The 113778-nt window shown below is 44.9% G+C and carries 120 protein-coding genes and 1 pseudogene (1 of these 121 only partly in view); 99 read left to right on the top strand and 22 right to left on the bottom strand.

Annotated elements, in window-relative coordinates:
- From ACTSEZ_RS16200 to ACTSEZ_RS16170, 7 genes are all read left to right on the top strand, one after another.
- A protein-coding gene (locus ACTSEZ_RS16200; protein ID WP_369735275.1) for a DUF1801 domain-containing protein crosses the window boundary here: on the top strand, positions 1-214 show its 3' portion. The gene continues 212 nt to the left of window position 1, outside the view; only the last 214 of its 426 coding nucleotides appear in the window; its start codon lies off the left edge, out of view; the stop codon is at positions 212-214.
- A 231-nt stretch (positions 215-445) separates the two neighbouring features.
- Complete coding sequence (locus ACTSEZ_RS16195; protein WP_369735274.1) at positions 446-592, top strand: hypothetical protein; 147 nt, start codon at positions 446-448, stop codon at positions 590-592.
- Positions 593-645: 53 nt separating this feature from the next.
- The gene (gene lepB, locus ACTSEZ_RS16190) at positions 646-1188 is read left to right on the top strand and encodes a signal peptidase I (RefSeq protein WP_369735272.1); all 543 of its coding nucleotides are present in this window, start codon (positions 646-648) and stop codon (positions 1186-1188) included.
- A 192-nt stretch (positions 1189-1380) separates the two neighbouring features.
- Positions 1381-2199 carry an SDR family oxidoreductase gene (locus tag ACTSEZ_RS16185; protein ID WP_369735270.1) on the top strand — a complete coding sequence of 273 codons (819 nt, stop codon included), beginning with the start codon at positions 1381-1383 and terminating at the stop codon, positions 2197-2199.
- Positions 2200-2336: 137 nt separating this feature from the next.
- Positions 2337-2777 carry a DUF2243 domain-containing protein gene (locus ACTSEZ_RS16180; RefSeq protein ID WP_369735269.1) on the top strand — a complete coding sequence of 147 codons (441 nt, stop codon included), beginning with the start codon at positions 2337-2339 and terminating at the stop codon, positions 2775-2777.
- A complete protein-coding gene (locus tag ACTSEZ_RS16175; protein WP_369735381.1) occupies positions 2774-3568 on the top strand; it encodes a cytochrome c oxidase assembly protein in 795 nt (264 codons plus the stop codon). Before ACTSEZ_RS16180 ends, ACTSEZ_RS16175 begins: the two co-directional genes overlap by 4 nt.
- A 10-nt stretch (positions 3569-3578) precedes the next feature.
- Entirely contained in the window at positions 3579-4418 is an 840-nt protein-coding gene (locus ACTSEZ_RS16170) for an NAD(P)H-hydrate dehydratase (protein ID WP_369735268.1), read from the top strand.
- A gap of 21 nt (positions 4419-4439) precedes the next feature.
- Here the strand turns inward: ACTSEZ_RS16170 and ACTSEZ_RS16165 are convergent, their stop codons facing one another.
- The gene (locus tag ACTSEZ_RS16165; RefSeq protein WP_369735267.1) at positions 4440-5432 is read right to left on the bottom strand and encodes a sensor histidine kinase; all 993 of its coding nucleotides are present in this window, start codon (positions 5430-5432) and stop codon (positions 4440-4442) included.
- A gap of 12 nt (positions 5433-5444) precedes the next feature.
- Complete coding sequence (locus ACTSEZ_RS16160) at positions 5445-6143, bottom strand: LytR/AlgR family response regulator transcription factor (RefSeq protein WP_029285636.1); 699 nt, start codon at positions 6141-6143, stop codon at positions 5445-5447.
- 188 nt (positions 6144-6331) lie between these two features.
- On the opposite strand from ACTSEZ_RS16160, the gene ACTSEZ_RS16155 reads away from it, so the two are divergent.
- From ACTSEZ_RS16155 to ACTSEZ_RS16135, 5 genes are all read left to right on the top strand, one after another.
- On the top strand, positions 6332-7081 hold the full coding sequence (locus ACTSEZ_RS16155) for an ABC transporter ATP-binding protein (RefSeq protein ID WP_029285638.1): 750 nt from the start codon (positions 6332-6334) through the stop codon (positions 7079-7081).
- The gene (locus ACTSEZ_RS16150; protein ID WP_369735266.1) at positions 7071-8228 is read left to right on the top strand and encodes an ABC transporter permease; all 1158 of its coding nucleotides are present in this window, start codon (positions 7071-7073) and stop codon (positions 8226-8228) included. Before ACTSEZ_RS16155 ends, ACTSEZ_RS16150 begins: the two co-directional genes overlap by 11 nt.
- Positions 8229-8664: 436 nt before the next feature.
- On the top strand, positions 8665-9507 hold the full coding sequence (gene proC, locus ACTSEZ_RS16145) for a pyrroline-5-carboxylate reductase (protein ID WP_369735265.1): 843 nt from the start codon (positions 8665-8667) through the stop codon (positions 9505-9507).
- A gap of 29 nt (positions 9508-9536) precedes the next feature.
- Positions 9537-10658 carry a glutamate 5-kinase gene (gene proB, locus ACTSEZ_RS16140; RefSeq protein WP_369735264.1) on the top strand — a complete coding sequence of 374 codons (1122 nt, stop codon included), beginning with the start codon at positions 9537-9539 and terminating at the stop codon, positions 10656-10658.
- A gap of 16 nt (positions 10659-10674) precedes the next feature.
- Positions 10675-11943: a glutamate-5-semialdehyde dehydrogenase gene (locus tag ACTSEZ_RS16135; RefSeq protein ID WP_369735263.1), complete on the top strand. Its 1269-nt coding sequence runs from the start codon at positions 10675-10677 to the stop codon at positions 11941-11943.
- 80 nt (positions 11944-12023) lie between these two features.
- Here ACTSEZ_RS16135 and ACTSEZ_RS16130 read toward each other — a convergent pair whose 3' ends face one another.
- Positions 12024-12149 carry a hypothetical protein gene (locus tag ACTSEZ_RS16130; protein ID WP_369735261.1) on the bottom strand — a complete coding sequence of 42 codons (126 nt, stop codon included), beginning with the start codon at positions 12147-12149 and terminating at the stop codon, positions 12024-12026.
- A 513-nt stretch (positions 12150-12662) separates the two neighbouring features.
- Between ACTSEZ_RS16130 and ACTSEZ_RS16125 the strand changes: the two genes are divergently transcribed.
- From ACTSEZ_RS16125 to ACTSEZ_RS16015, 22 genes and pseudogenes are all read left to right on the top strand, one after another.
- Positions 12663-12983, top strand: coding sequence for a WXG100 family type VII secretion target (locus ACTSEZ_RS16125; RefSeq protein WP_369735259.1), 321 nt, complete (start codon positions 12663-12665; stop codon positions 12981-12983).
- 247 nt (positions 12984-13230) lie between these two features.
- On the top strand, positions 13231-14478 hold the full coding sequence (locus ACTSEZ_RS16120; RefSeq protein ID WP_369735258.1) for a YfjB-related protein: 1248 nt from the start codon (positions 13231-13233) through the stop codon (positions 14476-14478).
- Between the two features lie 10 nt (positions 14479-14488).
- A complete protein-coding gene (locus ACTSEZ_RS16115; protein ID WP_369735256.1) occupies positions 14489-15301 on the top strand; it encodes a YfjC family protein in 813 nt (270 codons plus the stop codon).
- 14 nt (positions 15302-15315) lie between these two features.
- Positions 15316-15867, top strand: coding sequence for a DUF5381 family protein (locus tag ACTSEZ_RS16110; protein ID WP_369735255.1), 552 nt, complete (start codon positions 15316-15318; stop codon positions 15865-15867).
- Positions 15868-16065: 198 nt separating this feature from the next.
- Positions 16066-16612, top strand: a pseudogene (locus ACTSEZ_RS16100) (DUF5381 family protein).
- 64 nt (positions 16613-16676) lie between these two features.
- A complete protein-coding gene (locus tag ACTSEZ_RS16095) occupies positions 16677-17225 on the top strand; it encodes a DUF5381 family protein (protein ID WP_369735252.1) in 549 nt (182 codons plus the stop codon).
- 411 nt (positions 17226-17636) lie between these two features.
- On the top strand, positions 17637-17903 hold the full coding sequence (gene gvpA / locus ACTSEZ_RS16090; protein ID WP_342825632.1) for a gas vesicle structural protein GvpA: 267 nt from the start codon (positions 17637-17639) through the stop codon (positions 17901-17903).
- Positions 17904-17944: 41 nt separating this feature from the next.
- On the top strand, positions 17945-18436 hold the full coding sequence (gene gvpT, locus ACTSEZ_RS16085; protein ID WP_369735251.1) for a GvpT/GvpP family gas vesicle accessory protein: 492 nt from the start codon (positions 17945-17947) through the stop codon (positions 18434-18436).
- A 25-nt stretch (positions 18437-18461) separates the two neighbouring features.
- A complete protein-coding gene (gene gvpQ, locus ACTSEZ_RS16080) occupies positions 18462-18950 on the top strand; it encodes a gas vesicle protein GvpQ (RefSeq protein ID WP_369735250.1) in 489 nt (162 codons plus the stop codon).
- A gap of 3 nt (positions 18951-18953) precedes the next feature.
- Positions 18954-19214, top strand: coding sequence for a gas vesicle protein GvpJ (gene gvpJ, locus ACTSEZ_RS16075; protein ID WP_029285679.1), 261 nt, complete (start codon positions 18954-18956; stop codon positions 19212-19214).
- 76 nt (positions 19215-19290) lie between these two features.
- Entirely contained in the window at positions 19291-19554 is a 264-nt protein-coding gene (gene gvpO, locus ACTSEZ_RS16070; RefSeq protein WP_029285681.1) for a gas vesicle protein GvpO, read from the top strand.
- 22 nt (positions 19555-19576) lie between these two features.
- Positions 19577-20488 carry a gas vesicle protein GvpN gene (gene gvpN / locus ACTSEZ_RS16065; protein ID WP_029566401.1) on the top strand — a complete coding sequence of 304 codons (912 nt, stop codon included), beginning with the start codon at positions 19577-19579 and terminating at the stop codon, positions 20486-20488.
- 19 nt (positions 20489-20507) lie between these two features.
- Positions 20508-21275, top strand: coding sequence for a GvpL/GvpF family gas vesicle protein (locus ACTSEZ_RS16060; RefSeq protein ID WP_369735249.1), 768 nt, complete (start codon positions 20508-20510; stop codon positions 21273-21275).
- Between the two features lies 1 nt (position 21276).
- Entirely contained in the window at positions 21277-21540 is a 264-nt protein-coding gene (locus tag ACTSEZ_RS16055) for a gas vesicle protein GvpG (protein WP_029285687.1), read from the top strand.
- Between the two features lie 3 nt (positions 21541-21543).
- On the top strand, positions 21544-22347 hold the full coding sequence (locus ACTSEZ_RS16050; RefSeq protein WP_369735248.1) for a GvpL/GvpF family gas vesicle protein: 804 nt from the start codon (positions 21544-21546) through the stop codon (positions 22345-22347).
- A gap of 21 nt (positions 22348-22368) precedes the next feature.
- Entirely contained in the window at positions 22369-22638 is a 270-nt protein-coding gene (locus ACTSEZ_RS16045) for a gas vesicle protein (RefSeq protein WP_029285691.1), read from the top strand.
- Positions 22610-22894: a gas vesicle protein K gene (locus tag ACTSEZ_RS16040; protein WP_029285693.1), complete on the top strand. Its 285-nt coding sequence runs from the start codon at positions 22610-22612 to the stop codon at positions 22892-22894. The genes ACTSEZ_RS16045 and ACTSEZ_RS16040 overlap by 29 nt, the downstream gene beginning before the upstream one ends.
- 21 nt (positions 22895-22915) lie before the next feature.
- The gene (locus ACTSEZ_RS16035; RefSeq protein WP_282034399.1) at positions 22916-23248 is read left to right on the top strand and encodes a gas vesicle protein; all 333 of its coding nucleotides are present in this window, start codon (positions 22916-22918) and stop codon (positions 23246-23248) included.
- A gap of 15 nt (positions 23249-23263) precedes the next feature.
- The gene (gene gvpT, locus ACTSEZ_RS16030) at positions 23264-24013 is read left to right on the top strand and encodes a GvpT/GvpP family gas vesicle accessory protein (RefSeq protein WP_369735247.1); all 750 of its coding nucleotides are present in this window, start codon (positions 23264-23266) and stop codon (positions 24011-24013) included.
- A 27-nt stretch (positions 24014-24040) separates the two neighbouring features.
- Positions 24041-24454: a gas vesicle accessory protein GvpU gene (gene gvpU, locus ACTSEZ_RS16025; RefSeq protein ID WP_369735246.1), complete on the top strand. Its 414-nt coding sequence runs from the start codon at positions 24041-24043 to the stop codon at positions 24452-24454.
- A gap of 316 nt (positions 24455-24770) precedes the next feature.
- The gene (locus tag ACTSEZ_RS16020) at positions 24771-25427 is read left to right on the top strand and encodes a 5-bromo-4-chloroindolyl phosphate hydrolysis family protein (protein WP_369735244.1); all 657 of its coding nucleotides are present in this window, start codon (positions 24771-24773) and stop codon (positions 25425-25427) included.
- The gene (locus ACTSEZ_RS16015) at positions 25427-26440 is read left to right on the top strand and encodes a toxic anion resistance protein (protein WP_369735242.1); all 1014 of its coding nucleotides are present in this window, start codon (positions 25427-25429) and stop codon (positions 26438-26440) included. Before ACTSEZ_RS16020 ends, ACTSEZ_RS16015 begins: the two co-directional genes overlap by 1 nt.
- Before the next feature lie 464 nt (positions 26441-26904).
- On the opposite strand, the gene ACTSEZ_RS16010 is transcribed toward ACTSEZ_RS16015, so the two are convergent.
- The 3 genes from ACTSEZ_RS16010 to ACTSEZ_RS16000 form a co-directional block, all read right to left on the bottom strand.
- Positions 26905-27309, bottom strand: a complete 405-nt coding sequence (locus ACTSEZ_RS16010) for a hypothetical protein (RefSeq protein WP_369735241.1) — start codon at positions 27307-27309, stop codon at positions 26905-26907.
- A 102-nt stretch (positions 27310-27411) separates the two neighbouring features.
- Positions 27412-28926: a UDP-N-acetylmuramoyl-L-alanyl-D-glutamate--2,6-diaminopimelate ligase gene (locus ACTSEZ_RS16005; protein ID WP_369735240.1), complete on the bottom strand. Its 1515-nt coding sequence runs from the start codon at positions 28924-28926 to the stop codon at positions 27412-27414.
- Between the two features lie 88 nt (positions 28927-29014).
- Complete coding sequence (locus ACTSEZ_RS16000) at positions 29015-29977, bottom strand: D-2-hydroxyacid dehydrogenase (RefSeq protein WP_369735238.1); 963 nt, start codon at positions 29975-29977, stop codon at positions 29015-29017.
- A gap of 160 nt (positions 29978-30137) precedes the next feature.
- Between ACTSEZ_RS16000 and ACTSEZ_RS15995 the strand changes: the two genes are divergently transcribed.
- The 10 genes from ACTSEZ_RS15995 (at position 30138) to nadE (ending at position 37999) form a co-directional block, all read left to right on the top strand.
- Complete coding sequence (locus ACTSEZ_RS15995; protein WP_369735237.1) at positions 30138-30431, top strand: hypothetical protein; 294 nt, start codon at positions 30138-30140, stop codon at positions 30429-30431.
- 130 nt (positions 30432-30561) lie between these two features.
- The gene (locus tag ACTSEZ_RS15990) at positions 30562-31905 is read left to right on the top strand and encodes a DUF6612 family protein (protein ID WP_369735235.1); all 1344 of its coding nucleotides are present in this window, start codon (positions 30562-30564) and stop codon (positions 31903-31905) included.
- 45 nt (positions 31906-31950) lie between these two features.
- Positions 31951-32181, top strand: coding sequence for an excisionase family DNA-binding protein (locus tag ACTSEZ_RS15985; protein ID WP_369735233.1), 231 nt, complete (start codon positions 31951-31953; stop codon positions 32179-32181).
- Positions 32182-32561: 380 nt separating this feature from the next.
- Positions 32562-32993, top strand: coding sequence for a DUF5082 domain-containing protein (locus tag ACTSEZ_RS15980; RefSeq protein WP_369735232.1), 432 nt, complete (start codon positions 32562-32564; stop codon positions 32991-32993).
- Complete coding sequence (locus ACTSEZ_RS15975) at positions 32990-33250, top strand: YwqI/YxiC family protein (RefSeq protein ID WP_369735230.1); 261 nt, start codon at positions 32990-32992, stop codon at positions 33248-33250. Before ACTSEZ_RS15980 ends, ACTSEZ_RS15975 begins: the two co-directional genes overlap by 4 nt.
- Positions 33251-33654: 404 nt before the next feature.
- Entirely contained in the window at positions 33655-34428 is a 774-nt protein-coding gene (locus ACTSEZ_RS15970; protein ID WP_369735229.1) for an NUDIX hydrolase, read from the top strand.
- A 54-nt stretch (positions 34429-34482) separates the two neighbouring features.
- Entirely contained in the window at positions 34483-35031 is a 549-nt protein-coding gene (locus ACTSEZ_RS15965; protein WP_369735227.1) for a cysteine hydrolase family protein, read from the top strand.
- A gap of 16 nt (positions 35032-35047) precedes the next feature.
- Positions 35048-36523, top strand: a complete 1476-nt coding sequence (locus ACTSEZ_RS15960; RefSeq protein ID WP_369735226.1) for a nicotinate phosphoribosyltransferase — start codon at positions 35048-35050, stop codon at positions 36521-36523.
- Positions 36524-36550: 27 nt separating this feature from the next.
- A complete protein-coding gene (gene nadD, locus ACTSEZ_RS15955) occupies positions 36551-37165 on the top strand; it encodes a nicotinate (nicotinamide) nucleotide adenylyltransferase (protein WP_369735225.1) in 615 nt (204 codons plus the stop codon).
- 12 nt (positions 37166-37177) lie between these two features.
- A complete protein-coding gene (gene nadE, locus ACTSEZ_RS15950; protein ID WP_369735224.1) occupies positions 37178-37999 on the top strand; it encodes an NAD(+) synthase in 822 nt (273 codons plus the stop codon).
- Between the two features lie 467 nt (positions 38000-38466).
- On the opposite strand, the gene ACTSEZ_RS15945 is transcribed toward nadE, so the two are convergent.
- The gene (locus tag ACTSEZ_RS15945) at positions 38467-40137 is read right to left on the bottom strand and encodes a glutamine--tRNA ligase/YqeY domain fusion protein (RefSeq protein WP_369735223.1); all 1671 of its coding nucleotides are present in this window, start codon (positions 40135-40137) and stop codon (positions 38467-38469) included.
- A gap of 332 nt (positions 40138-40469) precedes the next feature.
- Here ACTSEZ_RS15945 and ACTSEZ_RS15940 point away from each other — a divergent pair, with 332 nt between their 5' ends.
- From ACTSEZ_RS15940 to ACTSEZ_RS15835, 22 genes are all read left to right on the top strand, one after another.
- Entirely contained in the window at positions 40470-40793 is a 324-nt protein-coding gene (locus tag ACTSEZ_RS15940; protein ID WP_369735222.1) for a hypothetical protein, read from the top strand.
- Between the two features lie 43 nt (positions 40794-40836).
- A complete protein-coding gene (locus tag ACTSEZ_RS15935) occupies positions 40837-42159 on the top strand; it encodes a hypothetical protein (RefSeq protein ID WP_369735220.1) in 1323 nt (440 codons plus the stop codon).
- Entirely contained in the window at positions 42152-42556 is a 405-nt protein-coding gene (locus ACTSEZ_RS15930) for a UCP033725 family protein (RefSeq protein WP_369735219.1), read from the top strand. Before ACTSEZ_RS15935 ends, ACTSEZ_RS15930 begins: the two co-directional genes overlap by 8 nt.
- Positions 42553-42939 (top strand): SseB family protein, encoded by a 387-nt coding sequence (locus ACTSEZ_RS15925; RefSeq protein WP_369735218.1) that lies wholly within the window; start codon positions 42553-42555, stop codon positions 42937-42939. Before ACTSEZ_RS15930 ends, ACTSEZ_RS15925 begins: the two co-directional genes overlap by 4 nt.
- Positions 42940-43260: 321 nt before the next feature.
- A complete protein-coding gene (locus ACTSEZ_RS15920) occupies positions 43261-45957 on the top strand; it encodes a GTP-binding protein (protein WP_369735217.1) in 2697 nt (898 codons plus the stop codon).
- Between the two features lie 474 nt (positions 45958-46431).
- Positions 46432-47193, top strand: coding sequence for a threonine/serine exporter family protein (locus ACTSEZ_RS15915; RefSeq protein ID WP_369735215.1), 762 nt, complete (start codon positions 46432-46434; stop codon positions 47191-47193).
- A 14-nt stretch (positions 47194-47207) separates the two neighbouring features.
- Complete coding sequence (locus ACTSEZ_RS15910; protein ID WP_369735378.1) at positions 47208-47654, top strand: threonine/serine exporter family protein; 447 nt, start codon at positions 47208-47210, stop codon at positions 47652-47654.
- 421 nt (positions 47655-48075) lie between these two features.
- Complete coding sequence (locus ACTSEZ_RS15905; protein WP_369735214.1) at positions 48076-48690, top strand: glycerol-3-phosphate responsive antiterminator; 615 nt, start codon at positions 48076-48078, stop codon at positions 48688-48690.
- Positions 48677-49789, top strand: a complete 1113-nt coding sequence (locus tag ACTSEZ_RS15900) for an ABC transporter ATP-binding protein (protein WP_369735212.1) — start codon at positions 48677-48679, stop codon at positions 49787-49789. Before ACTSEZ_RS15905 ends, ACTSEZ_RS15900 begins: the two co-directional genes overlap by 14 nt.
- Positions 49786-50718, top strand: coding sequence for a carbohydrate ABC transporter permease (locus tag ACTSEZ_RS15895; protein ID WP_369735211.1), 933 nt, complete (start codon positions 49786-49788; stop codon positions 50716-50718). Before ACTSEZ_RS15900 ends, ACTSEZ_RS15895 begins: the two co-directional genes overlap by 4 nt.
- Positions 50715-51527, top strand: a complete 813-nt coding sequence (locus ACTSEZ_RS15890) for a carbohydrate ABC transporter permease (protein ID WP_369735210.1) — start codon at positions 50715-50717, stop codon at positions 51525-51527. Before ACTSEZ_RS15895 ends, ACTSEZ_RS15890 begins: the two co-directional genes overlap by 4 nt.
- 24 nt (positions 51528-51551) lie before the next feature.
- Positions 51552-52895, top strand: coding sequence for an ABC transporter substrate-binding protein (locus ACTSEZ_RS15885; protein ID WP_369735376.1), 1344 nt, complete (start codon positions 51552-51554; stop codon positions 52893-52895).
- An 86-nt stretch (positions 52896-52981) separates the two neighbouring features.
- A complete protein-coding gene (locus ACTSEZ_RS15880) occupies positions 52982-53713 on the top strand; it encodes a glycerophosphodiester phosphodiesterase (RefSeq protein ID WP_369735209.1) in 732 nt (243 codons plus the stop codon).
- 204 nt (positions 53714-53917) lie between these two features.
- On the top strand, positions 53918-55417 hold the full coding sequence (locus tag ACTSEZ_RS15875) for an alanine/glycine:cation symporter family protein (protein ID WP_369735208.1): 1500 nt from the start codon (positions 53918-53920) through the stop codon (positions 55415-55417).
- Between the two features lie 207 nt (positions 55418-55624).
- Complete coding sequence (locus ACTSEZ_RS15870; RefSeq protein ID WP_369735207.1) at positions 55625-57367, top strand: ABC transporter ATP-binding protein; 1743 nt, start codon at positions 55625-55627, stop codon at positions 57365-57367.
- Positions 57348-59171: an ABC transporter ATP-binding protein gene (locus ACTSEZ_RS15865; RefSeq protein ID WP_369735206.1), complete on the top strand. Its 1824-nt coding sequence runs from the start codon at positions 57348-57350 to the stop codon at positions 59169-59171. Before ACTSEZ_RS15870 ends, ACTSEZ_RS15865 begins: the two co-directional genes overlap by 20 nt.
- 243 nt (positions 59172-59414) lie before the next feature.
- Positions 59415-59939: a type 1 glutamine amidotransferase domain-containing protein gene (locus ACTSEZ_RS15860; RefSeq protein WP_369735205.1), complete on the top strand. Its 525-nt coding sequence runs from the start codon at positions 59415-59417 to the stop codon at positions 59937-59939.
- Positions 59940-60247: 308 nt separating this feature from the next.
- On the top strand, positions 60248-61420 hold the full coding sequence (locus ACTSEZ_RS15855; protein ID WP_369735373.1) for an ABC transporter substrate-binding protein: 1173 nt from the start codon (positions 60248-60250) through the stop codon (positions 61418-61420).
- 132 nt (positions 61421-61552) lie between these two features.
- Positions 61553-62431, top strand: coding sequence for a branched-chain amino acid ABC transporter permease (locus ACTSEZ_RS15850; RefSeq protein WP_369735203.1), 879 nt, complete (start codon positions 61553-61555; stop codon positions 62429-62431).
- Positions 62432-62433: 2 nt separating this feature from the next.
- Complete coding sequence (locus ACTSEZ_RS15845) at positions 62434-63408, top strand: branched-chain amino acid ABC transporter permease (RefSeq protein WP_369735202.1); 975 nt, start codon at positions 62434-62436, stop codon at positions 63406-63408.
- Positions 63383-64162, top strand: a complete 780-nt coding sequence (locus ACTSEZ_RS15840) for an ABC transporter ATP-binding protein (protein WP_369735200.1) — start codon at positions 63383-63385, stop codon at positions 64160-64162. Before ACTSEZ_RS15845 ends, ACTSEZ_RS15840 begins: the two co-directional genes overlap by 26 nt.
- Positions 64162-64869 carry an ABC transporter ATP-binding protein gene (locus tag ACTSEZ_RS15835; RefSeq protein ID WP_369735199.1) on the top strand — a complete coding sequence of 236 codons (708 nt, stop codon included), beginning with the start codon at positions 64162-64164 and terminating at the stop codon, positions 64867-64869. The genes ACTSEZ_RS15840 and ACTSEZ_RS15835 overlap by 1 nt, the downstream gene beginning before the upstream one ends.
- 77 nt (positions 64870-64946) lie before the next feature.
- Here ACTSEZ_RS15835 and ACTSEZ_RS15830 read toward each other — a convergent pair whose 3' ends face one another.
- Positions 64947-66152, bottom strand: a complete 1206-nt coding sequence (locus ACTSEZ_RS15830) for an MFS transporter (RefSeq protein WP_369735197.1) — start codon at positions 66150-66152, stop codon at positions 64947-64949.
- A 215-nt stretch (positions 66153-66367) separates the two neighbouring features.
- Between ACTSEZ_RS15830 and ACTSEZ_RS15825 the strand changes: the two genes are divergently transcribed.
- The 4 genes from ACTSEZ_RS15825 (at position 66368) to ACTSEZ_RS15810 (ending at position 70006) form a co-directional block, all read left to right on the top strand.
- Entirely contained in the window at positions 66368-66700 is a 333-nt protein-coding gene (locus ACTSEZ_RS15825) for a DUF485 domain-containing protein (RefSeq protein ID WP_369735196.1), read from the top strand.
- 15 nt (positions 66701-66715) lie between these two features.
- Positions 66716-68242: a solute symporter family protein gene (locus ACTSEZ_RS15820; protein ID WP_369735195.1), complete on the top strand. Its 1527-nt coding sequence runs from the start codon at positions 66716-66718 to the stop codon at positions 68240-68242.
- A 209-nt stretch (positions 68243-68451) separates the two neighbouring features.
- On the top strand, positions 68452-68982 hold the full coding sequence (locus ACTSEZ_RS15815) for an RNA polymerase sigma factor (RefSeq protein ID WP_369735193.1): 531 nt from the start codon (positions 68452-68454) through the stop codon (positions 68980-68982).
- Positions 68972-70006, top strand: a complete 1035-nt coding sequence (locus ACTSEZ_RS15810; RefSeq protein WP_369735191.1) for a DUF4179 domain-containing protein — start codon at positions 68972-68974, stop codon at positions 70004-70006. Before ACTSEZ_RS15815 ends, ACTSEZ_RS15810 begins: the two co-directional genes overlap by 11 nt.
- A 108-nt stretch (positions 70007-70114) precedes the next feature.
- Here ACTSEZ_RS15810 and ACTSEZ_RS15805 read toward each other — a convergent pair whose 3' ends face one another.
- Positions 70115-70303, bottom strand: a complete 189-nt coding sequence (locus ACTSEZ_RS15805) for a YczO family protein (protein ID WP_369735190.1) — start codon at positions 70301-70303, stop codon at positions 70115-70117.
- Between the two features lie 202 nt (positions 70304-70505).
- Here ACTSEZ_RS15805 and ACTSEZ_RS15800 point away from each other — a divergent pair, with 202 nt between their 5' ends.
- The 9 genes from ACTSEZ_RS15800 to ACTSEZ_RS15760 all read left to right on the top strand — a co-directional run bounded on the left by ACTSEZ_RS15800 (position 70506) and on the right by ACTSEZ_RS15760 (position 83410).
- The gene (locus ACTSEZ_RS15800; protein ID WP_369735188.1) at positions 70506-71759 is read left to right on the top strand and encodes an ATP-binding protein; all 1254 of its coding nucleotides are present in this window, start codon (positions 70506-70508) and stop codon (positions 71757-71759) included.
- Between the two features lie 107 nt (positions 71760-71866).
- Positions 71867-73942, top strand: a complete 2076-nt coding sequence (locus ACTSEZ_RS15795; RefSeq protein WP_369735187.1) for a carbon starvation CstA family protein — start codon at positions 71867-71869, stop codon at positions 73940-73942.
- Positions 73935-74138, top strand: coding sequence for a YbdD/YjiX family protein (locus ACTSEZ_RS15790; protein WP_369735186.1), 204 nt, complete (start codon positions 73935-73937; stop codon positions 74136-74138). Before ACTSEZ_RS15795 ends, ACTSEZ_RS15790 begins: the two co-directional genes overlap by 8 nt.
- Before the next feature lie 918 nt (positions 74139-75056).
- Entirely contained in the window at positions 75057-77336 is a 2280-nt protein-coding gene (locus tag ACTSEZ_RS15785) for a helicase C-terminal domain-containing protein (protein WP_369735185.1), read from the top strand.
- 218 nt (positions 77337-77554) lie between these two features.
- Positions 77555-78712, top strand: coding sequence for an endonuclease (locus ACTSEZ_RS15780; RefSeq protein WP_369735371.1), 1158 nt, complete (start codon positions 77555-77557; stop codon positions 78710-78712).
- A 126-nt stretch (positions 78713-78838) separates the two neighbouring features.
- Positions 78839-79453, top strand: a complete 615-nt coding sequence (locus ACTSEZ_RS15775; RefSeq protein ID WP_369735184.1) for a flavodoxin family protein — start codon at positions 78839-78841, stop codon at positions 79451-79453.
- A gap of 13 nt (positions 79454-79466) precedes the next feature.
- A complete protein-coding gene (locus ACTSEZ_RS15770; protein WP_369735182.1) occupies positions 79467-79865 on the top strand; it encodes a VOC family protein in 399 nt (132 codons plus the stop codon).
- A 110-nt stretch (positions 79866-79975) separates the two neighbouring features.
- On the top strand, positions 79976-81400 hold the full coding sequence (locus tag ACTSEZ_RS15765) for an SLC13 family permease (protein ID WP_369735181.1): 1425 nt from the start codon (positions 79976-79978) through the stop codon (positions 81398-81400).
- A 117-nt stretch (positions 81401-81517) separates the two neighbouring features.
- Positions 81518-83410 carry an ABC-F family ATP-binding cassette domain-containing protein gene (locus tag ACTSEZ_RS15760; RefSeq protein ID WP_369735180.1) on the top strand — a complete coding sequence of 631 codons (1893 nt, stop codon included), beginning with the start codon at positions 81518-81520 and terminating at the stop codon, positions 83408-83410.
- 574 nt (positions 83411-83984) lie between these two features.
- Here the strand turns inward: ACTSEZ_RS15760 and ACTSEZ_RS15755 are convergent.
- The 4 genes from ACTSEZ_RS15755 to ACTSEZ_RS15740 all read right to left on the bottom strand — a co-directional run bounded on the left by ACTSEZ_RS15755 (position 83985) and on the right by ACTSEZ_RS15740 (position 86738).
- Positions 83985-84110 (bottom strand): hypothetical protein, encoded by a 126-nt coding sequence (locus tag ACTSEZ_RS15755; RefSeq protein ID WP_267881666.1) that lies wholly within the window; start codon positions 84108-84110, stop codon positions 83985-83987.
- Positions 84111-84173: 63 nt separating this feature from the next.
- Positions 84174-84953, bottom strand: coding sequence for an SDR family oxidoreductase (locus tag ACTSEZ_RS15750; RefSeq protein ID WP_369735179.1), 780 nt, complete (start codon positions 84951-84953; stop codon positions 84174-84176).
- Positions 84954-85050: 97 nt separating this feature from the next.
- Entirely contained in the window at positions 85051-86538 is a 1488-nt protein-coding gene (locus ACTSEZ_RS15745; protein WP_369735177.1) for a sodium:solute symporter family protein, read from the bottom strand.
- Positions 86538-86738 (bottom strand): DUF3311 domain-containing protein, encoded by a 201-nt coding sequence (locus ACTSEZ_RS15740; RefSeq protein ID WP_369735176.1) that lies wholly within the window; start codon positions 86736-86738, stop codon positions 86538-86540. The genes ACTSEZ_RS15745 and ACTSEZ_RS15740 overlap by 1 nt, the downstream gene beginning before the upstream one ends.
- Positions 86739-87036: 298 nt before the next feature.
- Between ACTSEZ_RS15740 and ACTSEZ_RS15735 the strand changes: the two genes are divergently transcribed.
- The 6 genes from ACTSEZ_RS15735 to ACTSEZ_RS15710 all read left to right on the top strand — a co-directional run bounded on the left by ACTSEZ_RS15735 (position 87037) and on the right by ACTSEZ_RS15710 (position 92737).
- The gene (locus ACTSEZ_RS15735) at positions 87037-87387 is read left to right on the top strand and encodes a lmo0954 family membrane protein (protein WP_029567146.1); all 351 of its coding nucleotides are present in this window, start codon (positions 87037-87039) and stop codon (positions 87385-87387) included.
- Between the two features lie 21 nt (positions 87388-87408).
- Positions 87409-88050: a PspA/IM30 family protein gene (locus ACTSEZ_RS15730; protein ID WP_369735175.1), complete on the top strand. Its 642-nt coding sequence runs from the start codon at positions 87409-87411 to the stop codon at positions 88048-88050.
- A gap of 821 nt (positions 88051-88871) precedes the next feature.
- Positions 88872-89603 (top strand): cell wall-active antibiotics response protein LiaF, encoded by a 732-nt coding sequence (liaF, locus tag ACTSEZ_RS15725; protein ID WP_369735174.1) that lies wholly within the window; start codon positions 88872-88874, stop codon positions 89601-89603.
- Positions 89600-90640: a sensor histidine kinase gene (locus tag ACTSEZ_RS15720; protein WP_369735173.1), complete on the top strand. Its 1041-nt coding sequence runs from the start codon at positions 89600-89602 to the stop codon at positions 90638-90640. Before liaF ends, ACTSEZ_RS15720 begins: the two co-directional genes overlap by 4 nt.
- The gene (locus tag ACTSEZ_RS15715; RefSeq protein WP_029285799.1) at positions 90633-91265 is read left to right on the top strand and encodes a response regulator transcription factor; all 633 of its coding nucleotides are present in this window, start codon (positions 90633-90635) and stop codon (positions 91263-91265) included. Before ACTSEZ_RS15720 ends, ACTSEZ_RS15715 begins: the two co-directional genes overlap by 8 nt.
- A gap of 164 nt (positions 91266-91429) precedes the next feature.
- Positions 91430-92737, top strand: coding sequence for a methyl-accepting chemotaxis protein (locus tag ACTSEZ_RS15710; protein ID WP_369735172.1), 1308 nt, complete (start codon positions 91430-91432; stop codon positions 92735-92737).
- Positions 92738-93100: 363 nt separating this feature from the next.
- Here the strand turns inward: ACTSEZ_RS15710 and ACTSEZ_RS15705 are convergent, their stop codons facing one another.
- Complete coding sequence (locus tag ACTSEZ_RS15705; RefSeq protein ID WP_369735170.1) at positions 93101-94117, bottom strand: NADP-dependent oxidoreductase; 1017 nt, start codon at positions 94115-94117, stop codon at positions 93101-93103.
- Between the two features lie 135 nt (positions 94118-94252).
- Between ACTSEZ_RS15705 and ACTSEZ_RS15700 the strand changes: the two genes are divergently transcribed.
- From ACTSEZ_RS15700 to ACTSEZ_RS15690, 3 genes are all read left to right on the top strand, one after another.
- The gene (locus tag ACTSEZ_RS15700) at positions 94253-94717 is read left to right on the top strand and encodes a GNAT family N-acetyltransferase (RefSeq protein ID WP_369735169.1); all 465 of its coding nucleotides are present in this window, start codon (positions 94253-94255) and stop codon (positions 94715-94717) included.
- Positions 94701-95417 carry a 5-formyltetrahydrofolate cyclo-ligase gene (locus tag ACTSEZ_RS15695; protein WP_369735168.1) on the top strand — a complete coding sequence of 239 codons (717 nt, stop codon included), beginning with the start codon at positions 94701-94703 and terminating at the stop codon, positions 95415-95417. Before ACTSEZ_RS15700 ends, ACTSEZ_RS15695 begins: the two co-directional genes overlap by 17 nt.
- An 89-nt stretch (positions 95418-95506) precedes the next feature.
- On the top strand, positions 95507-96859 hold the full coding sequence (locus ACTSEZ_RS15690) for an amino acid permease (protein ID WP_369735167.1): 1353 nt from the start codon (positions 95507-95509) through the stop codon (positions 96857-96859).
- A gap of 30 nt (positions 96860-96889) precedes the next feature.
- Here ACTSEZ_RS15690 and ACTSEZ_RS15685 read toward each other — a convergent pair whose 3' ends face one another.
- From ACTSEZ_RS15685 to ACTSEZ_RS15670, 4 genes are all read right to left on the bottom strand, one after another.
- Entirely contained in the window at positions 96890-97510 is a 621-nt protein-coding gene (locus ACTSEZ_RS15685) for a DedA family protein (RefSeq protein ID WP_369735165.1), read from the bottom strand.
- Between the two features lie 66 nt (positions 97511-97576).
- Positions 97577-98389: a YihY/virulence factor BrkB family protein gene (locus ACTSEZ_RS15680; RefSeq protein WP_029285812.1), complete on the bottom strand. Its 813-nt coding sequence runs from the start codon at positions 98387-98389 to the stop codon at positions 97577-97579.
- 122 nt (positions 98390-98511) lie between these two features.
- Positions 98512-99303 (bottom strand): endonuclease/exonuclease/phosphatase family protein, encoded by a 792-nt coding sequence (locus tag ACTSEZ_RS15675; protein WP_369735164.1) that lies wholly within the window; start codon positions 99301-99303, stop codon positions 98512-98514.
- 3 nt (positions 99304-99306) lie between these two features.
- Positions 99307-100947, bottom strand: coding sequence for a PTS transporter subunit IIBC (locus ACTSEZ_RS15670; RefSeq protein ID WP_029285816.1), 1641 nt, complete (start codon positions 100945-100947; stop codon positions 99307-99309).
- A gap of 413 nt (positions 100948-101360) precedes the next feature.
- Between ACTSEZ_RS15670 and ACTSEZ_RS15665 the strand changes: the two genes are divergently transcribed.
- From ACTSEZ_RS15665 to ACTSEZ_RS15640, 6 genes are all read left to right on the top strand, one after another.
- Positions 101361-102449 (top strand): nitric oxide synthase oxygenase, encoded by a 1089-nt coding sequence (locus ACTSEZ_RS15665; RefSeq protein ID WP_369735162.1) that lies wholly within the window; start codon positions 101361-101363, stop codon positions 102447-102449.
- Between the two features lie 264 nt (positions 102450-102713).
- Entirely contained in the window at positions 102714-102866 is a 153-nt protein-coding gene (locus ACTSEZ_RS15660; protein WP_369735160.1) for a hypothetical protein, read from the top strand.
- A 41-nt stretch (positions 102867-102907) separates the two neighbouring features.
- Positions 102908-103618 carry an alpha/beta fold hydrolase gene (locus ACTSEZ_RS15655; RefSeq protein WP_369735159.1) on the top strand — a complete coding sequence of 237 codons (711 nt, stop codon included), beginning with the start codon at positions 102908-102910 and terminating at the stop codon, positions 103616-103618.
- Positions 103619-103636: 18 nt separating this feature from the next.
- On the top strand, positions 103637-104092 hold the full coding sequence (locus tag ACTSEZ_RS15650) for a hypothetical protein (RefSeq protein WP_369735158.1): 456 nt from the start codon (positions 103637-103639) through the stop codon (positions 104090-104092).
- A 102-nt stretch (positions 104093-104194) separates the two neighbouring features.
- Positions 104195-105076 carry a helix-turn-helix transcriptional regulator gene (locus ACTSEZ_RS15645; protein ID WP_369735157.1) on the top strand — a complete coding sequence of 294 codons (882 nt, stop codon included), beginning with the start codon at positions 104195-104197 and terminating at the stop codon, positions 105074-105076.
- Positions 105073-105210, top strand: coding sequence for a hypothetical protein (locus tag ACTSEZ_RS15640; protein WP_369735156.1), 138 nt, complete (start codon positions 105073-105075; stop codon positions 105208-105210). The genes ACTSEZ_RS15645 and ACTSEZ_RS15640 overlap by 4 nt, the downstream gene beginning before the upstream one ends.
- On the opposite strand, the gene ACTSEZ_RS15635 is transcribed toward ACTSEZ_RS15640, so the two are convergent.
- Positions 105200-105472 carry an acylphosphatase gene (locus ACTSEZ_RS15635; RefSeq protein ID WP_369735154.1) on the bottom strand — a complete coding sequence of 91 codons (273 nt, stop codon included), beginning with the start codon at positions 105470-105472 and terminating at the stop codon, positions 105200-105202. The two genes, ACTSEZ_RS15640 and ACTSEZ_RS15635, sit on opposite strands and share 11 nt — an antisense overlap.
- Before the next feature lie 86 nt (positions 105473-105558).
- Here ACTSEZ_RS15635 and ACTSEZ_RS15630 point away from each other — a divergent pair, with 86 nt between their 5' ends.
- A complete protein-coding gene (locus ACTSEZ_RS15630; protein WP_369735152.1) occupies positions 105559-105981 on the top strand; it encodes a GNAT family N-acetyltransferase in 423 nt (140 codons plus the stop codon).
- A gap of 62 nt (positions 105982-106043) precedes the next feature.
- Here ACTSEZ_RS15630 and ACTSEZ_RS15625 read toward each other — a convergent pair whose 3' ends face one another.
- Both ACTSEZ_RS15625 and ACTSEZ_RS15620 read right to left on the bottom strand, forming a co-directional pair.
- On the bottom strand, positions 106044-106331 hold the full coding sequence (locus ACTSEZ_RS15625) for a 2-acyl-glycerophospho-ethanolamine acyltransferase (RefSeq protein WP_369735151.1): 288 nt from the start codon (positions 106329-106331) through the stop codon (positions 106044-106046).
- A 167-nt stretch (positions 106332-106498) separates the two neighbouring features.
- Positions 106499-107170: a response regulator transcription factor gene (locus ACTSEZ_RS15620; protein WP_342825503.1), complete on the bottom strand. Its 672-nt coding sequence runs from the start codon at positions 107168-107170 to the stop codon at positions 106499-106501.
- A 123-nt stretch (positions 107171-107293) separates the two neighbouring features.
- Between ACTSEZ_RS15620 and ACTSEZ_RS15615 the strand changes: the two genes are divergently transcribed.
- From ACTSEZ_RS15615 to ACTSEZ_RS15605, 3 genes are read left to right on the top strand one after another with little or no spacing between them, the layout of a single operon-like run.
- Positions 107294-108184 (top strand): R2-like ligand-binding oxidase, encoded by an 891-nt coding sequence (locus ACTSEZ_RS15615; protein WP_369735150.1) that lies wholly within the window; start codon positions 107294-107296, stop codon positions 108182-108184.
- Positions 108185-108204: 20 nt separating this feature from the next.
- On the top strand, positions 108205-109749 hold the full coding sequence (locus ACTSEZ_RS15610) for an aldehyde dehydrogenase family protein (RefSeq protein WP_369735149.1): 1545 nt from the start codon (positions 108205-108207) through the stop codon (positions 109747-109749).
- A complete protein-coding gene (locus tag ACTSEZ_RS15605) occupies positions 109749-110969 on the top strand; it encodes an iron-containing alcohol dehydrogenase (RefSeq protein WP_369735147.1) in 1221 nt (406 codons plus the stop codon). The genes ACTSEZ_RS15610 and ACTSEZ_RS15605 overlap by 1 nt, the downstream gene beginning before the upstream one ends.
- Positions 110970-111299: 330 nt before the next feature.
- On the opposite strand, the gene ACTSEZ_RS15600 is transcribed toward ACTSEZ_RS15605, so the two are convergent.
- The gene (locus ACTSEZ_RS15600; RefSeq protein WP_369735370.1) at positions 111300-112760 is read right to left on the bottom strand and encodes an aldehyde dehydrogenase family protein; all 1461 of its coding nucleotides are present in this window, start codon (positions 112758-112760) and stop codon (positions 111300-111302) included.
- Between the two features lie 87 nt (positions 112761-112847).
- On the opposite strand from ACTSEZ_RS15600, the gene ACTSEZ_RS15595 reads away from it, so the two are divergent.
- Positions 112848-113504: an MOSC domain-containing protein gene (locus ACTSEZ_RS15595; RefSeq protein WP_369735146.1), complete on the top strand. Its 657-nt coding sequence runs from the start codon at positions 112848-112850 to the stop codon at positions 113502-113504.
- Positions 113505-113778: the final 274 nt, after the last annotated feature.

Below are 113778 nucleotides of genomic sequence, written 5' to 3'. Positions count from 1 at the left end.
GCTTGTGGGATTTTCCCCCCGCAAAGCGAAAATCAGCCTTTATTTTGCAACGGGTGATTCTGAACGGGAAAAACTCTTAAAGAACTTCGGAAAACATACAACGGGCAAGGCGTGTGTTTATATAAACAAGCTGGCTGACGTCGATGAAGACGTGCTGAGACAGCTTATTAACCAGTCGGTGAACTTTTTGAATAAAACCTATCCAAAATCCTAAAGAAGAAGCGGTGCCATTAAGGCGCCGCTTCTTTATGATTAAAGCTTTTTTCTCATAAAAAAGGTTTCAGCACATGCTGTCAATTTCTTTTTTCAGCTGAGAAACATATAATAAGAAGTGCAGCAGCATTCGGACAAACCTACATGAGGAAATGATCTTTTCTGCTGTACTCATGCCAAACCTGAAACTTTAAAGCCATCTCCTTCGTAGAATAAGTGAGGAGATGAGGACATGAGCACAAAAAAGATGGCAGGTGCAGGCTGGGTTTTTGGTATGGCTGCAGGAGCAGGACTTGGAATCGCGATTGATAATATTTCGATAGGAATCGCTCTTGGCGTCGCTTTTGCAATCATATTCAGTTCAGGAAAAAAAACGTAACTTCTGCAAAGGGTCATTTGTTTAATACGGGCTGAATCATTGGAGGGACCGCAATGACAGAACATGAAAAAACCAGCAATACAAGAAAAGAAATATGGAGCTGGATTAAATCCATCCTTTTTGCATTGGCCATTGCAGTCATTTGCAGAGAGTTTTTATTTGCTCCGGTAGTGGTGGAAGGAAAATCAATGCAGCCGACGTTCGAGGATCAAAACCGGCTGATTATCTCAAAAACAAGCGGCATTGAGAGATTTGATATGATAGTCTTTCATTCACCTGAGCCAGGCCGGGATTACATCAAACGGGTGATTGGCCTGCCCGGCGATCAGATTGAAATGAAACAGGATGTTCTTTACATCAACGGAAAGCAGTTTGAAGAACCTTACTTGGCAGCGAATAAAAATATGCTGGGCTATGGGGAACAGCTAACAGAAGATTTTCAGGTCACAGTGCCTGACAATTCCTATTTTGTCATGGGAGACAACCGCCGCCAGAGCAGGGACAGCCGTGAAATTGGCTCCATAGCAAAAGATGAAGTGATTGGGGAAGTGAAGCTTCGCTTTTTCCCGTTTGATAAGGCCGGAATTCCTGAATAATATGAAAAACCTCCATTGTTGTGGGGGTTTTTGTGTTTCAGCCACTTTCAAACCCTTATTTGTTACCGAAGTTAATCGGACGCTTGCATTTATTTGTGACGGTTTCAGGAACAATCCAGGTATTTTGTCTCATGTGTTAAATCTTCCTATATAATAGATTTGTGGGTAAATATTCCAATTGGAGGAATGTGCATGGATGAGGTCAAAAAGGTTGCGATTGTGACAGGCGGGGCATCAGGAATCGGCAAAGCAATATGCCGCGAGCTTATCAAAAGTAAGGTATTCGTCATGATCGCGGATGTGGATGAAAAGGAAGGAAAGACAGCAGAAGCAGCATTTAATGATAAAGAGATTTTATCAAGATATGTGCATCTAAATGTAAGCGGATACAATTCTGTTGAAAAGCTCATTTCTGAAACATTCAAGGAATTTGGCCGTCTTGACTATTTGTTTAATAATGCCGGCATTGCCATGTACGGCGAGCTGTACGACATGTCTATAGACCACTGGAAAACAATCATGGATGTCAATGTCTGGGGCGCAGTGAACGGTACTCAGGCTGCTTATCCTCTTATGAAAAAACAGGGTTTTGGACATATTGTCAACACCGCATCTGCAGCAGGGCTCGGTCCTGCACCTGTCTCTGCCGCCTACGCTGCCACTAAGCACGCAGTTGTCGGCCTCACGACATCCCTGCATTACGAAGCGGAGGAATACGGGGTAAAAGTAACAGCCCTCTGTCCCGCCTTCGTGGATACTCCCATTTTTACAAATGCGACTGCCATCAACATGGATAAAGATAAAATGCGCAGCCAGATGAAAAAACAAAAAATGATGACACCGGAAAAGATTGCGAAGCTTGCCATTGACGGCGTTCACCGGAATAAGCCTGTTATTTGCCCAATGCCCCTCAGAAAAACGATGGATGGCTTCTTCCTCTTGGTTCCAGCGGCGCACCGGGCGCTGATGAGGCTTGTATGCAGAGTCAGCCGAGAAGCAAGAATGAAATGAGAAAACCGCCATTACGGCGGTTTTTCTTTGTTTGCTTTCATAGAAAAATCATCCCAAAGACCTGCCCCCGCTTTGTTTACATCCAGGTATCGAAGGGGAATTTGATTAACAGACACTTTATTGGAGAGGAGATACATATGACAGCGCGCAGGAAGAACCTTTTGTCAGGCATTCTTTTCGGTCTTGGACTTGTCGCTTTTATAGATGAAACCATCTTTCATCAGCTGCTTCATTGGCATCATTTTTATGATAAGGCAACGACGGATATCGGGCTTGTATCAGATGGGCTGTTCCATGCATTCAGCTGGTTTGCGACAATCGGCGGATTATTTATGTTTGCCGATTTGAGAAGGCGGCAGTCACTTGTTGTAATGAGATGGACGGGAGGCGTTCTCGCAGGGGCAGGGGCTTTTCAGCTTTACGATGGCACCATTCAGCATAAGCTTATGGGGCTGCACCAGATAAGGTATGTCGAAAATGTTTATATGTATGACTGGATTTGGAATGTCACAGCTGTCCTGATGCTCTTATCAGGAATGTATTTTATTCTTCGTGAAAAAAGAAAGCAGGCGGGCTGAAGATGCACCATGCTCATCACACATTAAGTGCAGGCATTCAATATATTATGGCTGCGCCATTTGTTTTGGCTGCCGTTTTATACGCCACAGCCGTGATTTATTCAAACAGAATGTACCGGAAATGGCCTGTTTACCGGACGGCATTCTGGCTTGCGGGAAATTTGTGTGCAGCCGCTGCCGTTTTTGGTCCGCTTGCTGAGAAAGCGCACGGCCACTTTGTTTTTCATATGGCCGGTCACTTGCTGCTCGGCATGCTTGCGCCGCTTTTAATGGTCCTTGCTTCACCTGTAAAGCTTTTGCTGAGAACCCTTGATACTGACCGGGCTAGGCGTGTAACGGGAATTCTGAAAAGCAGGCCTTTTTTTATCCTGTCGCATCCAGTCACGGCAGCGGTCTTAAATGTCGGGGGGCTTTGGCTGCTATATACATCTGATTTGCATCACATGATGCACCAGTCGGCTTTTTGGCATGCGGCTGTTCATTTTCATGTGTTCCTTGCGGGATATTTCTTTACGGCGTCTCTGCTGTACATAGATCCTGTTTTTCACAGAGTAAGCTATTTATACAGGTCGGCCGTCTTGCTCGGAGCGCTTGCCGCCCATGGCATCCTGTCCAAGTACTTGTATGCGCACCCTCCTGAGGGAGTGCCGCTCAGTCAGGCAGAGCAGGGAAGCATGATGATGTATTACGGCGGGGATGTGATTGATGCACTGATTATCTGTATTCTTTGCTTGAAATGGTACCGATCTTCAAAACCGGGATTCAAACCCAAGAGCGTTAACACTTACTGAGAGGAGAAAAATGATGGAGGAATGGACAGAAGGTCATGTAAAAGAAACACTCCCGGAAAGAACGAATTCTGGACATAAAGGCACATATGGAACCGGTCTTCTTCTGGCAGGAAGCAAAGATATGCCGGGAGCTGCTTTGCTTTCAGGGCTTGGAGCCATGCGCAGCGGCATCGGCAAGCTTGTAATCGGGACTGAGGAAGAGGTCATTCCCTATGTTGTGCCGGTACTTCCTGAGTCGACGTATTTGCGGAACGGCCTCAAAAAGGCGGCGGGCGGAGAAGTGAATACAGCAGAGTATAAAGCGATTGCTGCGGGCCCGGGTCTTGAGCCAAACGAGGAGACTGAAAAGGCGGTACAGCACCTTCTTCAGGGGGAATGTCCCGTTATCCTGGACGCCGGCGCGCTGTCAGAGCGTACTTTTCATATGAGGAAATCTCCTGTTATTCTGACTCCGCATCCCGGGGAATTTGCCCGCTTGACAGGTATAGAGGTGGCTGAGCTGCAGGAAAACAGACTTCATCTTGCCTCGCACTGGGCAAAAAAACTCGGAGCTGCAATCGTATTGAAAGGAAATGGCACAGTAACGGCATTTCCGGATGGCAGTGCCTGGACCAATCCGACCGGAAACAGCGCCCTTGCAAAAGGCGGGACCGGCGATACGCTTACCGGGATGATGCTCGGCATGCTCTGCTGTCACAAGGATTGGAAACATGCGGTTTTAAACGCCGTTTATCTTCACGGCGCCTGTGCGGACAGGTGGACAAAGACCAGATCGGCTCATACAATGCTTGCGCATGAATTGACGGATTTGCTACCTGAGGTATGGAAAGAAAAAGAGCTGAGGGATTAGTCCTTCTGCTCTTTTTGTATTTCATAAATGGTCTCCTGTAAACGCAGGTATTTTAATCTTCACTGTAAATTGTTCATCTTTATGGATAAAGTCGAGGTATCCCCCGTGTTTATGGACAATATCTTTTGCGATTTTTGTCCCAAGGCCAACATGTTCTCCGCCTTTTGTTGTAAGTCCGTCAACTTCAAACAGCCGATCAACGATATTTAAGGGGAGCGGCAGGGTTGCGTTTTTTATGGTAAGAAGATAAAGCCCGCTCTTTTTATAAAGCTGCATGGACACTTCAGCCTGTTTGCCCCTTGCTGCTTGCCATTCTTCCGCCGCATCTATGCTGTTTGAGAGCAGGTTTCCGGCAAGGGCTACAATGTGCCTGTCAGGAAAAGGAAGGGCTGATACAGGGAGGTCAAGATCATAAACAAGCGTTATTCCTGCTGTTTTGGCGCGTGTGTACTGCTGATGAAGCATCCCGGCCACAATGCCGCGCTCTCCTTTTATCGAAAGATTCGTCTGCTCATATTCTCCGACAAGATCATCCAAATAGGTTTTAGCCTCCTCCTGCTTTTCATGCTCCAGCAAAAAGTGCAGGGCAGCTACATGTTTTAAAAAGTCATGCCGTTCACTCCGCACCGCTTTAAAGGTTTCGTTCAGGTGCGCTTGCTGCTTTTCAGCCTGTTCAAGCTCTTTAGTGAGAGCAAAAAACCTGTTTGCAGCGGTCAGCCTGATTGCTTCTGTACCCGTAAAAAGGAAAAGGACCACTGCGTGCAAAAGAACCGGCAGATCGGTGAATGACAATGAAACAACAGCCATCTGAAGAACCGTTAAAAACAGATGCCATTTTCCGCTCAGCCCATTCATATGAAAGACGGTTTTACGGCTCAGAATAAGTCCCGCTCCTCCTGCAATCAACCCTGCTGCATAAGCTGAAAAGGAAATGGACAATTTCTCAAGAGCCATGTAAAGAGGAACCGCTCCAATTAAGGATGCCAGAACCCAGTATGTTTTTTCATTGATCATTGTTTCCCCGCCTTAAAAATAATGCTTCTGCAGAAAATCCACTTTTTCTTTTGTAATCATCGCCTGGCCGTCCAATCCTTCGAAAGTGACAATATAAGAATTCTTGGCGTACAGAGAGAAGTTTTTTACGTAGTGAATGTTGATGATAAAGGACCGGTGTGAACGGATAAAGTCCCGCTCTCTAAGTTCGCCTTCAAGTTCATTTAGTGTCAGGTATGTTTTAACGGCGCCGCTCTTCGTGTAGATGGTCGTCGACCGGCCGGAACGTTCAATGAAGATAATATCCTTTTTCTGAAGGATGTGAATGTCGTTTTTCTGCTTGAGGTAAAGCCTCCCGGCAATATCCGCTGATTGTGTTTTTTCCATAAGCCGCTCAACTGATTTTATGAGCCTTTCTTTCGGATAAGGCTTCATGATGTAATCATGGACATTAAGCTCAAAGGCATGAACGGCGTAGCCGCTGTTTCCTGTAACAAAGATGACAGATATATTGAGTGCATGAGAGTGAATGACATCCGCAAGCTCATAGCCTGAAAGGTCAGGCATTTCGATATCGGCTATCAGGACATCCACCACTTCTTTTTTTATGTATTCATAGGCTTCTTCGGCGGATTGGGTAGAAAAGACAATCTCTACATCCGGAATGCCTGAGATGATGCCGTTCAGTTTGTCGAGATCAATGAAACGGTCATCCACTAAACCAACTTTCATAAATAGGTCTCCTCTTCAATGGATTGCTGAATTTCATAATGGAGGAATAATCACTTTATTTTACCATTTAAAAGTTTTTTTGGCATTTTCACGACATGAAACGGACAATTCACGACATAAGTGCAGATTCTCTTTTAAAAGCTTTGTATGATAAAGACATCAAATCGAACGCATATGAGGTGAAGGAAATGATTGATGTTCAGGCTGTAACTAAAACATTTAAAGATAAGAAAACATTTGTCACTGCCCTTAAGCATGTATCCTTTTCTATGAAAGAAGGCGAAGTGACCGGACTTCTCGGTGAAAACGGCGCTGGAAAAACGACGCTTCTCAGGATGATCGCAACGCTGCTCACACCTTCTGAAGGAAGTGTGACGGTATCAGGTTTTGATACGGTCAGAGAACCGGCCGCAATCAAAAAACAAATCGGCGTCCTGTTTGGAGGAGAAACAGGCCTTTACGACAGGCTGACTGCGAGGGAGAACCTTGAATATTTTGCCCGCCTCTACGGTCTGAGCAAGCATGAAACAAAAGTAAGGATTGATGAGCTGGCGAAAATGTTCGGTATGAGAGACTATCTGGATAGAAAAGTCGGCGGGTTTTCAAAGGGCATGCGGCAAAAGGTGGCCATAGCGAGAGCCATCATTCACAATCCGCAGATTATTCTGTTCGATGAACCGACTACGGGCCTTGACATCACTTCGTCTAATGTATTCCGGCAGCTTGTCCACCAGCTGAAGCGCGAGGGAAAAACGATTGTGTTTTCAAGCCACATTATGGAAGAAGTCTCGATGCTGTGCGACTCTGTCGCAATGATGCATAAAGGGGAACTTGTGTATCAGGGAGATCTTGAAGGACTTTATAAAGAAGAAGGCAGCCGTGATCTAAATTACATTTTCATGAGTAAGCTTGTGAGGAGAGATGAATATGCTTCTTAATTGTTATTTAAAAGAAATGAAGGATTGTTTCCGCGACAGCCGGACACTGATTCTGACCGTCCTTTTGCCAATCATTCTTATGACGGGACTGACACTGTTTTATGAACGTATGGTTTCAGGAGGGGAAGAAGATACGTATACGCTTGCTGTTGAAGAAACGATAAATCAGGCTGAAGAGGAATTGTTCACCCCTCTTAAAAATGTGGATTTGGTCAAAACCGGAAATCCTGAAGAGGCTGTCAAAGAGGGCGATGCGCAGGCCGCTGTGATTCTTGATAGTGATTTTACTGCGAAAATTGAGGATGGAAAAACAGCTTCCATTACCATGATCGGGGACTCCTTCAGCCAGAATTCATCGACGCTGATGACACTTGTATCGGGAGCTTTGACTGCCTATGAAAAAACGGTTGTAGGGGAGCGCCTGGCTGAGAATGGTACAGATCCGTCCCTGATCCAGCCGCTTGTCATTGAGCAGAAGGAAATGACCCAGGAAGATCCGACCATTAATCTCGTGGCTTTATTAGTGCCGATGATTCTAGCACTTGCCATCGGGATTGGCGCCAGTCCGGCAGCATCCGATCTTTTTGCTGGAGAAAAAGAGAAGAAAACGATGGAAGCACTTCTTATGACACCTGTCAGCAGAACGACTCTGCTTTTCTCAAAGTGGCTGGCCATTTCTTCTCTTGGAGCCATTACAGGGCTGATTACACTTGGTGTCGTGTCGCTTGAAGTTGCCTTTTTAACAGAGAACCTTCGAAAAGCTGTTTCATTCGGAAGCGATGCACCGATCATCATCGGCATGGCTCTTCTTATCTCTGTCATTTATGCGATGTTTATGGCATCTGTTCTGATGCTGACAAGCATCATCGGCAAGACAGTAAAAGAATCCCAAAGCTACAGTTCTCCGGTTTTAATGATTGGAACCATCCCTGCATTAACAACGACAAGCATCGGAATCAATGAATTTGAGCTCCACCACTTTGCGATTCCGGTACTGAATTTGTTTACAATTTTAAAGGAGCTCCTGTTTGGAATCGTCCAGTATGATCATATTCTCCTTGTCCTTGGAAGCAACCTGGCCGTTATGGTCATTGCATTAATCATTGGAAGAATCCTGTTTTTAAAAGACAAATGGGTGATGAATTAGGATAAAGCTGCGGGCAATCACATTGCCGGCAGTTTTTTTCATTTGTTAGGAAATTATAAAGAATAAAACGCTGTGAATAACATAATAAAGTTATCAGCGGCAAGCGGAAGCGCCTAGATCCTCTGTCAGAACAAATCCGTCAAAAAAGGCGGGAACCGGACTTTTCCGCCGGATTCTTATCTGCCTATCGGAGCGGGCCTTGGCGCTTGCGCTTTTGTTCTCTGCAAATACCGCCATATTTCCGCTTAAAACCGAATCATTCGTGATTAAACGGACTTGCTTAAGGCAAACCGCTTGATGATAGCGCTTCCTTTCACTATCTCGGCCGTATCCTCATGAATGTCCTGTTATCCCTTGAATCTGTTTCTCAGCATGTTACGATAGTAACCGTTGAAAAAACGAACGGAACACAAGCGAACGCAGAGGGGGCAACATTATGCTTAGAGAAAAAAGAGTAGCGTTTTTAGGTGCGGGATCGATGGCAGAATCGATGATCGCTGGAATAGTACAGAAAGAAATTATTCCTGCTGATCAGCTGTATGTGACAAACAGAAGCAATCAAATGAGGCTTCAGGAGCTGAACGCAACGTATGGTATTCAGGCGCTTACTAAAGAAGCATTGCCATACGGTGAAATTGATTTATTTATTCTCGCAATGAAACCCCAGGGTGCAGCGGAAGCACTCGGTGAACTGAAAGACAAAATAAGGCCGGATCAAGTGGTGATCTCCGTTTTAGCCGGAATTTCGACTGAATTCATGGAAGATCACTTGAAGGACGGACAGCAAACGGTTCGTGTCATGCCCAATACGTCAAGCATGATTCAGGAATCTGCGACCGCCTTGAGTCCGGGCAGGCATACAGACATGGACAGCGTTCTGCATGTAAAAGAACTGCTGAGCTGTATGGGGAAAGTATTTTTAATAGAAGAAAGCCAGATGGATATTTTCACAGGTCTTGCAGGAAGCGGACCCGCCTATTTCTACTATTTAATGGAGCACATGGAGAAAGCAGGCGTCGAGAAGGGCATGGACGAACACATGGTGCGCGAAATTGTTGCCCAGACAATTCTCGGTGCAGCCAAAATGATTCTTTCAAATGATGAAGCACCGTCAAGCTTGAGAGAAAAAGTAACGTCTCCTAATGGAACGACGGCATCAGGGCTTGAAGCATTGCGCAAAAACAATGGAGGAAAAGCCATTTCCGAAGCAGTCTATCATGCTGCAAAACGTTCAAAAGAGCTGAACGAAGAAATGGCCGGAGCGTTGGTGACGTCTTAGCCCGTTTTAAAAAAATCAGGAGGGATAAGATGGTAAACGAAGAAGAGAAACAGATAAAAAGAGTTGTTATTAAGATTGGAAGCAGTTCACTGACAAGTATGCACGGCGAAGTCAGCCGCAGAAAGCTTGAAAAGCTTGCAGACCAGATTGTTGAGCTGAAAGATGCAGGCTATGAAACAGTCGTTGTGTCATCAGGAGCTGTTGCGGCAGGCTACAGAAAGCTTGGCTGCATTAACCGGCCATCAGACCTTCCGGAAAAGCAGGCAGCCGCTTCAATCGGACAGGGACTGCTGATGGAATCTTATTCAGAGCTCTTTTTATCTCACGGATATGTCGCTTCCCAGCTCTTAATCACAAGAGGCGACTTTTCAGATGAAACACGCTACGGAAACATGAAAAACACGATGGAAGTGCTGCTTCAGCGCGGGATCATTCCAATTGTGAATGAAAATGACACAATCACAGTCGACCGTCTGAAATTCGGAGACAATGATACTCTTTCAGCTAAAGTTGCCGCTCTGATTGGAGCTGATCTGCTGATTATTTTATCCGACATCGACGGTCTCTATGATGATAATCCAAACAGCAATCCAAATGCCAAGCTGCTTGAAAAAGTGGATGCCATCACACCGGAAATTGAAGCAGCAGCCGGCGGTTCGGGAAGTGCAGTCGGTACGGGCGGCATGAAATCCAAAATTGCCGCATTTAAGATTGCCATGGCTTCAGGGATTCAGTCATTCCTGGGTAAATCCAGCACAAGAGATATTCTAATGGATGCTGTAAACGGCAAGGCGAAGGGAACGTATTTTGAGCCGAAAGCCAATGCATTTAACCTTGACCGCAAAAAACAATGGATTGCATTCCACTCAGGTCCGGAAGGCAAAGTGATGATTTCGAATGAAGCAAAAGCAGCCATTATTGATAAACGGAGAGATATTTACGCGCTTGATATTCAGGAAGTGAAAGGACGCTTTAACGGCGGGGCAGTTGTCACGATTTTGGATGAAGACGAAGAAGAATTCGGCCTTGGCCGCATCAATTTTTCTACAGAGCAGCTTAAAGAAGTGAAGGAAAACAATGAATCGGCCGAAGCGATTGATCAAGAGACGTTTGTCTGCTCTCTGGATTTCTCGATGAAGGTGCCGAGTTAATAAAACAGGAGGCGTTTTGATGAGTATTGCAGCTCTTAAACCGATGACGGTGGAAGAACAGGCATTCACAGCGAAAGAAGCAGCGAAAACGTTAAGCATGTTAACAACGGAAGAAAAGAACGAGGCCCTTAGAATCACGGCAAACGAGCTGGAGCGTTCTTATGAAGAAATTTTAAAAGCAAATGAGGAAGATCTCTCAAAAGGAAAAGAAAAAGGATATGACAAAGCCTACATGGACCGTCTTGCGCTTACACAGGAGCGCGTCGGCGACTTTGCAGAGGGGCTGCGGCAGGTTGCAGACCTTCCCGATCCAACAGGAGATGTCTTATCTGAATGGACACTTGAAAACGGGCTGAACGTGCAGGAAGTCCGTGTGCCGCTGGGTGTCATCGGCATGATTTACGAAGCGCGTCCAAATGTGACGGCAGATGCTGCGGGACTTGCGCTGAAATCAGGCAACTCCATTGTGCTTAAAGGCGGATCTTCCGCTCTCTCTTCTAATATGAAAATTGTAGAAGTCATGCATCGTGCACTTGAAAAAACAAAAATCCCTAAAGAAGCCGTTCAGTTCATTGCGTCGACAGACCGCGCTGCAACCCAGCAGCTCTTTACCATGAAAGAACATATTGACGTGCTGATTCCGCGCGGCGGAGCTTCTTTAATCAAAGCAGTTGTTGAAAATGCAACCGTGCCGGTGCTTGAAACAGGAGTTGGGAACTGCCATATTTACGTAGATAATAAGGCGGATGTGGAAAAAGCGCTGAACATTATAATCAATGCAAAAACAGACCGCCCGGCAGTATGCAATGCAGCCGAAACCCTTATTGTTCATAAAGACTGGCTGAAAGAAAACAGTGACCACCTTGCAAAAGCTATAAAGGATCACGGTATCACTCTTCACGGAGATGAAATGGCTGCAGATGCTCTTCCGAATGTTGTTCCAGCCGGTGAAGAAGACTGGGCAAACGAATACTTGAGCCTTGATCTGGCAGTGAAAACGGTCGGAACTCTGGAAGAAGCCGTTGATCACATCGATCAATACGGAACAAAGCATTCAGAGGCAATTATCACAGAAGACAAAGAAACAGCAGACCGGTTCATGCAGCTTGTTGATGCTGCTGCACTTTACCACAATGCTTCAACCCGCTTCACAGACGGAAGCGCACTTGGATTCGGCGCTGAAATCGGCATCTCCACACAGAAGCTTCACGCACGCGGGCCGATGGGATTGCCTGCACTGACAACAGTAAAGTTTATGATGAGAGGAAACGGGCAGATTCGATAGGACGTTTAAGAGCACCCATTAGACTGGGTGCTCTTTCTTATGAAAAGGCTATTTGTAAAACGTACATAAAAAATAAGCCTTCAGCCCAGCCAATGATTATTGTAAGCTATTAATCCTAATACTGCTCCGATCGCTGCACCAAAAGCCAACGACATCATTGTCCATTTTCCGTCTGATTTCTTCTGATTTTTGCTGCTGTTATGCAAATTCAGCACCTCCTTACATAAGCCTCACTAATTTAATATCATTTTAACATAATTACCCATATTGAAGTGGCTGTAAATTATATTTGACCTCATTACAAATTTCGATAAACCAACTACTGCCTTTCACTTACCCCTAGGAGAAAAATGACAATAAGCAAATAGCCTGAATCCAATAAAATAACCCGGAGACTTCTCTGGGTTATTTTATTGGAAATTTTTACAGAATAAGGTTTGAAAACGGGTGGGTACGTGGTATCAGATAAATGGGATAATTTTCTTTTGTTATCCCATCTGATAGTCCTGTTAAATAACGCCATTCTTTCAATGTGTGGTAAAAACATGACTTTTACCATATGAAAAGCTGAACAAACAGAATCAGAATTTGTTACTGGGGACTTATGGAAATTAGGAGTGTGTTCTAGTAATATTTTCTTATATGTTCAAAAACGTGTAAATCTTGATGGAAAAAGACGAAAGTACATAGAAAATGTCAAAAAAATAGAGGTGAAAACGATGAATTCAGATCAAGTCAGATCCCTTGCAAGAACTTTTCAGCACGCATCTGATTCCGTCAAAGACCAGGAATCAAAGCTAGTGCAGGAAACAAACGAAAAAGCAGCAACGTGGAGCGGCAAGGCCCGTGACAAATTCGATTCCGCCATGGACGAAGCCAAGATCCTCTTCCAGCGCCACTCAGACAACCTGTACGACATCAGCCGCGAACTAGAAGCAGCAGCAGACTCCGTCGACCGCGTGCGCGAAGAGATTGAAAGACAGGAAGAATTAGAGAGAATGGAGCGCATATTGAGGCTTAAGAAGCTGGATGTGCAGTAAGTGTCCCCATTGAAAAATAAGATTGAAAGTTTAGAGGTGCGTTATGAGTCATCGGAATAATCACGATCCGAATTATAATAAAAAAAAGCAAAAAAAGCAGGTAGATGAAAGAAAAGGAATGAATGACGGGTGCGTACCCGGATGTGTAGACTTTTTCATTATACCGATCCAGGTTGGGATTTTGGGTTATCAATTTTTCCAATTCATTTAAGGAAAAGGTAAAGCGAGTGAAAGGGGTTGTAACGTTTTGGCAGGGAAAATATCAGTAAATCCTGATCAGCTGGATGGGCTGGCAAATTCGTTTGTAAATAATCTTTCAGTTATTGAAGAGGAATATAAAAGGCTGCACTTGGAGCTTGCAAACTTAATTATGAGTGCGCCTCCAGAATATCAGCACTGTTTTTATCAGGTCGGAGATCCTTGGGCAACTGGGAATGCGTTATCGGATAAGCTGAGCAATCTTGAGTACGATATCCGGTCAACAGCTGGAAAGTTTGCAGAAGCGGATAATCTGATCGGGAAGCTTTTTAAGCTTCATGAAAGTTATGGTGCGGTCACAGCGCTTGGGGCTCTGTCACTCAGGCAGGCAGCGTATTACGGAATTGGTTTGACTAAGTTTATTAAGAACGCTGACGGAATATACACATTTAAGCATATGGGAGCATTAAACAAAGTGTCAGACGTAATTGATAATTCGAAGTTCAGAAAACTTGCACGAGGGTATCTGCGGTTTTCGTTTATCTCCAAAAAATATAATGGCTATTCCTTTGCGGATTTGGTTCATAAAAAGTATGCGAAATATTTGCCTACAGATGCGGTGGATTTTGCAAACGATTCAAGGTCATTTCTTAAAGATGTTAAAAACAAATCAGTAACGATGGATGCTCTTAAGTCGTTCGGAAAGTCCAGCCTGAAGTTTGCCAAAATTAATGGGCCTATTACCTTTGCTGTGACTGGTGTAGCCTCAGGAGTGGGTATGGGGCTTAAAATTTCAGAGAACTATGCGAAGTACGGCAATAATCCGGAAGTTTTAAAAAGGGAGAATGCAAAAGCAGTTGGAAAAGCTGCAAATGATACGATTGTCATTGGAGGAGCTTCAGTTGCGGGTGCCGTTATCGGCGGAACGCTGGGCAGTGTTATTGGACCGGCAGGAACCGTTATTGGATCTGCTGCCGGATCTTTTGTGGGAGGGGTAGTCGGTGAAAAACTGGCAAAGTATACCGCTCCATTTGTTGAGAAAGCTGCAGTTGCGTTTAAGGAGCCAATCCATAATATGGTGGACGGTGCAAAAGGAGTATTTGAAAAGGCAGGTAAAGGCGTCGAAGCATTTAACAACGGTGTAGAATATGCCAATAAGCAAATTAAAGAAACATTCAAAGACCCGGTTAAAAAGATTAAAGAAGTTGGCGAAGGACTTTCTAAAGCGAAAGATACAGCAAAGTCTCTTTTAGACGGAGCATCAAGCTTTGTTAAAGGAAAATTCTCATTCGGATAAGGAGAGGACTATGGATAAAGTTAAAGTAAGCTTAGAAGAACTGCTTTTTTCATTTTACAGTGAAGGTCTGTATGAACAAGGAATCCAATTAAAAGACACTTTCTTCCCCGAACTTGGTGATCAGGAACTGCAGTTGATGCTTGAAATTGCATCAAGATCCCTTATGGCAAAAGATATGATTAGAGAAGTAGATGGACGCTACAAGCTGACAGAAGAGGCGGCTGAATTAATCCACATTCTAAGCAGCGCAGATTATTCCGTGCAATTTTCCTGTTTTTCTTCAGATATGGAGAGGGAAGAAGCGTTGTCTGTTCATGTGAAAAATCATATTGGGTATGTTCATGAGCTTCACTATGATCAGCAGGTGCATACTATCAGACGCCTTACAGAGGATGAGACCGTTCAGCTGATCAGCAAGCGTTTATCTGACAAGGAAATGCCATCTGAAAGGGCCGTCATTACAGAAATGTCGAATGATGATCTTGAAAAGATTTTGGAGGAAGCAAGTCAGCCAGCCCAGCTTTCGTCCGTCATCAGTAAATGGACTTCAGAACTTCAGCCAGAAGACATTCAGGCATTTGGAAGCTTTATGATTGATTTATCCAACAGACAATCAAAGCTAAATACAATGATGCTTCTTTCATATGATAAAAACAATAATCCGGATGTAGCCGACATCTGTTTTTCAATTCCGGGTAAGCAGAACGACTGGATTGTCTCTAAAAATCAGGAAAATCGATTCAATTTAGAGCGCACAAGCAAAGTGTTCTTGGAAAGCTTCATTCCTTCCCCTATATTTAAAGTGAGTGCAAACATCAGCTAGAAGGAGGAAGAAGATTGCTCAATTACAGAGAATCCGGCAAGGAAATATTCATCAAAGGAAGCAAGTTTTATTATGGCATCCTGGCAGCCTTCTTGATAGGAGGATTACTGGGAACAGGCTATTTAATTATTGAGGGGCTGAAGTTCAACTCGGCTTTCTCGTTTGTATGGATGATTGGAGGATTTATCTTTTTCCCTATTTTTTGTTATCTGTTTCTGTGGTTCCTCCCTGGAATGATTCCCGGAAGAAACCTGGTAACATTAATTCAAGGGCCAGGAGGTTCTCTGCGTTCTAAAAAAGGAGATATCCCTTTTGAAGCAATAAAATTAATTGAATTGCGTCGGAATGGCTTGACCTTAGTAAACAGTATGTACGTTGAAACCTTTGATGGAAAATCATTTCGAATTCCCACATACGATCTGATAGATGATACAGATTTCTCTATCTTAGTAGATCAGTATATATATCCTAATATGAATCAGGATGCTAAAAAAGTTTGGGATCGCCATGTGAACTTAAGCAAGCTGTTTGATGAGGTTGGATACGAGAGAAAAACAGTACAGTGATTAATTGAAAGGAATTATCCGGCGTGGTTCTTTCCGTCAGCCTGGATATTTTAATGGCTTCTTCCTTGCCTCATATCCGGAAGAAGCCATTTTAATTTAATGAGGATTTTAAAGCAACTCATCTTATCAATTAGGAAACTTGCCATTAATGTCATTACGAAGAATTCTTAGGTGTACGATTATTCGGGAGTGGATGAAATGCAGGATAACCATATTAAAATTAAGCCTTTAAATTTTTTAAGGCTTTGGTCTGGTCTTGCCACGATGGGAGGAGCAGCTGCATGTGCTTTTCTAGTCGTGCAAGGAATTAAGTTTAATTCTTCGTACTCAATCCTATACCTAGGCACAGGTCTTTTATTCTTACCATATATGGAAAATATGGCATTTTGGGGGCTTCCGGCATACATCCCTGGAAAAAATTCTTTTTGAAATCTTCCCAGGTGAAAACGGGGTTATTAAGTATAAGAAAAATACTATTCCCATTAAAGATATAAAAGACATAGAGTTGGCTAGAAATATTCTTACTTTATTTAATAACATTCGTATTACTACAATAAATGGAAAAACTGTCTATATTAAAACGTATAACGTAATAGGTGAAATAACCTATATTAAAAATATTGATGACCATGTCTTTCCGTATATTAACCCCTTAGCAAAAGAAGTTTGGAATAGAAAAATGGAAAACAGTCAGTTTTTAGAAGATGTGAGATATGTAAGGAAAAATCATAAAATCGACCAATAATACTTGAACCAGCGACCTGAATCAGGTCGCTTTGTTTAAATGAAAAATGTGAGGAGGTATGAATTTGCTAAACCTGGAAAAAGATCTCAACTCAATCCGCGTCAAAGGCTCCAAATTCATGTACGTCTGGATGCTGCTTGCAACGTTCGGCGGTCTTGCAGCATGCATGTTTCTCATAGTGAATGGCTTAGAATTTGATTCGAAGTATTCGTTATTCTATCTAGGAGGAGGGATCTTGCTGTCTCCTGTATTTCTACACCTCACATTATGGTCGCTTCCCGGTTTTGTACCAGGGAAGATTATTGTGAAATTGACTGAGGGTCCGAATGGCAGCGTAGAGAGTTATAATAAGAAAATCCCATTTACAAGCATAAAAAATATTCGCTTTGCAAGGAATCCCATTAATCTGATCAATGATATTGTCATTGAAACATATGATGGAAAAACGGCAAAAATCAGGACATACAATCAACTTGATGATACGGACTTTGCTGTTTTAGTTGACCAGTATATCTACCCATACATGAATCAGGATGCTAAAACAGTATGGGATCGGCATGTAAACCTGAATCAGCTGTTCGAAGATGCAAAGTATGAAAGGAAAGCGGAGTAACCTAAAGATCTCGCATAATGGAAACATCAAATGTTAGATCCAATCCTCCCCGCATAAATTCTCCAGCACAAATGAACGAGTACCCGTATTTATTATCAACCCCGTATTCTCCAATACGGGGCTTTTTCACGTCCTAAACGAAATAAAACCCCTCCCGGATCACTGTGTCACCATCTTGTAACAAAACTGTTTTAATTGTCATATAACTCTTTAAAATCTTCTGAAAATCCATTCGTTTCAGGCTTTTTTGAAGACGTTTTCTAAATTTGAAGCGGAAATACTGGAAAATCACGGAATCTTATTTCTACTATTATCCAAGTCATGTTTTAAGTGGCATTTTAGAAGGTATATCCCAAGTAACAAAGCGATAAGGGCACGCCTCTATCGTCAATGAAAGGAGCTTGTTAGTCAGTGAGTATTCAAAAAAGTACGGACAGTTCCAGTTTGGCAGAAGTGATAGACCGGATTCTTGATAAAGGGATCGTCATTGATGCATTTGTCAGAGTGTCGCTTGTGGGAATCGAGATTTTAACAGTAGAAGCGAGGGTTGTCATCGCGAGTGTCGATACATGGCTTCGCTATGCAGAGGCTGTTGGTCTTCTTCGGGATGAAGTGGAGGAAGAAGGACTGAAGAGCCGAACAGATGAGCGCGGGAGCCAGTCAGCTTTTACATTTTAATAGAAAAGAACAATAAATCTATGGAGAAATGAGGATGAAACATGGCTAAAGAGACAAAAGAGAAAATGGAAAACCAGGAAGAAACGGAACAGCAGACTCAAAGTGAAGAGCAGGATGACAGGCAGCAGAATCAAATCAACATGGCGATTCTCGGCGGTGTCGTCGGAGCTGGAATCGGGCTGCTTTCAAGTCCTGAAACGAGCAAGAAAGTATTTGGAAGCCTCGGCCAGTCTGAGATTGTAAGATCGGCAGGCAAGGAGCTCAGAAGAACAGCACAGGAAATTATTGCTGAGCAGGCAATGGCAGCGCTGCGCCAGACGGCAACGGGATATTTGGACAAAGGCAACATTACGAGCCTTTTGGCCCCTAAGAAGAAGAGAGACAAAGAATCAAATTCAGAAAAGGATTCAGGCGGCGAGAATGAATTGAATTCTTCTCAATATAATGAGCTGAAAGAAGAGAACAAGAATATGAACGACCAGCTGCAGCGGATTGAAGAGATGCTGAATCAGCTGATAGAAGCGAAGAAATAGCAGTCGGCCCTGAAAGGGTGATGGCATGGATGACATGAAAAAAGCGCTTTTTAAGGCAGGCAAGAAAATCTTCGACAAGAGTCCCGAACCTGTAAAAGAGAAGATAGAAGAAAAGGTAAAGGAAAAGGCGAAAGAAAAATTTGTCGAGGCTACAGAAGAAAAGCTGCAGGGGAAAATGAATGAAGCTTCTGAAAAGCTTGGCCAAGCCAAAGACGAAAATGCCGAAAAAGTGCATGGCAAAGCAGAGGAAGCAAAGGAAAAAGTTCAGGATGTTCTTCTGTCTGTGAAAGATAAGCTCGGCAATGTGAAAGAAGCCGGTGATGAGTTTCAGAAAAAGATGTCTTCTTCATCATCATCTGAAAAGAAAAAGGTTAAAGGGTATAACGATATCAAGAGCGCCCGGAAAATAAAGAGCTCGACTGACATTAAAAGCTCGGTGAAAATCAAGAGTTCCAATGATATTAAATCGTCTTCGAGCGTCAGGACAATGGGTTCGGGGCCGAAAGGAGAATGAAGAATGGCTATTCAAAAAAGTACGGACAGTTCAAGTCTGGCAGAGGTTATTGACCGGATACTAGACAAGGGGATTGTCATTGATGCGTTTGTCAGAGTGTCTGTCGTAGGAATTGAAATTCTGACTGTTGAAGCGCGCGTTGTCATTGCGAGTGTGGACACTTGGCTTCGCTATGCAGAGGCTGTCGGCCTGCTGCGTGATGAGGTGGAAGAAAAAGGTCTTCCGTCTCAATCGAATGAGCGAGGCGCACAATTCAGCGTTTAACCATGATAGTCGGCATGGAGCCTGATGGCTCCTGCTTATTTCAAAGCAACGGCGGAACAATCGGAGGCGACTTTAGGTGTCTATAAAAGAGATTATGAAAAATGTGAATGATTTCTTCAGTGAGCATGTCGCACCGCCCCATAAGATTACCTCTGTTGAAGCAATGGACGAGGGGTGGCGGGTGACAGTTGAAGTGATAGAGGAAAAAGAGTACATGAAACGGTACGCAAAGGATGAAATGCTTGGAACCTATGATTGCCAGCTTGATAAAGAGAAAGAGGTTGTTTCTTTTAAAAGGCTTGATATCAGATACAGAAGTGCAATAGGAACCGAACAGTGAGGCTGCTTGGAGGGAAGAGAAGATGACGGTCCTAAAAGAGAAAATGAAAAAAGATGCCAGAACCCTCATACAGGATGATGAGACGAAACAGATTCTCAAGAGGTCCCTTCATTACTTGAAATCGGGCTATTCCGTTCATTTTACGGGACCCTCCGGTGCAGGAAAAACCTCGCTTGCCCTGGCTCTTGCCAAAAAGAGAAAACGGCCGGTCATGCTTATGCACGGGAATCATGAATTAAACAACAAAGACTTAATTGGTGATTTTACGGGCTATACAAGTAAAAAAGTGGTGGATAATTATGTTAGGTCCGTTTATAAAAAGGACGAAAGTGTAAGCGAGATGTGGCGGGATGGAAGGCTTCTGGAAGCAGTTAAACACGGATATACGCTGGTTTATGATGAGTTTACGAGATCCAAGCCTACTACGAATAATATTTTTCTATCAATCTTAGAAGAAGGTGTACTGCCCTTATACGGTTCTAAATTGACCGACCCTTTTATAAAAGTCCACCCTGATTTTGCCGTCATTTTCACAAGCAATCCGGCTGAGTATGCAGGTGTTTATGATACTCAGGATGCTCTTCTTGACCGTCTCATCACGATTTTTATCGATTACAAGGATGTTGAGAGGGAAACGAAAATTGTCGCAGAGAAAACAGATGTGGATGAAGATGAAGCAAGAATAATAACAACTCTTGTTACGAATTTGCGGGATGCTTGCTCGAATCAGAAAAACAATGGTCCAAGCTTAAGAGCATCAATCATGATTGCAAAGCTTGCATCAGAGCAGGACATTCCGATTGACGGAGAAGATTCAGATTTTCAAAGCTTATGCATCGATGTCCTGTGCCATCCGATCAGCAGGTGTCTTGATTCGGATAACAAACAGGAAGATGCAACCAGGCTGATTATAGATGAATGCAGCAAACTGTAGTGTGCAGAGGGAGTGTTTGATGATGAGTGAACAGGAAATGGGTATTTATCTTTTTTGCGGTATCCAATTAACAGAAGAGGAAGATTTCGGGAAAGGAGAGATTGAAGGGGAAGAAACAGACCTCTTTACAATCCGGTACAAAGATTCGGCAATGGTAGCAGCTGAAGTCCCGATGAAAATCTTCCATCCAAACAGGCAGAATCTGATGATGCATCAGCAGACGGTTTCAAAGGTGATGGAAAAAAACGACACGGTTATTCCAATCAGCTTCGGGAATGTATTTAAAACAGAAGACGACATCAAGGTCCTTCTTGAAAACTTGTACCCGCAGTTTGAAAAGCTCTTTCCGGCCATTAAAGGCAAGATTGAGGTCGGGTTAAAAGTCATCGGCAGTAAAGAGTGGCTCGAGGAAAGAGTGAACGAAAATCCGCAGGTTGGAAAAATGTCTTCTTCCGTGAAGGGCAAATCAGAGGCAGCAGGCTACTACGAGCGCATCAAGCTTGGAGGCATTGCCCAAAAGGTTTTTGAAGATCTTCAGAATGAACTTAAGGCGGAAGTCTTCACACCTCTTAAAGAAGCATCAGAAGCCGCGAAAGCGAATGAGCCGACAGGTGAAACGATGCTCCTCAATGCGGCGTTTCTCATCGACCGCGACAAAGAACAGCAATTCGATGAGAAAGTAAACGAAGCACATGAGAAATGGAAGGATAAAGTGAATTTCCATTACAGCGGTCCGTGGCCGGCTTATAACTTCGTTAATATCAGGTTAAAAGTGGAGGAGAGCTGATATGCTTCACAAATTGGTGGCAGCGCCAATTAACCTTGTGATTAAAATCGGGCAGAAGGTTCAGGAAGAAGCAGAAAAAGAATTGTACGATCTCCCGACGATCCAGCAGAAACTCATTCAGCTTCAAATGATGTTTGAGCTTGGCGAGATACCGGAAAAAGCGTATCAGGAAAAGGAAGATGAACTTTTAATGCGGTATGAAATCGCCAAACGAAGAGAGATGGAAGAGTGGGAGAAATTGACCAAACGGGGAAATGAGGGATAGCAGATGGACGATTTGATTTATTTATACGGACTGATTCCTTCGGACGAAGCAGACCATCAATCGTTTCCATCTTTTAAGGGCTTTGATGGTGAGAAAAACATTTATACCATCCCAGCTGGCGATATCAGCGCAGTTGTTTGCAGACTGGATTCTGAGCAGTTTTCAGAAGAAGCCATAAAAGACAAAATCGACAATGATATGGAATGGCTGCAGGAAAAAGCGTTCCATCATCATGAAACGGTTACGGCACTTTATAAATCTTTTACAATCATTCCGCTTAAGTTCTGCACCATTTACAAGAGCGAAGAAAGCCTTAAGCAGACAATTGAGGCAAGCGGGCCTAAAATCAGCGAAACCCTGCAGTCGCTCAAAGGCAACGAGGAATGGAACGTAAAGATTTACAGTGATGACCCGGTGCTGAAAAAGAAGGTTGGCGAAACCCATCCTGCAGTAGAAGCAAAAATGCAGGAAATCAGCGTGCTGCCCAAAGGCAGGCAGTTTTTCGAAAAGAAGAAGATTGACAAGCTGATTGAGGATGAGCTGGAAAATGAGAAGAATCGAGTTTGTGAACAGCTGCATGAACAGTTGAAGCACTATGCCCTGCATGCAGCGATTAAAAAGAACTGGAACAAAGACGTGACAGGCTTGAAAGAGAACATGGCCTGGAACAGTGTTTTCCTCCTTCAGTCGGAGAAGGTGGAAACGTTCCTTGAAGAGATGAAACAGGCTGATGAAAAGCTCGGGGGAACCGGATGGAGAATTGAAGCAACCGGCCCGTGGCCAGCTTATCATTTTTCCAGTTTTTAAATGAAATGAGGGATTTTCCGGATGTCTCTTAGAGAGTCAGTTGAAAACAAAGATATTGCCCTTATTGATATATTGGATGTCATTTTGGACAAGGGTGTTGCTATTAAGGGAGACTTAATCATCTCGATAGCAGGCGTGGATCTGGTGTATCTGGATCTGAGGGTTTTGATTGCATCTGTTGAAACCCTTGTTCAATCAAAAGCGGGAAACCGCAAACCTGTCACAAGCGAACAATTTGACAGACAAAGGGAGGAATTAATCGATGCAACAGGCCAGCCAAACAAATGGTAGAATCCAGCTTGATCCTGACAATGCCGAGCACGGACTTGCCCAGCTGGTCATGACGGTGATTGAACTTCTCAGGCAAATTGTCGAACGTCATGCGATGAGGCGGGTGGAGGGTGGAACGCTGACGGACGAGCAAATTGAAAACCTTGGAGTTGCCCTTATGAACCTTGAGGAAAAGATGGAAGAACTGAAAGAGGTCTTCGGCCTTGATGCGGAAGACTTGAATATAGATCTCGGCCCGTTAGGCAGCTTGCTTTAACGGCCACTGGAGGGACAAGCTATGGCAGTCCAAACGACTGGGCAATCGAGCTCAATTGTCGATGTGCTTGAAAAGATTTTAGACAAAGGAGTCGTCATCGCAGGTGATATTACTGTAGGAATAGCCGATGTCGAACTGCTTACAATCAAGATCAGATTAATCGTCGCTTCAGTCGATAAAGCAAAAGAAATCGGCATGGACTGGTGGGAGAACGATCCTTATCTCAGTTCCAAAGCGGAGAACAACAACACAAAAGCGCTTGAAGAAGAAAACCGCAAATTGAATGAACGATTGGAGCTGCTTGAAAATCAGCTTGGCTCAAATCGTTTAAATACATCAAACCAACTAAAATAATCGGAGGGATTTACAATGGCAGAACAAAAATTAGACAATACGCAGGCAGAAACAAAGGAAAATAAACAATCAGAAAAGAATACACAGGAAAAATCATCAAGAAGAAGCATGCCGATCAAACGCACGGTTGCAGGCGGAATCCTTGGTGCGACAGTCGGATATCTGGCAACACCTGAAAACGGGAAAAAGATTTTATCTCAAATTGATACCGACGACTGGAAAAGCAAGGCAGCTGATTTCGGGAAAGCTGCAAAGGAAAAGTCATTCAAAGGCGCATCAAGCCTGAAAACATCTGCGGGCAAGCTTTTCAAAAAGGATCAAAATCAAACAGATGATACAGAACAGGATGAATCACCATCAGCCGAATCAACTACTGAAGATTATGAAGCATTAAAGCAGGAAAACCAGACGCTTCAGGAACGTCTTCAGCAACTGGAAGAAAAAATGAATCAGCTGACTCAGACAAGCTCTGATGAAGAAGATGATGATGAGGAAGAAGAAGAGGAAAAACAAAGCAAGAATAAATCGGGCAAATCAAAAGCGGCGTCAGAAGATGATTCTGAGGATGACGACGATGAAATCGAAGAAGACGAAGAAGAAGAGGAAATGATGGACGACGGCAAGAATGAAGTGAAAAAGCCGAGAAAGCCAGCACGCAAGAAAGCAAAAACGGCAAAAGCTTCAAAAGCAAAAGATGAAAAAGAAGAGGAAGATGAAGAGTCAGAAGATACTTCTCTAAGCAGTGACGACGACACTTCATCATAAACGGTGTGTAGAGGAGGAGATGTGGAAATGAGTACGGCAACAGCCTCATCCAAAGACAGTGTTCTTGAATTTTTTGTAGGGGCTTCAAACAAGCACGGTTTTGCGCTTGATATTACGCTCAATGTGAACGGAGCTGTTGTTTCGGGCACGATGATCTCAGCCAAAGAGTACTTTGACACGCTGAGCGAAACGTTCGAAGATGGCAGCGAAGTCGCACAAAATCTGAGCGAACAGTTATCCCGGGCAAGTGAATCCATTGAAGAAAACGGAAGCGGGGAAGCTCATTTCATTCACCTGAAAAACACAAAAGTGTACATCGGTGACAGCAAATCCACCCCTTCAAAAGGCCAGATTATCTGGCGCGGCAAGCTGAGCGAAGTAAATGGATTCTTCCTCGGGAAAATATCAGATGCAAAGCCGGCAGCTAAAAAAGCGGAATAACGCCAAACATGAAAACCGGAAGAGAATCTTCCGGTTTTTTCTGCTGTCTTTTTTGCCCAAGGGGCTGATTAAAGCCCGCTTGGAAAATAGTTTTAATGGAACAGGATTCCGCTAAAGGTACTTCCCTTTTTTACTATAACTCCATCTAAGCCTCAAGTCTTACCTCCCATACATTCACCGGCCAATAGAAAAATAGGCGGTGATGCTGTATAGTAAAAAGAAAGGCCTTTTTTTCCAGTTTACTGGCACAGGACTGAAACCCCGCATGTGCTACATACGTATAAACAGGCAGAATTTTTATGTTAGGAGTCGATTGATGATGAATCCGTTTGTGGCATTCAGTGTCCGGATGATGGCTGCGCTACCTGCTGCTGGGACAGCGGGAACAATCAGCCTGATCGGATTTGATCAGCCCTTAATAGCAGCGGCCGCCTATTCCGTTGCAGGCGGAGCTTCCGCCTATTCAATTGCTTCTGTGACGATGAAGTCACGTTTTTTAAAGAAAAATGCTCTTACCCGCAAAGACTATAAATACATTAAAAAGCAGCTCGAGGAAGCAGCACCCAAGATGGCGCGCCTTCAAAAGACCCTTTTGACAATCAGGCATCTTCCATCTTTAAAAGAGCGTGCAGAACTGGTCCGTGTAGCGAGAAGAATCGTTGCCCTGACAAAAAGAGAGCCGCGCCGTTTTTATCAGGCGGAGAAGTTTTATTTCTCACACCTTGATTCAGCCGTACAGCTAAGTGAGAAATATGCCTTTTTATCGTCTCAGCCAAAAAGAAATTTCGAGCTTGAGAAATCTCTCAATGAGACCCGCAGAACGCTCTCTGACTTAAAAAGGCTGATTGAACAGGATCTCTTCAATATGGTGCAGGATGATCTGGATGATCTGAATCTTGAGATTGACGTTGCCAGGCACTCGATTCAATCTAACAAGGATAAAAAATCTCTTGATGAAAAGTGGAAAATGTAATGAATCACGACCTTTTTAAAGAGCGTGAAAACCTTCTCCAGGCTGAAGAAAACGAGAAGGTTCTTCACCTTGTCAATCAGCTCAGCCCAAGGAACCACGCCATGCTGGTATCATTCGGTCTCCCTGCTCAATCCAAGCTCCTTGCTTTTTCAAACACCATGCTTGATCAGGTGCAGCGCAAAGATATTGGACAGATCGGAGACACGCTGGATGAGTTCATTAAAAGCCTGAGTGATGTCAATCCGGAGGATCTCATGCAGGATGAGACCTCTTTTTTCGGCAGGCTGTTCGGCAGAAAAAAACGCTCTGTGCAGGAAGTGCTGTCTAGATTTCATAAAGCAGGCGTACAGATTGACCGAATCAGTGTCAGACTTGAACGCAGCAAAAACGTTCTTCTCTCGGATATCGTCATGCTCGACAGGCTCTATGAGACGAATAAGGAATATTTTCATTCTCTGAATACTTACATCGAAGCAGCAGAAATAAAACTTCGCGAATTGCACAACGAGACAATACCCGCCCTGAAAAAAGCAAATGAAGGCTATAACGACCCGATGAAGCGCCAGGAGGAAGAGGACCTGCTGCAATTTGCAGACCAGCTGGATCAAAGACTTTACGACCTGAAAGTCAGCAGAGAGCTTACCATTCAAAGTGCACCGCAGATCCGCATGATTCAACAAACAAACCAGAAGCTCGCAGAAAAAATTCAGTCATCCCTTATGACTGCCATTCCTCTTTGGAAAAACCAAGTAACTATAGCCCTTACACTGCTGAGGCAAAAACATGCTGCCGATGCCGGCAAAGCAATGACCCGTTCTGCGAATGATCTTTTCCAAAAACAGACCTCCACGCTTGGGAGAAACCAGTTTGACCTGCAAACTTTGAAAGAAATACAGGAAAATCTGCAAATGGCCATTAAAGAAACGCTTACCATTCACAAGGACGGGAAACATACACGGGAAGAAACCGAAGCAGCACTACTCGACATAGAACAGAAAAAGCTCCAGGCATAAAAAACAGGAATCGGCTGGTCCGGTTCCTGTTTTTTTATAGCTATACGAAGTCGTTAAGGAAACAAACGGGAAAGGGGGGACAGTCGGCTCCGATTTTTTGGTGTCTAGCTCCATCGCTCAACTCCTCTGCCAGAACGGAACCGTCGGCAAAGGCAAAAAGCGCCTTTACCGCCGGTTCCTCATCTGACTCCCGGAGCTAACCGAGCGATTCCGCTTTTCTAGTGTCCAGCTCCATCGCTCAACTCCTCTGTCAGAACGGAATCGTCGGCAAAGGCAAAAAGCGCCTTTACCGCCGTTTCCTTATCTGACTCCCGGAGCTAACCGAGCGATTCCGCTTTTCTAGTGTCCAGCTCTATCAGCCAACTCCTCCGTCAGAACAAAATCGCCCAAAAAGGCAAACCCGGCCTTTCTGGACAATTTCTTTTCTGCCTGTCGGAGCTAAACGGCTGATTCCGCTTTTCTGATCAAAACCCATCCTCAGCCGCAAACGGTATGTTCAGTCTGTTTTCGACTGCTCTCAGGCGCTGGTTCAGACGGTTTAGTCTTCTTGTGTGGCGTTCGACAACTTGGTTCAGTCTTGTGACTTCCTGGTTTGTCTGGTTGAGTTCGCGGCGGAGGTTGCGGATCTCCTGATTCTGACGGTTTATTTCTCTGGACTGCTGCTCGTTTTGTCTTTCAAGCTGGTTAATTCTTCTTTCGAGTGACTGAAATTGCTGCGGCTGGCGGTCAGGGTCCAATTGATCCTGCTGAAACTGATCTTGCTGAAACTGATCCTGCTGAAATTGAGGCTGATAGGGATTGTATTGATAGTTCATGTAATAGTCGGTTTGCTGAGGCACGTAGCCTTGATAAAAATGGTATGGGTTCATAGGTTGAAGTCTCCTTTATGGTAGTGAATCCTTCATTAGCCTATGCGGCTCTGCCCATGTTGACAGGGCGACTGCCCAATTGCACAGAAAAAAGCCATGGGCTCAGGCTTCAAGCTCATGGCGTACTTCTGAATATGAATCGTAGTGGGACTGAATAATCTCTTCATCTGAGTGAGGGATTTCCATACCTTTGACGATTTGTGCTCCGTTGATGCAGCCGCTGGTGAGAAGGATAATATCGTCAGGTTCTCCAGCTGCAAGTGATGCTATAACGCCTTCTTTGCGGGTAAGCGCTACTTTAATATTCGGTGATTTTGGTTCGGAAAATCCCTTCATCACCTGATCAATAATGACTTGGGGATCGTGATGTCCCGGGTGGTCAACAGTGACGATCACTTCATCCGCATGCCCTTCAATGGCAGCAGCCATTTTCGGCATTTTGTTGAAATCCCTGATGCCAATTCCTGCAATCATGACGATCAGACGGTTGAACTTCATTTTTTTGACCTCTTCCACAAGCCGTGTCAGCGCAACCGGCGTATGGGCATAGTCGAGAATGATTTTCCTGTTGTCTGGCCCTGTGATGACTTGAAAACGGCCTTCGGGGCTTTCGAGCATTGGAAGGACCTGAAGAATATCCGTTATTTTGTATCCGAAAAGCAGGGCAGTTCCAACGGCAGAAAGAGCATTGGCAATATTATAGGTGCCAAACACCGGCACAGCTGCATGGTGGCGCTGGCCCTTGTATATCAATGTGAACGAGCTGCCTACATCTGAAAACGATATGTCATCTGCGCACAAATCAGCGCCGCTTCCCGGTACGAGACTGTACGTAATCTTCCGTCCCGGAAATGTTTCTGCAAGTTCTGCTCCCATTTCCATATCGTCAATGTTGATGACGGCTGTTTTAGATTGTTTAAAAAGAGCAAGCTTGCACTTTTTATAATGATCCATCGTTTTATGGTACTCCAGGTGCTCTTCAGAAAAATTGGTGAGGATGGCTGCATCAAACTCCATGCCGTGAACCCTTTTCTGGTCTGTTGCTATGGAGGATACTTCCATCACCGCCGCTTTGTCTCCGAGCTCGAGGAGGTCATGGAAAATTTGGTGAAGATCGGTTGATTCAGGTGTAGTAGGCGTGCTTTTTTTATAAGAAAGCTTATGGGTTGAAGCCCATATGCCTGTTGTTCCTATCGAACCGGCAGGAAGACCGAGCAAAGTCAGCAATGAGCGTACATAGGCAGCAACTGTTGTTTTTCCATTTGTTCCTGTAACTCCGACGGTTTTCAGTTTTTCGTCTGAAAAGCCATAAAACATCTTTGCAAACTGTGCCATCGTCTCGCGGACATTGTCTGAAAGCAGAAAGGTATGCTCCGGGTATTTTCTGCTCAGCAATTCAAGTTTTTCACGGCTTGTTCCGACTACAGCCGAAGCACCTCGCTCGATGGCCTCGTCAATGTACTGGTGCCCGTCATGCTCGCCGCCGACAATGCTGAAGAAAAGTCCCCCGGGTTTGACTTGCTTAGAGTGAAAGGACAGGCTTGTGATTTCCTGTGAGGCTTGTCCGAAAATCTGTTTAAACGCCACGTTTTCCAGATCATTAAACTGTATGTTCATGTAGGTTCCTCATTTATGATTCCAGATTTGTATTCGTTTTTTTATTTTCCAATACAAGCGCTCTTCCTATACTTAAAATTTCCGGCTGTCAGTATCCTTTTTTGTAATCGACTAAATTAACAGAAGGGACGCGATCTGACAGGTAGGTTTTCAAGTTTGGAATCAGGATGTTCTCTGTAAGGCGCTCGTTGTAAAACTCCGTTGATCCGGAGGTGTGGGGGGTGATAATGACATTCTCAAACTCCCACAATGGACTTTTTACCCCGAGCGGCTCGTGTTCAAACACATCAAGACCTGCTCCTGCAATTTCATTTTCCTCAAGAGCCTGTATAAGCGCTGCTTCCTCAACCACTTCACCGCGGCCAATATTGATGAAGTATGCAGAAGGCTTCATCCGTTTAAATTGTTCGTATGTAAAAAGGCGTTCTGTTTCCAGTGTCAGCGGCACGGTCACAGCTACATAATCACATCTTGGCAGAATGCTGTTCAGGTCAGCCTGAGTATACATCTCATCCACAAAATCTGCGGGTTTGCCTGAATGCCGCACGCCAAGAACAGTCATTCCGAAAGCTTTTGCAATTTTGGCTGTTTCCTGCCCGATTGCGCCAACTCCAATCACACCAATTGTTTTACCGTGAATTTCTAGCTTCATGTTCTCATGATGCCATTTTTTTTCGCTTTGATTGCGTACGTAGGCATGGATTTTTCTTGTTAATCCGAGCATAAGAGCGAAAATGGTTTCGGAAATGGGGTTTGCATGAACGCCGTTTGCGCTTGTTAGAATCACTTCCTTCTTTTCCAAAGCTTGAAGCGGCATGCTGTTGACACCGGCGCTCCATGACTGTACCCAGCGCAATCTGGATGATTCATGGAGGCACGTTTCCTCCATTCCTTTTTTCCAGCCTGCAATAATTTCAGCTTCAGATAGATGGCTTCTCCAAACAGACTCATCCCGTCCAGCGATAATATCCCAGCCCGCAGCAAGCTCCCTGATTTCATTTAGATGGTTCTCCTGCAAATCTTGTGTGATAATCATTTTTCTTTTAGACATCGTCATTCCTCCCTCTCTCAATAGATTTATCTTAACAGAATTTTTTGTTTTTTATTTCCTTCTTTTCTCGTTAGGAATGTGAAAAACTGGGTAAATAAACCTGTAGCTATATGCTGCTTAGTGGTATCGAACTATTATTCAAGGGGTGGACTTGCCTGCTATGAAAATTCTTCAAGAACGGTTTTACCCGAGTGCCAAAAGGGTTTTGGCGCTTGCAGGGGAAAAGGAAGATGCCCCGGAGTACCTTGTCGGCTATGATGTAGATGGGAATCAGGTGTTTCACGTCCAAAGTCCTGAAGGCTACTCGTTTCTTTATTTATGTTCTCATACGACTGCAGAAGCGGCTGTCGTATGCGGATATAAGGAGGCAGATGCTTACGGATGCTGGCCGGACTATTATTTTGCAGTGGATCATGAAAGCGGAAAGCTCAACCGGATCTGCAAGGCGAGATAATGATGAACCCCGCTTTTTCAAGTGAGGGTTTTTTTAATGGAAAAAAATAGTTTAATTATTGGAAAATAAGTGTAAATACTTACTAGTTCGCATGGTAAAATTGGAATCTATGAAAACTGGGAGGATTGACATGAAAAGAATAACAGGGTGGCTGATCGTTGCAGGGATGGCACTATTGCTTGCAGCGTGCGGTGGGAAAACCGCAGAAGAAGCGTCTTCTGATATGGAAAAAGCATATAAAGACGTAAAAACGATGGAAATAAAATTTAATGAAAAAGCAGTCTCACCTGATGACTACAATATAAAAGGAACCATGCAGCTGGATCTTGAAAACGATCTTTCCTATTCGGAATATGACGATGGGGGCCAAATCACTAAAATCTCGACTGGCAAAGAGGGGGTCATCTATGATGACGGTACAAAAACAGAAGTGCTCGAAGGAAGACTCAGCGATTATATGCTGTTTGTAGAGCAGTACGAATTTGAACTGCACAAAAATCCTATTGCCTTTTATGAAAAATTCGATCCCGAATTTACGGAAAAATTGAAGCTTGAAGAAACAGACAGTGAATACATCCTTACATATGAAGGCTCATCAAAAGAAGCGAAGGAACTGATGGGTGACTTGACGAAGGATTATTATACTGGACTTCAAAAAGCGGCAGGTATCTCCGAAGTGGATATTTCTTCCATTGAGGGAGAGGGCTTTGACTACAAGGTGACGGTGGATAAAAAAACGTCTCTTGTAAAAGAGCTTGTACGAAACCACGAATACTCGCTGGAAATAAACAAGAAAAATCAGGAGCAGGGCGTGCGCAAAACAAACTCGTATTCTTATGATACAGTTGACAGCATCCAAACCATTGCTGCTGAGGCCAAACCGGAAGCAACGCCTGAACAGGAAGCTTCAGCTCAGGAAGCAGCCGAATATGTCGACGCACTGATCCAGGCAACGGTTTATCAGAATACAGACGAGTTTATGAAACGTCATCCTGAGTCACCTGACCAGGAAGCAGTGAAAAAAAGGGGAGACTTCCAGAAGTCTGCCTTTGTAGAAATCTATAAATCCAATACGGCCAAAAACTTTCAAGGATTGCCGGCTGCCGTTTCAGAAGACCAAATCAATCTCTACACAGAAGGATTCCTGGCGGCAATCAAGCAAACCAAATATAAGGTGAATGATGCAGTCTATAATCCAGACACCGACTCTTATACGGTTGATCTTGAAGTCCAGGGCTTCAGTGAAAACCGTCTTCTCGCAGAAGCTGTGCAGCCGGTCATGCAAAAGCAGCAGAACGGCGAGCTGACAAACGAAGAATTTGTTGATGAGCTGATAACAGCATCAGCGAATCGCTTCAAAGGACCGGTGCCGCTTGAGCTGCCTGTAAAGGCATCTGTTAACGTGATTAAAAACGGTGAGGGCCATTACGAGGTCCTTTTGCAGGATGAATACCTCCTTTCTTTTGTTCAGTAATCTCACTATAATAGGGGGTATCTGAAAGAGAGGTCGGAAAATCACATGTACCTGACAATAAAAGAAACCGCAGAGCACCTGTCCATGCCTGAAAACTACATCGAAGCGCTGATACTTCAGAAAAAAATCAGAGCCGTCCATGACGGAGAGCAGTACCTGATCAATAAAGACCAGTTCACCACCCATCTCGAGCAGATGGAAACCTACAAAGAACAGCTTGAGGAATGGCTCAGCAAGCCGATCCCTGAAGACATTGACATCAAGGATGAAGACTAGGAAATGCATACTGTGCATTTCTTTTTTTATAGAGAAGGGCTGAGTTAGCGGCAGAAACGCTTCACCCGGAAGTGCTAATTTAACAGCAGAAACAGAGAAGCGGGCATTGTTGAAAGTGTTCTTAACTTGAATTAACAGCAGAAACAGAGAAGCACGGTTAGCTGAAAGTGTTCTTAACTTGAATTAACAACAGAAACAGAGAAGCGGGCATTGTTGAAAGTGTGCTTAACTTGGGTTAACAGCACAAACTCAGGAAAGCTCTTCGCCGAAAGTGCGAGATAACCTTGGAAGGAAGGCTGATAGTCCTGTTCAACAATGCTACCATCTTCCTTATGCTATAAAATATGGAAATAATCTTTCGCTAATTAGAGGTGATCAACTTGAACTATTCAGAAATGCTGAATCAAATTCACGGTGTCATATCCTATCAAATGTCAGAACTGAACGGCCAGATCAGCCGTTTGGAGCGTGCCAGGCAGCAGATTGAACGGGAACAGTCAGCATGTCTTGGTGAGATGAGAAAGATTTTGGACCCTGAGCTGGACCAGCTGTGGAAAGGTTTAAGGGCTGAGGATTTTTATGATGATCGAAACCAGGCCTATGAAATCATGAGGAACATTGCAGAATACGATTATGATGAATATAAAGGAAGCATACAAGATCGAATCGACGGGCTGAGTTTTCAGCTGAATATGCTCAGCGCAGCAAGCGGGCTTGCAAACGAGGCGGACAAGCTGTTGGCCATAGGTGATGATGCATTGGACGAGATCGGCAGCAAAATAAACGACTTGCAAAGGCGGCTGTTTAAATGACCCAGATTAAACTGAATCATGCAGAGATGATTGGAAAACTGAATGAAGTCCGGCGGGCGCTTGAAGCTCTGACCCTGGACGTGCCTGGAGAAGCGGGCGAAAATAAGCTGGACTTTACGCAGAAATGGCTGGACCGTGAAGCGGCTCTTCATCAATTTGTCGCTCAATATACTGCTGTCGTTCAGAAAAATCTGGAAGACACCCGCGCCAATTTGGATATGCTCAAAGAACAGGACGAAGCTATTGTCCGAAGGTAACTTTTGTAGTTTGGATGAAGATGCTGCCCTATAAATTGGAAGTGCACAATTATAGGGTACCAAAAAGGCAAAATGCAACCCTATAAACCCGCGGTGTAGAATTATAGGGTACCAAAAAGGCAAAATGCAACCCTATAAAACGGCGGAGCAGAATTATAGGGTACCAAAAAAACGAAATGTAACCCTATAAACCAGCGGCACAGAAATACAGGGTAACACTAACGATCACCTGCGCCATCAGATCATTCCCTTCTAAATACACATTCCCAAAACCTTGAATCCAATCGTCTTCAAGGTTTTTTCATTTTCCGCACATAATCCGTTGACACATTCCGAAGAATAGAGTATAAATAAATTAACAATTAACAACTTGTTAATTATAAAAACCGAAGGAGTTTGTATAGATGTCCAATGATGAAGCTCTAAAGAAGTATGATATAAAAAAATACAGAACTCCTGATGGGTATACGTCCGATATTTGTGTGTTTACGATTGTGTCTGAGTTTGACGGGGAGTACAAACCGCCTCTGATGGATTTGAAGCTGATGATGATTCAGCGTGCTGCACTTGATGCGGAGGGAAATCCGAATATTGAGGCGAGCAAATGGGCGCTTCCTGGAGGATTCGTTCAGGAGGATGAGTCGGCCTTTGAAGCAGCCAAGCGGGAGCTGGAAGAAGAAACGAGTGTTTCCGGGGTGCATGTGAAGCATTTCGGCGTGTATGATCAGCCTGGGCGCGATCCGCGCGGATGGATCATCTCCAATGCCCATTATGCGATTGTGCCTGAGCATTCCCTCTCATTGAGAAAAGCGCAGGATGATGCGGCCGAGGTTGAGCTGTTTTCTGTGAAAGAAGTGCTGAAGCTCGACTTGGCCTTTGATCACCGGACAATTATTGAGGATGCGATCAAAGTCATTACAAACGATCTGCTGCAGTCGACTGTGGCGAAGAATTTTCTTCCTGAATTTTTTACTTACTCAGAGCTGCAGGCAGTGCTTAAAACGGTCACGAATGATCCGGCGATTGTAAGCGAGCAGTCCTTTTCGCGGAAAATTAAAACACTGCCATTTATTAAAGAGGCAGAGGGGAAGACTTCGAGAACATCAAAAAAGCCTACACAGCTTTATACATTTGTTGAAATGGATGTTGTGAAACCGATTTATACAGCGCGTTACTAGATTTGATAATTAACAATTCATTAAGTGTTAAATACTATAGGGGAGTGGACTTTAATGAAAAGAGCGTTAATTAACATTGACTATACGGTGGATTTTGTAGCGGATGACGGGGCTTTAACTTGCGGAAAGCCGGGTCAGGTAATAGAAGAGGAGATCGTAAACGTAACGAAAGACTTTCTTGAAGCGGGTGATCTGGTCGTTTTCGCCATTGATGTGCATGAACAAAATGATCCTTTTCATCCTGAGACAGCTTTGTTTCCCCCTCACAACTTAAAAGGAACAGACGGCCGCAGGCTTTTTGGAAAGCTTGAAGGCATTTATGAACAGAATAAAGAGCAAAGTCATGTACAATGGATGGATAAAACAAGGTACAGCGCGTTTGCAGGGACGGATCTTGAGCTCAAGCTTCGCGCAAGAGGGATAACAGAGGTTCATCTGGTTGGGGTTTGTACAGATATTTGTGTGCTGCATACAGCTGTAGATGCTTACAATAAGGGGTTCAGCATAACGGTTTATGAAAAAGCAACGGCAAGTTTTAATCAGGACGGGCATGCGTGGGCGCTTTCTCATTTTAAACATAGCCTGAATGCGAAGGTTGAATAGATAGATGGAGGTTCCAATGATGAAATACACAGATGACAGCTTGATGCTTCATACAGATCTTTACCAGATTAATATGGCGGAAACCTACTGGGAAGACAAGATGCACAACCGCAGGGCGGTGTTTGAGGTTTTTTTCAGAAAGCTGCCTTTCAGCAACGGCTACGGGGTTTTTGCAGGTCTTGAGCGGATTGTGGAATACTTGCAGCACTTTTCTTTTACGGAAAGTGATATTGAATATCTTCGTGATGAGCTTGGCTATAAAGAAGACTATTTGGAGTATCTAAAGGGAGTGCGTTTCACGGGCAATGTAAGGTCGATGGTTGAAGGAGAGCTTGTTTTTGCCAATGAACCGATTCTCCGGATCGAAGCGCCGCTTGCTGAAGCACAGCTTGTGGAAACAGCGCTGTTGAACATTGTGAATTACCAAACATTGATTGCGACAAAAGCTTCGCGCATTAAGCATGTGGTCGGGGAGCAGAGTGCAATGGAGTTCGGAACGCGCCGGGCTCATGAGATGGATGCAGCCATCTGGGGAACGCGCGCTGCCTACATTGGCGGATTTGATGCTACATCAAACGTCCGTGCAGGGAAAATGTTCGGCATTCCGGTTGCAGGCACGCACGCTCATGCTCTGGTGCAGGCATACCGCGATGAATATACAGCTTTTCATAAATATGCGCGCCGCCATAAGGATTGCGTGTTCCTTGTAGATACGTACGATACGCTGAAATCAGGTGTGCCGACTGCAATCAAGGTTGCAAAAGAGCTTGGCGATAAAATCAATTTCAAAGGGATTCGTTTGGATAGCGGCGATCTTGCATATCTGTCAAAAAAAGCAAGAAAAATGCTGGATGAAGCAGGATTCACGAAAACACAGATCATTGCTTCAAATGATCTTGATGAAAACACAATTATCAACCTGAAGTCACAGGGGGCAAGAATTGATTCATGGGGGATTGGCACAAAACTGATTACCGCTTACGATCAGGCTGCTCTCGGTGCTGTCTATAAACTTGTTTCAATTGAAGATGAGAATGGCAAGATGCAGGATACGATTAAGATCAGCGGAAACCCGGAGAAAGTAACAACACCCGGCATTAAGAAGGTCTACCGAATCATCAATACCCTGAACCATAAATCAGAAGGGGACTACATTGCCCTTGAGGATGAAAATCCAGGGTCTGAAAAGCGCCTGAAAATGTTCCATCCGGTTCACACGTTTGTCAGCAAGTTTGTGACAAATTTTGAAGCGAAGGATCTTCATCAGGATATTTTCAAAGATGGAAAGCTTGTATATGAGCTGCCTGAGCTTCAGGAAATTCAGCAATATGCGGCAGACAACATGGATGTGCTCTGGGATGAGTACAAGCGGACGATGCACCCGGAGGAGTATCCGGTTGACTTGAGCGAAGCTTGCTGGGAGAACAAAATGAGAAACATCGAAGAAGTAAAAACAAAGGTTAAAGAAATGATTGAAGAGGGAAATAACTAAACAGAAGCCTGATGGGAGAGAAGCAAAATGGGGAAGATCGGAATTTACGGGTCATCTTTTGATCCGGTAACAAATGTTCATTTGTGGACAGCAAGTACAGTAGCACACCGCTGCAGGCTGGATAAGGTCATTTTCCTGCCGTGTTCGGGAAAAAGGAAAGACAAAGCAATGAAAACGTCCGATCTTCACCGCTGGAATATGCTTCAGCTTGCACTTGAAGGAAATGATAAGTTCCTCGCCGATGATTATGAGATTAATCAGGAGGCCTGGAATGTATACACGTACTACACACTTGAGCACTTTAAGAAGAAGTACCCGAACGATGAGATTTATTTTATTATGGGTGCCGATTTGCTTGTGGATATTGCGGACGGCAAGTGGAAGTACGATCAGGAACTGGTCGCGAGCAATAAATTCATCGTCATGGCAAGGGAAGGCATTGATATGCTGCGGACGATTTCCCGCTCGCCGCTTCTCAGAAACCATGATGACGGGTCCACTTTTCACCTGATTGATAAGGGGCTTGCTATGGAAATCAGTTCTACATACATCAGAGATGAGTTTTCAAAAGGCGGAGAGCCGCGCTATTTGCTGCCTGATGCCTGTTACGAATACATCAAAAATCATTCTTTATATCATTAGGAGGCAATGAAGATGAGCATGCAGGAGAAAATTAGAAATGACTTGAATGTTAAACCTGAAATTGATCCGAAGGCCGAAATCAGAGAACGGATTGACTTTTTAAAGGCTTATGTCAAAAAAGCGCATGCTAAAGGATTCGTCCTTGGCATAAGCGGCGGACAGGATTCTACGCTTGCAGGACGACTTGCGCAGCTTGCGGTGGAAGAATTGAGAGAAGAAGGCATGAAAGAGGCGAAGTTTATTGCGGTCAGACTGCCTCATGGTGTGCAGCACGATGAAGATGATGCACAGTTTGCCCTTGCGTTTATTAAGCCGGATCATTCAGTCACATTTGACATTAAATCAACGGTCGAATCTTTTGAGAATCAGTACGCTCAGGCAGTGGATGACAAGCTGAGCGACTTTAACAAAGGGAATGTGAAAGCGAGAACGCGCATGATTACACAGTACGCAATCGCCGGACAGGAAGGATTGCTTGTCATTGGAACCGATCATGCAGCCGAAGCTGTAACAGGTTTCTTTACAAAATACGGAGATGGCGGCGCCGATCTGCTTCCGCTTGCCGGTTTGTCCAAACGTCAGGGCAGAAGTCTGCTTAAGGAGCTTGGTGCAGATGAAAGGCTGTATCTGAAGGTGCCGACAGCCGACCTGCTAGATAATAAACCTCAGCAGGCAGATGAGACAGAGCTCGGAATTACGTATGATGAGCTGGATGATTACCTTGAAGGAAAACCGGTATCAGAAGAAGTCGCGTCTAAAGTAGAGAAGCGCTATCTGATGACCGAACACAAGCGCCAGCTGCCTGCAAGCAAGTTTGATGGATGGTGGAAATAAGCAGCAGACACTAAGAAAGCAGCCGGAGGGTTTCCGGCTGCTTTCTACATGTGGCAGGGAGTTCTGGAATCCCCGCGCTCAATACAGCTATTTCATTATTTTTTCACCCGGTGGCTGACGGCTTGTAAAATGAACTGTTTTTCCTTCGCGCTGAGCATTCTCCAGCTCCCTGCCTTGATCTTCATATCTCACGTTCCTCCCTTCGAATAAATATGTATTTGGACATTCGCTTATTTTCTTTGTTAGTACGTTTATACCGCATTCCGAAATATGTAAAACCACACAATGTTCATCAAAGTTCGGGGCGCTGATGGGGAAATGGGAAGAATCTCAGGTGTATTCGACTTTACTTCTCATGAAACGACAGATTTTAACATAGACCGCTGACGAAAGATGAAGAAATGTTTTGAATAAAAATAGGAAAAAGACCTGATTTCAGTTGGTGAAATCAGGTCTTTTCAGGTTTATTATAATTTAAACGAACTCTTAAGCGATACGATTCTGTTGAAGACCGCTTTTTCGGGAGTCGAGTTTTTAGGGTCAACGTTAAAGTACCCGTGTCTGAAAAACTGGAATTTGTCGTGTGCCTTTACATCTTTCATGTTTGGCTCGACAAAGCCTTGCGCCACTTCAAGCGAGTTTTCATTGACGAAATCGAGGAATGTTTTTTCCTCTGCTTCTTCTTCGCTTTTCTCTGCTTCAAGGTCTGCATCGCGGATAAGCGGCTCGTACAGGCGAAACTCTGCAGGAACGGCCTGCGATGCTTCCACCCAGTGAATGGTGCCTTTTACTTTACGGCCTGTAAAGCCGGTGCCGCTCTTTGTTTCCGGATCATATGTGCAGCGGAGCTCAATGACCTGGCCGTTTTCATCTTTGATGACTTCTTCACATTTGATGAAGTAAGCATGCTTCAGGCGAACTTCGTTGCCAGGGAAAAGGCGGAAATATTTTTTCGGAGGGTCTTCCATGAAATCGTCCTGTTCAATGTAGATTTCACGTCCGAATGGAATTTGGCGTGAGCCCATTTCAGGTACTTCCGGATTGATTTCTGCATCAAGCATTTCCGTTTGTCCTTCAGGATAGTTGGTAATCACAACTTTAAGAGGCTTGAGCACGCCCATTGTGCGCGGTGCTTTCAGCTTCAGGTCCTCGCGAACATAATATTCAAGCATCGCCTCATCAACCGCACCGTACCCTTTGGATACGCCTGTTTCTCTTACAAAATTGCGGATGGCATCAGCCGTGTAGCCTTTTCTTCTTAGACCGGATACAGTCGGCATGCGCGGGTCATCCCAGCCGTCTACAAAACCTTCATCAACAAGCTGTTTCAGTTTGCGCTTGCTCATGACCGTATTTGTGATATTCAGGCGACCAAACTCGATTTGCTGCGGTTTCGTTTCCATTTCACATTCTTCAACAACCCAGTTATAGAGAGGGCGATGGTCTTCAAACTCGGTTGTGCAGATGGAATGAGTAACGCCTTCAATCGCATCTTCCAAAGGATGGGCAAAGTCATACATCGGATAGATGCACCAAGCATCACCTGTGTTATGGTGAACAGCGTGAGAAACGCGGTAGATGACCGGGTCGCGCATGTTCATGTTCGGCGAAGACATGTCAATCTTAGCACGCAGCACTTTGGTTCCTGTTTCGAATTCGCCTGCCCGCATCTTCTCGAACAGCTCAAGGTTCTCTTTCACAGAACGGCTGCGGTATGGGCTGTCTTTTCCCGGCTCAGTAAGTGTGCCTCGGTATTCGCGGATTTCATCAGGCGTCAGATCATCTACATAAGCTTTTCCTTTTTTAATAAGCAGAACCGCACGATTGTACATTTCTTCAAAGTAGTTGGATGCGAAATGAAGCTCGTCCCATTCATAACCCAGCCACTTTACATCCTCTTTAATGGAATCAACGTATTCCTGATCTTCTTTGAGAGGGTTCGTGTCATCAAAACGGAGATTTGTTCTGCCGCCGAAATCATCGGCAAGTTCGAAATTAATAAGGATCGATTTTGCATGTCCGATATGAAGATAGCCGTTTGGCTCAGGAGGGAAGCGTGTGATGACAGTCGAATGCTTGCCGCTTTCCAGATCTTCTTTCATAATAGTCTTAATAAAATTTGACGAGTTATTTTCCAAAATGTATCGTCCTTTCTTCTATGTAACCTTCATTATATCCATAAATCATCAGTTCATTTTACAATTATAAGTTTCCCGCGGCATTTATTCAAATGAATTCAGCTGTTTCTTGGCTTGCGCCGCTTTTTTGTATAAAATAAACCTTTAAAGGAAGGAATAAACTGTACGGAGTTTTCAATATATTCTAATAGTAGGAAAGGTGAATTTGATTTCTAGTCATATTCGCCTATATGCAAAAATAGTTTAATAGATAGTTGTAGGAATCATCCCCATATTTTAACATAACTAGTAAGATGCTTCTAAAACAGGAAGAAGGACGTGGAAAGAACTTGTTGGATACGATCGAGGACTTCTTTGAAGACTTGGAGAGGAAAAGAAAACAGGCTGAATACAACCGGGATGCAGATGAACTTGAAGCGTATCTTGCTGCCATCAAAAATGCCATGGGCACGTTTGATGACGGGGTATTTCATTTTGAAACGAGCCACCAGCAGTATGCAGATGAATGGACAGGTCAGGCAAAGCTTGCCTATGAAAGCATCCATGCAGAAATCCGTTCTGTTGCTTTTCAAATAGATGATGTCAAAGATGAGCTGTACCAGGAACTGAGAGGGGAAATTGCAAGACTTAGAAATCTTGCAGATACTTTCGCATAGAAGAAAGATCCGCATTCACGGGATAAAGGAGAGGTAGCTATTCATGGAAATAAAAATCAGACCGGAAGAACTTGAATCATTCGCAAGTCGAATTGACAGTTCCCGCTCTTATACCGGTGATGCATTGGATCTTTTAAGCTGGGAATCAGCAAGGCTGCGCTTCACATCTGTCGCCAGAGTGAGCACAGCACTCGATCTTCAGGAAGAAATCAGGCACTTGGTCAATCGTTTTCATACATTGACTGAGGATGCCAAGAGACATATTGAAAATACTGCGTCTGGCATGAGGGAAGCAGATGAGGCCGCAAAAGCATCTGCTTCTTCGGGCTGGGGCGGTTTTTTCTCGGGGCTGTGGGACGGAGCAAGCAACGGCCTCACAGATGCATGGGACGGCCTTGTGTCTCTGTTTGAATGGGAAACGTACGAAGCGATGTGGGATGCGATTATCCATCCCCTTGAAACGCTTGAAACTATGTGGAACACGCTGACGGAGGCGTGGGAAACAAAAGTGATCAATGGAGATGTGTACAGCAGGACGGAATTTTTCACATACGGGATTGTCTCTATTGGGCTTGGTCTGCTTGGGGGAAAGGGAATTGACAAGCTCGGCAAAGCTGCGAAACTTACTGATGTGCCGGACGGGGCGCCGACTGTACCTAAACTTACAACCGTCACTCACGGCATGGACACAAGTTTTGATTTTGCGAAGCTTCCGCAGGGGAAAGGATTTGCTGCAGAGATTAACGGTGTGCTGGATGAGGCTGGACTCACGAAGGATGAGTTTTTAGACCTCCAGGCTTCATACTATAAAGATCTTACGCCTGAAGAACTGGACAGCATGCATCGTGTCCGGGAGGCGGTTCCGCCTGTCACAAGCACTACTGTCCTGCAAAAAGTCATTGACGGGGAGAAGCTTGCTTTATATTTATCCGGTGACATAACAGATGTCGGCGGATGTATTGCCAAAATGGAAGATGTCAGCGATCTTACGGATTCAGCGGATATGTATCATTCTCTTAGAATGGATTATCCGAATACTCCGTTTGCGCCGGACAAAGAATATGCCGTCATCCGATTTACCACCGATCAAAGCGACCGGCTCAAAATTCCTTATGCAGAGGAAATGAACAGTCCGCATGCAGCCAAACCGAACGAATACATCAGCTACCCGCAGACAGGGCATGGATTTACAGCTGCAGAGAACGGGGAAATTGTGCCTGAGTACGAAACCATTTACGGCAATAATGCCCGTCCAAGTGCCGCTGAAATTTATATTGTTAGGGACGGCACAGAGGAACTTGTCGGCATGTACGATAAATATGATCAGCGATTTTATAGCATAGAGGAGTTAAACAGCGATGATTAAAAAAGGAGAATACGGGATTTATCAAGGTGTGGAATACTCGATCATTCCCGAAGGAAGCGGAAAAGTGACTCTTCGGACGCGGGATAAAGCTTCATCTCAGAACGGGTTTCAGGCAGCGGGGCTTAAAAAGAATGTGTTCGTTAAGCAAATTGACCAGTCAGAGCTTGAAAATGCGTATGAATATAAGCTGTCTGCAAACTACAGCGGCCAGGAATTCGCGATTGAAGGTGTAAACGAAGAGAACGGAACGGTTATCCTCAAGTCAATAGACCCTGATTCTGTAGACAAACTCGGCTTTTCTTCGCTTGGCAAATATGAATACATCAAAAAAGTAAGCATTCAAGACGTCACGATTCAAGAGAAGAAAAGTCCGATTCTGGGATTTGGCGAAAAATGAGCACACCATTCAACACCTTAGAAAAAGCCCTGATTGATGCCATGAGCAGCAATGAGAAAGTCGCCGGTTTTTACGACGTTTTAAAAGACAGCAGCGTTTGGCTTGTACAAAAGCAGGGCCTCCAAAAGAACAGTCCATTTTCCCTGGATCACGTCTACATCATGGAGAAGAAACAAAAAAAACTTCTTCCGGTCTTCTCATCGGAATTCCCCATTCGGAAAATGTTTCAGAAAAACACGGCTGTTCAGGTTCCATTCAAAGAGCTTCTGCAGATGCTTGACGAACAGACGGGAATCATCCTGAACCCGGATACTCCTCTCTCAAAGCTTCTCATTCCGCAGGAACTCGGGATGATGAAGAGAGGGCAAAACTATTTTAAATAGCATTCAGCCAAAAGAGAGAGGAATCTCTCTTTTTGTTTTTATAAGAAAACCGCAAAAACAAAATAAGTCTTTTGTACGATGATCTTCACAACCTGTGAAACAATTCAGCGGGTATTTTCTAATTTCAGCCAATTATTTCAGCGTAAAACCCGTATTCATCGTATTCGCTGTACTATATTTGGATGAATATCCCACTAACTAGATCGATAGTCGGTGTGAAACCCTCAGAAAAGGGGTAACACAAACTAAGCCATATAGGAGAAAGTTTTGATAGAATAGATCATTATATAAGTTTCTAGCGTACGTTAGGTGGAGGATACTATGACAAACGATAAACAGCTGATTCATAAATCATATTTCGAACGTTTTATGGAAGGCAGAACAGAGCAGCCTGTTCAGGTTCTCGGTGAGCTTCACTTTGAGGAGCAGGCAAAAGAAGTGATCGATCTTTCCTATATCCGTTATGCCCAGGGCGAGATTTATTTTCATAACAAGGACTATGAAACAGCGATTTTTAAATGGGAGAACATCAGCAATGAGCTTGAGCCATGGGCGCGAAAGAATATTGCCGATTCCTATTATGCGCTTGGTCATCTTTCTGCAGCCGAAGATATTTATACGGGCATTAAAAGCGACTCTAAGACGTTAAAAATGGAAGTCGCTCTTGAGCTGTTTTCTCTTTATCTCCTGAGAGAGAAAATTGAGCTTGCCTATAAGGTTATTAAAAAAGCTCTTGATCTCGATCCCGATTATCCGAATGTGACAGATCTTGCCCGGTCGTTTTATGAAGACCGGCAGGACTGGAAAATGGCTGCCGAGCTTGCTGTTAATGAAGGCCTGCGGACAGAGGAGCCGGAATGGTTTGAACTGCTTGATGAATACGTTCAGGCAGGCTACACAAAATCATTCGACCCGGAATTTTTCTATCAGCCGCTCATTTCTCTTTACCGCAAAAACCAGAAACTGTTCCAGCGTGTCACTGCCTCTCTGTGGGACAGCTACCGGAACGGAGAGTTTTATCTTTCATGGCTGAAAACGGTCAACACGATTTTCCTTAACGTGGAGGTTCAGCCGTTTGAAAGCTGGTCGAAAATGTCTGATATACATCAGAACACCTATTTAAGCATCATCAACGGCACGTATCTTGTGAAAGAACTGGAAGACATCGTCCCTGTTCTTCTGTCAAACTGGCAGAAGCTTGCCAATCAGTCAAAAGCTCTGTTTGCAGCTACGGCAGTGCTTGCCTGGAACGAGATTTTCCCTGCCTCTATGGATGCAGAATCATTGAAAACAGCAGAAACATTAATCTTTGATTCAGAGCACGACAGCGTCAGATTTGACTACAGCCTTGATCTGTTCAAATCACTCGTGGCATGGGCTGAAAATAACCATTTAGAGGTCGGTTATCAGAAAAAATGGCTTGTTTCCGAGCTTGCAGATTTAAACACATCCCACGTTCTTGTGAGCGGAACACCTGAAGGCGGAAAAGCAGCGATGATTAACCGAATCCTTGGCGAAAACCTTGTAACAGAAACAAGTTCACCGGTTTTCGTCCGCTCGGAGGGTGATCTGGCTGAGATGAACCAGATTACAGACAACGGAACAGAAAAGCGTTCCGATCAGTCGGAGCTGATTGATTCCCCGGATGTCTGGACTGAAGTGAAGTGGCCTGCAGAATTGCTTGAAGACAACCGTCTGGCTCTCCTGCATACAGCTGAAATCAGCCGGAACAGCGACATCGCACAAACGGCAGAGTTCCTGCCGCTTTCAGATGGAATGCTGTTTGTGCTTGACAGAAACACGCCTTTTAATGAGCAGGAGCTTGAAATTTTAAGGCAGCTTCAGGAATATGCGCTTAACACGCCGTTCCATTTTGTCCTGAACACGGCCGAACGGAGAGCGGCAGAGGATCTTCAGGGAACCATTAATCAGTTTTTCCCTCAGTCCCAGGTATTCGCCTTTTCATCCGGAAATATGAAAGGACTGGGTGAATTCCTTTCAACTGTATTCAGCACGCGCAGAGCAAAGCATGAAGAGAAACGTACAGCGAAACTGCTGCATTATATCCGCAGAACGCTTACTGACCTCTTGAACAAGCGTGTGCAAACAGAGAACCACCTTGTGGAAACCGTCAAATGGAACGAAGATATTTTAGTGAGACTGAACGGATTCATGAATCACTTAAGAGACGTCGAACAGGAAAAAGCAGCAGCAATCACGGCTTCATACCGCGAAGCAACAGCTGAAATGAAGCGTGACCTGAAGCTCGAGCTTCCAAAAATCCTGCGCGGCTGCTCAGCTCATATTAAAGAAGACAGCGACTTCAGCCAGCTTCACATTACGCTGAACCGTAAAATGAACGAGGAAATCGGCACATATGTCCATGACAACCTGATCCCTAAACTTCAGACAGCCCTTCGCGAATGGCTTGCCCGGACAAACGAAGAGCTCAATGAAAGCCAGGGCTACCTGAACGAGATGAGCACATCATTTAACGGCCTGTACGGTGAGGAAAAAATGAAGCTTGTTTGCGACTTTAAGGTATTAGAAGACTGGAGAAGGGACCTGAACCGCATGACAAGCAGAGCAGACGTTGAAGAACAAAACATCCTGCTCCGGTTCAAGCCGACAGAATTTCTCCTGAAAAGCGCAGGAAAACTGTTTGCTGCCCTTCCGCAAAACAAATCTATGCTTTACACACAATATAAAAAATATGTGGAAAGCAAAAACTATGAAGAAATCACAGCCGAGATCTCGAAGAAATTCTTCCTGGAATTTGATCTCTTTGAAAAAGCGCTCAAATCCGACATCGTGATCTTCTATCAGGACCCGATTCTTTACGTAGATGAAACGATCAGGGAGTCAGAAACAAGCATCTCAAGCAGCAAAGCTGCACTTGAAAAAATGAAATCAAATCCTGAAATTTACTACGATCCATTGCGCCTCTTTGAAGTAAGACTGCTGCAGTCTGAGTTTATGGTTAAGGCGAATGAAGAGAGTGCTTATATTAGAGGATGAGTGAAAAGAGACCTTCTTTTTTAGAGGAGGTCTCTTTTGTTTGGGGAGGGATAAGAACCCTCAAGAGGCGTAAATGAAAATTTGGTGGTACTCAACAAGCGGATAAGAACCATCAAGAGGCGGAAAAACAAAGTTTGGTGGTTCCAAACAAGTGGGTAAGAACCATCAAGAGACGGAAAACAAAGCTTGGTGGCACTCAACAAGCGGATAAGAACCATCAAGAGACGGAAATGACAGTCTGGTGGCATTCAACAAGCGGATAAGAACCCTCAAAAGACGAGGAACAAAGTTTGATGGCACTCAACAAGCGGATAAGGACCCTCAAGAGATGAAAAACAAAGTTTGGTGGTACTAAACAAGAAGCTGAGGCCCCGCCCTCCCGCATATTTTCATGCAAAAATTGATAATCCCCAAAAACTCAGCTAAACTGAAACCTAACATCAAAACTAAAAGCCTATTGGAGAGAACGGATAGATGGAGACGCAGCAAAATTATTCTTATGAAATTATGGAGGTTTGCCTTTTGGCGGGGAAGATTATGCTGATCAGCGGCGCGGAAACGTACCGGGTGGAGGATACGATGATGAGGATCGCAGCCTCATACGGTGTAAGGAATTCACACAGCTATGTAACGCCGACAGGCATTATTTTCTCCATTGAAACGGAAGAGCCGACGAAGACGAAGCTGATACGGATTATGGAACGGACGACGGATTTGGATAAGGTGACGAAGGTAAATGCCATTTCCAGGAGAATCAGCAGCGGTGAGCTTAATGTGGATCAGGCCTATGATCTTTTAAAAGAGATTGAAGAGGCGAGTTCCACTTATTCTCTTGGGCTGCAGGTGCTTGCAGCAGCAATAGCGAGCGGCTGTTTTTTAATTATGTTCCAGGGGCAGTGGTCTGATTTTCTGCCTGCGGTTTTTGCGGGCGGACTGGGATTTATTTCGGTAATTTATTTTCACCGCCTTGTGCCGATTAAATTTTTCTCTGAATTTCTGGCATCCTTTGTGATTGGGTTGTTTGCCTATTTGTTTGTGAAAACAGGGTTTGGCTCAGAGATGGATAAGGTGATTATCGGCTCAGTCATGCCGCTTGTTCCTGGACTGCTTATTACAAATGCCGTCAGGGATCTGATGGCCGGGCATTTGATTTCAGGACTTTCAAAGGGAGCGGAAGCGTTCTTGACGGCATTTGCGATTGGGTCTGGAATTGCGGTTGTATTTTTACTATTTTAAAGGAGCAATGAATGATGTGGGTAATTGGACAGCTGCTGACAGCGTTTATATCAACTGCTGCATTCGGCATTATTTTTCAGGCGCCAAAACCGTCTCTGGTCAAATGCGGACTCGTCGGGATGTCCGGGTGGTTTATTTATATTTCAGTCGTCGGGCTCGGATATGACGCAGTGCCTGCGACTGTCATCGCTGCTGTGTTTGTGGCGGTTGCAAGCCAGGTGTTTGCGAAGATCTACAAGACGCCAATCATTATTTTCAGCGTTGCCGGAATCATACCGTTAGTGCCTGGGGGAATGGCCTATGATGCCATGCGCAATTTTGTGGAAAATGACTACAATACGGCGATTACGCTTGCAGCAAAAGCCTTTATGATTTCCGGTTCCATCGCGATCGGTCTTGTCTTTTCTGAAGTGATTAATCAGGTGATCAGAAAATCCCAGCTTCGGACAAAAGTGAAATAACGTTAACCTTCCGTATTTTGTGCGGAAGGTTTTTTTACTAGGTGAGCCAAAAAGAAAAAGTCTGTATGATCTTACTAAGTTATCCTCGGCAAGCGGAAGCGCCTAGATCCTCTGTCAGAACAAATCCGTCAAAAAAGTCACATCCGGACTTTTCCGCTGGATTCTTATCTGCCTGTCGGATCTGAACAAGGCGCTTTCTCTTTTGTGTTTACAATCTTCTAACAATCCCTTCACACAAATCCACATCACCTTCACACTCACTTTACGTTCGGCAGGTAAGATTGTAGTTGTGAAGGACAAGTGAATAAACTCTGGTTGAGAATATGAGAAACCATAAAAAAACATAGGTGTTTTTAGAGAACCCGCGTTTTTTTATGGTTTTTGTTTTGCCTATAGATGAAAAAAGGGAGCTGAAAAAGCATTGGATACGCATCAGGAATTTATCAGCCGGCTGCATGAAGACAGGCTAATTGCAGCTATTAAAGATCCCAAAAGCTTTGACCGCTTCCTTGAGACGGATATTCAGTCTGCTTTTCTGCTGATGGGGAACATCAGTGTCATTAAGCGGTATGTGGATCTTCTGAAAAAGAACGATCGTCATGTCTTTTTGCACCTTGAAAAGATTCCCGGGATCAGCTATGACCGGGAAGGGCTGAGGTTCATTGCCAAGTTTGTCAGGCCGACAGGGATTGTGACGACGAAAAGTTCTCTGATTCAGCTGGCTAAGAACGAGGGACTGCTGACCATTCAGAGGCTCTTCCTGATTGATTCAGACGCACTGGCAAACGGACTGAAAGCAGTGAATGAAATTGAGCCGCATGCACTTGAGATTATGCCGGGACTGATCCCTGAAATGATCAGAAAAGTAAAGCATGAAACAGATGTCCCCATCATTACGGGCGGCCTGATCCAGAATGCGGGGCATATTGAAGAGGCGCTTGAAAGCGGAGCTCTTGCGGCCTCAACAGGCAGAGCATGGCTTTGGAAGAAATATGCGCAGAAGGAAAGGAGCATGACGGCAGATGAAAAAAGTTGAACTGAAAAACGTTTCGAAATCTTATGATTCTAAAACGGATGTCATAAAAGAAATCAGCGCAGTGATTGAACCGGGTGAATTCTTTGTCCTAGTCGGTCCCTCGGGCTGCGGCAAAAGCACGATGCTCAGAATGATTGCAGGGCTTGAAGAGGTGACAGGCGGAGAGCTTGTCATCGGCGGGAAAACGGCGAACGCTCTTCCGCCGAGCAAGCGGGACTTGTCGATGGTCTTCCAGAATTATGCGTTGTATCCCCATCTTACGGTTGAAGAAAACATTACCTTCGGTTTGCATACGAAAAAAATAAAAAAGGCGGGGCAAAAGCAGCGCTGTCATGAGGCTGCCGAGATGCTCGGGTTATCTGACCTGCTTAAGCGCAAGCCAAGACAGCTGTCAGGAGGGCAGAGGCAGCGGGTTGCTCTTGCAAGAGCGATTGTTACGCATGCGCCTATTTGTCTGATGGATGAGCCTCTTTCCAATCTTGATGCCAAGCTGAGAGCGAAAATGCGGTCAGAGATCCGCCAGATTCAGCGCAAACTCGGTATTACGATGATTTATGTCACGCATGACCAGACAGAAGCGATGACGATGGCAGATAAGATGATGATTTTAAACAACGGAGAAATTCAGCAGATCGGCAGGCCGCTTGAGATCTACAACAATCCTGCAAATGAGTTTGTAGCATCGTTTATCGGTGCGCCGCCTATGAATCTCGCGCCGGCAGATATTACGGGCAATGCCATCATGATTGAAAATCAGCATACCATTCCGGTTTCAGGCAGTCTTCCTGCTTTCGAACGGAAATTGACTGCCGGAATCAGGCCGGAGCATATTCAGCTGGCTTCAGGCAAGGCGACCTTTTCTGCCGAGGTGGCAAATGTCGAAATTCTCGGCACGGAAACTCTTATTTCCTTTTTTATTGGCGGAAACAAGCAGTGGCTTGCGAAATGGAATGGCCAGTGGGACGTGAAAGTCGGGGATAAGCTTCCGTTTTATGTGGCTGAGCAAGATGTGTTTCTTTTTGACAGACAATCCGGTGAATGCCTCCTTTCACATCCGAGGGAGTCTGGCCGCTTGCTTGGACAGGAGGCCTTCATATGAACGTGAATGAAGCTCCTGCTGCTTTAGCACGCGGGGAAGTCAGGCAGGAAAAAAGGGTTCAGCTGCGTTCATTTGGAGAGGGCATGCTTTATCTGCTTCCTTCTATTGTGCTGTTTTCGGTGTTCTTGTTTTATCCCATGTTCCGAACGATATATTTAAGCTTCTTTTTGACAGATGGACAAGGAGTGCCGATAAGCTTTACCGGCCTTGAGAATTATACGTATCTCCTGCAGTCTCCTGATTTTCAGAACAGCATGAAAGCAACGCTTCTGTTTGTGGTGTATACCGTGCCTGCAGGGGTCGTCCTTTCCCTTTTTCTGGCGCTGATTGCCAATGAAAAGCTCAGGGGCATCGGCTTTTTCAGAACACTTTTCTCCTCGACAATGGGAATGAGTGTGGCCGCGTCGTCTGTTATTTGGATGTTTATGTACAATCCGGCGATCGGTGTGATCAACAAAGTTGTCGGAACTCTTGGTTTTACAGAGGTTCAGTGGCTGCTTGATCCTAAATACGCCCTGCTTGCCGTCTCGGTATCTACCATTTGGATGAATGCGGGTTTCTCTTTTCTCATTCTTTTGGGAGGCCTTCAGAATATCGATGAGCAGCTTTACGAGAGTGCGAGAATATCAGGAGCGGGCTATTTCTATCAGCTCAGAAAAATCACGATTCCGATGTTGTCTCCTACACTCTTTTTCGTCATTACGGTTTCGTTCATTAATGCTTTCCAGACATTTGGACAAATCGATATATTGACGAAGGGCGGACCGATGGAATCAACAAACGTGATTGTGTATTCCATCTACAAGGATGCCTTTATTAATTACAACATCGGATCTGCAAGTGCCCAGGCAGTTATTCTCTTCCTCGGCATACTTGCTATGACCATTCTTCAGTTTAAGATCGGTGAAAGGAAGGTGCATTACAGATGAGTGCAGCTAAGAAATTCCTCATGTATGTTCTGCTGATTCTGGCAGCCCTTCTGATGATGTTTCCGATCATTTATGCCTTTTTAATCAGTTTCATGCAGGGCGGGGAAGTGCTCCAGGGCAAGCTGCTGCCGGAGAAAGTGACGCTTGATAATTATACGGCAGCTTTTGAAAAGGTACCGCTTCTTCAATTCCTTTGGAACAGCTTCTTTGTTTCGGTCATTGTGATGATCGGCCAGCTTGCTGTTTCGAGCCTTGCCGCCTTTGCCTTTGTGTTTATTCCCTTTAAAGGGAGAAATCTGCTGTTTATGGTCTTCATCTCCACGATGATGATTCCTTGGGAAGCTACGATGGTGCCGAACTTCTTAACCGTTCAGAAGCTTGGATGGATCAATGAGTACTCGAGTCTGACGATTCCGTTTTTTGCGCTGGCTTTCGGTACGTTTCTCCTTCGGCAGCAATTTAAAACCATTCCTCTTGAGCTTTATGAAGCATCCCAGGTTGCAGGCATCAGCCGGTTCCTTTTTTTCTGGAGGGTCGTTCTGCCTGTTTCTAAAACGAGCTTGATCACACTTGGGATCTACAGTTTTTTAACAACGTGGAACATGTATCTGTGGCCGCTGCTTGTGACAAACAATGAAAAAGTCAGAACCGTCCAAATCGGGCTGAAGCAGATGCAGTCGCAGGAAATCTCGTCTCAATGGGGGGTGGTGATGGCAGCAGCCGTAGTCGTGATTCTGCCGACGTTATTGTTATTGTTTGTCGGACAAAAGCATTTCCAGAAAGGCTTAACACAAGGTGCAATCAAATAAAAGGAGCGAAGTAAATTGAAGAAACTGGCAGTTATTTTATCCTCTATTCTATTAATCATCCTTGGTGCATGTTCAAACTCAGCAGGAACAAGCGGCGAAGACAAAGCATCTGCTGAAAATGCAGGCGGCAAAACGGAAGTGATTTTCTGGCATGCCATGAGCGGAGAGCTTGAAACTGTTTTGAACGATTTAGCCGCAGATTTCAATGAATCACAGGACGAGGTAGAAGTAAAACCTGTGTTTCAGGGAACGTATGAAGAAGCACTGACAAAATTCAACACGGTTGCGGGCACAGAAGAGGCGCCTTCCATCATGCAGACATTTGAAGTTGGAACAAAATACATGATCGACAGCGGAAAAATCCAGCCTGTCCAAAAGTTTATCGATGAAGAGAACTTTGATACATCTCAATGGGAAAAAAATATCTCGAACTATTACACGGTTGACGGCACACAGTATTCAATGCCGTTTAACTCCTCAACACCTGTTCTTGTTTACAACAAAGATGCCTTTAAAAAAGCGGGCCTTGATCCTGAAAAAGCTCCGATGACGTACGATGAGCTGAAAGCTGCTGCTGAAAAACTGACGGTGAAAGAAGGTTCAAATACGTCTCAATACGGATTCTCAATTTTGAATTACGGATGGTTTTTTGAAGAATTGCTTGCTGTACAGGGCGGCGAATACGTAGACAATGAGAATGGGAGAGGCGGAGACGCTGCGAAAGCAACGTTTAATGACGAAAAAGGCCTAAACGTATTTAATTTGATCAATGACATGTACAAAGACGGAACGTTCTACAATGCCGGACAAAACTGGGACGATATGAGAGCGGCATTCCAGTCAGGGAAGATGGCGATGTTCCTGGATTCTTCTGCAGGCATTAAAGCACTTGTTGATAATGCACCGTTTGAAGTAGGAGTTTCTTATCTGCCTGTACCTGATGAAGCAGAACGCCAGGGCGTTATCATCGGCGGTGCTTCACTTTGGATGTCTAAAGACATAAGCGAAGAAAAGCAAAAGGGCGCTTGGGAGTTTATGAAGTATCTTTCAACACCTGAAGTGCAGGCGAAATGGCACGTGGAAACAGGATACTTTGCTATTAACCCTGCAGCCTATGAAGAGGAAATCGTAAAAGAGCAGTGGGAAAAATACCCGCAGCTGAAAGTAACCGTTGACCAGCTTCATGACACAAAAGCAAATACAGCAACACAGGGAGCGCTGATTTCTGTTTTCCCTGAATCAAGACAAAAAGTGGTTTCCGGAATGGAAAGCCTGTATCAGGGCATGGATCCTCAAAAGGCGCTGGACCAGGCAGCGGCTGAGATCGACCGTGCGCTTGAAACGGCAGGTAAAAAGCAAGGGAAATAAGGGAGGGAACTGATGATTGCATGCAGAATCATCAGTTCTTCTTTTCCGTTTTATTATAGAGACCGCAGAAGGGAGCAGAAAGGTACATGGAGATTTTTGCACACAGAGGCTGCAGCGGAGAACATCCCGAAAACACGATGGCGGCATTTCGGGCTGCCTGTGAAGCAGGGGCAGACGGTATAGAGCTGGATGTTCAGCTCACCAAGGACGGCGAAGCGGTTGTGATTCATGATGAAAGAATTGACAGAACGACAAATGGCATCGGATTTGTCAGAGACTTCAGGTATAAACAGCTGAAGCTGTTTGATGCCGGGAGCTGGTTTAACAGACGCTTTTCCAGAGAGACGATTCCTGCCCTTCGGGATGTTTTGGACTATATTAAATCTAAAAGGCCGGATATGAAAGTAAACATTGAGCTGAAAAACGATGTGTTTCCGTATGAAGGGCTTGAGGAGAACGTGCTCCAATGCATCGAAAGATCGGGCATGAAGAAATCGGTGATCCTTTCTTCTTTTCAATTCAGCAGCATGGGAAAAGTCCGTGATCTGACCACGAGCGCTGAAACGGCACTCCTTTTTCAGGGGATTCCGTCCAACATGATGGATGAAGCAAAGAAAGTCCGTGCGAACGCGCTCCATTGTGAGAGCGCATATGCAGCATCTCCGGCAGGCAAGCGTGCAGCAGAAGCAGGCTACTTGCTGAGGGTCTATACGGTTAATCAGACAGATCAACTGGAGATATTTAAAAAAGCCGGTGTTTCAGCCATTATAACGGATTATCCCGATCTTTTTCTTGGAAACAAAAGTGTGCCTTTATAGGCGCACTTTTTTTGGTATTAATGTTAGGTTTTTTTACATTGTATGTAAGGAAAAAGAGGCTGTTGCAGCAGGTTTGTTGCCGTTTACATAGTATTCACGCACCACTCATGGCACATATTCTATCAAAATAGTGATTGTACAGTCCTGGTTTATCCCTTATAATCTAAAAAGAAAGAAAATTCTGTATTAAGGGGAGGGTTTTAATTGGAAGAACTTGTTGTAAAAATTAATGGGGTGTTGTGGAGCGATCCTGTTATTTACACGATTTTGGCAATTGGCTTGCTTTTTTCAATCTTAACGCGTTTTTTGCAAGTCCGTCATATTAAAGACATGGTCATGCTCATGTTTCAGGGGAAAAGTTCAGAAGCTGGTGTTTCATCCTTTCAGGCTCTATCAATCGCGTTATCCGGCCGTGTAGGAACCGGTAACATCGCGGGTGTTGCAACAGCAATCGGATTCGGTGGCCCCGGTGCAGTGTTCTGGATGTGGACAATCGCTTTTATCGGGGCCTCAAGTGCTTTCATTGAATCCACTCTTGCGCAAATCTATAAAGTGAATCAGGATGGACAGTACCGCGGGGGTCCGGCTTATTATATTGAAAAAGGAACAGGCTGGAAGTGGTACGGCATTACGTTTGCTGTAGCAGCCCTGCTTGCTATGAGTCTCTTAATGCCGGGAGTTCAGTCTAACTCTATTGCTCTGGGGCTTGAAAATGCGTTTGGTCTGAGCCCTGTTTATACGGGTGTAGGTCTTGTAGCGGTTTTAGCACTTATTATTTTCGGCGGAGTTAAAAGAATTGCAAATGTTGCTCAATTTGTCGTTCCTTTTATGGCTTTAGGCTACATTCTTGTATCCCTTATTATTATTGCTGCGAACATCTCGGAAGTTCCAGCTGTTTTGTCGCTGATCTTCAGAAGTGCATTTGCTTTTGACTCGGCATTTGGGGGCATTGTGGGCATGGCTATCGCATGGGGGGTAAAGCGCGGGATTTATTCGAATGAAGCCGGACAGGGGACAGGTGCACATCCTGCCGCTGCTGCGGAAGTATCTCATCCTGCCAAGCAGGGATTAGTACAGGCATTCTCTGTTTATATTGATACGCTTTTTGTATGTTCTGCAACCGCCTTTATGATTCTTTTTACCGGAATGTACAATACAGTCGATCCAGACGGCAATTATATCGTTAATGAAATGGGTGCCGATGTTGAGCCTGGACCTGTCTTTACACAGGCAGCGGTTGAAACAGTTATTCCGATTCCAGGTTTCGGTGCAGGGTTTGTCGCAATTTCACTGCTGTTTTTTGCATTCACGACTATAATGGCTTACTACTATATTGCAGAAACGAATATTGCTTATCTGACCCGCGGGAAAAGCAATAAGATACCGATGTTCCTCTTAAAAGCCGTTTTACTTGGAGCAACGTTCTATGGATCTGTTAAAACGGCAACTCTTGCATGGGGACTCGGTGATGTGGGGCTTGGAATCATGGTCTGGCTGAACCTTATCGCCATTCTCATTCTGGCAAAGCCTGCCCTTCTTGCCTTAAAGGATTACGAAGAACAGAAGAAGAAGGGGCTTGATCCTGTCTTTGACCCGGTTAAGCTCGGAATTAAAAACGCAGATTTCTGGGAGAATGAATATAAGCACGAGGACTCCCCGAATCCATCTGTCTTAAATAAAAAAGATCAAACTTTAAATTCTTGATGATTGGGACCTCTTGTAAAAGCGAGAGGTCCTTTTTATATCCCTCGGTGTTACAATCATTCACAAATGAATAGGGCGGGTTTAAAATAAATACAATCTTTCTATCATCTAAATATTCAAAATGTTGGGATTTAGGAGTATGATTAACTAAATAGATTTCGAGATATTAGATAAGCTAAATGTTTTGCACCGCAGGGAGGCAACTGTATGTCAAACGTCATTTCTTTACTTAAGCCATACCGCATGGCTGTTGGTGTGGCCTTAACCCTTATGCTGATTGAGCTTGGGGTGGAGCTGCTGCACCCTTTTCTGATGGCTAAAATTATTGATGAAGGCATTTTGAAAAATGATTTATCTGTTGTGATTTTTTGGGGAAGCATTATGGCAGGCATTTCACTTGCGGCGTTCGCAGCAGGTGTAACCAATTCCTTTTATGCAGCCCACGTCAGTCAAAGCTTTGGATTTGATATTAGGAAACAGCTTTTTGAGAAGGTTCAGTCCTTTTCATTCGCAAATTTCAGCCTGTTTCCGGCATCTTCTCTCATTACCAGGATGACAAATGATGTGACACAGCTGCAGAACACTATTTTCATGAGTCTGCGGATCATGCTCAGGGCGCCGCTGCTGATCATCGGAGGCACTATTATGGCTCTGATTGTTAATTTCAGGCTTGCTCTCATTCTTCTTATCTCTATACCGCTGCTTGTAATCTTTTTGCTTTGGATGATGAAAAAGGGCGGCGGGCTTTTTAAAGCGGTGCAGGAGCGCCTAGACTCAGTCAATGGTGTCATGCAGGAAAATCTGACAGGCATGAGAATCATTAAGGCATTTTTGAGACGAAATCATGAAATGACCCGTTTCTCACAATCAAATCAGGAGTTAAGGGAAGACACGGTTTCAGCTCTCAGACTGATGGAGATTGTGATGCCGATTCTTCTTTTCGTCATGAATATCAGCATCCTTTCTATTCTCTGGTTCGGCAGCGTCCGTGTCGGGGCGGGGGATGCAAAAGTAGGAGAAGTAGTGGCTATCGTCAATTATGCTCTGCGGATTTCATCTGTTCTTTCGATTTTCTCCTTTATTATTATGGCGTTTTCGCGTGCGAAAGCATCTGCAGGGCGGATAGGGGAAGTGCTTGAGACAGAAGCCGATTTAACGGATACGGCCGGTTCCTCAGAGAAACACCTGATTCATAAAGGGGAGATTGAGTTTCAGAATGTCTCTTTTTCATATCCCGGATCGGATGCGAATGTACTGAGAAATTTATCTTTTCACGTTTCCCCGGGACAAACAGTCGCGCTTATGGGAGCGACCGGTTCCGGAAAATCGTCCATCTTCACACTAATTCCAAGACTTTATGACGTATCATCCGGGTCAATCACGATTGACGGAGTAAACCTTCAGGATATGAAGCTGAAAAGCCTGAGAGGCAAAATCGGCTTTGTTCCCCAGGAGTCGCTGCTGTTTACAGGCTCGATCAGAGAAAATATTGCCTGGGGGAGGGAACATGCGTCACTTGATGAAATAAAGGAAGCGGCGATGCATGCTCAAATTCATGAAACGGTAGAAAAGCTGCCGAATGGATATGACACACGTGTCGGCCAAAAGGGAGTAAACCTTTCAGGCGGACAGAAACAAAGGCTGTCCATTGCAAGGGCCCTGGTCCGGAAACCGAAAATTCTTCTGCTTGATGACAGTACGAGTGCGCTTGACCTGAAGACTGAAGCAAAGCTTTTGAAGGCTTTGAAAACCTATGAATGCACAACCTTCCTGATCACCCAGAAAATCAGCACCGCCATGGAAGCAGAAAAGATTCTTCTGCTTGATGAAGGTGAAATTCTTGCACAGGGTTCGCATGATGATCTGATGGAGACATCATCCCTTTACAGAAAAATCTTTGCTTCGCAGTTTGGAGAGGAGGTCGTGCAGCATGTTCAAAGAGCTAAGTAAGCCATTTTCATACCCGAAGATTAAACCGGAAAACGTTCCCCCGAAAAAGAAGCAGGAAAAACCGAAAAACTGGTTTGGAACGATTACGCGGGTATGGTCCTATCTGTCTTTGAAAAAAGGGCTCCTCATACTGGTTCTGCTCATGGTTGTTTTGAGTTCTTTTCTTGGCCTTCTGGGTCCATATCTGATTGGAATGGTTATCGATGATTACATTGTCACAAAGGAAAGCGGCGGGTTCGTTCAGCTCCTGATTGCCCTCGCGTTCATCTATCTCATTCAATCCGCAGCGCTGCTTTTGCAGAACGTATGGATGATCGGGATTGCGCAGCATACGGTCTTTACTATGAGAACCCAGCTTTTCAGGCATTTCCACAGCCTGCCGATTTCATATTTTGACAAACGGCAGCACGGGGAGCTGATGAGCCGGGTGACAAATGACATTGAAAATGTGAGTTCTACTTTAAACAGCTCAGTCATTCAGATTTTCTCAAGCATCCTGACGCTTGCTGGAACGATAGGCGTCATGCTTTGGCTGAGTCCGCTCCTGACCCTGATTACGTTTGCGATCATACCGATTATGTTCTTTGGAATGAGGTGGATCACAAATCGAACCGGAAAGCTGTTTAAAGAGCAGCAGCGCAATCTTGGTGACCTGAACGGGTTTATTGAGGAAACCATTTCAGGGCAGCGGATTGTGAAGACCTTTTCTCAAGAGGAGCGGGTGATTGCTGAATTTCTTGAAAAGGGGAAACGCCTGAAAGGAGCCGGATTTTGGGCTCAGACGATTTCGGGATTCATTCCGAAGCTGATGAATATGCTGAATAACCTGAGCTTCGCTGCCGTTGCTTTAGTTGGCGGCATTCTTGCTTTAAACGGTGCAGTGACCATTGGTGTTATTGTTATTTTCACCGAATACTCCAGACAGTTCACCCGTCCGCTGAACGAGCTTGCCAATCAGTTCAACACCATTCTGTCGGCCGTTGCCGGAGCGGAACGTGTATTTGAGATATTGGATGAAGAGGAAGAAGTCCTCGATGAAAAAGAGGCGGTTGACCTTCAGGATGTAAAAGGCGAGGTCGTTTTTTCGGATGTTTCCTTTGCTTATGAAGATGACCAGCAGACAATTGAACATGTGAGCTTTCGCGCTTCTCCCGGGGAAACGACGGCAATTGTCGGGCCGACCGGAGCAGGGAAAACCACAATGATCAATCTTCTGTCCAGGTTTTATGATCCGGATTCAGGCGTTATTCTGATTGATGGCACACCGAGCATTAAAATCAGGCGGAGCAGCCTTAGAGAGCATATGGCCTTTGTTCTTCAGGATCCGTTTCTTTTCAAAGGCACAATTATGGAAAACATCCGCTACGGACGCCTCGATGCGTCGGATGAAGAAGTCATGAACGCCGCAAAAGAAGCAAATGCCCATTCGTTCATCATGAAGATGAAAGATGGATACCGGACTGTTCTCACACAGGAAGGAAGCGGCATCAGCCAGGGACAAAAACAGCTGCTTTCTATTGCAAGAGCAATACTTTCAAGCCCGGTGATGCTAGTGCTTGATGAAGCAACAAGCAGCATTGATACAATCACTGAACTGAAAATCCAGGAAGCGCTGCAGCGCCTGATGAAGGGGAGAACGAGCTTCGTCATTGCCCACAGGCTGAATACGATTCAGAAGGCTGATCAGATCTTAGTACTCGAAAACGGAGCTCTGATTGAAAGAGGCAGCCATGAGTCTCTATTAAAGCAAAAAGGATTTTATTACGGGCTGTATCACAGCCAGCTGAAAGAGGAAACAGGCTGAGCATGGGGCAGCCTGTTTTTTCATTGTAAAGGAAAGTATAGAAGTAATAGGCTGTGGATAACATAACAAATTTATCATCGGCAAGCGGAAGCGCCTAAATCCTCTGTCAGAACAAATCCGTCAAAAAAGGCGGGACCCGGACTTTTCCGCCGGATTCTTATCTGCCTATCGGAGCGGGCCATGGCGCTTGCGCTTTTGTTCTTCGTCAAAAGGACATGCTATACTGATGGTGGAGGTGGTTTGATGCGTTTAGCAAATAAAAAAGTCATTGCTCTTGTCAGTGCCGAGTTTGAGGATCTGGAACTGTGGTACCCTGTTCTTCGCCTTCAGGAAGAAGGGGCAGAAGTTCATCTTGTCGGTGAAAAAGCAAACGAAACGTACATTGGAAAATATGGAGTTCCTGCTACATCGGAGTTTGCTTTTGGAGACATCAGGTCTGATGATTATGATGCGATCTTAGTTCCGGGAGGCTGGGCGCCTGATAAGCTTAGAAGGTATCCTGAGGTGCTTCAGATGGTGAAGGACATGCACGAAAAAGAAAAACCGATCGGCCAGATTTGCCATGCAGGATGGGTGCTGATTTCCGCTAAAATTCTCGAAGGCAGAAATGTCACTAGTACGCCTGGAATCAAAGATGATATGGAAAACGCAGGCGCCATCTGGCATGATGAAGCAGTTGTTGTGGACGGCCACATTGTTTCAAGCAGAAGACCGCCGGATCTTCCGCCATACGTAAAAGCTTTTGCTGACGTATTGGCTGAAAAATAAGAAGGATAGGAGGCAAATTGCTTCCTATCTTTTTTTTCTCTTCTTTGCAATAAGTTCTGTTTTTTACTGCAGCTTATTATCTTGTTATTGGAATAAAAGGATTAGCATATTGTTGGAATGTCAATAATTAAAAAGAATAGGATACTATAGACGAAAGGAAAAGAATAGGATACTATATTTTCAGAATATTAATTATTATTAGAATAATATAGTGTCAACTTTGTCAGGGGGTGATGGGACTAGAGACTTGGGGAGCGAAGGGTGTTGTGAAGTGGATTGAAAACAGAATCGGAAAATGGGGGATACAAATGAAGAAAAGACGACTTGCTGCAGTGTTTATGTCACTTATGCTTTCTGCTGGAGTGCTGGCAGGATGCGGGGCCAAGAGTACCGGTTCAACGGGCGGGGACACAATCAAAATTGGCGCAAACCTCGAATTGTCAGGGGGAGTAGCGTCCTACGGACAATCGATTTCTGAAGGTCTCGAACTTGCACTGGAAGAAATAAACAAAGAAGGCATTGACGGAAAGAAGATTGAGCTTATCGAATTTGATAACAAATCAGACGCAGCAGAAGCAACAAGCGGGGCTATTAAACTCGTAAGTAAAGATAAAGTAGCGGCAATTATTGGTGCTGCAACAAGCACAAATACACTTGCCCAGGTGCAAATCGCCGAAAAAAATAAAGTGCCTTTAATTACACCGACTGGAACGAATCCAACGATAACGAATACAGACGGCAAAGTAAATGATTTTGTATTCCGTACTTGTTTCATCGATCCATTTCAGGGAACAGTAGCAGCAAACTTTGCAACGGGAGATCTGTCAGTTAAAAATGCGGCTGTCCTTATAGACAGTTCAAGTGACTATGCGAAGGGCCTTGCCAAGTCTTTCAAAGAATCCTTTGAGAAAAATGGAGGTGAAATTGTCTCTGAGGAAGCGTATGTAGCGAAAGATACTGATTTCCGCGCAACTCTGACAAGAATTAAATCAGCAAATCCTGAATTTATTTTCCTGCCTGGTTATTACGAAGAAGTAGGACTCATAGTGAAACAGGCACGCGAGATTGGACTGGATGTTCCTTTCATGGGAGGAGACGGATGGGACTCTCCTAAACTTATTGAAATTGCCGGTGGAGAAGCTTTAGAAAATACGTTTATTACAAATCACTACTCTTCAGGCGATCCTGATAAGAAGATTCAGGATTTTGTAAAAGCTTTCAAAGCGAAATACAAAGATAAATCACCTGATGCCTTTAATGCGCTTGGCTATGACACGGGTTATTTCCTTGCTGATGCCATTAAACGTGCAGGAGGAGCTGACCCTGAGAAGCTTCAAAAAGCACTTGAAGAAACGAAGGATCTTGCTTTGGTGTCCGGAAATCTGACACTCGATGAGCTGCATGATCCGGTTAAATCCGCTGCTATTCTTGAATATAAAGGCGGAGAGCAGACGTTTAAAACGAACGTAGATCCAGAGTGATTTCAAAAGGAACAGGGGGCAATCCCCCCTGTTCTGCATTTGTTATCCTAATTGAAGGAGGCATGACTGACTGGTTTATGCTTCTAATAGACTGCCATACAAAATAATAGACTTTCAGAGGAGAAAGAAACGATGGAAATTTTTCAGCAGATAGTCAATGGAATATCTCTGGGCAGTATATATGCTTTAATAGCACTTGGCTACACGATGGTGTACGGAATTGTGAAATTGATCAATTTTGCCCATGGGGATGTCTTTATGATAGGAGCCTTTGTAGGGTTTTATTCCATTACTATATTGGAACTTGGTTTTTTTCCTGCATTAATTATATCTATGGCCGTATGTGCATTAATTGGAGTGTTAATTGAAAGAATTGCTTATAAACCTTTGAGAAATGCGACCAGAATTGCGGCGCTTATCACGGCCATCGGAGTTTCCCTCCTCATTGAGTACGGGGTTATCTATGTGAGAGGTGCACAGCCGGAAGCGTATCCGGGAACTGTTCTTCCTGCTGAAAGCATTTCTATTTTTGGGGCGACGATCAGCAGTCAGTCATTATTCATTCTGGGCATCTCTGTAGGGCTTATGATCCTGCTTCAATTCATTGTTCATAAAACAAAGATCGGCAAAGCAATGCGTGCTGTTTCACATGATGCAGATGCCGCACGGCTCATGGGAATCAACGTAGACAATACGATTTCTGCTACTTTTGCAATCGGTTCGGCTTTAGCCGGAGCCGCCGGAGTCATATTTGGAACCTACTATATAAAAATTGAACCGCTTATGGGAATTATTCCAGGATTAAAGGCCTTTGTTGCGGCCGTTTTGGGAGGCATCGGCATCATTCCGGGTGCGATGATCGGCGGACTGCTGCTTGGTGTCATTGAATCACTTGTCAGTGCTATGGGTTATTCATTATGGCGCGACGGCGTGGCCTTTATTGTTCTCATTCTTATACTCATCTTCCGTCCATCAGGGCTGTTCGGCAAAAATGTAAGGGAGAAGGTGTGAGGATGGGTGTATTAAAACAATCAAAAGGTTTCTGGTCAGCAATGGGAGCTGCACTTGCTATATATGTAGTTGGACAGGTTTTAATTTCCGGAGGATTTTTGGATATCTATCTTGTAAACGCCTTGTACTTCATAGCAATTAACATTATTTTGGCAGCGAGTCTGCACTTAATTATTGGCATAACAGGTCAATTTTCAATTGGACATGCAGGTTTCTTAGCCGTAGGAGCATACGCGTCAGCGATTATGACAATGAAGTTTGAACTTCCTTTTTCAGCAGCGCTGATTGCTGGCGGACTCGCTGCAGCAGCTGCTGGATTACTTATTGGTATTCCGACCCTGCGTCTAAAGGGAGACTACCTGGCTATTGCTACACTTGGTTTTGGGGAAATTGTCCGGATTACCTTCTTGAACATTGATTATGTCGGCGGAGCAAGCGGCATGCAGGTTACAAACCTGACCACCTGGCCATGGGTATTCGGGTGCTTGGTTATTACAATCCTCTCTATTGTGAATTTTACAAATTCCACACACGGCAGAGCTTGTATTTCCATTCGTGAAAACGAGATAGCAGCGGATGCCATGGGCATTAATACAACCTACTATAAAGTAGCGGCATTTGTCATCGGATCATTTTTTGCCGGAATTGCCGGCGGACTGTATGCGCATAATTTTTATATCATTCAGCCTACAAACTTCGGCTTTTTAAAGTCGTTTGATATTCTGATTTTCGTTGTTCTTGGAGGATTGGGCAGTTTATCCGGAGCTGTGCTTGCTGCCATTCTGCTTACAATCGTTTCTACTTTCCTTCAGGAATACCCTGAGACCAGGATGATCATCTACAGCCTTGTTCTTATTGTAATGATGATTTATCGTCCGCAGGGCCTGATGGGAACAAAGGAATTAACATCATTCTTTAAAAACCGCAACGGCATCAAGGGAGGTACAGGACATGACAGTAAAAACACCGTTGCTTAATGTGAAGAACTTGGGCATGAAATTCGGAGGGCTTAAAGCTCTGTCAGGGGTGGACATTAAACTGAAAAAAGGAGAGCTTGCCGGGTTAATCGGTCCGAACGGGGCCGGAAAAACTACTTTCTTTAATCTGCTGACCGGTGTTTATGTCCCTACAGAAGGAACCCTCATGCTTGAAGGTCAGAAACTCAATGGTCTAGTGCCCTATAAAATTACAAAGAAAGGGATCAGCAGGACCTTTCAGAATATCCGCCTGTTCAATGATTTATCGGTTTTGGACAATGTCAAGGTAGCCTATCATTCCCATGCCCAGCATTCAATCGCAAGCTCCATTCTCAGGTTGCCGTCCCATTTTAAAGGTGAACGGGAAATGGAGGATAAAGCCGTCGAATTCTTGAAGATATTCAGGCTTGAGAAGTTCATGCATGAAAAAGCCAAAAACCTTCCATACGGGCAGCAGCGCAGGCTTGAAATTGCACGGGCGCTTGCAGCAAGTCCAAAGCTCCTCCTTCTGGATGAACCTGCCGCAGGCATGAATCCGCAGGAAACAGAAGAATTAATGAATTTGATTGCCTTTATAAGAGAGAAATTTGATTTAACGGTATTGTTGATTGAACACGATATGCCGCTGGTAATGGGGGTTTGTGAACAGATCTATGTTCTTGACCACGGCCAGCTGATTGCACAGGGAAAACCTGAGGAGATAAGAAACAATCCAAAAGTCATCGAAGCGTATCTTGGAGAGGAGGTTTCCTGATGCTTAAACTGAATGATATCAATGTTTTTTACGGAAACATTCAGGCGATTAAGGGTGTATCGATTGAGATTAAAGAGGGGGAGATTGTCACTCTCATTGGTGCTAACGGGGCTGGAAAAAGCACTCTTTTAAAAACCATATCCGGCCTTCTGAAGCCAAAGCAGGGAGAGGTCATTTTTCAGGGGAAATCAATTGGGGGAAAGGCTGCTCAGCTGATTGTCAAGGAAGGTCTTTCTCATGTTCCTGAGGGACGGCGCGTTTTCTCAAATATGACGGTAGAGGAAAACCTGGAGCTTGGGGCATATCTTAGAAAAGATAAAGAGGAAATCAAAAAGGATTTTGAAAAGGTATATGAACTTTTTCCAAGACTGCTTGAAAGGAAAAAGCAGCAGGCAGGCACTCTTTCAGGGGGGGAACAGCAAATGCTTGCAATGGGGAGGGCGCTGATGGCCCGCCCAAAGCTTCTTCTGCTTGATGAGCCGTCAATGGGACTTGCTCCATTACTGGTTAAGACCATATTCAGAATCATTGAAGAAATTAATAAAACAGGCACCACAATCTTATTGGTGGAGCAGAACGCCAATATGGCATTATCCATAGCTCATCGTGTGTATGTGATTGAAACAGGCAAAGTGGTCCTGTCGGGAACAGCCGATGAATTGCAGTCAAGTGAACAGCTGAAGCTCGCTTACCTGGGAGGCCATTAATTATCTCAATAAAAACCTCTGCATGCCGCGCAGGAGTCTGATTTTTTCAAGACTGTCTGCGGGCATACAGAGGTTTTTTAAGTAAGTATTTTTGCTTTCGTTTCTTTTCCAAGCACTAAAACAGCAAGGACGCCAATCATAATGGAGGCGCAGAAAATAGTGAAGATGGATGTAATAGATGCTTCGGCAGCTACTAAGTAGCCGACAAGAAGCGGTCCGAGGATGCCGCCGATCCTTCCAAACGATGCCGCCATTCCAGCACCGGTTCCTCTTACAGCAGTCGGATACTGCTCTGGAGTGTAGGCATAAAGGGCACCCCATGCCCCCAGATTGAAGAATGAAAGAAAAATGCCCGACGTAAGCAGGAGCGCAAGTGATTCAGCTGTTCCAAAGAAGTACGCGCTTGCGGCCGTTCCCGTAAGATACGTGGTCAGTACAAATTTACGTCCGAATTTTTCAATAAACCAGGCAGCCGTAAAATAGCCCGGAAGCTGTGCAAGTGTCATAATCAGCACATACTGAAAGCTCTTGATCAGGCTGAATCCCTTCAGCACCATGACGCTTGGAAGCCAAAGGAACATGCCGTAATAAGAGAAGACGACACAGAACCATAAGATCCAAAGCATGGTCGTCTGACGGACATATTGTTTCGACCAGACTGTCTTCATATTTTCAAGCACAGAAGGCCGCTGTTCTTTCTTTATGGCAAGGAATTGCGGAGAATCAGGAAGCTTCAGCCGCAGGTAAAGCGCGTAAAACGCAGGCAGAGCACTTAACAAAAGCGCCGTTTGCCAGCCGTACGATGGTATAACAAAGTAAGAAATAAGGGCAGCAATCAGCCAGCCTGCAGCCCAGAAGCTTTCAAGCAGGACGACAATTCTTCCTCTTTTTTCAGGTGCAACACTTTCCGACACAAGCGTAGATGCCACAGGAAGTTCTCCGCCAAGCCCCATGCCGACAAAAAACCGCAGGATCAAAAAGGCAGTAAGAGTCGTTGTGAAGGCAGACAAACCGCTGCCGATTGAGAAAAGAAGCAAAGTAATAATAAAAACCTGTTTCCGGCCGATTTTATCTGAGAGCAATCCGAAAACGAGGGCACCTGCGGCCATTCCGATTGAATTCATGCTCCCGATCCAGGCCATTTCCTTTACACTGAGTCCCCAGTCAGACTGAAGAGCCGCAATAATAAACGACAGCATGCCGACATCCATTGCATCAAACAGCCACCCGAGTCCGGCGATGCCGAGCAATTTCTTGGTCGGAAGGGATTGGTTCTTCTCCATAATATCCTCCTGTAAAAAAACGTAATTCAGTAATCCTTTATATTTTAGTCTACCTGGCCAAGATTATCTATCTTTGTATGATTCGAAAGATGCTAATTATAAAAGTTTAGATTTCAGAATTTACATACTTTTCAGGTAACTATATAATGAGAGTGTGAAAATATGGAAAGAAAGGAAGGTTAATGGTCAGATTGTAACCTGAGGAGGAATGTAGCGTGAACGATGGAAAAAAACAAGTTAAAGCGGCCCCGTCTGCAGTCGATTACACAAAAATTGTTCAGTCCGAATCTTTTCAGAAGCTGCTTCAAGCCAAACGGAGTTTTATTCTGCCGATGACCTTATTCTTTTTGGCGTTTTATTTTACACTGCCGGTCCTTACTGCGTATTCCGATGTTTTAAATCAGCCGGCAGCAGGACCAGTCAGCTGGGCATGGGTATTTGCATTTGCGCAGTTTATCATGACATGGGCTCTTTGTATGATGTACTCCAGCAAAGCAAGGAAATTTGATGAAATCGTAGAAAAAATCAAATCGGAGTCAACTAGGTAAGGAGGAAACCGAACCATGAACATGCTGGCATTCTCCCTCTTTTTAGGGATCGTCATTATGACCTTATTCATTACTTATTTTGCCTCAAAGCGTACGAAAACAACCAGTGATTTTTATACAGCGGACAGCAGTCTCACCGGGTTTCAGAATGGACTTGCTATAGCAGGAGACTACATGTCTGCAGCATCTTTTTTAGGAATCGCGGGAATGATAGCGCTTTCTGGTTTTGACGGCTTTTTTTACAGTATTGGTTTTCTTGTGGCATATCTTGTCGTGTTGTACATAATTGCTGAGCCGCTCCGCAATTTGGGCAAGTATACGATGGCGGATATGATCGCAGCAAGGTTTAACAACAGCAAGGTCCGCGGTGTGGCAGCCCTTAACACCATTTCCATATCGATTTTTTATATGATTGCGCAGCTGGTGGGTGCAGGCGGCCTCATTCATCTCCTGCTTGGCATCGATTATGTATACTCTGTACTGATCGTAGGAACGCTGATGACGATTTACGTAGTATTCGGCGGGATGACTGCAACGAGCTGGGTTCAGATTGTTAAAGCCGTTCTGCTGATGATTGGGACGTTTATTATATCTGTTATTGTATTTGCAAAATTTGATTTCAGCATTGCGAAAATGTTTTCTGAGATGCAGACAGCTACTCCGCTTGGAGAGAGCTTCCTGAATCCGGGGAACAAATTCACAAATCCGCTTGATACAATTTCCCTGAATCTGGCGCTTGTCCTCGGTACGGCAGGACTGCCGCATATCCTGATTCGCTTTTTCACGGTAAAGGATGCGATTACGGCGCGGAAATCAGTTGTGTATGCGACCTGGATTATCGGCGCGTTTTATGTGATGACGGTCTTTCTTGGTTTTGGCGCTGCGGCGTTTGTCGGCTATGACAATATTGTCGCTGCAAATGCGGCAGGTAACATGGCGGCACCGCTTCTCGCTGAAGCGATCGGCGGCGACTTCCTGTTTGCATTCGTATCAGCTGTTGCCTTTGCGACGATTCTTGCAGTAGTGGCCGGGCTTGTGCTCTCAGCTGCTTCCGCTTTTGCCCATGATTTTTACAGTCATATTCTCCGCCGCGGGGAGGCAACAGAGAAAGAGCAGGTCGTGGCAGCAAGATGGGCTTCAATCGGAGTGGCTGTTCTATCCATTCTTTTGGCTCTCTTTGCTCAAAACATGAATGTCGCTTTCCTCGTTGCGCTTGCCTTTGCGGTTGCTGCGAGTGCGAACCTTCCAATTTTAGTTCTTACGATTTTCTGGAAGAGATTTAACACGTCTGGTGCCGTAACAGGCATGCTGACAGGCTTGATCAGCTCTTTACTGCTCGTTGCCATCAGTCCCAACGTATGGTCGCCTGAAGGCGCTGCAATTTTAACGGGAGAGCCATTGTTCAGTCTCTCAAATCCCGGCATTGTGTCCATACCGCTTGGATTCTTAGGGGCATACATTGGAACCATTGTGTCGAGTAAAAAAGAAGATGCAAAGAAATTTGATGAAATTCTTGTAAAGGCGAATACGGGAATGAAATAATACAGAATAATGAACAGGCGGCAGCCCTTCAATTATGGAGGGGCTGCCGCCTTTTTTTGGTATTCTACCATAGAACTGTTTCACGGATCTGTAAAATTGTGAAGGCAAGTTCATGTATAGTTAACCGGTAACTTATTTCATGCAACCATTTGAGGTGCTTTCCTATCTAATCTATTGAAAAACAAAATAACCGTCAGGGGGGTGGCTGAATGGAGTCACTGAAAGCTTTAGTGAAAAAGGCGAAAAAGGGAGATGGCGAGGCCTTTGTTCTGCTTGTCAGGCAATACGAAGATGTCTTGTACAGAACAGCCAGAAGATTATTAACAAACGATGAAGATGCGGCGGATGCTATGCAGGATGCGATTCTCTCAGCATATGAAAAAATACATACGTTAAAAAACGATGAATACTTCAATACCTGGATCTGCAAAATCCTGATCAATACGTGCAACAGCCAGCTGAAAAAGAATAAAGCCGTTCCGGTTTTTCATGATCATCTGCTTCCCGCAGAAAAAAATAACGGCTACGTAAAGCTGGAATTAGAAGATGCACTGAACAGTTTAAACGAAGTCTACAGGATGGCACTTATTTTATATTACATTGTCGGATTAAATGTGAAAGAAATCAGTGAATTTTTAAAAGAGCCGGAAGGGACGATTAAATCAAGACTGTCCAGGGCGAAATCAATCTTGAGAACGACTTATTATAAAACCGAAGGAGAGATGGTTTATGAAAGATAATTTCGAGAATGAGTTAAACCGGGTGATGAATAAAGAAAAAGAGATACCTGTTAAAGTGAGACAGTCTTTAGAGCAGTCCTACGATTTGATCCGGGTTAAATCAAAGAAGAAAAAGGTCCGCTATATTTGGAAACAGGCTGCTGCAGCAGCATGCGCACTGCTTATTACGGGAGCTGTCCTTTCCAATGAACATGTAATGGCCGGTGTGAACGAGTTCTTTGCCTTTGGAGACAAAGGGATTGAGGAAGCTGTCAATAAAGGTATTGTACAGGAACATACGAGTGCAGCAGCCGATCAGAACATTACGATCGTTCTGGCCGGACAATTCTCGGACAAAAATAAAGCAGGAATGAGCTTTCAGCTGACTTTTGAAGATCCTTCGATTCTGGATCGTGCAAAAGAAGTAACGATGGATTACCGGGTGAAAAACGGAGATGGCGAGTATATTGCAGAATTTATTCCGGATACAAAGGTTTTGAAAGGAACCGGGAGTCAGCTATCCATTTCTGATTCTCAAAACCCCTTGCTGGATAAAAAAACGGGGCATATTCAGTACGATGTCATCCTTGAATCCCATAAAGGGCAGATGCCAGCCTTAAAAGGAGCTGTTGTAGAAGTAGAAAGCGTCAATGTCTTCTACGGAACAGATGAAATGAAGAAAATTGACGGCAAGTGGGAACTTGCGGCGGCAAACAGCGATAAGATGAGTGCTGATTCAGTTGTCCAATATGAAGTGGAGGGCAAGTCATCTGCGATTCATGTGTCTAAAGCCGAGGCAAACCCAACCTCATTAAATCTGATCTTTTCTCTGGAAGGGGAACATGAGGATGAAAACCTGTTTGCGCACCGCACGAAATTGATCGATGAGGACGGAAATGAATACATGGCGGACGGCTTCAGCATGAACAGGCAAAACAACAAAACGGTTATCTCTGCAAACTATCCCATCACTTCTTATAACCAGTCAGGCAAGCTTAAACTGATTGTCGGGGAGATTGGAGAAGCAGACCTGAAAAGAAAATAGACAGGAAAAATTCCGGATCATCTTTCTTTCAGCAAGATGGTTCCGGAATTTTTTTTGTGTTCACATTTGTAACAAGTGAGATTCCACTGAAGCGGCTCTCCGCCTGAGTCACTCTTCACTTGAAGATCGATTTTTCGTTTTATGCTTATTCTTCTCATCTTCTGCATTGAGTTTCAGTTCCTCAAGCGGAACGGGATCTGTGTTCAAATCATTTTTCTGCTCAAGAATGGTCTTTCCGTCCCGTCCGGGAATTTGTTCGGGGTTGTCCTGTTTCAGCTTTTCTTTGCGTTCAGTCAAGATCATCACCTCCATAACGTAAAAATACCTGTTACAGAGGGGAATGAAACCTTAATTAAACGTTTGTTTAACCGTTTTATCCAGCAAATTCAAGAAGTTCAGCCCAAAATAAAAAAAGAAATGCGCCTGTGAAAAAGGAAAGGAGTTTTGCGGTTTTTGTCGAATAACACAATACTACATAAAAATAATTGGGGAAATTACGATGCTTGCAGAGAAACTTACGCTCCACATTTTGATTGTGCTGGTTCCTGTCCTTATTTATTCTGTCTTTTTTGAAAACAGGCGTATGGTCAATTCTCCTTATTTTTCAGGAATTCTATACGGGGCAGCGTCTTTTTTGTGCATGATTTTTGCTTACTATGAATATGGCCTTTATTGGGATTTGCGCTATGTTCCCATGGTGCTTGCCCTGCTGTACGGAGGACCTGCTGCCGGCCTGATCGTGTTCGGATTTATTCTTGCTGCAAGAACATACCTTGGTGGAGATGCTCTTTTGTATGGTTATTTGAGCGCAAGTCTTGCTTTAATCATTCCCTTCCTGTTTTCAAAGCGCTTCAGAAAATATAAGCCAAAAAAGCGGGTGCAATTGTCCATCATTATTGGTTTCTGGCCAACCATGATCCAGCTTTCCATTCTGCTTGCATACTTGGTCGCAAGCGGCATGGCAGCCGGAAATAAGCTTTTCTTTTATGTTTTTATCTTCAGCATCCTCCAGGTGATGGCGATTGGTGTATCCTCTAAGGTGCTTGAAGCAGGGATTGAACGCAAGATGATGAAACATGAAATCATCCGTACGGAAAAATTAACGACGATAGGCGAACTGGCTGCATCAATCGCACATGAAGTCAGAAACCCGCTGACAGTTGTTAAAGGATTTCTGCAGCTGATGGGTAAAAATCATAAAAACGATGAACAGTACATGTCCCTGATCATGAGTGAACTTGGAAGGGCAGAAAGTATTCTTACTGACTACCTGAATTTCGCTAAACCTAAGCTTAAGCAGATCGAGGAATTTCAGCTTTCAGATCTGATTATGGAAGTGATTCAGCTGCTGCACCCCCTGTCTGTGAAGCACGGAGTCCGGCTTTCTTATCAGCTGAAGCCGGGGCTTTATATTGAAACAGACCGAAGCCAGCTGAAGCAGGCGTTTGTTAATCTGCTCAAAAATGCAATTGAAGCCACACCGGCAGGCGGAAGCGTCAGGGCTCAGCTGTATTCAAAAAAGATGAACGCCATTACAGTGATAACGGATACAGGAAAAGGAATGAACGCTGAGCAGCTTTCTAAAATCGGGACCGTTTTTTATTCCACAAAAGATGAAGGGACCGGACTTGGCACCACGGTGTCAATCCGGATCATTGAAACGATGAAAGGCAGAGTGGCTTATAAGAGTGAGGTCGGACTGGGCACTGAGGTAACAATGACTCTGCCGCTGAAAAAGTTGAAAAACAAATAGAGCCCCGTATGCTGGCATGCGGGGTAAAAACAGGCAAAAAGATATTTAAAAATTCTGAAAAAAATCTGTATAATAGAGCTTGTACATAAATGAAAGGGTGAATAAAAATGAAAGCGCTTAAGTCGATCTTGATTTGGGGAATTGTTTCTGCTTTGGGGGCTGCAGGATTCGGAGTAATTGCTCTCAGTCAGGGAGAAAGCATCAATGCCATTTGGCTGCTCGTGGCAGCCGTTTGTTCATACGCTGTCGCCTACCGGTTTTACAGCAGATTTATCGCAAAAAAAGTGTTTGAGCTTGATGATAACCGCGAAACACCTGCAGAAACGCATAATGACGGAAAAGATTACGTGCCGACAAACAAATGGGTGCTGTTTGGACATCATTTTGCGGCGATAGCAGGGGCAGGGCCGCTTGTAGGGCCGATTCTTGCCGCGCAAATGGGGTATCTGCCCGGAACAATCTGGATCATTGTCGGGGTTATTCTTGCAGGAGCTGTCCAGGACTTTATCATCCTGTTCGGATCCATGCGCCGCAAAGGAAAATCATTAGGGGAAATGATTAAAGAAGAAATTGGTCCAATAACGGGAATCATTGCGATGATTGGAATTCTTGGCATTATGATTATTCTTTTAGCTGTTCTTGCTCTCGTTGTTGTAAAAGCTCTCGTTGGAAGTCCGTGGGGCATGTTTACAATTGCGGCCACCATTCCGATTGCCATCTTCATGGGGATTTATATGAGGTATATCCGACCGGGAAGAGTGGGAGAAGGATCGATAATTGGGGTGATCCTGCTGCTTTTGTCCATTTATTACGGACAGCATGTGGCAGAAACGCCGGAGCTTGCCAAGATGTTTACATTCAGCGGCGAAACAATCGCCATTCTTATGATCGGATACGGGTTCATTGCCTCAGTGCTGCCTGTTTGGCTCCTGCTTGCACCGAGGGACTACCTCAGCACGTTTTTAAAGATTGGCACCATCCTGGGCCTTGCTGTTGGAATTATTGTGGTGGCACCTGATCTGCAGATGCCGTCCGTGACTCCTTTCATAGATGGCACAGGGCCTGTATTTGCCGGGAATCTGTTTCCATTCCTGTTTATTACCATCGCATGCGGAGCTGTTTCCGGTTTCCACGCACTTGTTTCTTCAGGAACGACTCCAAAAATGATAGAAAGAGAGTCACACGCCCGTCCAATCGGATACGGTGCCATGCTGACTGAGTCATTTGTAGCTGTTATGGCCATGATTGCTGCATGTGTGCTGACGCCGGGTATATATTTTGCCATCAACAGTCCCCCTGCTTTAATTGGAACAGACGCCGTTCAGGCTGCGTCCGTCGTTTCAAGCTGGGGATTCACAATCACACCTGATGATTTAACGGGACTAGCTGATGATGTGGGAGAAGAGACCGTTCTCTCTAGAACAGGCGGTGCGCCGACTCTTGCTATTGGCATGGCCTATATTTTTTCAGAAGTCATCGGCGGCAAAGCGCTTATGGCCTTCTGGTATCATTTTGCCATACTGTTTGAAGCGTTATTTATCCTTACAACGATTGACGCAGGAACCCGTGTCGGCAGATTTATGATTCAGGATCTCCTTGGACACGTGTATAAGCCGCTTGCAAAAACCGATTTCCTGCCTGCCAACATTTTAGCTACAGCCCTGTGTGTGCTTGGGTGGGGATACTTTCTTTATCAAGGAGTCATAGACCCGCTTGGGGGAATCAATACACTGTGGCCGCTGTTTGGAATTGCAAACCAGATGCTTGCCGGAATTGCGCTGCTTCTTGGAACAACCATCCTGTTCAAAATGGGCAAGAAAGCATATGTCTGGGTGACGCTCATACCGACTACATGGATTCTGATCGTCACAATGACAGCGGGCTGGCAAAAGCTTTTTCATGAAAATCCCAAGATTGGATTCCTTTCACATGCCGAACTGTTTAAAGGTGCTCTGGATAAAGGCGAGGTGCTGGCACCTGCTGCAAATGCAAGTCAGATGAAACAGGTGCTGATTAACGATTATGTCGATGCAGCACTGTGTGCCATTTTCATGATCGTCGTCATTGCCGTCCTCATAGCTGCTGTCCGCATCTGGATACAGGTCCTGACCAATAAAAAAACGACCCTCCATGAGGCGCCGTATATTACAAGGTCTGATGGAGGAGTGAGCACCCATGTTTAAAAAACTGACGGAAATGCTGGCACTGCGAAAACAGTTTATCAGTTTAATCGCAGGGGTTCCAAGCTATGAAAAATACGTTGAGCACATGACAAAGCATCATCCGGATCAGCCGGTTCAATCTAGAAAAGAGTTTTTCTGCGAAGCGCAGGATGCCCGCTATAATGCAAAGGGAGGCAAAGTGTCGCGCTGCTGCTGATGGAAAACGTGCCGTTCATCTTCGTGATGGGCGGTTTTTTTGCCGATGTGTGATTTCTTATCTGCCTATCGGATCTGAACGAGGCGCTTCCGCTTTTCTCTATATTATCCAGCTCCACCGCCCAATTAGCCTTGAGGAAAACGCTTTTAAGCGGGGTTAAGAACACAAAGTGGAGAGGGAGTCTGAAGGGAAATGCGCTTAAGCGGGGTTAAGAGCACAAAGTGAAGCGTGAGCCTGGGGGAAAATGCGCTTAATTGGGGTTAAGAGCACAAAGTGGAGCGTGAGCCTGGAGGGAAATGCACTTAAGCGGGGTTAAGAGCACAAAGTGGAGCGTGAGCCTGGAGGGAAATGCACTTAAGCGGGGTTAAGAACACAAAGTGGAGGGGGAGTCTGAAGGAAAATGCGGTTAAGCGGGGTTAAGAGCACAAAGTGAAGCGTGAGCTTGGAGGAAAATGCGCTTAAGCGGGGTTAAGAGCAAAAAGTGAAGAGTGAGCCTGGAGGGAAATGCGCTTAAGCGGGGTTAAGAGCACAAAGTGAAGGGGGAGTCTGAAGGAAAATGCGCTTAAGCGGGGTTAAGAACACAAAGTGGAGGGGGAGTCTGAAGGAAAATGCGGTTAAGCGGGGTTAAGAGCACAAAGTGGAGGGGGAGTCTGAAGGAAAATGCGGTTAAGCGGGGTTAAGAGCACAAAGTGAAGCGTGAGCCTGGAGGAAAATGCGCTTAATTGGGTTAAGAGCACAAAGTGGAGCGTGAGCCTGGAGGGAAATGCACTTAAGCGGGGGTAAGAGCACAAAGTGAAGTGTTAACCTGAAGGGAAATGCGCTTAAGCGGGGTTAAGAGCACAAAGTACAGTACTACACAGTCTTTACAAAACGGGCGCTTCCGCTTTGCTGATGCTAAAATAAAGTCAGGTGATAAAAATGAGAGAAATCCGAATTTCAGTCCGCTCCCTTGCTGAGTATGTTTTCCGGGCCGGAAGCATTGATGCACGGTTCCGGACATCAGCGACGATGACAGAAGGTACAAAAGCCCACCAGGCCATTCAGAAAACATATGGAGAGCTTGACCAGAGCGAAGTCATGCTGAAAACGAGTGTAACCCACAAAGAAATTGCGTTTCTGCTTGAAGGAAGATGCGACGGTCTGCTTTTGTCAGAGGAAATTCCCGTCATTGATGAAATTAAATCAACCTCGCGGGATCTTTCAGACATAGAAGAAGACGCGTATCCCGTCCACTGGGCACAGGCTAAATGCTATGCATACATGCTTGCCGAAGACCGCGGACTTGAAGCTGTATGCGTTCAGCTGACATATGTCAGTGTGAAGTCAGGTGAACAGGTTCGCTTCAGAAAACCATTTTCTGCAGAAGAACTGAGCTCGTTTATGGAAGGTTTAATCAGCGCCTATTATCCGTACGCCGAGGCAAGAGCGGAGCATCTGGAAAAAAGAAATACTTCCATCAAAGCGTCTGAATTCCCGTTTCAAACATACAGAGAAGGTCAAAGGAAGCTTGCCGGAACGGTGTATAAAGCCATCGATGATAAAACAGATCTGTTTGCACAGGCATCAACCGGAATCGGAAAAACCATCTCCACCATCTTTCCTGCTGTCAAAGCGATAGGTGAAGGCAAGCTCGATACGTTTTATTATTTAACCGCCAAAACGATTACCCGGAAGGCAGCAGAAGACACTCTGGCTTTTATGGAGAGCAATGGCCTTCACGTGAACAGCGTAACGATAACAGCTAAAGACAAGGTCTGTTTGAAAGAAGAAACCCGGTGCCAAAAAGAGTACTGCGAGTTTGCGAATGGCTACTATGACAGAATCAATGAAGCTGTTCTCGATATTCTTAAAAGTGAAACAAGGATGACTGCCGATGTCATCCATCACTATGCACAAAAGCATACAGTGTGCCCGTTTGAATTCTCACTGGATCTCTCCAATACGGCAGATGCCATTATCTGTGATTATAACTATGTATTTGATCCGCGCGTTTCTCTTAAAAGGTTTTTTGATGAGCAAAAAAAGAGGACAGCGCTTCTAATTGATGAGGCCCACAATCTCGTTGACAGGGGAAGAGCGATGTTTTCTGCGGCGCTTAAAAAATCAGATTTTCTGCAGCTGAAACGGGAATTTAAAACGAAAAACCAAGGTGTCTTTGAAAACGCCAAAAAAGTAAATGATTACTTTATCGCACAAAAGAAGCAGCCTGAACAGCTGATGAAGGATAGACCTGAAGAGCTGATTGAAATGCTTCAGCCCTTTTCGGAAGAGGCGGAAAGAGAGCTATTGTCTGGGAATGCCTCAGAACTTTTGCTTGATGTTTATTTTCAAGTGCAGGCCTTTCTTAAGATCTCATATCTGTATGATGAACGCTTTGTCACGATTGCAGAAGCAGACAAAAAAGATGTAATCATTAAGCTAGTTTGCCTTGATCCGTCGTTTCTCCTGAAGCAGGTGAAAAAACCGTACCGTTCAAGCATCCATTTCTCTGCGACGCTCTCTCCGCTTTCTTTTTATATGGATATGCTGGGAGGCACATCAGAAGATTATCAGGTTAAGATTCCGTCTCCGTTTGCAAAGGAAAACCTGGAAGTCTATATTATGCCAATCTCCACAAGATATCATGACAGGGATCGAAGCCGTATGCCCATTGCGGTGATGATGAAGCAGCTGTTTGAGGAGCGGCGCGGGAACTACCTGGTATTTTTCCCTTCCTATGCCTATATGAAAGAAGTTTACGAGACGTTTGAGGAGCTGGACCTTCCTATTAAAACGATGCTGCAGCACGCGCACATGACAGAAGCTGAACGAGAGGCGTTTTTGTACGCTTTTCAGGAAGACAGCAGCGAAACGCTGATCGGGTTCGCCGTCATGGGCGGCGTCTTTTCAGAGGGAGTGGATTTAATCGGGAACAGGCTGAACGGAGTGATTGTGGTCGGTGTCGGACTCCCGCAGATCGGTTTTGAGCGGAATGTTATGAAGGAGTATTTTCAGCAGTCAGGCAGAAATGGATTTGATTATGCCTACGTTTATCCGGGGATGAATAAAGTTCTTCAGGCAGGCGGAAGGCTGATCAGGTCTGAGGATGATACCGGCGCCATCGTGCTTGTGGACGACCGGTTTTTAACTGAGAAATACCAGGCTCTCTTGCCTGATGAATGGAGCAGCTTTTATCTTTTGAACAAGCCATTTATATAGGAGAGAAAGATGCACAGGCAGTCGGGTGCATCTTTTTTCTGTGCTGAAAGATTCAGGGCTTCCTAGTCTCATTCTCTCATCTTTCCAAAAACAGCAGGAATCTGACGTAAATTTACAAAATCATCATAAATAGTTAATAATTTCATAGTATTCTCTTTTAGTAATCAATTATTAAGGAGGAAAAAACGTTGCTTAAAAATAAGCCTGCCATTTTACTGATGAAGCTAGTCATGCTTCTTGCCCTGTTTATCCCTGTTCTGCAGACAACTCCAACACAAGTTCATGCTGCAGACGGTTCGCTGACTAATCCTTACTCGGTAGCAGAAGCAAATGCCAATCAAAACGGTACGGTCAAATCGGTCAAAGGTTATGTTGTCGGACAGCCGACCGGGACAAATACCGTCATTACAGGCAATTACCCGAACGACTATGCACTTGCACTTGCAGATTCTCCAACAGAAACAAGCACGTCCAAAATGATTTATGTGCAGATTCCGTCTTCTTACCGCTCTCAATTTGGTCTTATGACGAACCCTTCTTTAAAAGGAACTCAGATTAAAGTAACAGGCAAACTGGCTGCTTATTTTTCACACAGCGGTGTAATCAGCACAACTGCGATGGAAAAAACTTCAGGCGGAGGCACACAGCCTGATCCAGATCCAGATCCGGGTACGGAGCCATCCCCTTATGATGGTACGTACTATCAGACTGCAGTCGGCAAAACGGGTTCTTCTTTAAAATCAGCTCTTCATAATATTATCGATGATCATAGAGAACTCTCTTATGACAACGTTTGGGATGCCTTAAGAAATACAGATGAAGACCCGAATAACCCGAACAATGTCATTCTTCTGTATACAGGCCGCTCACAAGGTGAATTCACAAACGGCGGCAATGTGAACGACTGGAACAGAGAACATGTCTGGGCTAAATCCCACGGTGACTTCGGTACGGCTATGGGTCCCGGAACAGATCTTCACCATCTGCGTCCTACTGATGTAAGTGTCAACAGTTCAAGAGGAAACAAAGACTTTGACATGGGCGGCACAGAGCATTCAGAAGCACTTGGAAACTATACGGATTCTGACTCATGGGAGCCGAGAGATGCTGTCAAAGGCGATGTAGCGAGAATGCTGTTTTACATGGCCGTCCGGTATGAGGGAGACAGCGGAGAGGTGAATCTTGAGCTGAACAACAGCGTAAACAATGGAACAGCACCGTACCATGGGAAAATGTCCGTCCTGATTCAATGGCATAAACAGGATCCGGTTGACGCCCGTGAAATGAGACGAAACGACATCATCTATAAAGACTATCAATACAACCGCAATCCATTTATTGATCATCCGGAATGGGTGGACGCTATTTGGAATTAATGATGAAAGCCTTCCCGGTTTACGGGAAGGTTTTTATGTGCGGAAATCTCAAAGCAGATCTCATGTTTGACCTCTTTGAAAAAAAGGAAATAAACACCTATAACCACGAATAAAGGAGACGGAGATATGCTTAAAGCTCTTTATTTGAATTGTTCCTTAAAGAAAGGCAATGAGCCTTCAAACACTGAATCGCTCATGAAACAGTCTCAAAAGCATCTGGAAAACGAAGGGGTACAAACAGAAGAACTGAGAATTTCCGATTACAATCTTGCTTTTGGAATGGCAGAAGATTTGGGACGGGGAGATGAGTGGCCGCTGATCCTTAAGAAAATTGCCGAGGCTGATATTGTTGTCATAGGGACGCCTCTCTGGCTTGGCGAAAAAAGCAGCATAGCCTCACTCGTCATGGAAAGGCTTTACGCATCAAGCAGTGAAACGAATGAAAAAGGCCAGTCTATTTATTATAATAAAGTAGGCGGTGTCGCTGTAACAGGAAATGAGGACGGCGCAAAGGAAGCCTCGCGCTCCATTCTCTACGGACTGCAGCACATCGGCTTTTTGATCCCGCCGAATGCAGATGTCTACTGGGTCGGCGAGGCAGGACCGGGACCTTCCTATATGGAAGCAGGGAAGGAAAATGCCTTTACAATTAAAAACACGCGCACGATGAGCATGAATCTTGTGCATCTTGCAAGGCTCCTGAATGAGCATCCAATTCCTGCGGCGGGAAATACCCTTTAACGGAGTGTGGAAAATGATTTGGAATGAGGCGATACAGCATGTGAGCCTGTCTGTAACAAATCTGCAGGCAGCGAAGCATTTTTATGAGAACGTCCTTTGTCTGACGGAAATCGACAGGCCTCCGTTTGATTCAGAGGGAGTCTGGTATAAAATCGGAAATCAGCAGCTTCACTTGCTGGTGGATGAAAACTCTCAGACACTTCGGAAACAGCATAACCTTGTCTCGACAGAAGGTCACCTGGCTCTTAGAATGGCAGATTACCAGGCTGCTGTTGAGTGGCTGGCAAAGCATCATATCGAGTTTCGGGAAGATGTGAATGGCGTCAGCGGCTTTGACCAGATTTTCCTGAATGACCCGGACGGCAATCTGATCGAACTGAATGTAGAGCAAAACAAGCAGAAAGAGGGCTGAAGCAGCCTTCTTTTTTTCTTGGGAAAAACACCGCCGTTCGACATTTCCGTGGAAATAATTAAAGGGTTTTGCTGATTCTTGTAGAAATCCTGAAAATGGAGGTGGAGAAGATGAAAGTTTATACAGCGCCCAAACTGACAGGATTACTTCTTGGGCCGGCCAGTTTTTTACTCTTGTTTTTCCTAATACCCGACACAGAGCTTTCAGATGCTCCGCGTGCAGTGCTCGCTGTCACATCATGGATTGCGATCTGGTGGATTACAGAGGCGATACCGATACCGGCAGCTTCCCTTATGCCGCTCATTCTTCTGCCGATTACAGGCGGGCTTGATATTGATTCCGCTGCAAAAGCATATGGGAATCCCACTGTCTTTATGTACATGGGCGGATTTATCATTGCCATTGCCATTGAAAAATGGAATCTTCACAAGAGAATCGCTCTTTATATCCTAAAGCTCATCGGCACTCAAAGCCACCGGATTGTCCTTGGGATCATCCTCGCTACAGCGTTTCTATCCATGTGGATCTCAAATGCTGCGACTGCCCTGATGATGCTTCCTGTTGCACTTGCTCTTATTAAAGAAGTAAAGGTAAAGGAAATTTTAAAAGGAGACTCCCTTCACAAATTCAGTAAATCCATCCTCCTTTCAGTAGCGTACGCTGCGTCGATTGGAGGTCTGGCAACCCTTGTAGGTTCGGTGCCTAATGCCGTATTCGCAGCGATGTCGAGGGAAATGCTCGATCGTGAAATTATGTTTTTTGAATGGTTCTTATTCGGGTTTCCAATTACGGTGATCCTGCTGGTCATCCTTTATTTCTATTTGACAAAGCTTCAATTCAAAGTGGATTTTGAAACCGGCAAGGAAACGGATTTCATTAAAAAAGACTTGAAAGCACTGGGCTCAATGAGTACAGAAGAAAGATGGGTCGGCGTCATCTTTTTAGCAACGGCATTTCTGTGGATGTTTAAGTTCATTCTGCCATTTGCTGTATCGGATACCGCTATAGCAATATTCGGTGCGCTTTTGCTTTTCTTAATTCCAAGCAAAAAAGGAGAAAGACTGCTTGAATGGAATGATATGAAGCAGCTGCCGTGGGGGCTTCTTCTTCTGTTTGGAGGAGGGCTATCTCTTGCAGAAGGTTTTTCTGCTTCTAAACTGACGGAATGGATCGGCAGCAAGCTGAATCTTTTGGAAGCGTTTCCGTATTTGCTGATCATCATTATACTGACAGCCGCCATTTTGTTCATGACGGAAATCATGTCCAATACGGCTGTGTCCAATATGATCATTCCGATTACAGTAGGACTTGGACTAGCGATCGGGGTTGAGCCATACGGTTTGATGGCTGTTGCCGCGCTTGCTTCATCATGTGCGTTCATGCTCCCGATCTCCACTCCTCCGAATGCCGCCGTGTTCGGTGCTGATGTGCTGAAGATATCGGATATGGTCCGGGCAGGCTTCTGGATGAATATTGTATGTATTGTCATTATTGTTTTAGGTGTCTATTTTTGGCTGCCGGTTGTTATTAAGTGAAGGAATGGAGGGTGCCGCGGGCGCTCTCCTTTTTGCGTGAAGCAAATCTGCTTTTTTTCTCCCCCGGCCTGCTGTACAATGAAAGGAATGAAATCTTGAATAAGGGCGGAGTTTGGCATGAGCATTCTTTCTGTAGAGAATTTATATAAAACATACGGTGAAAAAACATTGTTTGATCACATTTCTTTTTCGATTGCTGAAAAACAGCGGATTGGCCTGATCGGAACGAATGGCACGGGAAAATCGACCCTGCTGAAATTCCTTGCAGGAGTTGAAACGGCTGAAGAAGGGAAACTGATTCACTCCAACTCGTTTCATATCGAGTATCTTCCGCAGCAGCCAGAACTTGAAGAGGAGCTGTCTGTTCTTGAGCAAATTTATTACGGCGACTCTCAGATCATGAGAGTGATGCGCGAATATGAGCTCGCCCTGTCAGAACTTGAACAAAACCCTGAGGATGAGAAAAAGCAGTCCAGGCTGCTTGCCCTTCAGCAAAAAATGGATGAACATGATGCGTGGGAAGCAAATACGGTTGCCAAAACAGTTCTTACACGGCTTGGCATTTCTGATTTCGCAAAGCCGGTGCGCCAGCTGTCCGGCGGCCAAAAAAAACGGGTGGCAATTGCAAAAGCATTGATCCAGCCTGCAGACCTGCTCATTCTTGATGAGCCTACCAACCATCTGGACAACGAAACGATTGAATGGCTTGAAGCTTTTTTGGCCCAGTATAAAGGATCGATTTTGCTTGTTACGCATGACCGCTATTTTTTGAATCGGGTAACGAACCAGATTTTTGAACTGGAATATGGAAAGCTGTATGTATATGAAGGAAATTACGAGGTGTTTCTTGAGAAAAAGGCAGAGCGGGAGTTTAACGCCGAACAGTCTGAATCCAAGCGCCAGAACTTGCTTCGCAGGGAGCTCGCCTGGCTGAGAAGGGGAGCCAAAGCAAGAACAACAAAGCAAAAAGCCCGCATCGGACGTGCAGAGGAGCTTCAAAACCAGGAAGGGCCTGCCGCTAAGCAAAGTGTTGATTTTGCCATCGGTTCAACCCGGCTTGGCAAAAAAGTCATCGAGCTTGAAGATGTGTCTAAATCATTCCAGGACAGGACTCTGATGAAGGATGTCAGCTACCTTGTTGTTCCCGGAGAAAGGCTTGGCATTATCGGACCAAACGGAAGCGGAAAATCAACACTGCTGAACATCATCGCAGGACGCATCCAGCCTGATAGCGGTACCGTTGAAATAGGTGAAACGGTGAAAATCGGCTACTACACCCAGGATCACGAAGCGATGGATGAGGATCTTCGCGTAGTCGAATATATTAAGGAAGTCGCAGAAGTTGTTCAGACTGTAGATCACCAAACAATCACAGCCGAGCAGATGCTGGAGCGGTTCATGTTCCCGCGCTCTATGCAGTGGACCTACATCCGCAAGCTCTCAGGGGGAGAACGCCGCAGACTGTACCTGCTGAAAGTTCTGATGCAGGAGCCGAACGTGCTGTTTCTGGATGAGCCGACAAATGACTTGGACACCCAAACCCTGAGCGTCCTGGAAGACTATCTCGACCAGTTTCCCGGTGTTGTCATTACCGTATCCCATGACCGCTACTTCCTCGACCGCGTGGTAGACCGACTTCTTGTTTTTGAAGGAAACGGGGCTGTCAGCAGATTCCAGGGGAGCTATACAGACTTCATGGATTCCCGGAAACAGGTAAAAGAACCTGAAAAAAAAGAAGCTGCCAAACCTCAGGAAACCGCTCCGAAGCAGCGCAAAAAACTCTCCTACAAAGAACAGCAGGAGTGGGATGTTATTGAGGACAAGATTGCAGAGCTTGAGGAGAAAAATGAAGCACTTGAGGCTCAGATTGCCTCAAGCGGCAGCGACTACGGTAAGATCCAGCAGCTGATGGAACAGCAGCAGGCCGTCGAAGCCGAGCTTGAAGCCACAATGGAACGGTGGGAAGAGCTTTCCCTTATGGTAGAAGAAATTGAAAAAGCGAAGCAGTGAATGAAATGAAAGTGCCCCGGGTGAAATGTCCGGGGCATTTTTTGGTGGTTGGGTTTGATAGGTGGAGTTATTGCCTGGAGGCTTAATCAAAATAGAACCATCAATCCAAGAAACTTAGAGGTTGATGGCACTTATAGAGCGGAAAAGAACCATCAATTCAAGGAACTCAGTGTTTGGTAGTACTTATCGAGCTTAAAAGAACCATCAATTCAAGAAACTCAGGGTTTGGTGGTACTTAACAAGCTGATAAGAACCATCAATTCAAGGAATGAAGAGGTTGGTGGTACTTATCGGGCTTATAAGAACCATCAAGTCAAGAATCTCAGAGGTTGATGGTACTTAACAAGCTGATAAGAACCATCAATTCAAGGAACTCAGTGTTTGGTAGTACTTATCAAGCTTATAAGAACCATCAATTCAAATAACTCAGTGTTTGGTGGTACTTATCAAGCTTATAAGAATCATCAGTTCAAGTAACTCAAATCTTGGTGGTACTTATCAACCACAAACAACTTCCATAAAGCTGCACCAATAGAAAAAGGCAGTCAGGATTCCACCTGACTGCCTTTACAATTCATTTCCCCAAGTCCTTTTTCGTTTGCTCACTTCGGATATTGATTTCTTTTGAAAACTCAGTATCCTGCTTTTTATTGTTTGGGTACTTGTTTTTCGATTCGCGGTTATCGTTTTTGTTTGTCATGAAAATTCCTCCTTATGATCAGCTGGTTCTTATTTTGCGTCCGGAGGGAGGTTTTCATTCCCATTAGAGAAGGGATTCGGCGCCGTCTATATAGACCTCTGTCCCTGTAATATGGCTTGAAAGGTCAGATGCAAGGAAGTACACGAGATCTGCGACCTGTTCAGGCGAGCCAGCTTTTTGTTCAAGCGGCTGTTCTCCTTCAGGAAACTCAACCGGAACTTCTACTTTTTCAATGTTTTCTTCTTCGGCAAAGGTGTTGCTGTCGATGTTTGTTTCGATTGCTCCCGGACAGATCATGTTGACTCTGATCTTATAGCCTGCAAGCTCGAGGGCAGCCATTTTCCCGAAACCGACCTGTCCGACTTTTGACGTGCTGTAGGCGGAGCGTCCAAACCCTCTAAACATGCGGGTACCGTTGATTGAGCTTGTGATAATGATGCTCCCGCCGTTTTTCTTCATATAGGGAATGGCATATTTTACGCTTAAAAAGGTGCTTCGCAAATTCGTATTGATCGTCTGGTCCCAGTCCTCAGGAGAAAGATCTTCAATAGGAGTCCACCTTCCGTTGATTCCTGCGTTTGCAAAAACAATATCGAGCCTGCCCCAAGCATCAATGACCTTTTTATAGCTGGTTTCCATCCTTTCGGCATCAGATACGTCGCATTCGACAATGATGGCCTCGCCGTTCATTTCTTCAATTTTCTTTTTTACGCTTTCCGCATTTTCTTCTTTTATATCAAGCAGCGCAACTTTTGCCCCCTGTTCAGCAAGCTTGATGGCCGCCGCTTCTCCAATTCCTGAGCTTGCTCCGGTCACAATGGCAACTTTTCCTGAAAGATTCAATGGTTTAGCCTCCCTTTGTTATATGTAATGGAGATATTATCCCCTTTTTTAAAAAGAAGGAAACCAGAAAAAAACAGGCACATGATGTGCCTGCTGTTTAAGCGCCTTTTCTGATAGCTGAATTATGGTTTTTCTTATGAAAAAGAAAGGCAGAAACGTTTGTTGATTTTGCTCTAAACAAAGGATTTAAAACCAATAACGCAAGGAAGTTGGCAGAAAGTCCCCAGAATCCTTCATAAATGCCAAACGAAAGACCTGTACCGTAGACGGTGAATGTCACGCCAAGTCCGACAAGCAAGCCGATAATCGTTGCTTCCCGCGTCTGCTTTTGCCAGAAGAGGCTTAGTACGACAGCAGGGAAGATCTGCACCATACCGGATACTCCAAGCAGCTGAAGCGAAACGAGCGCTGTGGGGAACAGGAGTCCGAATACGAGGGCAAGTCCGATAACCAAAAAGACCATGCTGCGTGTAATCATTGTCAGCTTCGCCGGTTTTACTTTAGGGTTGATCAAGTCTCTGTAGATATTGTTTGCAAACAGGTTGGATGCACCAATGGCCATAATTGAACATGGAATCAGGGATGCAAGGGCAATTGTTGAATAAGCAAGTCCCTGGGCAATGCCGCCGTATGATGTTTGAATCAGTGTAAGCAATGCAAACCGCGGATCTGTTTCGCCCGGCAGTACCAGATAGGCAATAAAGCCAAGGAAAATGACGAGAATTAAAACAACGTTATATAGGGGCAGGAACATAGAATTTTTTCTGATGGCATCTTCGCTTTTTGCTGTGAAGACGCCTGTTGCTGCGTGAGCCCACATGAAAAGTGCCAGTGACGACACGATGGCTGCTGTTGCAAACCACATTAAGCCTTTTGGACCTGACTGAGGGATGGTCAGGAGCTGCGGTGCATCCGTGATGACCTTATCAATCATCGGCGTCCATCCGCCGAAATGGATAATCGGCAGGGAGGCGACCATGAAAAGCATGATGGCCCAAACAAGAACATCTTTAATGATTGCTGTATAAGTAGGTCCTTTAATTCCGCTGAAAAACGTGTACAGGGCAACAAGGAAAAAGGATGTAATCACGACAACCGTAACATTGATGTAGCCTGTACCTGCCACACGCAGGGTATCCATGATGCCGCTCAGCTGCAGATCGATATATGGAATCAGCATCAGTACGCCGACAATCGCAATCAGCGAAGAAAGAAGCTTGCTGTCAAAACGATCACGGGCATAGTCAGCAAGAGTAGTGAACTGAAATTCCTTTGCCGTCCTCCATAGCTTCGGAAGGAAGAAATAGGCGATAAAATAAGCTAAAACGGAATAGGGAATAGCGAAAAACGCTACGCTTCCGGCTTGGAATGCTGTACTTGTCAGACCAAGGAATGTATAGGCCGTATAAAGGTCAGCGCCGACAAGGAACCAAACGAGAAGCCCGCCGAATTTTCTTCCTCCGACTGACCATTCTTCTACAGAACTTCTGGAAGACTTGTCACGGCCTGCAAGAAAACCGATTAATACAACGGTTAAGATGATACAAATCGTGATGCCCAATGCTGTTGTATTTCCCTGCTGCATTATTCAAGACCTCCCTGTTTTTTCTGGATTCTGAAAATTGCCCATGTGCAAAGCGGCGTAACCGCGATCCACAGGAAGAGCCAAAATTGAAGAAACGGGAGCCCGAGGATCACCGGTTCAATTTTATTGGCAAAAGGAAGCAAAAGAATCTGTAAAAATGGGATGAAAATAAGAATTCCTATTAAATATTTCTTTTTCACTAAAATGCCTCCTGTCTCCTCTTTGTTGAATGTTCACTATGATAACAAGGAAAGAAGTATTGAACAAGAGGGAATTTTTAAAATTATTTAAAAATTTATTATTTTGAGGTTTTTTAGATGGTTTTGGAGGCGGATTGTGCAGCAAACGAATGTGTAAATGTGTAAACAGCTTTTTCATGAAGATTATTAAGGTCTGTAAGGAGCTAAGCCTCAGGTCTTAGTTCAAATTAAAGCTCAGGCTCGTTATGGGAAAACCGCATGGAAGGTAGGATAGAACTATAGAAAGGAGGAACAGAACATGAAAAAATTCGGGTTACTGATCATTGGAGGGATTGCAGCAATCGTGCTGCTGGCAAACCTTGCGCCAATGCTTGCACTGGCTATCAGCCTGGTCATCCTTTATTACGCATATAAAGGGTTCATGAAAACAGATTCAAAGGGAATGAAAATTTTCTGGGTAATCGCCGGAATCATTGCACTCTGTGCATCAGCTTCAAACCTTCCGGCAGTGATCGGCGCAGCGGCAGCATACATCCTTTATGTAGTATACAAAAAATGGAACAACAAAGAAGTGACGGCAGAAAAAGAATCAGCCGATCCATTTACGAACTTCGAACGCCAATGGGCAGAAATGAAAAAAAACAATTAATTAACTGAGGAGAGATACATGATGAGCAATTTATTGACACGAATCAAAGAAACACTTGCAGCCGATTTTCATGAAATTCTGGACCAAAAGGAAAAGAAAAACCCAATCGCCTTATTGAATCAGTATTTAAGAGAATGCGAACAGGAAACTGATAAAGTCCGCAAATTAGTGGAGAGACAGTATCTGCTTAAAGAAGAATTTACGCGTGAATTAAAGCAGGCTGAGCATCTCGCGGAAAAACGCAAACGCCAGGCTGACATTGCCGCACAGGCAGGAGAAAGCGAGCTGCATGAGTTTGCAGTAAGAGAGCATGAACAGTATCAGGAACGGACAGTACGAATCAGTGAATCACTTAAAGAAGTGTCAGGCCAGCTTGCGGAACTTGAGCGCAAGTATGAAGAAATGAAACATAAACTAAAGGACATGTACATTAAACGCATGGAATTGATGGGCCGGGAAAATACAGCCCGCGCATCTCACCGCATGAATAAGGTCCTCGACAGCAGCAGCTATTCACAAGGAGCACATACACGTTTTGATGAATTGGAAAGCTATATTGACCGACTTGAAAACGAAGTGAATACGGGCTACTACCGCAGCACAATTGACGGAAGAATCGCTCAGCTCGAAAAAGAACTGAAAAAAGAGGATTCTGCAGTCTGAAAACATGGTATCCTATAGAAGGCGCGGGTTTCTGCGCCTTTTTTGGAAGGTGTTTTGTACAGATATTAAATGAAAGAATATAAAATTCTGCACACTGTCCAGCTTCAGCGGCCAACTCCTCCGCCAGAACAAAATCCCCCAAAAAGTCAAAAGCGGACTTTTCGTGTGATTTCTTATCTGGCTTCCGGAGCTAAACGAGCCATTTCTTAGGTAATAAGAGTATAGAGTTCTGCACACTGTCTAGCTTCAGCGGCCAACTCCTCCGCCAGAACAAACTGCCCCAAAAAGTCAAAAGCGGACTTTTCGGTTCAGTTCTTATCTGACTTCCGGAGCTAACCGGCCGCTTCCGCTTTTCAAAGTAAAGAAGAATATAGAATTCTGCACATTGTCTAGCTCCAGCGGCCAACTCCTCCGCCAGAACAAAATCCCCTAAAAAGTCAAAACCGGACTTTTCGTGTGATTTCTTATCTGGCTTCCGGAGCTAACCGGCCGCTTCCGCTTTTCAAAGTAAAGAAGAATATAGAATTCTGCACACTGTCCAGCTGCAGCGCTCAACTCCTCTGTCAGAACAAAATCCCCCAAAAAGTCAAAACCGGACTTTTCGTGTGATTTCTTATCTGACTCCCGGAGCTAAACGAGCGCTTCCGCTTTTCAAGTAAAGAGATATACAGAGTTCTGCACATTGTCTAGCTCCAGCGGCCAACTCCTCCGCCAGAACAAAATCCCCCAAAAAGTCAAAACCGGACTTTTCGTGTGATTTCTTATCTGGCTTCCGGAGCTAACCGGCCGCTTCCGCTTTTCTAATAAGGAGGTAAGCCCACATGCTCAAAAAAGCCAACGCCGATGTGATTACGTATATTCTTTTAATTGGGGTCGTTCTTTTAATGCTTGAAGTCTTTTTTGATCACGGTGGACTTATCTTTTTCCTGCTTCTGTCGTCTGTCTGTGTTTATTTTGGAAAAAAGAGACTCAGCAAAAAGACGGGGAAGCTGCTGTTTTGGTTCGGGTTGATCAGTTTGATTATCACCGTTATGAATTTGTGGGCAGTGAAGTTTCTTATCTGTGCCCTGGCAATTTATCTGCTTGTTCAATACAGGCATTCGAAAAAGGCACCTGCAGTTGTTGAACCCCAATTGAAAGAATCTCTCTCTTTAAAAAAAGAAGATGTGATTTATAAAAGACCGATTCTTGGAAACAATGTATTCGGGCAGCAGTCAACGCCTGAAGAGATTTATGAGTGGAATGATATTAATATACAGAATGGCATCGGCGATACGATCGTTGATTTGAGCAATACGGTACTGCCGAAAGAGGAAAATATGATTATCATCCGCAATTTTATAGGGAATGTAAAGATTCTCATTCCTTATGAAGTGGATGTGTCTGTCCAGCATTCGTCATTTGCAGGAGCTGTCCGCGTTTTCGGCCATCATGAGCCCAAATTGTTTAATCAGAGCATTTCCTATCAGACAGCAGGGTATGATGCTTCGGTTCAGAAAGTGAAAATTATTACTTCTTCTATTGTCGGAGACTTAGAGGTGAAGCGGATATGACCAGCATTCTGAGACAAATGGCTCTTGGTGCTGCGATTTCGGTTTCTGTCCTTGTTTTTCTTTCGGCAAGTTATTTTTTCATGTTTCCTCTGAACGACTGGAGCATTCTTTGGGAGAAAGAGATGCTTGATCTTCCGTTTATTTATTTTGTCCCGGCCGTCAGTGTGTTTATCGGACTGCTGCTGGGGCTTTACTCGGGCGTTTTTCTGCGCAGCGATATTGGACAGCTTTCAGACGCCCTTTCCCAGCTTGCCCGGGGAAAGTATGTGGATAGTGACTTTCCGAAAAAATCAGGTGACTTTGAGAAGATGTGGCATTCTTTGCGCCAGCTGCAGAAGCATTTGACGGAGCAGACAAAGCTGTCGCAAAAACTCGCAAATGAAAAAGCTGAAGAACAGGAAAAACGCATTCAGAAAATCGTCTCCGAAGAACGCAACAGGCTTGCACGAGAGCTTCACGACTCTGTCAGCCAGCAGCTGTTCGCAGCATCAATGATGATGTCAGCGATCAACGAATCAAGTGACAGCAGGGCGGAAGCAGAAAACAGGCAGCTGCAGATGGTTGAGCAGATGATTCATCAGTCACAGCTTGAAATGAGAGCGCTCCTGCTTCATCTGCGTCCTGCCGCCCTGAAAGGAAAAACTCTTCAGGAAGGCATGAAAGATCTGCTTCAGGAACTTTCACAAAAGGTGCCGATGGAAGTCAGCTGGAAAATGGAAGATGTGCAGCTTGATAAAGGAATAGAGGATCATTTATTCAGAATCCTGCAGGAATCCGTTTCAAATACGCTCAGGCATTCAAAAGCAGAAACGCTTGAAGTGCTGTTTATCGAGCGGGATGATCTGGTGCTCCTCAGAGTGATCGATGACGGAATCGGATTCAAAGTAGATGCAGCCAAAACAGGAAGCTACGGCTTGCAGAACATGCACGAACGGGCGGCACAGCTTGGCGGAACACTAAAGATTGTGAGTTTTCCCGGAAAAGGCACAAAGCTTGAAGTCAAAATTCCGCTTGTAAGGGGGGAAAAGGATGATTAAGGTATTATTTGTAGATGATCATGAAATGGTAAGGATCGGGGTATCTTCTTATCTTGCAGCCCAAAGCGACATTGAGGTTGTCGGTGAGGCGGACAATGGCTTTACAGCAATTGAACTGGCCCTCGAACTGCGGCCTGATATCATTTTGATGGACCTTGTCATGGACGGAATGGACGGAATTGAAGCTACCCGGCAGATTATTGAAAAGTGGCCGGAAGCAAAAATCATCATCGTCACAAGCTTTCTTGACGATGAAAAAGTATACCCGGCGCTTGAAGCAGGTGCGACAAGCTATATGCTCAAAACATCCAAGGCAAGTGAAATTGCAGAGGCAGTAAGAAAGACATTCCACGGACATTCTGTTCTTGAACCAGAAGTGACAGGAAAAATGATGATGAAAATGAGGCAGAAGCCTGTCCATCATCCGCACGATGAACTGACTGCCCGCGAAATGGAGATCCTTCTGCTTGTGGCTGAAGGAAAAACAAATCAGGAAATAGCTGATGAACTGTTCATCGCGCTGAAAACAGTCAAAACGCATGTAAGCAACATACTAAGCAAGCTGGATGTGCAGGACAGAACTCAGGCTGTTATCTACGCGTTCAAGCATTCGCTGGTCAACTAAAACACAGACTCGGGGTTTGTGTTTTTTGTTTATTCACAAACAATCTTCACCCGGCACATTATATCTTTTGACACCTCTAATCGTTTCCCGTTTCCTGCCGATATAAGGAGAGAACTTTCTTTTCCAAGAAGGGAATCTCAAGGTAGAAGGTAAGGAGAACAAGCATGCTGACACTTTTTTCTAAGAAACAGACAACGGATGCATTTCATCCGGTTATGGAATTTCCTGAAGATGACGCGGTCATTGCCACTTCAGAGCGAGAAATAAATGCAAGACTGATCTATATGGGTTTTACGAAAGAACAGCTGGCTGTTTTAAAAGAGCTAAAGCCTGTCGTTCTGCCTCTTCTGGACGAACTTCTTGAAAAGGTCCTGACACATCTTTACAAACAGCCGATGCTCAGCAGGATTGCAGCAGATCATTCCACCCGGGAGCGATTAAAAGCTGTGTTTGTTGACTACTTTCAAAGTCTGTTAAGTGGTGAGATGGACGACCGCTTTTTTGATATGAGAAAACGGATCGGCGGCACACACAGCCAGACGCATTTGCCTGTAACGTGGTTTCTTTCTACGTATTCAGCCATCAGCACACTCCTGCTTCCGAAAGTTGTGGAGCTGCTGCATCAGGAACCTCAAAAGCTTTCTACAGCGTTGCTTGCGATTACACATGCGATTAATTTGGACTCCCAGCTTGTTGTTGATCAATATATGCAAAAACGAATGAACGAACTGAAAGAATTGAACGAGGAAAATATCAGTCTGCAAAAAGAACTGTCCATAATCAGCCAGGAAATGGCGGCGTCCGTTCAGCTGACTGATTCCACAATGGATGATACTAGTGCAAAAGCAGAACAAATTCGCGAGGAAATCCAATCTACGAAGAAAACAAGCGAACATCTTCTGAAGCTGACGAATGAAAATGAAAAACAGATGGATGAAATGGTCTCTGTCTTCGGGGAAGTATTTTCAAAAGTCGAAAACTCTCTCGAGGGTATTGGAGACCTTAAAAAGATTTCCGACCAGATTACGAGAATGACAAAGGAAATTGAAGGCATTGCAGACCAGACAAACCTTCTTGCTTTAAATGCATCCATTGAGGCAGCAAGAGCAGGCGATCACGGCAAAGGCTTTGCGGTTGTTGCAAGCGAGGTCAGAAAGCTAGCAGAAGATTCAAAGCGGACCAGCAATGAAATCAATGCCCTTACTTCTAACAGCAATAAACACATGGATACAATCGTCACGATTATGAGTTCCATGAACGAGTCCACCCAAACCTCCCAGTCCCAAATCCAGCAGGTGCGCAGCGGATTAGTTACTGTAAAGACGGAAATGGAAAACTACATGGAAATGTTTGAACGAAACAAAACAGACCTTGATGCAATCGTGGATTCCATTCAGGAGATTAATAAGACGACTGAGAGTCTGTCAGATTTGGCGAAAGTCCTTCTGGATAAAGCTGAAAGCAAAATGTAAATCACTTCAAAGGGAGCTTAATAGCTCTCTTTTTTTATGTGAGCGGGTTATTAGTAAATGGCAGTAAGAAGCGATAGGCAGCGGTGGGAAAGGAGTTGGTTGTAAATGAGGAATAGTTGGTAGTAAATAATCTGTAGTTGGTAGTAAATCGGCGAAAGTTGGCAGTAAATAAAGGATTGTTGGTAGTAAACTGATAGTAGGCAGTAAATGAGCTGTAATTAGTACTAAACGTATAGTTAATCTATCAGCAAAGAGTAAAATCAGCATGTCATTACGGCCAATCGCCGGACTGTACCCAGAAAAAAATCCCCCATCAGCCAAAAATCAGCTAACAGGGGGATTTTCTCTATAAAGTAACAGCAATCAAGCAGAAGGATCTGCAACCTTCACAAGCTGCTTGCCAAGGTTCGTGCCCTCGAACAAGCCAAGGAATGCCTGGGGAATGTTTTCAAAGCCTTCTACAATCGTCTCTTCATATTTCAGTCTTCCTTCTTTCAGCCAGCCGCCAAGCTCTCTTGCGCCTTCGCCGAAGCGGGAGGAAAAGTCCCCTACAACAAAGCCCTGCATCAGGACGCTTGATTTAATCAGCGTTGATTCGATGCGGGGACCGACGTCTTTGCCGTCTGAATTATAAGTGGAGATTGCTCCGCAAACAGGAATGCGGGCAAATTTGTTCAGCAGTTTATGAACAGCTTCCGAAATTTCTCCGCCTACATTATCATAGTAGACATCTACTCCATTCGGGCATGCCTCTTCAAGCGCTTTTTCAACGTTTTGTGTTTTATAGTTAATGGCAGCATCAAATCCTAGTTCATCGATCAGGTAGGAAATTTTTTCGTCTGATCCGGCGATGCCGACTACGCGGGCGCCTTTGATTTTTGCAAGCTGTCCGACGATCGATCCTACTGCACCTGCAGCACCTGATACAACTACTGTTTCGCCTTCCTTCGGCTTACCGATATCAAGCAGTCCAAAATAGGCCGTCAAACCGGGCATGCCAAGAATGCCGAGGTAAGCCTGAATTGGGGCAAGGGACGGATCTATTTGACGCACTTCATTTTCGCCTGCGACAGAGTATTCCTGCCACGGGAGGTTTCCGATGACAAAGTCTCCCTTTTTCAGCTTGCTGCCGTTTGCTTCAACAATCTCTCCGACAACTCCGCCAGAGATGGGCTGATTCAGTTCGAAAGGAGCAACGTAGGACTTCCCTTCGTTCATCCGGCCGCGCATATAAGGATCGACTGACAGATAGAGAGTGCGGATCAGTACTTGTCCTGATTCGGGTGATGGAACAGGAACTTCCGCGTAGCGGAAGGTTTCAGCAGTCGGTTTTCCCGACGGGCGTTCTGCAAGCAGTATCTGTTTTTGGCTCATCTTCAAATTCCTCCTTGGGTTCTGTAAGCTTGCTCCGGTGCCTTTATGCACTGGAACATTTGTTACTACCGTATCACCTTGTCCGTCACAAGGCAAAGATTAGCCTACCGGGCGGAAAAAAACTTTGAAGGAGGGTACACTATGATCGTCAGACGAATGAATAGACTCCAAAAAAAACAGATTACCCCGCTTTTAGAAGAAAGTAAAAGCGAGGGATTCCGATTAGTTGAAAGGCTTGTTCATGATTTCCAAACCGGAAAAAACAAGTTCAGTCTGCCGGGCGAAGCGCTGTTTGGCGTGTTTCATCATGATACATTAATTGCCGTCGGGGGACTAAACCGGGACCCGTACGATCAGGATAAACGAACATGCAGGATCAGAAGATTTTATGTAGGAAAAGAGTACAGGAGAAAAGGAGCGGGAACCCTGCTTTTAAAGACGCTATTACGTGAGGCGGCTCCGAACTTTTCAGCGGCTGTTTTACGAACAGATACAAAAGAGGCAGCAAGATTTTATGAACGTGCAGGATTCAGTAAAATTCAGTCAGACCATGCAACACATGGCCTTACATTAGGAGGAGGAGAGCTTCATGATCACAAAAGATAAAATCAGACAGAATAAGTGGCAAAGGCTCGAGGATGAAAAGCTAGGAGGCTTCCCGTTTCCGCTGAAGAACCGAATTCCAAACTTTAAGGGAGCGGCTGCAGCAGCCGAACTTGTTTCACAGATGGACATTTACAAGAATGCGGAGGTTGTCAAAATCAATCCGGACGCCCCGCAGCTTCCTCTTAGAGCCCGTGTGATCAAGGATGGGAAAACCCTTCTCGTTCCGACGCCGAGGCTCAAAGCAGGATTTATCATGCTGAAAAGAGAATGGGTCCCGTCCGGTGAAGAGAGGAAGGCTGTAAGCTTAAAAAATATCAGGCAGTATGGAAAGGAAATCTCTCTGTCCGAGATGCCGAAGGTCGACCTGTTTGTTGCAGGTTCTGTTGCTGTCCATAAGGACGGGAGAAGAATTGGAAAAGGAGAGGGATATTCAGACCGCGAGTATGCCATTATGAGAGAGCTTGGCAATCCCGACATGCCCGTTATCTCGACCATTCACAGCATTCAGGTAACAGAGGAAGACTTTAAGGTTGATACATATGATTTGCCCGTGGACTATATCGTAACCGAACAGGGAATCATTGAGACAGATACTCCGTATAAAAAGCCTGACGGCATTCAATGGGACCTTGTAACGGAGGAGGAAAAGAAAGAGATGCCGGTTTTAATGGAAGTGTGGAACCTTACGCACAAGGACTGAGACGTACACTGTTTTCATGTATCTGCTTTTTTGTTAAGATAACACGTGCAAGACAAAAGAGCATAGACCATATATGAGGAGAGACGAGCATGAGCAATAAAAACCACCATTCGTCTGATCAAAAAGACGAGTTAGCCAGAGGGCTTAAATCAAGGCACGTCACCATGATTGCACTTGGCGGCGCCATTGGGGCAGGCATTTTCCAGGGGAGCAGTTCATCGATTGAGCTTGCAGGCCCCGGTGTTATTATTTCGTACTTGCTGGCAGGCATTATTCTTTATTTTGTGATGCAGGCAATGGCGGAAATGGCTGTTCAGCAGCCGAAAGCAAAAACGCTCAGAGATTTGATCGAAACCATTCTCGGGCCGTTTGCCGGATTCTTTGCCGGATGGATTTATTTTATCAGCTGGATGCTTGTTATGGCAGCGGAGATGGCTGCTGCGGCCGGTTTCCTGAAATACTGGTTTCCGGATGTGCCGATGTGGCTGCTGTCACTTGGTGTTTCCATCCTGATTACGGTCATAAATTTGTTTGCAGTAGGTATTTTCGGTGAAACGGAATACTGGCTTGCAGCGCTTAAAATTACGGTTCTTACACTTTTCATTATTCTAGGCGGTGTCCTGATCTTTACGGGGATCGGCGGGGGAAGTGCAGCCGGATTTTCAAATCTGACAGAGCACGGCGGCTTCTTGCCGTTTGGCATTTCAGGAATTGCAGCCTCCATGCTTGTTGTCATGTTTTCTTTTGGCGGAACAGAAATGATTGGAATGACGCTGGGTGAAACGGAAAATCCTGAAAAAGTGATACCGAGAGCCGCACGGAGTGTCATCGTAAGGATTCTTGTTTTTTATGTTCTTCCAATCTTAATTATTGTAAGCCTCATGCCGTGGAATATGGTAGGAGCGGAAAGCCCGTTTGTCTCAGTTTTTGACCGAATCGGCATTCCGTATGTTGGAGGCTTTATGAATTTTGTCCTCTTAACAGCCGTTATATCTGCTGCGAATACAGGCATGTATGCAGCATCAAGACTGCTTTACACGCAGGCGCTGAGCGGAAATGCACCGTCCTATTTCTCAAAGCTGTCTGCTAAAAAGGTCCCTGTCAGAGCTCTGCTTGCGAGCACATCCTTTCTCTACATCGGTGTGATCATTGCCGTTTTTGCAGAGGAAAAGACTTTCGGTTACTTGATGGTCGTGCCGGGCTATGCGATTCTGTCCATTTGGATTCTGCTGACAGTCGCCCACTTGAAAAGCAGGAAGAAGGGGGAAGAGCTTCGTGGCTTTTATGTGAAAAGCTATCCGTACTCCTCCTGGTTCTCGCTAGTGGCCCTGCTTGCAATCCTGGCAGGTATTCTAATGACTTCTCCTCCCGCAGGAACCATCATTGCAATTGGCGTTGCCGTGCTGCTGGTTATCCTGTATGCGGGCGGGGCAAAAAAATAATCCAGGGGATTTCCCCTGGATTTTTTCTGTTTAATTTGTTTCCTGCTGCGCAGCAGGCGCACATGCTCTTTTCTTGCTGATATAGCGCCAAACTATGAAAAGGACAATCCCTGCACCTGCTATGATCAGGACATACATCTGCATCTCTGACATAAAGGCTGTCACCGTTTTGAGGCTTCCAAGCTGTCCAAGCCAGAGCATCGCTATATTTAAAGGCAATACTCCAAGAAAGGTGAGAGCGGCAAACGGGACCCACTTTACTTTCGAAAGTCCCGAGACATAGGAAATGTAGTTCCCAATTCCGAAAGGACGGGCGAGAGCGATGCTCCAAAGTCCGCATTTTTTAAACCAGCGCTGCGTTTTTTCAAATGTCTTCTTCTTTTTCGTTAGCTTCTTTTTCATTTTGTGCTCTAATTTATAGCCAATCCAATAAGGGATAAAACTGAAAATCGTATAGACAGCACTTCCTAAAAGAGCTATCAGAATGATTTCAATAAAGGAAAGCTTCAGCAGATAACCATAGGCAAGGGTGATAAGAGAGCCTGGAAACGGGAGAGAGGATGCTTCAATCGCAAGTCCCGCCATCAATCCCCATATTCCAAATTCCCTGAGCATATTGATCACAAAATCAAGCATACGGTCTCCTTTCACTTCAGGCGTCTTCTCTAAGTGAAATACCCGCTTCCAAATTTATCAAACTGGTGTATTAAGGAAATATCAATCCGGACAGAACTTATCCCTTCTCCTGCAGACGCGCATCGCGTTCACTTCCCCGCCAAGCAGAATGGAAAAGGCGGTAAAGTAAATCCAGATGAGCAAAATGATAATGCCTCCCAAACTTCCGTATGCAGCATTAAAAGCTTTAAAGTTTTCGACATAGAAAGAAAACCCGTAAGAGCTTAAAGTCCAAAGAACTGTTGCCAGCAGCGATCCGAAATAGATATCAAAAAACTTCAGCTTTTCATTCGGAGCAAAGTAATACAGCGCAAGCAGGACGAGATTAATCATGAAAAAGGAAATGACCCATCTGGCCTGATTTAATAGCGGATTGACGGCTTCAAGGAACGGTGCATAGCGCGTTAATGTGCTTATTATAACTTTGCCGAATACAGGCAGGAGCAATGCAATCGTAATCGTAATAATCAGCCCTGCGGCAAGCAGCAGAGCATCTATGCGCACCTTGATAAAGGGACGCGTTTCTTTAATTTCAAGAGCCCGGTTGAACGCTCTGATTAGAATGTGTGTAGCATTGCTTGCAGACCATAAGGCAGCCAATAAGCCGAATGCAAGGATGTAACTGTTGGTTTCTCCGAACAGGCTTCTGATCTGCTCTGTTAAAAGCTCAGCTGTCTCTGAAGGCACATAGTGATTAATCCATGTCAAAAGCGGCGTTACATCAAGTGAAAAATAAGGAAACAGCGCAATTAAGAAAATAAGCAGCGGAAACAGGGATAATAGTAAATAATATGCGATAACTGCAGACAGGTCGTTTAGTTCGTGCTGATGAATTCTTCTGAATAGATCTTTCATAGATACCGCCTCCCTATAACCTTTATAGTTTCCCGGGGGATCGACAGGATAAACGCAAAGAGGAGAAAAAAAGATCACTTTCATACAAAAAAGCTGCCTCTTTTAAAGAAGCAGCCCTGGTATTACATGCTGATTTCAATTTCAACCCCGTAATGGTCAGAAACAACCGGTCTGTTGTCATCATTGAAAATAACCTTTGAAGAATGGACGTTTACTTCCTTGTTCACTAGGATCAGGTCAATTCTCAAATCTTTCTTATTTTCATCCCATCCGGCAATTTTTCCTTTTACCGTGATGCCTGAGTCTTTGTCTTCTGCAAGCTCGTACGTGTCATACAAATCATGTGACAGAAGATAATCATAGCCTTCATCTCTCACTTCGGCGCTGTTATTGAAGTCTCCCATTAAAAAGGAAGGCTTATCAAGGTCAACCTTTTGAAGAAGAGAGTCGAGCTGGTATTTGCAAGGTTCCTCTTCATCGTGCCACCAGCCGAGGTGACAGGAGTAAAAAGAAATTTCCTGTCCGTTATAGTCAATATCCGCACGGACGATGGAACGGGTTTTCCAGTAGTCAGTGTTTTTGCCTTTTGTGACGGAAAACACTTCTGAGTCAACTACCGGATGCTTTGTCAGAATGGCTAAGCCTTCTTCAAAGCCCGGATAGCCGATATGGGCAAATCCCCATACCAGCTTATATCCGGCAACACCGAGTTTTTTCAGTTCATCAAGCAGCACTAACGCATAATTGTTTTTTTTGACTCCGTCATACAGGACGGGCTCTTCCACCCGCTGGCTTACCTCCTGAAGGGCAATCACATCATAAGACTGTTCCTTGATGGCAAGCGCGAGCGTCCTGATTTTTTCCATCTGATTTTCTTCTTGCCAGGAATGACAATTAAGCGTTAATAATTTCATCGTTTAAGCTCCTAACGTATCTTGAATGTCAGATTTTAAAACATCTGCTTTCGGTCCGTAGATGGCTTGAACGCCTTTGTCTTTAATGATTAACCCAAGAGCGCCGTTTTCTTTCCATTGCGCTTCATTTGCAACAATAGCAGGGTCTTTGACTGTTACGCGAAGACGTGTCATACAAGCATCTACATCTTCAATATTACCAGAACCGCCAAGCAAAGTAATAATCGCAGAAGCTTGAGAGTCTTTGTTTACTTCACCTGTTGTTTTTGCAGCAGGCTCTTCAGAATCGATGTAGTTTCCGTTGCGTCCCGGAGTCGGGAAGTTGAAACGTTTGATCAGGAAGTTCGCAATTCCAAAGTTCAGTCCGAAGAACACGGCACATGCAAGGAAGAAGTTGACAAGGTCAAGCCATAATCCTGCTTTAATGATCATCGGTGTACGAGTCAGAAGCTCAATGAATCCAAATGAGTGAACGCGGATGTCGATAATATCGACGATTGCGAATGCAAGACCTGTTGTAATTGCGTATACAACATATAATAGCGGTGCAGCGAACATGAACATAAATTCGATTGGCTCAGTTACACCTGTTAAGAAAACGGCAAGACCTGCAGATAGGAACATTGATTTGTATTTCGTGCGTTTTTCCTTATCAACATTGCGGTACATGGCAAAAGCGATACCGATAAGAGAAGCAGTTGAAAGAATCATTTGTCCAACCTTGAAACGGGCTGGAGTTACTTCTTCAAGCAGTTTGTTGTAGCTTGCAGTATCACCTGCAGCTAGGAAGTTGTTCAGATCGGCAATCCATGCAAGCCAAAGCGGATCCTGACCTGCAACAGTTGAACCGGCGCTTCCGCCAGTAAGAATTTGATACGTTCCGCCAAGTGACGTATAGTTCATCGGTACAGTCAGCATGTGGTGAAGACCGAATGGGAGAAGCAGACGCTCAAGGGCACCGAAGATGAATGGTGCAACAACTGGAGCGGTGTTGCGTGATGTTGCAATCCATTGTCCAAAGTCGTTAAGCAAACCTTGAATAAACGGCCATACTAGTGAAAGAACGATAGCAGTTACAACTGAACCTCCAATTACTGCGAAAGGCACAAAACGTTTACCGTTAAAGAATGAAAGTGATTCAGGAAGCTTGCTGTAGTTGTAATATTTATTGAACAGGTTTGCACCAAGGAAACCTGCGATGATTCCGACAAACACGCCCATGTTCAGTGCAGGAGCGCCAAGTACAGAAGTAAAGTAATCTTTAACAATCAGTTCTTGTCCGAAAAGAGAGTTTACTGTTGCTTCAGGATCTGCAAGCATTGCAGCATTAACTCCGAAGATAGCACCTGTGATGCGGTTAATCAGTACGAATGCGATAAGTGCTGCGAATGCTCCGCCTGCACGTTCTTTAGCCCAGGATCCCCCGATGGCTACAGCGAACAGAATGTGAAGATTCGTGATGATTCCCCACCCGATATCTTCCATTACACGTGCAATCGTTTGCACGAGCGTGATGTCTCCGCCTGTCATTGCAATAAGCTTGCCGAGTGAGATCATGATACCGGCTGCAGGCATTACGGCTACTACGACCATTAAGGCTTTACCGAACTTTTGCCAAAAATCGAATGATAATAAGTTCTTCATCTTTTTGTCCTTCTTTCTCCTGTAAGTATAATAGGTGTAAACGAATTCATTTAATAGCAAAATCGCTTACATTATTTTTTAATGTGTGGTGTGCAACTATGAGTGCAAAATGTGCAATCGCTTGCATAAACCTATTTTAATTAAAGGGCTTTCACATTGCAACAAAAAAATAATACTTTTTTCATATTTTTATAGAATACTTTTTCCAGATGAGGTAAACCCCTTGATATGTATAGTTTTAAAAGATGATGCCAGCAAAATGTTTTTTCCGAATAGAAAAGTTCATGAAAGTGTTGGTTGTAGTAAAAGTGTGTGCAAAGTGAGATGCTATACTTTATATAGAAAAAAATGATCTATTGTCATAAAAATACCGTAAGTCTTTACATAGAAGTCCGGCAATTTAGGAGGCTCTTATGAATACCAAGCTTGAAATCATATCAGAAGCAGAGCAGTTTATTATCGAGTGCTACCGGGAGCTTGAGAAAACGCAAGAAGAAACAACTGCACGCCTGCTTCAGGTTAAATCCCGGTTTGAACGGAACAGAACTATTGATCTTACGTCAGAAGAACTTGAGCACGGCGCAAAAATGGCCTGGCGGAACAGCAACAAATGCATCGGCCGCCTGTTCTGGAATACACTCCGCGTTGCGGATGCAAGGCATCTTGAAACACCTGAGGAAATAAGGGACGCGCTGTTCTCACATATAGAATTTGCAACAAACGGAGGAAGAATCCGTCCGTTAATCACAATCTTTAAGCCGGAACAGGATGGACAGGCACCTGTGAGAATCTGGAATCATCAGCTGCTGAGATATGCAGGGTATGAGACAGATTCAGGCGTTGTCGGAGACCCCGGTTCAGTTGCATTTACAAAAGAATGTCTCGCGCTCGGATGGAAAGGAAAGGGGACAGCCTATGATCTCCTTCCGCTTGTCATAGAAGTCGCAGGGGGAGCGCCTGTGTGGTACGAAATCCCGGATGAAATCGTCATGCAGGTCCCGATTACACATCCTGACTATCCCGAGCTCGAAGAACTTGGGGCCAGGTGGTACGCCGTTCCGATCATTTCCGATATGAAGCTTGAAATCGGGGGCATCACATTCCCGGCCGCTCCTTTTAACGGCTGGTACATGGGAACGGAAATAGGCGCCAGAAACCTTGCCGATGAAAACCGGTATAATATGCTGCCGAAAGTGGCTGAGCTCCTGGGGCTTGACACGTCAACACAAGCAACATTATGGAAAGACCGGGCTCTTGTGGAACTGAACAGAGCCGTGCTGCACTCCTTCAAGACAGCAGGCGCGAGCATTGTGGACCATCATACGGCTGCCCAGCAATTTAAACGATTCGAACACAACGAATCAACAGCCGGACGCGAAGTAACAGGTGACTGGACTTGGCTCATACCGCCAATGTCTCCAGCGACAACCCACATCTTTCATAATCAGTATAAAAACAAAATCGTGAAGCCGAATTATTTTTATCAGGAAAAAGCGTATTAATCAATCAGCGCATCCGTCATTCTGAATGGCGGGTGTTTTTTTGTATTGCGGAGGATTTGATTGTGATAAAATGGAAAATGAAGGTAGTTTGGTTAAGGACACTTAGAGTGAAGTTTGAGCGGTGATAAGTGTTGTTAAAGCAGGATAAGAACACTTAGAGTGAATCTGGAGCGGAGATAAGTGCAGTAAAAGCCGGATTTGAATACAAAGCGTGTACGCAGCACAAGTTGCCAAAGTCATTCCAGTCTTAAAGAGGTGAACCAAATGAGTTGGCTTATTTTTATCAGCTTTCACATATTGGCCGGCATTGGTTTTATATACTTTAAAGGAAGATTGCCGGCAACGGTCAAAGTGTTTACGGTTGTTTTTCTCACAATGAGTTTTTTGTACTGGGGAAGTGTGATTTTACATATATAATGATGGCCGGTAAATACGGTCATGCACAGGGGGAAGCATGGATGATTTTGCATACATATGTATCGGGAGAAGGAGAGCCTCTCGTCCTTATTCATTCTGGCGGAATGACAGGTGATACGGAATACAGCGAGCAGAGCGAGTTTTTTTCATCGAAAAACTTCAAAGTGATCAGACCTGATCTAAGGGGTCATGGGAAGTCGGGGGGAGAGATTGATCATTATTTTGTTCGATGCGTGCAGGATCTGAAAGAAACACTCAATCATCTCGGGATTGACCAGTGTCACATAGCGGGGGTTTCTGTAGGGGGAATAACTGCATTACTTTTTGCAAAAGAGTACCCTGAGAAAGTGAAATCACTTTGTTTTTCAGGAGTTCTCCCGAAAGAGCCTGTTAACTGGGCTGAACTGTTAATAGAAGAAGCAGAACATTATGAGCACTTGTTTGCGAATGAAGAAGCTGTTGCGTTCTTGAACGAAACTCACGGGAAGAATGACTGGAAATCCCTGATGCAATCTTTTAATGAAGCTGACTTTTATCCTTTTCACGCGACAGGCGATGTTTCCGGAATAGAGATTCCGGTTTTCTGTCTCGTGGGTGAGAATCAGGAGCTGGAAGTCGAGGCTGCTGTTGCGTATAAGCAGCTGCACTCAGCAATCCATATCGCTGTCATTCCATTTGCCGGACATCTTGTACACAGGGAGCAGCCTGACCTCTATTCTCAGACGCTGCATGCGTTCCTGAAAAACTCTTAAGATGAAGAGGGAGATTACATGATAATAAGATTGAAGGTCATCACAAGCATTTTTCTAGTGGTTTTACTATCAGGCTGTATTGCGGAAGACTACGATTTCACCCCGCCTTCCGTAACTTTATCCGATTTGGACAGTTCCCAGTCTGAAAAGCTGACAGAGGCAAACATCAAGTGGACGGGTGAAAACAGCGAGTATGAAGAAAAACGGATTGACGACGTCCTGTCGTATGCAAATGAACAAAAGCAGCTGACGTTTCAGCCTGGGCAAAAAATAGAACTTCTGTTTGACAGTGAAGATTTCAAGGTGGAAGATCTGAATGCTGTCCTCTGGAAAGACGGAGCCGATGAGGAACTGCCATTAAATAAACAGCGTTCCTTTACTTTTCCGGAAGAAAAAGGGACGTACATCCTTGTAGTGGAGCTTGATGCTGACAGGGGATGGGCGCAGTACGCGGGAAATATTGAGATCAAATGATGCATGACAGAACTCCTGTTATTAAATGGGGGTTCTTTTTTAGCAAGAAAAATCAAAAAAAGGAGAAGTTTTCCTGGTAAACTCTCAGTAAGAGGTGAGGAAATGGATACAGCCCTTCAAAAGACAATTGCCTATATCGAACATCATCTGCAGGAAGAGCTGCCGCTTGAGACGATTGCCCGTGAAGCCGGATACTCTAAATTCCACTTTCACAGGCTTTTCCAGAGGGAGTTTGGAATGACCCCATCTGAATATGTAAGAACGAGGCGCATAGCGGATGCAGCAAAAATGCTGCTTTATACAGATAAAAAAATACTCGACATCGCTCTATCCTATCAATTTGACAGCCAGGAATCATTCACCAGGGCGTTTAAAAAAATATACAGGCTGCCGCCGGGCACTTACCGGAAAATAATGGCGAGCCTGACGATGCAGAAAGAGGAGATAACTATGGAGAATCACGGTGTAAAAGGATGGGTCCTAAGCGGAAGTCATCCCTTCAATTACGAAATGGGACTGGACAGGAAAGTCTATCATTCTGGAAAAAGCTCAGGGTATTTAGCTGCCAAAAGCGTGCAGCATCAGGGTGAATTTGCAACGATGATGCAGGAAATAAAAGCGGATAAGTATAAGGGGAAACGCTATAAGTTCTCCGGATTTATTCGGGCTGAACATTTGGATGGATTTTGCGGACTGTGGATGAGAGTGGACAATGCCCTTCAGGATGTTCTCCGATTTGACAACATGGGAGACAGACCGATCACGAAGGATACAGAATGGCATTATTGCTCCATCGTCCTTGATATTCCGGAAGAAAGTGCGGTCATTTCAATTGGAGCGCTGCTTTCGGGAGGAGGCAGAATATGGGTGGACGAGCTGAAATTTGAGGAAGTCGACGAGACGGTCCCCACTACAAATATTGAGTTTACCTCCCACCTTCATGATGAGCCGGCAAACCTATCCTTTGAGGAGGAATTGGCATGAACGCATTAGCGGCAATCGGTAAAAGTCTTTTGCACTTTGGGAGCATCTGGATTGGAGGCGGGCTCCTTCTGACAGCTGTTGTCATAGGAGCCGTCATAAAGAAAACGAAGCTGAGAAAAACAGCTAGCGGATGATTTTGAATCCGGCGTATGTTTGGTCTTGATCTGCTTCGCTTACTTTTATTTCCTCCACCCTTGCATAGCGGTTTCCCGAACGCAGGGTGTGGACGAAGGACTGCAGCTGGTTCTCCGTACCCTGCGCTACAGCTTCGACTGTACCGTCTTCTTGATTTTTCACCCAACCGGTTACTTTTTTGGATTGGGCTGTGGTCTGAGCGAAATAACGGAACCCGACACCCTGGATGTGGCCGTGTACGATAAGATGAATCGTTTTCATATCAAAAATCGCCTCCATTACAATCACAATACCCTTGAGACATCCGTTATAATCTAGTCAGATAATCGTTTAAGGAGATGGTAAGGATGATCTGGAAAAAAGAAGGGTTTTTCGTATCAGACGAACAGAATCTGCTGCAAATAGACAAGATTGCCGGATGGATCGGCAACCAGTACTGGGCAAAAGGCAGGCCCGTGCACGTGATTGAAGAAAGCGTGCGGAATTCACTCAGTTTCGGACTCTATGACAGCAGCGGCACCCAGCTTGGGTTTGCGAGAGTCATAACAGACCGCGCCGTCTTCTCCTGGCTGATGGATGTAGTCATTGACGACAGCGCCAGAGGAGAAGGACTCGGAAAATGGCTCGTACAATGCGTTCTGGATCATCCGGATTTAATTAACACAAAGTTCGGGCTTGCCACAAAGGATGCGCATGGTCTTTACAGACAGTTCGGGTTTGAGACGGATGAGTGCATGAGGCGTCCGGTGATGGGGAGCCCGCTTGGGTAGAGTTTTGGAGTAGAACTCATATGCATCTCATTCGATTAAAGCTTTTACAATTTTGCCCGTATTTAAGGAGCACTTCGAAGAAACTCATCTGTAAACTCTGCTATTAGAGCATATACCATAATACTTAGAGGCAGTAAATTTACAAGCAATGCAAAAATTCTTTTAATTGCGCTCTCTTTGCTGAACATTGAAAGAATACTTAATGGAATCCCGATAAAGGTAGCAAAAAATGCAAGAAGTCCCAATATACTCAGTCCAGAGATATAAACAGAACACGGAATAGAGATTAATGCGAAAAGAGCAATATAGAACGAAATGTCAGTGAATATTTTTAATTTTTCCCTTTCCATCTGTATATCTCTCCTTTCACTTTTAAGGTTAAAGCAAACCCTGTAAAAAGTCAGATTCAGACTCTTATACAGGGTTTTTATTTTTATGCTTGTTCAGGCTAAACCGCATCGGCATTCCAGCAGTATCCACTTCCGGCTTACAGTACTTCCGACAGCAGCCGCTTTCTTCATACAATGATTCCCCTTCTTAGCCCCTCCGCCACAGCTTCTGCTCTGTGCCTGACGCCGAGTTTCCGGATAACGGCGCTGAGGTAGTCGCGGACGGTGTATTCGCTTATGTTCATGGAGTGTGCCATTTCTTTCATGCAGAGGCCGTTTGCAAGGTGCTGAAGGACTTCGGTTTCACGCCTGCTGAGCCTGTGCGCAGGCCGGTGTGTGAAAAATTCCTGAAAGTAGCTGGAAAGCTGTTCGAGCTGGGTGTGGATGGACTGGCTGCAGCCAGTGTACTGATCGGCCAGAACACAGCCGATGACATGGTTGGACTGGCTGATCGGGATGACGGCAATGGTTGAGAGGTCAAACTGCTGAATGTATTTTTCGGGAAAAGGGACGTTGCTTTCTGTGAGGTCAAGGAGCCGGAGCTTGTTGTTTTTGAGAGCGTGATAGACTGGCGGAATGGTTCGGACATCTTCTTTGATCCATTTGACGGAGGTGATTTTTCCTTCTTCTGCCTGGATGAGGCCTTCCCCGATATTACTGAAGGCGGAGTATGTAAAGAGAGTTGCCCGCTTGAACGGGAAGAAGCGGATGCACCCGAGTACCATCCGTTCGCATTTTTTGGAAAAGTCATGGATCTTATGTGTTTCACGTACATAATCTCTCACTCTGGAATCTATCATTCGACAATTTCCTCCCCTACTTTTTCAGGAATATGAGGGTTCCACTTCCCATTGTAAAATAGTTATGTAAGCACTTACAAACGTGAAGCCGTGTTTTTTAAAAAAAGTTTCCAGGAGGTAGCGATGAATAAGCGTGAAATCATTACCACGAGTGCGCGGGGCATTCAGGAGGACTCTCTCCCGTTCAGACTTTATCAAAAAGCGAAGCGTTTCGGGATCTGGAATCCGTCGGACATTGATTTTTCACAGGATCAGCGGGACTGGCAGGGCATGAATCAGGATCAGAGGACAGAAGTGCTGAGGCTGATTTCGCAGTTTCAGGCGGGAGAAGAGGCGGTGACGCTTGATTTGCTGCCGCTGATGATGGCGATTGCCAAGGAAGGCCATCTGGAAGAAGAAATGTATTTGACGACGTTCCTGTTTGAGGAAGCCAAGCATACCGAATTTTTCAGGCTTGCTTTAAATGCAATCGGGGAAACCGGTGATCTGTCCGTCTATCATACAGACACATATAAAGAGATTTTTTATGAGCTGCTGCCACGGACAATGGACAGGCTGCTGCATGATCAGTCGCAGGAAGCCATTGCCGAAGCGTCGACGGTCTACAACATGTTCGTTGAGGGAGTACTTGCTGAAACGGGCTATTTTTCATTTTACCGGTCGCTTGAGGAAGCGAATATTATGCCTGGTCTCTTGAAAGGTGTCGGCCTGCTGAAAAAGGATGAATCACGGCACATAGGCTACGGGACGTTTCTGCTTCAGCGGCTTATTTGCGAGAATGACTCCATTTTTGATTTAGTAGCTCAAAAAATGGAGGAGCTTACTCCGTATGCCATTAAGCTGAACCAGGAAGGCATCGGGGCCGGAGAAACGGCGTTCGGCCACACAATCGACGATACAATGAATTTTACGATGAAGCAGCTCTCTGTCCGCATGGATATTTTGGCAAGGGCGCGCGGAAAAAGAATCGAAGAGATTTACAGAATGACAGAAAAAGAGGTTGGCGTACTTTAAAAAAGAGGAGGCTGAAACGAATGAGTGTGAAAGTCGACGTGCTGACAATGCCGCTTTTCATCAATGGAAAGTGGGAGAGTGCTGCTTCAGACGAGTGGTTTGATGTGCATAATCCGGCAACAGGAGAGGTAATAGCAAAAGCTGCAAAAGGAACGGCGGAGGATGTTGACCGTGCTGTGATGGCGGCAAGAGCTGCCTTTGATCAAGCGGAGTGGAGAGAGATGAATCCGAAGGACCGCTCCAAGGTGATGTATGCGATTGCCCATGAGATTATAGAGCATGCAGAGGAGCTTGCTTATCTTGAATGCGTCAGCTCAGGCGGAACAATCAGGCGCATCAGCTCCAATGACATTCTGCAGATGGCCGACTTGTTCCAGACGTTCGGTAAATTCGTGCTCGACTATCCATTCTCTGAAACACTGCCAGTCCCTCCGTTTCCGGGGCCTGCCCATAATTTCATCTGGAGGGAGCCGGTCGGAGTATGTGCTGCCATTACTCCATGGAACATGCCGATGCTGATTGCCTCGTGGAAAATAGCGCCTGCTCTTGCCATGGGAAATACGATTGTCATTAAACCGGCAAGCTATACGCCGCTGTCGACTTTAAAGCTTGCTGAAATCATCTCGAAGGTTGTTCCGCCTGGTGTCATCAATGTTCTCACCGGTCCCGGTGCTGAAACTGGTGAAGCACTGGTGCGCCACCCGGATGTTGATAAAGTAGCTTTTACTGGATCGACGGAAGTAGGCAGAAACATCATGAAGCTTGCGGCTGATACGGTGAAAAATACGACCCTTGAGCTTGGAGGAAAGTCTCCGAATATTCTTCTTGAAGATGCGGATCTATCCCTTGCTTTGCCAGGAAGTCTTTTCGGCGTATTTCTCCATTCAGGACAGCTTTGCGAATCAGGAACCCGCCTGTTCGTCCATGAAAGCATGCATGACGAAGTCGTCGAGGGGCTTGTGCAGCTGGCGAAAAAAATAAAGCCCGGAAATCCTCTCGATCCCGCATCTGATATGGGTCCTCTTATCTCTAAACAGCAGAAGGAAACCGTTCTTTCCTATATCCGTTCGGGGCTTGAAGATGGGGCTGAGCTTGTATGCGGCGGCAAAGAAATCTCTGTGGCCGGCTGTGAAGGCGGTTCCTTCATTGAACCGACGATTTTCACAAACGTGACAAACGACATGAAAATCGCCAGAGAAGAGATTTTTGGTCCTGTCCTTTGCGTCATCAAATACAGCAGCATGGATGAAGTCATTGCCATGGCGAACGATACGATTTACGGTCTTGCTGCAGGTGTCTGGACAAGAGATGTGAATAAAGCCTATGAAGCTGCCAGAAAGCTGCAGGCTGGCGTTGTCTGGATCAACGACTGGCACATGCTGCGGAATGATGCACCGTTCGGCGGGTACAAGCAGAGCGGCATTGGCAGGGAGATGGGAAAACATTCTCTTGATGCCTATACACAAGTAAAACACGTTCATACGTCCATGGTGACAGATCTTCATAAACGCAACTGGTACGGGATTCTGTTTTCTGAAAAAGCTGAAACGAGAGGTGAGAAGTGATGCTGACAACAACTTTTTCACAATTTATGCTGCGTTCAGGAATCTACAGCGGATCCAATACACGGGCGATGGTCCCGGATTTATTCAGGGGACTTGGCGCAAAGCGGGTCGTGCTTTTCAGTGACGAGGGCCTTGAAAAAGCGGGAGTAGTGGAAAAAGTAGCTTCTATTTTCACGCTGGCAGGTCACGGAAACGGCCCTGTGCTTGCAGGTGTGTACACGGATATCAGACAGGATGCAGAGAGCAGCTGTGTTGATCAGGCGCTGCGTTTTGCTAGGGAACACGGTGCCGATGCACTTCTTGCGGTTGGCGGAGGTAGTGTGCTTGATACGGTTAAAGGGGTGAAATACTGTCTGCACAAAGGGTTAACAAGCATCAAGGACGCGATTCCCGGAGGTTTTGTCATGGAGTCGTTTCCGGAAGCTTCCCACATGCCGATCCCGCATATTGCCATACCGACAACAGCTGGAACCGGATCTGAGGTTTCGCCAATTGCCGTTATCTACAACGAAGATCTGAAGCTGAAAACAAATATAATCAATCCGTTTATCAGTGCCGACATTGCGGTCCTGGATCCGGATCTGACGACGGGACTGCCGCCGTTTATTACAGCATTCACAGGCTTTGATGCTCTGACCCATGCGATTGAAGCCTATGCATCGCCTAATGCAACTGCGCTGACGGATGCATACGCCCTGCATGCCGTCCGCCTGATTGAACAGAATCTGGTGAAAGCCGTGGAGGACGGGGAAAATCTGAAAGCAAGAATGGACATGCTCCATGCAAGTCTCATGGGAATCACAGCCTTCAGCTTTGCACTGAATGCCATTCCGGTGCACAATTTTGCCCATGCATACGGAGCCATGTACCGAATTCCGCACGGCCTTGCCAATGCAGTCTTCCTGCCTGCGGTTATGGAGACAATACCTGCTCTGTATACGCCTAAAATCCATCAGCTGGCAGAGGCACTGAATGTTGGAAGCGGGGAAAAGGATCCGGAGGCGGTATTAGAGCGAGTTGTTGAAAAAATCAGGCTGATGCAGAAGAAAACAGGATTGCCGTCTGATTTTGGAGACTACAGTGTTGCGCCTCAAGATACGGAGAAAATCGTTAAGGCTGTTGCAATGGATCCGGCTGCCGTTTCATTCCCGATGCCGCCGGAGCTGATACAGGCAATCAGCCACAAGGTGCTTGCTGCAGGTGCTGGGGTTACGAGTTGATGGAATTAGCAGACAGCGCTATCAGGTTTGAGACCACAAAGCGTAGGCGAATGAAGATTGGTGGTACTGAATGCTGTTATAGGAACCATCAACTGCTGAAAAGAGAAGCTTGATGTCACTAAAAACGGTTATAAGTACCATCAAGCGCATGAGAATGAAGCTTGGTTGCACTAAAAACGATTATAAGAACCATCTACCGCGTGAGAATGAAGCTTGATGGCACTAAACGCTTTTATAAGAACCATCAACCTCTGAAAAGAATAGCTTGATAGCACACAAAAAAACGAGGCGCCTACTCCAGCGCCTCGTTTTTATATCATGTATTCGCAATCAGCTGAAAAACGGATAGGTTCGGTCTTTTTCCTGTACGCCGATCCATTTGACGGTCGTGAATTTATCGAGCGCCCACTCGCCGCCGAAGCGGCCAAGCCCTGAATCTTTCTCGCCTCCGAAGGCTACATGTGCTTCATCGTTAACAGACTGGTCGTTGACGTGAATCATGCCGGTTTCGATTTGTTTTGCAACCGTGACGCCTCTGTGAAGGTCTTTTGTAAAGACGGATCCACTCAAGCCGTACGGGGATCCGTTGGCAAGTTCAATGGCGTGCGCCTCGTCCTTTGCTTTCAGTATTGGGGCAACAGGGCCGAAAATTTCATTTTTGGCAATCGGCATGCCATTCGTTACGTGCGTAAGAATGACCGGCTCCATGACGTTTCTGTTCACAGCTCCGCCTGCGATCTTTTCAGCACCTGCTTTCAGACTTTCTTCCAGGTCTTCCTGAATCCGTTCGATCTGATCGCTGTTGATCAGCGGGCCGACAGCTGTTTTAGGGTCGGATGGATCACCTGCCTGAAGCTGTCCGACTTTTTGTTTGAAAAGCTCAACGAAGTCATCGTGTACGCGTTCTTCTACAATGATGCGGTTAAGCGCCATGCAGATCTGCCCCTGGTGCAGGAATTTCCCGAAGGCCGCGGATTCAGCAGCTTTTTCAAGATCTGCGTCTGCCAGCACGAGCATGACATTGTTACCGCCGAGTTCAAGCGCCGTATCCTTCAGGTGCTTGCCTGCAAGCTCCCCGATGTGGCGGCCGACTTCCGTTGAACCTGTAAAGGAGATGAGCTTTGGAACGCGGTGTTCAATAAAGGCATCACCGATCTCTGAGCCCCGGCCTGCCACTACATTCACTGTACCCTTTGGAGCTCCTGCGTTTTCAAAAAGCTCTCCGATTAAAAAGCCCGAAGTAATTGGCGCTTCTGATGCAGGCTTAATGACAACCGTATTACCTGTGGCAAGCGCCGGTGCTACTGATCGCATGGCAAGGTGCAGCGGGAAGTTCCACGGGCCGATGACGCCGATGACTCCTTTTGCTGTCCGGTACACCCTGTTTTCTTTTCCGGGAATGTTGGAAGGGAGGATTTTTCCTTCCATCCGGTACGGAAATGTACTTGCTTCTTTGACAATCCGGAGTGTTGCCGCCCACTCGACTTCTGCTTTTATTTTTGTGCTTCCTGATTCATTTACGAGAAGATCTATAATTTCGTCTTTTCGTTCAAGAAGTGCCTTTGCAACATTGTCCATGACTTCCTGTTTCTTTTGCGGAAGGGAGTCTGCCCACTCTTTTTGCACTCTTTCTGCAGCAAGGTAGGCTCTGTCCAAATCAGCATCATCTGCGGAGCGGAATTCGTTTATCGTTTCACCGCTGAACGGATTGATGTTTTTAATTGTCTTTTCGCTTGATCCTTCTGTCCATTCACCATTGATAAATTGGTTTGTATACTTGTTCATTTCCATTCCTCCTGTCATCCGGTACTATTCCCGTTATGCAATTTCTTTAAAACGTTCGATGTGCACAAGTCTGTTTTGTGGCAAAATAAGGGTATGACCAAGGTGAAGGAGCGGAATCATTTGAAGCTAGTATCTATCAATATTGGACTGCCGAAAAAAGTCCTGCACAACGGCCGTGAAATTGAAACCGGCATTTATAAAGAACCGGCAGATTTGCCGATCATGCTGAAAAAAACAAATTTGGAAGGAGACGGACAGGCTGACCTGAAAAATCACGGCGGCGAAGACAAGGCAGTCTGCGCCTACTTTTCCGATCACTATTCATACTGGGAAAAAACACTGGGTTTTAAGCTCTTGCCAGGTGCTTTCGGAGAAAACCTGACAATAGGCGGCATGACTGAAAAAGAAGTCTGTATAGGAGACATCTTCCGCCTCGGAGAAGCCGAGCTTGAAGTGAGCCAGCCGCGCCAGCCATGCTTTAAGCTTGCTTTGAAACATGAAGTCAAAGACCTTCCTGTTCAGGTTCAGAACACAAGATATACCGGATTTTACTTTCGGGTGAAAAAATCAGGCATGATCAGAAAAGGGGATGTGCTTGAACGCATTTCGTCTCATCCAAAGAAAGTGACCGTTGAGTTTGTCAATAAGATAAAATACGAGGATAAGTTCAACGTAGAAGCAATCAAAGAGATTCTGGAAGTGGAGGAATTGTCGGAGAGCTTTAGAAGTTCGTTTGAAAAACGGCTGTGAAAAAGGATGGGACAGAGATATAGGGTGAATTTGAGCATGCACGAATCAAATTTAAGGGTTCGGTTCAGAGGTGAAAAACACTAAATCGCAAAGTGATTCGCACACCATTTAACAACTGAAATGGTGTGCTTTTACCTTTATATCTTTAATACAGGATATTGGATAATTATGTTAAAATGGAAATATCATTTATTCCGTTAAAGGGCAGGATTGTTGAATAAACTTTTGAAAAAAAGAATTTTTTATATGAATCAGCAAATTATGTCTTATTGAA

This window comes from Metabacillus mesotrionivorans (assembly GCF_052171315.1).
Classification (GTDB): Bacteria; Bacillota; Bacilli; order Bacillales; family Bacillaceae; genus Bacillus_P.
The sequence above is the reverse complement of the archived record's forward strand: the minus strand, read 5'-3'. Positions and strand labels throughout refer to the sequence as shown.

Bases quoted from the DNA above. Each gene is read 5' to 3' on its own strand.
- ACTSEZ_RS16195 (WP_369735274.1), top strand. From the start codon at position 446: ATGAGCACAAAAAAGATGGCAGGTGCAGGCTGGGTTTTTGGTATGGCT.
- lepB (WP_369735272.1), top strand. From the start codon at position 646: ATGACAGAACATGAAAAAACCAGCAATACAAGAAAAGAAATATGGAGC.
- ACTSEZ_RS16185 (WP_369735270.1), top strand. From the start codon at position 1,381: ATGGATGAGGTCAAAAAGGTTGCGATTGTGACAGGCGGGGCATCAGGA.
- ACTSEZ_RS16180 (WP_369735269.1), top strand. From the start codon at position 2,337: ATGACAGCGCGCAGGAAGAACCTTTTGTCAGGCATTCTTTTCGGTCTT.
- ACTSEZ_RS16170 (WP_369735268.1), top strand. From the start codon at position 3,579: ATGATGGAGGAATGGACAGAAGGTCATGTAAAAGAAACACTCCCGGAA.
- ACTSEZ_RS16165 (WP_369735267.1), bottom strand. From the start codon at position 5,432: ATGATCAATGAAAAAACATACTGGGTTCTGGCATCCTTAATTGGAGCG.
- ACTSEZ_RS16160 (WP_029285636.1), bottom strand. From the start codon at position 6,143: ATGAAAGTTGGTTTAGTGGATGACCGTTTCATTGATCTCGACAAACTG.
- ACTSEZ_RS16155 (WP_029285638.1), top strand. From the start codon at position 6,332: ATGATTGATGTTCAGGCTGTAACTAAAACATTTAAAGATAAGAAAACA.
- ACTSEZ_RS16150 (WP_369735266.1), top strand. From the start codon at position 7,071: ATGCTTCTTAATTGTTATTTAAAAGAAATGAAGGATTGTTTCCGCGAC.
- proC (WP_369735265.1), top strand. From the start codon at position 8,665: ATGCTTAGAGAAAAAAGAGTAGCGTTTTTAGGTGCGGGATCGATGGCA.
- proB (WP_369735264.1), top strand. From the start codon at position 9,537: ATGGTAAACGAAGAAGAGAAACAGATAAAAAGAGTTGTTATTAAGATT.
- ACTSEZ_RS16125 (WP_369735259.1), top strand. From the start codon at position 12,663: ATGAATTCAGATCAAGTCAGATCCCTTGCAAGAACTTTTCAGCACGCA.
- ACTSEZ_RS16115 (WP_369735256.1), top strand. From the start codon at position 14,489: ATGGATAAAGTTAAAGTAAGCTTAGAAGAACTGCTTTTTTCATTTTAC.
- gvpT (WP_369735251.1), top strand. From the start codon at position 17,945: ATGGCTAAAGAGACAAAAGAGAAAATGGAAAACCAGGAAGAAACGGAA.
- gvpQ (WP_369735250.1), top strand. From the start codon at position 18,462: ATGGATGACATGAAAAAAGCGCTTTTTAAGGCAGGCAAGAAAATCTTC.
- gvpJ (WP_029285679.1), top strand. From the start codon at position 18,954: ATGGCTATTCAAAAAAGTACGGACAGTTCAAGTCTGGCAGAGGTTATT.
- gvpN (WP_029566401.1), top strand. From the start codon at position 19,577: ATGACGGTCCTAAAAGAGAAAATGAAAAAAGATGCCAGAACCCTCATA.
- ACTSEZ_RS16060 (WP_369735249.1), top strand. From the start codon at position 20,508: ATGATGAGTGAACAGGAAATGGGTATTTATCTTTTTTGCGGTATCCAA.
- ACTSEZ_RS16055 (WP_029285687.1), top strand. From the start codon at position 21,277: ATGCTTCACAAATTGGTGGCAGCGCCAATTAACCTTGTGATTAAAATC.
- ACTSEZ_RS16050 (WP_369735248.1), top strand. From the start codon at position 21,544: ATGGACGATTTGATTTATTTATACGGACTGATTCCTTCGGACGAAGCA.
- ACTSEZ_RS16045 (WP_029285691.1), top strand. From the start codon at position 22,369: ATGTCTCTTAGAGAGTCAGTTGAAAACAAAGATATTGCCCTTATTGAT.
- ACTSEZ_RS16040 (WP_029285693.1), top strand. From the start codon at position 22,610: ATGCAACAGGCCAGCCAAACAAATGGTAGAATCCAGCTTGATCCTGAC.
- ACTSEZ_RS16035 (WP_282034399.1), top strand. From the start codon at position 22,916: ATGGCAGTCCAAACGACTGGGCAATCGAGCTCAATTGTCGATGTGCTT.
- gvpT (WP_369735247.1), top strand. From the start codon at position 23,264: ATGGCAGAACAAAAATTAGACAATACGCAGGCAGAAACAAAGGAAAAT.
- gvpU (WP_369735246.1), top strand. From the start codon at position 24,041: ATGAGTACGGCAACAGCCTCATCCAAAGACAGTGTTCTTGAATTTTTT.
- ACTSEZ_RS16020 (WP_369735244.1), top strand. From the start codon at position 24,771: ATGATGAATCCGTTTGTGGCATTCAGTGTCCGGATGATGGCTGCGCTA.
- ACTSEZ_RS16015 (WP_369735242.1), top strand. From the start codon at position 25,427: ATGAATCACGACCTTTTTAAAGAGCGTGAAAACCTTCTCCAGGCTGAA.
- ACTSEZ_RS16010 (WP_369735241.1), bottom strand. From the start codon at position 27,309: ATGAACCCATACCATTTTTATCAAGGCTACGTGCCTCAGCAAACCGAC.
- ACTSEZ_RS16005 (WP_369735240.1), bottom strand. From the start codon at position 28,926: ATGAACATACAGTTTAATGATCTGGAAAACGTGGCGTTTAAACAGATT.
- ACTSEZ_RS16000 (WP_369735238.1), bottom strand. From the start codon at position 29,977: ATGTCTAAAAGAAAAATGATTATCACACAAGATTTGCAGGAGAACCAT.
- ACTSEZ_RS15995 (WP_369735237.1), top strand. From the start codon at position 30,138: ATGAAAATTCTTCAAGAACGGTTTTACCCGAGTGCCAAAAGGGTTTTG.
- ACTSEZ_RS15990 (WP_369735235.1), top strand. From the start codon at position 30,562: ATGAAAAGAATAACAGGGTGGCTGATCGTTGCAGGGATGGCACTATTG.
- ACTSEZ_RS15985 (WP_369735233.1), top strand. From the start codon at position 31,951: ATGTACCTGACAATAAAAGAAACCGCAGAGCACCTGTCCATGCCTGAA.
- ACTSEZ_RS15975 (WP_369735230.1), top strand. From the start codon at position 32,990: ATGACCCAGATTAAACTGAATCATGCAGAGATGATTGGAAAACTGAAT.
- ACTSEZ_RS15970 (WP_369735229.1), top strand. From the start codon at position 33,655: ATGTCCAATGATGAAGCTCTAAAGAAGTATGATATAAAAAAATACAGA.
- ACTSEZ_RS15965 (WP_369735227.1), top strand. From the start codon at position 34,483: ATGAAAAGAGCGTTAATTAACATTGACTATACGGTGGATTTTGTAGCG.
- ACTSEZ_RS15960 (WP_369735226.1), top strand. From the start codon at position 35,048: ATGATGAAATACACAGATGACAGCTTGATGCTTCATACAGATCTTTAC.
- nadD (WP_369735225.1), top strand. From the start codon at position 36,551: ATGGGGAAGATCGGAATTTACGGGTCATCTTTTGATCCGGTAACAAAT.
- nadE (WP_369735224.1), top strand. From the start codon at position 37,178: ATGAGCATGCAGGAGAAAATTAGAAATGACTTGAATGTTAAACCTGAA.
- ACTSEZ_RS15935 (WP_369735220.1), top strand. From the start codon at position 40,837: ATGGAAATAAAAATCAGACCGGAAGAACTTGAATCATTCGCAAGTCGA.
- ACTSEZ_RS15930 (WP_369735219.1), top strand. From the start codon at position 42,152: ATGATTAAAAAAGGAGAATACGGGATTTATCAAGGTGTGGAATACTCG.
- ACTSEZ_RS15925 (WP_369735218.1), top strand. From the start codon at position 42,553: ATGAGCACACCATTCAACACCTTAGAAAAAGCCCTGATTGATGCCATG.
- ACTSEZ_RS15920 (WP_369735217.1), top strand. From the start codon at position 43,261: ATGACAAACGATAAACAGCTGATTCATAAATCATATTTCGAACGTTTT.
- ACTSEZ_RS15915 (WP_369735215.1), top strand. From the start codon at position 46,432: ATGGAGACGCAGCAAAATTATTCTTATGAAATTATGGAGGTTTGCCTT.
- ACTSEZ_RS15910 (WP_369735378.1), top strand. From the start codon at position 47,208: ATGTGGGTAATTGGACAGCTGCTGACAGCGTTTATATCAACTGCTGCA.
- ACTSEZ_RS15900 (WP_369735212.1), top strand. From the start codon at position 48,677: ATGAAAAAAGTTGAACTGAAAAACGTTTCGAAATCTTATGATTCTAAA.
- ACTSEZ_RS15895 (WP_369735211.1), top strand. From the start codon at position 49,786: ATGAACGTGAATGAAGCTCCTGCTGCTTTAGCACGCGGGGAAGTCAGG.
- ACTSEZ_RS15890 (WP_369735210.1), top strand. From the start codon at position 50,715: ATGAGTGCAGCTAAGAAATTCCTCATGTATGTTCTGCTGATTCTGGCA.
- ACTSEZ_RS15880 (WP_369735209.1), top strand. From the start codon at position 52,982: ATGGAGATTTTTGCACACAGAGGCTGCAGCGGAGAACATCCCGAAAAC.
- ACTSEZ_RS15870 (WP_369735207.1), top strand. From the start codon at position 55,625: ATGTCAAACGTCATTTCTTTACTTAAGCCATACCGCATGGCTGTTGGT.
- ACTSEZ_RS15865 (WP_369735206.1), top strand. From the start codon at position 57,348: ATGTTCAAAGAGCTAAGTAAGCCATTTTCATACCCGAAGATTAAACCG.
- ACTSEZ_RS15860 (WP_369735205.1), top strand. From the start codon at position 59,415: ATGCGTTTAGCAAATAAAAAAGTCATTGCTCTTGTCAGTGCCGAGTTT.
- ACTSEZ_RS15855 (WP_369735373.1), top strand. From the start codon at position 60,248: ATGAAGAAAAGACGACTTGCTGCAGTGTTTATGTCACTTATGCTTTCT.
- ACTSEZ_RS15850 (WP_369735203.1), top strand. From the start codon at position 61,553: ATGGAAATTTTTCAGCAGATAGTCAATGGAATATCTCTGGGCAGTATA.
- ACTSEZ_RS15845 (WP_369735202.1), top strand. From the start codon at position 62,434: ATGGGTGTATTAAAACAATCAAAAGGTTTCTGGTCAGCAATGGGAGCT.
- ACTSEZ_RS15840 (WP_369735200.1), top strand. From the start codon at position 63,383: ATGACAGTAAAAACACCGTTGCTTAATGTGAAGAACTTGGGCATGAAA.
- ACTSEZ_RS15835 (WP_369735199.1), top strand. From the start codon at position 64,162: ATGCTTAAACTGAATGATATCAATGTTTTTTACGGAAACATTCAGGCG.
- ACTSEZ_RS15830 (WP_369735197.1), bottom strand. From the start codon at position 66,152: ATGGAGAAGAACCAATCCCTTCCGACCAAGAAATTGCTCGGCATCGCC.
- ACTSEZ_RS15820 (WP_369735195.1), top strand. From the start codon at position 66,716: ATGAACATGCTGGCATTCTCCCTCTTTTTAGGGATCGTCATTATGACC.
- ACTSEZ_RS15815 (WP_369735193.1), top strand. From the start codon at position 68,452: ATGGAGTCACTGAAAGCTTTAGTGAAAAAGGCGAAAAAGGGAGATGGC.
- ACTSEZ_RS15810 (WP_369735191.1), top strand. From the start codon at position 68,972: ATGAAAGATAATTTCGAGAATGAGTTAAACCGGGTGATGAATAAAGAA.
- ACTSEZ_RS15800 (WP_369735188.1), top strand. From the start codon at position 70,506: ATGCTTGCAGAGAAACTTACGCTCCACATTTTGATTGTGCTGGTTCCT.
- ACTSEZ_RS15795 (WP_369735187.1), top strand. From the start codon at position 71,867: ATGAAAGCGCTTAAGTCGATCTTGATTTGGGGAATTGTTTCTGCTTTG.
- ACTSEZ_RS15790 (WP_369735186.1), top strand. From the start codon at position 73,935: ATGTTTAAAAAACTGACGGAAATGCTGGCACTGCGAAAACAGTTTATC.
- ACTSEZ_RS15785 (WP_369735185.1), top strand. From the start codon at position 75,057: ATGAGAGAAATCCGAATTTCAGTCCGCTCCCTTGCTGAGTATGTTTTC.
- ACTSEZ_RS15780 (WP_369735371.1), top strand. From the start codon at position 77,555: ATGAAGCTAGTCATGCTTCTTGCCCTGTTTATCCCTGTTCTGCAGACA.
- ACTSEZ_RS15775 (WP_369735184.1), top strand. From the start codon at position 78,839: ATGCTTAAAGCTCTTTATTTGAATTGTTCCTTAAAGAAAGGCAATGAG.
- ACTSEZ_RS15770 (WP_369735182.1), top strand. From the start codon at position 79,467: ATGATTTGGAATGAGGCGATACAGCATGTGAGCCTGTCTGTAACAAAT.
- ACTSEZ_RS15765 (WP_369735181.1), top strand. From the start codon at position 79,976: ATGAAAGTTTATACAGCGCCCAAACTGACAGGATTACTTCTTGGGCCG.
- ACTSEZ_RS15760 (WP_369735180.1), top strand. From the start codon at position 81,518: ATGAGCATTCTTTCTGTAGAGAATTTATATAAAACATACGGTGAAAAA.
- ACTSEZ_RS15755 (WP_267881666.1), bottom strand. From the start codon at position 84,110: ATGACAAACAAAAACGATAACCGCGAATCGAAAAACAAGTACCCAAAC.
- ACTSEZ_RS15745 (WP_369735177.1), bottom strand. From the start codon at position 86,538: ATGCAGCAGGGAAATACAACAGCATTGGGCATCACGATTTGTATCATC.
- ACTSEZ_RS15735 (WP_029567146.1), top strand. From the start codon at position 87,037: ATGAAAAAATTCGGGTTACTGATCATTGGAGGGATTGCAGCAATCGTG.
- ACTSEZ_RS15730 (WP_369735175.1), top strand. From the start codon at position 87,409: ATGAGCAATTTATTGACACGAATCAAAGAAACACTTGCAGCCGATTTT.
- liaF (WP_369735174.1), top strand. From the start codon at position 88,872: ATGCTCAAAAAAGCCAACGCCGATGTGATTACGTATATTCTTTTAATT.
- ACTSEZ_RS15720 (WP_369735173.1), top strand. From the start codon at position 89,600: ATGACCAGCATTCTGAGACAAATGGCTCTTGGTGCTGCGATTTCGGTT.
- ACTSEZ_RS15715 (WP_029285799.1), top strand. From the start codon at position 90,633: ATGATTAAGGTATTATTTGTAGATGATCATGAAATGGTAAGGATCGGG.
- ACTSEZ_RS15710 (WP_369735172.1), top strand. From the start codon at position 91,430: ATGCTGACACTTTTTTCTAAGAAACAGACAACGGATGCATTTCATCCG.
- ACTSEZ_RS15700 (WP_369735169.1), top strand. From the start codon at position 94,253: ATGATCGTCAGACGAATGAATAGACTCCAAAAAAAACAGATTACCCCG.
- ACTSEZ_RS15695 (WP_369735168.1), top strand. From the start codon at position 94,701: ATGATCACAAAAGATAAAATCAGACAGAATAAGTGGCAAAGGCTCGAG.
- ACTSEZ_RS15690 (WP_369735167.1), top strand. From the start codon at position 95,507: ATGAGCAATAAAAACCACCATTCGTCTGATCAAAAAGACGAGTTAGCC.
- ACTSEZ_RS15680 (WP_029285812.1), bottom strand. From the start codon at position 98,389: ATGAAAGATCTATTCAGAAGAATTCATCAGCACGAACTAAACGACCTG.
- ACTSEZ_RS15675 (WP_369735164.1), bottom strand. From the start codon at position 99,303: ATGAAATTATTAACGCTTAATTGTCATTCCTGGCAAGAAGAAAATCAG.
- ACTSEZ_RS15670 (WP_029285816.1), bottom strand. From the start codon at position 100,947: ATGAAGAACTTATTATCATTCGATTTTTGGCAAAAGTTCGGTAAAGCC.
- ACTSEZ_RS15665 (WP_369735162.1), top strand. From the start codon at position 101,361: ATGAATACCAAGCTTGAAATCATATCAGAAGCAGAGCAGTTTATTATC.
- ACTSEZ_RS15660 (WP_369735160.1), top strand. From the start codon at position 102,714: ATGAGTTGGCTTATTTTTATCAGCTTTCACATATTGGCCGGCATTGGT.
- ACTSEZ_RS15655 (WP_369735159.1), top strand. From the start codon at position 102,908: ATGATTTTGCATACATATGTATCGGGAGAAGGAGAGCCTCTCGTCCTT.
- ACTSEZ_RS15650 (WP_369735158.1), top strand. From the start codon at position 103,637: ATGATAATAAGATTGAAGGTCATCACAAGCATTTTTCTAGTGGTTTTA.
- ACTSEZ_RS15645 (WP_369735157.1), top strand. From the start codon at position 104,195: ATGGATACAGCCCTTCAAAAGACAATTGCCTATATCGAACATCATCTG.
- ACTSEZ_RS15640 (WP_369735156.1), top strand. From the start codon at position 105,073: ATGAACGCATTAGCGGCAATCGGTAAAAGTCTTTTGCACTTTGGGAGC.
- ACTSEZ_RS15635 (WP_369735154.1), bottom strand. From the start codon at position 105,472: ATGAAAACGATTCATCTTATCGTACACGGCCACATCCAGGGTGTCGGG.
- ACTSEZ_RS15630 (WP_369735152.1), top strand. From the start codon at position 105,559: ATGATCTGGAAAAAAGAAGGGTTTTTCGTATCAGACGAACAGAATCTG.
- ACTSEZ_RS15625 (WP_369735151.1), bottom strand. From the start codon at position 106,331: ATGGAAAGGGAAAAATTAAAAATATTCACTGACATTTCGTTCTATATT.
- ACTSEZ_RS15620 (WP_342825503.1), bottom strand. From the start codon at position 107,170: ATGATAGATTCCAGAGTGAGAGATTATGTACGTGAAACACATAAGATC.
- ACTSEZ_RS15615 (WP_369735150.1), top strand. From the start codon at position 107,294: ATGAATAAGCGTGAAATCATTACCACGAGTGCGCGGGGCATTCAGGAG.
- ACTSEZ_RS15610 (WP_369735149.1), top strand. From the start codon at position 108,205: ATGAGTGTGAAAGTCGACGTGCTGACAATGCCGCTTTTCATCAATGGA.
- ACTSEZ_RS15605 (WP_369735147.1), top strand. From the start codon at position 109,749: ATGCTGACAACAACTTTTTCACAATTTATGCTGCGTTCAGGAATCTAC.
- ACTSEZ_RS15600 (WP_369735370.1), bottom strand. From the start codon at position 112,760: ATGGAAATGAACAAGTATACAAACCAATTTATCAATGGTGAATGGACA.
- ACTSEZ_RS15595 (WP_369735146.1), top strand. From the start codon at position 112,848: ATGACCAAGGTGAAGGAGCGGAATCATTTGAAGCTAGTATCTATCAAT.